We start from the raw sequence: 115343 nt of genomic DNA, 5'->3' as shown, positions 1-115343 counted from the left end.
GAGGCGAGCACGCGTGTCGTCCCGAATGCGGTGGACGAGGCCTACTTCGACGCCGACAAGACCCAGGACGCTCGATTCAATCTGGGGCTCGTCGGAATCGTGCCGCAGCAAAAGCACCTCGACCGCGCGCTCGACGTCCTGGCGGAGCTCAGGAGCCGTGACGACCGGTTCCAGCTCTTCGTCAAGGGCCGCACGCCCGAGGACTACCCCTGGATGCTCAAGCGCGAACGTGAGATGGCCTACTACGACGCCCAGCGCGCTCGCATCGAGAACGATCCGAACCTCCGCGGGGCCGTGCACTTCGACGGCCACGGCGACGACATGGGGGAGTGGTACCGCAAGATCGGCGTCGTGCTCTCCGTGAGCGACTTCGAGTCCTTCCACCTGACCTTGGCCGACGGCGGCGCCTCCGGTGCGCTGCCGGTATCTCTGGCGTGGCCGGGCGCGGAAGAGATCTATCCCGAGTCCTGGTTGCACCTCACCACGGACGGGATGGCGTCCACCATCGCCACTGTGGCAGGCGATGAGGAGTCCTACCAACGGGCGTCGGCTGATGCCCGCGAGTACTGTCGGCGGTTCGCCGCGTCTCTCGTGCTCGACCAGCTCGAAACCCTCGTGATGGGTGCCGGCGACTGACGTGCTGCTGGCAAGCGACGAGGCCCGCGAATCCTTTGGTGGATTCGCGGGCCTCGTCAATTTCGCCTCGATTCAGCCAGGCCAGGTTCACGTGAGCATCAAGCCCAGAATCACCGCGGGGACGGCCGCAATCGCCAAGATCAGGATGCTGCGCGCGATGAAGCGCTTGCGGGCCAGCTTGTCCGCCGTCGGAACGAGTGAGATGAGGTTGATGAAGCTCGTGTCCTCGTGCGGTTCCGCCGGGGACGTGGGCCGCTGGGTGGTGCCGAGCAACGGTGCCGGTTCGATGGGTGGCAGGTACGGGTCCGCGTAGCCAGCGGGGATCGCGAAGCGGTTGTCCTGCCGTGCATGGCGTGCTCCGCGGAGGATGCCTTCTGCATCGCCGCGGGTGTCCTGCGAAGCCTGACGGCCCATCAACTGCCCTTACGCTCGGTTCGTTCCTACCCGGACGATCTTACGCGTGGGTAGTACTCCGGCCGGAATCGGCGCCCGCCCACGCGTGTCCGGAGCACGGTCTCGGAGACGCCGATGCGATAGTCTGGATGAAGCAGAGTCAGCGGTGGAACCACCGCGACGACCGAGGCGACGACGCCGTTGTCCATCGCGAACGACGGCGGCCATGGTCGGCTGATATTGGATCGAATGGGTATGGACGTGCAGCAGAAACTCGCCACTGGCGTGCCAGGTGCGAAAGCGTGGTTGAAGCAGGCCGAAACGGTTCTCGCCAACCACAGCGACCGCCTCGACGCGATCAACGTCTTTCCCGTCGCCGACGGCGATACCGGGACGAACCTCTATGAGACCGTCAAGGTCGCCGCCCAGGCCGCGCATGACATCGACAACGACTCGGATGTCGGTCTTGTCCTCTCCGCCGCCGCTGAGGCCGCCCTAGAAGACGCCCGCGGTAACTCCGGCACCCTCTTCTCCGTTTTCCTCGTCGGCTTCGCCGAACCCCTCATCGGCCAACCCCGGCTGAACCTCTCCCTGCTGGCCGAATCGCTGGATCGCGGCCAGCTGCGTAGCTGGTCCGCCCTGACGGACCCGGTGCGTGGGACGATGCTCACCGCCATGTCGGCCGCGAGCGAGGCCGTCTTCGCCTCCCTGCAGGAGGCCGAGGTCAGCGCCGAACCGCAGTCCCGTGCCGCCCTGCTGCGCGGGCTCGAGAACAGCATCGAGGCCACCAGAATCGCCGTCGCGCAGTCGGAGGCCGAACTTGACACCCTGGCCGCAGCCCACGTGGTGGACGCAGGCGCCGTCGGGTTCCTCCTCGTCCTCGAGGCCATGAAGGCCGCCATCGCCGGGACCGACGTCGCGGAGGAAGTCCTCGACGGATTCCCCGGCTACGGCATCCAGGACCCGCACGTGCACCGCACGGTCCCAGCCGAAGAGGGCGTCGAGGTCATGTGCAGCATGAGCCTGAGTCCCCTCGACGCGGCCCTGCTGCGCGCCCAGCTCGACGACGTCGGCGAGTCCGTGATCATCAGCGCCCTGCCCGGAGGAGAAGACGACGAAGCCCGCTGGCGCATCCACGTTCACGTGCCCGAGCAGGAGACCACCCTGTCGCTGCTCCGCACGTACGGATCTCCGGAGAACGTCAGTGTGACCACGCTGAGCGCCTCCGAATCCTGCGCCTGAGTCCATGGCGACCGAGCAGCTGGAGGCCGCGGCCCGGGTTCTCGAGAGCCCGCTTGAGCAGATCCTCGCAGCGAAGACCGCCGCCGCGATGGCCGACGTCCTCGGCTGCACCACCGTCGGCGAACTCCTCACGTACTTCCCCCGCCGCTACGCCGAACGCGGAGCGCTCGCGGATATCGCGACGGCGGCCCCGGGGGAGACCGTGACCCTCGTCGGGTACGTCGTCGGGGCCCACAGCCGCTACATGCGCAGCCGGCGCGGCAAGATCTACGAGTTCGAGCTCTCCGCCGACCCGGACGACGCCGGCGACGTCATCACCGTCTCCTTCTTCAACAACCGCTCCCTCGAGCGAGTCACCCGCGGCACCCGGCTGCTGGTCTCCGGCACGGTCTCCGTCTACCGCGAGAAGCGCAGCCTGAGCCACCCGGACTTCGAGATCCTCTCCGACGACGACGCCCCCGACGGCACCGTCGACGTGCGCCCGGTCCCGGTCTACCCGGCCACGAAGAAGGTCACGAGCGAGCACGTCCGCCACAGCATCCGCAAGATCCTCTCCGCCGGGCTGCCTCCCGTGCTGCCCGACCCCCTGCCCGAACCGCTGCGCCGCGCCGAGTCGCTCATGACCTACGGGGAGGCGCTTCAGGCGATCCACGCCCCCGAGGAGGTCAAGGACGCCTACCGGGCCCGCCGCCGCTTCAAGTACGAGGAGGCCTTCCTCCTGCAGACGGTGCTCGCCACCCGGCGCGCGGCGCATCAGGCTGAACCGGCCACGGCACGCCCCGGCCGGCCCGACGGCGTCCGCGACGCCTTCGATGCGCGCCTGCCTTTCGAGTTGACCGCCGGCCAGCGTGAGACGGGGGAGGTGATCGCAGCCGAACTGGCGGCGACCAAGCCCATGAACCGCCTGCTTCAGGGCGAGGTCGGCTCGGGCAAGACCGTCGTGGCTCTCCGCGCGCTGCTGCAGGTCGTCGACTCCGGCGCGCAGACGGCGTTCCTCGCACCGACCGAGGTCCTCGCCGAGCAGCACTTCCGCTCCATCAACGCCCTGCTCGGCGACCTCGCCGGCGCCGGCACGCTGGGCTCGGACCCGCAGGCCATCCGGGTCGAGCTGCTGACGGGATCGATGCCGCAGTCCGCCAAGAAGAAGGTCCTGCTGGGGCTGGCCTCCGGCGAGGTGGACCTCGTCGTCGGCACCCACGCGCTCCTCTCCGAGAACGTCAGCTTCGCTGAGCTCGGCATGATCGTCGTCGACGAGCAGCACCGCTTCGGCGTCGAGCAGCGCGACGCGCTGCGCCAGCGAGCGGCAACGGCCCCGCACGTGCTGATCATGACCGCGACGCCGATCCCGCGCACGGTCGCGATGACGAGCTTCGGGGACCTGGCCGTCTCCTCGCTGACCGAGCTGCCCGCCGGGCGCCGCCCCATCGCCTCCCACGTCGTCGCCCTCGACAGCCACCCGGGCTGGGAGCAGCGGATCTGGGAACGGGCGCGCGAGGAGATCGACGCCGGCCGCCAGGTCTTCGTGGTGTGCCCGCTCATCGACGAACCCGCCGTGGCGGACCCGGACGCTCCGCCGCGCGCCTCCGTCGAGAGCACCTTCGCGTACCTGCAATCGCAGCCGCACCTCGCCGCGACCCGCACGGCCAAGCTGCACGGCGGCATGCACAGCGAGGACAAGGAGGCGACGATGCTCGCCTTCGCCGCCGGCGAGATCGACCTGCTCGTCGCGACGACCGTCATCGAGGTCGGCGTCGACGTGCCCAACGCGACCCTGATGATCGTGCTCGACGCCGACCGCTTCGGCGTCGCGCAACTGCACCAGCTGCGCGGCCGCATCGGCCGCGGCGGCCACGACAGCCTGTGCCTGCTCGTCACGTCCCTGCCGGAGGGACACCCCTCCGTCGAGCGCCTGGCCAAGGTGGCAAGCACGACGGACGGCCTCGAGCTCAGCGAATACGACGTCGAGACGCGCAAGGAGGGCGACATCCTCGGGGCCGCCCAGAGCGGCGGGGCCAGCAGCCTGTCGCTGCTGCGGGTCGTGCACGACCGCGACCTCATCGCCCGGGCCCGCCAGGCCGCGTTCGAACTCGTGCTGCGGGATCCGCAACTGGCCGGCGAACCCGTCCTGCGGCAGACGATCGCCGCCATGGACGAGGAGAGCAAGGAATACCTCGAACGCGCCTGAACCCCGCGCCGCACACTTTCGACCGAGGAGTCACACCCCCATGAGCCGCATCATCGCCGGCGCCGCCGGCGGCCTCACGCTGAGCAACGTCGCCGGCGACGCCACCCGCCCCACGACCGACCGGGTCAAGGAGTCCGTCTTCTCCCGGCTCGAGCACTGGGACGCGTTCGCCGGGGCCAGCGTTCTGGACCTCTTCGCCGGCAGCGGCGCGCTCGGGCTCGAGGCCATGAGCCGTGGGGCGCACCAGGCGCTGCTGGTCGACGCCGGTACTGCCGCCGTCAAGGTCTCGCAGACCAACGCCAAACGGGTCGGCAAGGCGATCGGCCGGCCCGACGCCATCCGGGTACTCAAGGGCAAAGCTCCCGCCGTCCTCTCGGGCGTGGACGGCGAGTGGGACCTCGTCTTCCTCGATCCGCCCTACCCGATGGGGGAGGACGAGCTGGCCCATGTGCTCGAGGTCATTGCCGGGCGGCTGCGCCCGGGCGCCGTCGTCGTCATCGAGCGCTCGAGCCGCTCACCCGAGCCGAGCTGGCCCGCCGGGCTGGCCCCGATCTCGGACAAGAAGTACGGGGAGACCCGGATCCACTACGCCGAGCCGGGGGACTGAGCGGCGAATCCGTCGAGGTCCGTCCCGGCCAGCGTCGTTCCCGGGTGCGGGCCGGCGGCCGTGACGGCCTCGCACAGCGAGCCCGGAAACGGCGTGCGCGCGGCGGCCGCGACAATGTTCCCGGCGTACCGGGTCGTGAACAGCTCCGAGGTGCCGGTGGCGAGCACGTCCGCGAAGACGCCCTGGAGCACGCGCAGCTGCTCGCGCGCGAAACGCATGCCCTCGTCATCGCCCAGATTGACGATCAGCAGGCCATCGCCGCCGAGCAACCGCGCCATCTCGCGATAGAACCCGCCGTCGGCCAGGTGCTCCGGCGAATCCGGCCCGGTGAAGATGTCCAGGACGACGACGTCGAAGAGCTCCCGCGGCCCGCCCGCCTCGAGCAGGGCCTGCACGTGCTCGCGCGCGTCCGCGACGACCTGGTGAACGTGGGCGCCGTCGGGCAGCGGTACGTGCTTGAGGACGAAGCCGATGAGCTCCCGCTCGATGTCGACGACCACCTGCTCACTGCCCGGCCGGGTCACGGCGAGCCGGCGCGGCAGCGTGAGCGCCCCGGCGCCCAGATGCAGTGCCCGCAGCGGCCGCCCCGGCGCGAAGTGCGCGTCGATCACGTTCGCGGCCCGGTGCAGGTACTCGTAGAAGATCTCCTCCTGCTTCTCCAGGCGCACGTGCGACTGTTCGGCGCCGTCGACCTCCAGGATGACCGAGCGCTCGTCCAGCGGGTCCGGCACGAAGCGGGCGACCGTGCCGGAGGCCATGGAGATCGACGCCTTCACGTGGCCAGCTCCGGCAGGCGCAGCAGGCGGGCGGCGGCGTCGTTCAGGACGGGCTCCCGTTTGCAGAACGCGAACCGCAGCAGCGACTTGTAGCGGTCTGCCTCGTGCGGGCGGACGAACGCGCTGACCGGAATGGCACCGACCCCGAGTTCGGCGGGCAGGCGGTAGGCGAGGGCGGCGGCGTCGTTGAAACCGAGCGGTGCGACGTCCGCGATGGCGAAGTATCCGGCCGCGGGGGTCGAGACCTGCAGGCCGGCGGCGCGCAGAGCCGTGACGAGCACGTCGCGGCCGGCCTTCAGGCGCTCCGCCTGGGCGCGGAAGAACGAGTCGTCGTAGCGCAGGCCCTCGGCGACCGCGGCCTGGAAGGGCCCGCCGGAGGAGTAGGTGAGGAACTGCTTGACCGACCGGACGGCCGTGACGAGGTCAGCCGGGCCCGTCGCCCAGCCGACCTTCCAGCCCGTGAGCGAGAACGTCTTGCCGGCCGAGCCGAGGGTGAGCGTGCGCTCGGCGGCGCCGGGAATCGAGGCGACGGGCAGGTGGGGACCGTCGAACACGAGGTGCTCGTACACCTCGTCGCTGAGGATCAGCGCGCCGACCTCGCCCGCGCGGGCCACGATGCGCTCGAGCGTGGCGCGGGAGAGGGCGGTGCCCGTCGGGTTGTGCGGGGTGTTCAGGACCACGAGTCGCGTGCCGGGTGCGATTGCGGCGTCGAGGTCGGCGTCGTCGGGCGCGAAATCCGGCCAGGTCAGCGGCACCGTGACGTGCTCGGCCCCGGCGAGGCCGATCATGGCCGCGTACGAGTCGTAGAACGGGGAAAGCGTGACGACCCGCTCGCCGGGGGAGACGAGGGCCATGATCGCCGCGGCGATGCCCTCCGTGGCGCCCGTGGTGACCAGGACATTCCGGGCCGGGTCGAGATCGTGGCCGTAGAACCGCCGCTGGTGCTCGGCGATCGCCGCGCGCAGCGCGGGCAGCCCGAGGCCCGGGGCGTACTGGTTGAGCCCGCCGTCGTCGAACCCGGCCCGGATGGAGCCCGCGGCGATCTCCTTCAAGTGCTCCGGGCCGTCCGTGTCCGGAAAACCCTGCCCCAGGTTGATCGCGCCGTGCTGGTTGGCGAGTGCGGTGAGCTCCTCGAAGACCGTTGGCTTGCTTACACCGTCGGCGCCGAGCAGGTTTGCACCGGCGGCCGCCCGCCGCCACGGTGCCGGGGTGTGCGGGAGGCTCTGCTGGGTCACGGGGCATTCCTTCTCAGTCAACGGTCAGGCAAGCGGCGCGCGCCCGACGGGTTCGGGCGATGCGCTACGTGAGAAGCTTAGGCACGGTATGAACGAGTTGCACACAGCGCCCGCCGCGGGCCGCCTTCCCAGCCGCCGACGGGTGTTGTCCGCCGCCGTGGCGACCGCCGCGACGTCGGCCCTGCTGACGCTGGCGCCCGAGCCAGCCTCAGGCCCCGGGGCGGCCCCGCAGCCGGTCCCCGTGGAGCCTGTGCCCCCGCGGTTCACGGGCGAGGTCCTGCTTGGCGAGCCGCTGCACCGCGTCCTGGTCCCGGTCGGCGCTTTCGGTCCCCTGCCCGACGGCACCGGGGTGGCCCTCATGGTGGCCAGCGGCAGCCCCGGACGCCTCAGCGTCGTCCGCGTCGCCGACGGGCAGCGCCTGGCCGATCTGCCCCTAGGCGACGACGACGAGCGGCGGGCCGCCGCGTGGGCCCTCGCGATCGACGCCGCGACGCACACGGGCGTCGTCGGCACCACCGACGGGCGCGTTTACGTCGTCGACCTCGCGACGCTGACCCACCGCTCGGTGGACAACGTCCCCGATGACGGCCCCTTCTTCGAGCGGGCCATCCCCGACGGCGACGGCGGGTTCCTCATGACCTCCTACGGCGACGGCCTCGTCTACCGTTACACGCCCGCCACCGACACGTGGGCCTCCTTCGGCCCGTTCGGTTCCGGCAACGCCTACTCGATCGGCCTCGCCCGCGCGGGGGCGAAGGTCTTCGTCGGGACCGGCACCAACGACCCGGCGATCTACGAGTTCTCGCTCGACGGCGGCGAGCCACAGCGCATCGACCTGCCACCCGCCGCCGGCGGGGACGTGCGCTCCTTCGTCTACGACCTGGCCTACTGGAGCGGTCACCTCTGCGCCCGGGTAGACCCCGAGAACCGGCTCTACGTGCGGGACCTGAACAAGGACGAGTGGGTCCTCACCCTCGACGACGCCGCCCCCGGGCTCGCCGTCTCCTACGCCCGCGACGAGAGCGCCGGGTTCTACTACGCCGGGCTCGACCAGGAGCTGCGCCACCTCGACCCGACGCGAATGGAGGAACCCGCCCGTCCCGACCACTCGGTCTCGGCGTTCCGCGGCCACGGTTGGGTCCCCAACGCCGCGGGGGACCGCGTGCTCGTCACGACCAACGCCTCCGGACGAATGCACCTCTGGAACCCGCGATCGGCGGAGACGGAACTGGTCGACGGCGACGTCGCACCCGGCGCCCTCCTGATCCGTTCCGTGGGCGCAACACCGGACGGCGGCGTCCTCGCCTCCGCGATGGCGACCATCGACCGCGTCGCCCGGTACGACGGCGGTGACCTCGCCGCGGACTTCGCACCTGGCGGCGCCGAATTCACCCATCTGGCCTCGAGCGGCCAGGTCGAGAGCTTCGGCACGTCCGGCGGGGACGTCGTCGTCGGCTCCTACCCGGGTGCGCGGCTGCGGCGGCTGCGCGACGGTGCGGACGGTCCGACCGCTGGGACCTCCGGTGAGGAGGCTGACGGCGACGTCGTCGTCCTGGCACCGGACCAGGACCAGGACCGCCCGGTGGACATCCTCGACCTGCGCACGCGCCTCGTCGTCGCGACGACCCCGGACTACGGGCAGATCGACGGGGCGGTGGTTGTCGTCAGCCCGGACTTCGAACGCCAGCGCACGTTCCGCGGGCTCGTGCCGGGCCAGTCTCCGCTGTGCCTGGCGCCGTTCGAGTCTGACCGCGTGATTCTCGTCGGCACCGGCTCCGCCGCGGGCCTCGGCGCCGCCCCGAGCGAGGAGGACGGCCGCGTGCTCAAACTCGACCTCGTCTCGCGCGAGGTCGTCGCCAGCACGGTCGCGGTGCCGGGGGAGCCCAACGTCTCCGCGCTCGCCACCGACGCCTCCGGGCTGGTCTGGGGGTGGACGCGCAACACGCTCTTCCAGCTCGACCCGGTCACGATGACGATCATGCTCGTGCGCCGGTACAGAATCGGCCGCGACACGGGCGGGTACGTCACGGGGCGGCAGCTGCACGACGGAGGCGACCACCTCGTGGGCTGCGCCGGCGGGGAGGTCTTCCGCGTCGACAAGGCGACCCTCGCGCACGAGCTCCTGGCCGAAGGCACGAATCTGCACCGGAGTCCGGGCGGCGACCTGTACTACAGCCGCGGTGCGCGCCTGTACCGCTGGGTGTCGGGCAACACGTCCGCAACGAATCTCGGGTAGATTCTTCAGTTATGAGACGCGCAGTCTGTCCCGGGTCCTTCGACCCGATCCACAAAGGCCACATCGAGATCATCGCGCGCGCCACGGCGCTCTTCGACGAGGTCATCGTGGCCGTGTCGACGAACTACGCGAAGACGTATCGTTTCGCGGAGTCGGAGCGCATCGAGATCGCGCAGCAGACGCTCTCCTCGCTCGCCGGGATCAGCGTCAAGCCGATGGGCGACGGGCTGCTGGCCGAGTTCTGCCGCGATGCCGGGGCCAACGCCATTGTCAAGGGCCTGCGGAACGTCACGGACTACCAGTACGAGGCCCCTATGGCCGCCATGAACCGGCACCTGACGGGCGTGGAAACGGTGTTCCTGCTGGCCGACAACCAGTACACTCACGTCTCCTCGACGCTCATCAAGGAAGTCCACTCCCTGGGCGGGGACATCTCGGACTATGTTCCGCGGGCCGTGCTGAACCGCTTGAACTCAACCCACTGAACTTCACGACGGGGCCAGGCGGCCCCCGCGACGCAACGATTCACGCAGTAGACGGAAGGACACGCAGAATGACCGAAAACCGACAGATTACCAAGGCCGTCATCCCCGCGGCAGGACTCGGAACACGCTTCCTGCCAGCGACCAAGGCGATGCCGAAGGAGATGCTGCCGGTCGTCGACCGCCCCGCGATCCAGTACGTCGTGGCCGAGGCCGTGCGGGCGGGGCTGCAGGACGTCCTGATGATCACGGGCCGGTCCAAGCGAGCACTCGAGGATCACTTCGACCGGGTTCCCGGTCTTGAGGCGTCTCTCGCGGCCAAGGGAGACGACGAGAAGCTGGCCCTCGTGAACGAGGCTACCGCGCTCGGCGACATCCACTTCGTGCGCCAGATCGACCCGCAGGGTCTCGGCCACGCCGTGCTCTGCGCCAAGCGCCACGTCGGCGACGAGGCCTTCGCGGTTCTGCTCGGCGACGACCTGATCGGCGAGCAGGAGTCGCTGCTCGAGGAGATGATGAAGGTCCAGATCGCCACGGGCGGCTCTGTCGTCGCCCTGATGGAGGTCGAGCCCGAGTCGATCAGCGCGTATGGCTGCGCCGACGTCACGGAGATCGATGGTGAGGACTACGTCAAGGTCAACGGGCTCGTCGAGAAGCCGGCCCCAGAGGACGCGCCGTCGAACCTCGCGATCATCGGCCGCTACGTGCTCTCGCCGAAGGTCTTCGAGGTCCTCGAGCAGACCGGTCCCGGCCGCGGCGGGGAGATTCAGCTCACCGACGCTCTCGAGACCTTGGCGCAGGACACGACCCCCGGCGGAGGGGTCTACGCGGTGAAGTTCACCGGGCGGCGCTACGACACCGGCGACAAGCTCAGCTACCTCAAGGCCGTCGTCGAACTGGCCTGCGCGCGCGAGGACCTCGGTTCCGGCCTGAAGCCGTGGCTCAAGGAGTTCGCAAAGGAGCTGTAGCTCACATGGTGCCGTGCCGTTGCAGCGCGCGTGCCCGCCGCCGGCCGTGAAAGAATGGCTGGAGCCCGACGCGCCGTGTCGGCCCGGTTTGGGCCGCAGGCCGATAGCGGCTAAGATGTAATGTCGGTCTATGTTCTACAGGAGTTCTCATCAGCGACACGCGAAATGATCACCCGTCGTCACACGGAGTCGATCGCAGCTCGCCGTTGACCTTCTCGGTCAAGGACCTCGGGCGCAGCCCGGGGAGTATGAGGACGGTCGAGGACACGATCGCCGCACCAGCGGAGCTGGGTGTGGCACTGATCGGCGCGGCAGAGGGATCGGAAGTCGATCTCGAGCTGCGTTTCGAGGCCGTACACGAAGGTGTTCTGGTCACCGGAGAGGCGTTCGTCGAGATCAACGGCGAATGCGGACGGTGCCTGGAGCCCATTGAGTACGAGCTGACGGCCGACTTTCAAGAGCTTTTCTACTACGACGCCGCCAAGGCGTCGGAGGATGAAGAAGCAGAGCAGTACATGGTCCAGGACGATTTCGTCGACTTGGAGCCATTGCTGCGGAACGCTGTGGTGACCGCACTGCCGTTCCAGCCGGTGTGCCGGGAAGACTGTGAAGGCCTCTGCCCTGAATGTGGGATACGCCTTGATGAGGATCCGGACCACCAACACGAGGTCCTTGATCCTCGCTGGGCAGCCCTTGGCGGGCTGCTTGGCACCACCGCCGACACGGCGGATCAGAGTAAGAATTCAGTCGAGAGAGAAGAGAGTTAGCCGTGGCTGTTCCGAAGCGGAAAATGTCTCGCGCCAATACCCGCGCACGCCGTTCCCAGTGGAAGGCCACTGCGCCGAACCTGGTCAAGACCGTCGAGAACGGCCGCGTGACCTACAGCCTGCCGCACCAGGCCAAGGTCGTGACCGATTCTGCCGGCACCGAGCTGTTCCTTGAGTACAAGGGCCGCAAGGTAGCAGACGTCTAAATACGTCTGATGCCAGCATCAGAAGACCTGTTGAAGCGTCTCGGAGTCGACATCGACTCCGAGACGCTTCGTCTTGCCCTCACGCACCGCTCCTACGCGTACGAGCACGGCGGCATCCCCACCAACGAGCGCCTTGAGTTCCTCGGCGACTCGGTGCTGGGATTCACCGTGACCGAGTACCTGTACGAGCGCTACCCCGATCTGCCCGAGGGAGACCTCGCCAAGCGTCGGGCCGCCGTCGTGAGCACCCGGGCCCTGGCCCGCGTCGCCCGCGATCTCGAGTTGGGCCAGTTCGTCTACCTCGGTCAGGGTGAGAAGCTCACCAACGGGGCGGACAAGTCCTCGATCCTCGCGGACACCACCGAGGCGCTCATCGGCGCCACGTTCCTCAGCCTCGGCATCGAGACGGCCAAGGCGATGGTGCTGCGCCTCATCGCGCCTCTGATCGAAGAGGTCGAGACGCTTGGCGCCGGCACCGACTGGAAGACCGCGATCCAAGAGGTCGCCGCGGCCCGCAAGCTGGGCCAGATCCAGTACGTCGTCGAGGGCTCCGGGCCCGACCACGCGCGTGTCTTCGTCGCCACCCTGACGATCGGCGGCACCTCGTATGGCTCGGGCTCCGGCCCGTCGAAGAAGGAGGCCGAGCAGGAGGCCGCCGCCTCGAGCTGGCGCCTGCTCAACCCCGACTCCGCGGATTCCGCGCGAGCCTGACGGCCCGAAACCGCCGCGCACATGCCTGAACTGCCCGAAGCCGAAGTCGTCCGGCGCGGACTCGCACGCTGGGTCGTCGGCCGCCGCCTCGACGAGGTCACGGTCCTCGACGCGCGCTCGCTGCGCCGGCACGACGACGGCGTCGCCTCCTTCGTCTCCGAGCTCACCGGGTCCCGGGTCCTCGCCGCGGTGCGCCGCGGCAAGTTCCTCTGGTTCCCGCTCGCCGGCGCAACCGGATCCACGGAAGGCGCCACTACTGCTGACGGCCCCGTCGCCGCTGCGGACTCCACGGCCGTTGATTGCGCCGTCTCAGTAGCCGAGCCCGTACCGCGCCGCGCGCTCGTCGCCCATCTCGGCATGAGCGGGCAGCTGCTCATGCAGTCGTCCTACCTGCCCGAGCCCAAGCACCTCAAGGTCCGTCTGCGCCTCGACGGCCCCGGCCCGTCAGAGGAGACCCCGGACGAACTGCGCTTCGTCGACCAGCGCATCTTCGGCGGCATGTACGTCGCGGACCTCGTCCCAACATCCGACGCGGGCCCGGGCGGGTTCGGGTCCGCGCTTCCGGTGCTGCCCGCCGCCGCCGCGCACATCGCCCGCGACGTGCTCGACCCGGCCTGGTCGCCGGCCGACTTCCACCGCGCGTTGACGCGCCTGCCCGGCGGCCGGGAGCGGACGACGGGGATCAAGCGGGTGATCCTCGATCAGGGCGTCATCTCCGGCGTGGGCAACATCTACGCCGACGAGGCCCTCTGGGAGGCGCGGCTACACTACGACAAGCCGGCCGCGCGCCTCCGCCGGCCGCAGAGCGAGGCCCTGCTGGAGGCGCTGATCGAGGTCATGCAGCGCGCGTTGGACGAGGGCGGAACCTCGTTCGACTCGCTCTACGTGAACGTCAACGGCGAGAGCGGCTACTTCGCCCGCTCGCTGCAGGCGTACGGCCGCGAGGGCCAGCCGTGCCGGAGATGCGCCCGACCGATGGTCCGGGAGGCCTTCATGGGCCGATCCTCTTACCGCTGCACCAACTGCCAGCGCCGACCCCGCCTGCAGCGTTCTCACAGCAAAAAGGTCTAGAGTAGAACGGTTCGCTTTAACCCGGTGAATGCTGGCAAGGGGAACCAGCGCAGGCCTTCGCCGGCCGCGCGTTCCTCCCGGGCCTGCGTCATCGAGCACCTAGGAGTCTCGAGCTTGTCACGTTCCGACCTGCCGGTGGAGTACACGCCGCGCCATCAGGCGGTGCCCCGGCGCCACCGCGGTCGCGTTGCGCTTTTCGTCAGCCTCGCCGTCGTCCTCATCGTCGCTGTGGCTGCCGGGGGCTACGTGTACAGCCTGATGAACACGTTCAACACCAAGACCCAGACGGTCGACGCCGGTATCGCGAGCCGGCCGATCGAGGAGATCGACGGGCCGCGGAACATCCTGCTGCTCGGCACCGACTCCCGCGGCGAGGGCAACGACGTCGCCGACGTCAAGGGCGAGGACGGTCAGCGCTCGGACACCATGATGATCGTGCACATCCCGGAGGACCGCGAAGACGTCTACGTCATGTCCATGGTCCGCGACCTCTGGGTCGAGATCCCGGGCCACGGCGAACGCAAGGTCAATGCAGCCCTGAACCTGGGCGGCTACCCGCTGGTGGTCGACACCATGGAGGAGCTGGTCGGAGTTCGCATCGACAACGTCGTCTCCGTCGACTTCGAGGGCTTCAGCTCGTTGACCGAGGCACTCGGGGGAGTCACGCTGGACAACCCCAACGAGTTCTGCACTGGACATGCCAACCCGACGTGTTTCGAGGAGGGGGAGATCCACCTCGAGGGCAACGACGCGCTGCGCTTCGTGCGCGAGCGCAAGGCCTTCCTCGAGGGCGACTTCCAGCGCGTGGCGAACCAGCAGCTCTTCATCAAGGCCGTCATGCGCGGATTTCTGAACGCCGAGACGCTCTCCAACCCCGTACGGATCTACGACATCGTCGACAAGTTCTCCGGGTACCTCACGGTCGACGAGACCTTGGACTCGAGCGCTATGGCCGGTCTGGTCGGATCGATCAAGAACATCCGCGCCAACGACGTGCATTTCTTCACCATCCCGACGGGCCCGGGGTCCAAGATCGGCAACGCCGAGATCATCACCCAGGACCCGGAGGCCATGGAGGCGCTCCGGCTGGCCCTGACCGAAGACGACCTCGAGGGCTTCCTGGCGAACGATTCCTGGACGAATGCCTACGGGAACCCCATCACCGGCGGGCAATCGGACGCTGATGCCTCGGAGACGCCACCGAGCGAGGCACCCGCGCAGGACGGCACCGGCGTGGGAGAGTAGAGCCCGTGAAAGTTCTGCTCCTGACGCACTCCTACGATCCAGAGGTCACCGCCCCGCAGCGGCGATGGAACGCCTTTGTTTCCGTGTTCCGCGCGCGCGGCTGGGACGTGGACGTCGTCGTGCCCGTGGCCCACCCGGAGCGAACCCCCGCGCAGGTGACGGCTTCGGAGTACGGTCGCGCCCTGCGCCGCGAAAGTGGCCGGCACGGCGAGCGGATTCTGCGCGTCCCGCTGGTCCGACACACCGAATCCCGCCTGAGCAAGCTCGTCTCCAACGTCGCCAGCTCGGTGCTGGCTGTTCCGCGGGCGCTGCTGGCCGGCCGAGCCGACGTCGTCGTGGTCACGGTCCCGGCCCTGCCGAACATCGCCGCCGGCTACGCCGTCTCCCGCTTGTGGCGCCGGCCCCTGATCGTCGACATGCGCGATGCCTGGCCGGACCTGGCACGCGATGCCGAGGTCGTCACGTCGGACAAGCCCGGGGTTATGGAGACCGTCGTGGCATTCGTTCAGCGCCGCGCCGAGGCCGTGGTCTCGGTGACCAGCGGATTCGCAGAGCTCCTGCGCGAGCGCGGGGCCCGCCGGGTCGAGGTTGTTCCCAACGGGGTGCTGAAGAACCGCATGCCGCCACTGGTCGAGCCGTCCTCCGCGACACCCGAGCGCCCGCTGCGGGTGCTCTACCTTGGAAACCACGGCGAGAGCCAGGGCCTCGAGGTTCTGATCGACGCCGCACGGGCGTGCGGCACTGACGTGCACCTGCGGCTCGTCGGAACCGGCACGCGGAAGCGGGCGCTGCTAGAACACGCGGGGGCCACCGGTGCCGTCGTCGAATTCCTGGACGCGACCCACGACGCGCAGACCCTGGCCCAGTACGACTGGGCCGACACCACGGTGGTCTCGTTGCGCGACGACTGGCCCAGCTTCGACTGGACCATCCCTTCGAAGACCTATGAGCTGCTCGCCGTCGGGAAGCACATCACCGCCGTTGTCCGCGGCGAGGCGGCCGAGATCCTCGCCGAGGCCGGGGGAGCCGACGTCGTGCCCGCCGACCCCGATGCAATCGCCGCGCTCTGGCGCGACCTGCACGCCCGGCCCGAGCGGCTGCGCGTCGGAGACGCAGGCCGGCAATGGGTCGCACGGCACCGCAACCTGGGTCCGCTCGGCGAGGACTTCGCCGACCTGGTGCAGGAGATCGCCGGCGACAGTTCGGCACCCGGACGTAGAAGAGCGAAGACGAGGAACAACGGATGACCCCCACCGCCAAGGACCTGGCCTCGAACCTCGGCCTGACCCTGCGCACGGTCCGCGAGCATCTCGGCGACGACCCCGTCGTGTTGGGGCTCCAGATCTCCCGCCGGCTGCCCGCCGGGCCGGTCAACGCGCTCGCCCGCGCCGTCGGGCGCGTCTGCACCGACGACGCGTCGGTGCTTGGCGGTGTCGCCGCGGCCGTCCGCGGCGACGACCACGGCGTCGTCGAACGCATCGAACGGGCACGCGCTCACGGCCTGAGCCACGTGCAGGCCCGCCGCCTCGCCGACATTGCCACCGCCGTGGGCCACGCGGACCTTGCTGAGGGCCTGCTCGCCGACCTGCCGCCGTCGGCCGCCATCGCCGCCGCTCGCGCCCGGCTGGCGTGGCACCGTGGTGAAATGTCCGCGGCCGTCGGCCTGCTCGAACCTTTCACCTCCACGGAGGCGTACGACGACGGCGCGGCCACCCTGTGCGAGCGGTACCGCGCCGAACTGCGCACCTTTTCGGGTGAGACTCCGCGGTTGGACGCGCAGCCCGGGTACGCGCCGCTCCCGCAGCGCGTCCTGCACCTGGCCACCAACTCCCTGCCGCACACCGGCAGCGGCTACGCCCAGCGCACGCACTCGATTCTCGTCGCCCTGCGCGACGCCGGCTGGGACGTGATGGCCGCGACCCGGCTCGGATACCCGGTCCAGGTGGGCAAGCCGCTCGCCGCGAAGCAGGACACGATCGACGGGATCACCTACCAGCGCATCCTGCCGCAGCGGCTCGCTCACGGCTTCGACGCGCGGCTGCAGCAGCAGGCCGTCGAGTTGGCCCGTCTGGTGGAGCGTTTCCGACCGGCCGTGCTGCACACGACCACGCACTTCGTGAACGGGCTCGTCGTCCGGGCTGTGGCCGAGGCCTACGGCATCGAGTGGGTTTATGAGGTGCGCGGCCAGCTGGCCGACACCTGGGCCTCGACTCGCGGCGAGGCGGCCAAAGACTCCGAACGCTACGCCCTGTTCAAGGAGCGCGAGGCCGAGGTCGCTCGGGCCGCGGACGCCGTCGTCACTCTCGGGGCCGCCATGCGGGACGAGCTCGTGGCCCAGGGCGTCGATCCCGCCAGGATCGAAATCTGCCCGAACGCGGTCGGGGAGGCCTTCCTCACCGAACCGAGCTCCCAGCGCGAAGCCCGCATGCGCCTTGGCCTGAACCCCGAAAGCAACTACATCGGCACGGTGTCGAGCATCGTGGCCTATGAGGGCCTCGACGACCTCGTCGCCGCGTTCGCTCTGATCGCGCCCGACCGGCCCGGCCTCCGCCTCCTGATCGCCGGCGACGGAGTCGCGCTGCCGTCGCTGAAGCGTCAGGCTGAACGCCTCGGCGTGTCCGACCGTGTCGACTTCCCGGGACGAGTGCCGCGCAGCCAGGCGCACATCTACCACCAGGCGCTCGACGTGTTCGTCGTCCCGCGCAAGGACTTGGAGGTCACCCGGCGGGTGACCCCGCTCAAGCCCGTCGAGGCATCGGCCAGCGCCCGGCCCGTGGTGGCCTCGGATCTGCCGGCACTTGCCGAACTCGTGCACGACGGGGTCACCGGCGCGCTCTTCACCTCCGAGGACGTCAACGATCTGGCCGCGAAACTGGCCCACGTGCTCGACGACCCCGAGCTCGCCCGCGAACTCGGCCAGGCGGGACGGACATGGGCCCTCGAGGACAGGACCTGGATCGCGAACGCGCGGAAGTACGGCCGCCTCTACCATCAGATTCGATCCACCGAATCCACAGGTCAGGCCGGTAACATCACCCAGTCGGATATTCCTGAGGAGAAGGAGACTGGTCGGTGAGCACGCTTTCCGCGGCGGACACTCGGTTGACTACGGGATTTCAACCTGAGATCCAGGGTCTGCGTACTCTGGCAGTCGCCTTGGTGGTCCTCTACCACTTCTGGCCGTGGCACCTCTCCGGTGGATTCGTTGGCGTCGATATCTTCTTCGTGATCTCCGGCTACCTCATCACCTCCCACCTCTATCGGGAGATCGTCCGCGAGGGTCATGTGAACCTCGGAAAGTTCTGGGCGCGTCGTATCCGGCGCTTGTTGCCACTGAGCTTCCTGGTCCTGATCCTCACGTCCATCGCGGCGGTGATCCTTCTCCCGGCGACGCTCTGGCAGGCGACGTACCGGCAGGTCATGGGATCGGCGTTCTACGTGCAGAACTGGCTGCTCGCCTCGGACGCCGTCGACTACTCCGCCCAAGACGACGCCGCCACAGCGGTCCAGCACTTCTGGACCCTCTCGGTCGAGGAGCAGTTCTACGTGCTCTGGCCGCTGTTGCTCTTCATCGTCTACTGGCTGGTGTCGCGGCGGGGACGCCCCAGCCCGGATCGCCTGCGCCGCGTCATGATCACCGCGCTCGCGCTGCTCGGCCTGGCCTCGCTCGTCTTCTCCATCGCCTTCACCGCCTATGATCCGGCTCAGGCCTACTTCGTCACGCCGACCCGCATCTGGGAGTTCGTCGCCGGCGCGGTGGTGGCTCTTGCCCTCATGGGGCGGCAATACCACGGGCGGCTCGCGAATCTCATCGGCTGGGCGGGCTTCGCCGCGATCGTGATCTCGGGTGTGCTGTATTCGGCGGCGACGCCGTTCCCCGGGTATACAGCGTTGCTCCCCGTCCTCGGAACGGTTGCGCTGCTCGCCTGCGGCGGTCGAGAGCGCTTCAGTGGGATCTACTGGTGGCTCTCGCGCCGCCCGGCCACGGTCGGCGGAGATCTCTCCTACGCGATATATCTCTGGCACTGGCCGGTAGTGCTGCTGGCCCCCTACGCGTGGGAAGCCGCTGAAACCTGGCAGGGCAAGATCGTGCTGATCGCCGGCGTCGTCCTCCTCTCCTGGGCCTCCAAGATCACAGTCGAGGACCCGTGGCGAAGAAGCCGGCTGCTGGCCAGTAGCCCGCGAACCTACACCATGGCCGCCTCCGGCATGGCGTTCATCACCGTGCTGGCTCTCCTGATGCCCACCGGCGCATCCGCCGTGCGTCAGTCCGACGCGGTCTCGACCGCCAGCGCTTGCTACGGCTACCAAGCAATGTTGAACCCGGAAGAGTGCGACCCACTTGCGGGCGACAAAGATCCGAACCCCGCTGTCGAGGTGGTCGCGCAGCAGGCGAAGGAACCCGCGTTCCCGGACTGTCAGGCCGAAATGGACGCCGAGGGCCTTCCTGACTGCCGCCTCGGAGTCGATCGGGAGTCTGCGGATAAAGTCATGGCCGTGTTCGGCGATTCCCACGGGACGCAGTGGCTGCCGGCTTTGAACAGCATGGCGCACAAGGAGAACATCGCACTCGAGGTCTACACACGCAGTGGATGCACACCGAACGTCGCCGACCTCGCGGCTGAGGCGGACGGGCGAGACCAAGAGCTCAACGAGCTCTGCACCGAGTCCAACCGCCAGATCGTCGACAAGATCGCAGGCGACGACTCCATCGACGTCGTGGTCGTGGGAGCGAACCAGACCGACCGCGACTACGTCAATGGGGCGGGACAGGACTTCGAGGACCCGACCAAGGAAGGCTTCATCGAACCCTGGTCAACGTGGATGGCCCGGGGCAAGGACGTTGTCGTGCTGGGTGAGATCCCGCGTCTCGAGCAAGGGGAGGTCGACGGGCCGACCTGCGTGGCCGAGAACCCTGACGACGTGGAGCTCTGTTCCCTCAGTGAAGAAAAGTCATTCCCCCGGACCCAGAATCTTCGAGCGGCCGCCGAGGGAATCGACGATGAGCGGTTCCACTTCATCGAGACGAAAGACTTCTTCTGCCGGGACGACTCCTGCCACGCCCTCATCGGCGGCATCGTGACCTACTACGACAAGAGTCACATCTCGCACACCTACGCGGAGAACCTCGCCCCCGAAATCGCCAAGCGTTTCAAGGAATCAGGGGTCCTCTAGCAGGCCGACAGGGCGAGCTCTCCGGCGTGCGTCGACTGATATTCTTGACGCAGAAGAAACCGGAGGGGGAACTAGGTGGCCTTGGACACCAGGCAGGCGGTCAGTTCTGCCCTGCCATCGATCGACAAGCGTTTTCGCCCTGAGATCGAGGGACTCCGTGCGGTGGCGTCGATTCTCGTGGCGGTCTATCACATCTACCTGGGTCGAGTTTCCGGCGGTGTCGACGTCTTCTTCGTGGTCGCCGGGTTCCTGATCACCACCACGCTCTACACGATGCTCACCCGTGAGGGGCGCATCTCCTATTCAGGATTCTTCAGCCGCTTGGCCACGCGCCTGCTGCCTCATGCACTGACGGTCCTCGCCGTCGTGTTCGCCGCGTCGCTGGTCCTTCTACCGCCGGCCCGGCGCTTGGCCGCGTGGGACGAGATCACGGCCTCGGCGCTGTACGGGGAGAACTGGGCGCTGATCGCCAAGGCGACGGACTATCTCGCGCAAGGGGAGGGATCGAGCCCCGTTCAGCACTTCTGGGCGATGTCGATCCAGGGTCAGTTCTACGCCATCTGGGCCGTGGTCTTCGCTCTCGTCCTTTTCGCGTCGCGGCACCTCGCCATCTCGACGTACCGGCTCCTCGTCTGGTCGCTTGGCACGCTCTTCGTGGTCTCCCTGGCCTTCTCGATCTACTACACCGCCGTCGATCAGCCGGTTGCTTACTTCCACACCGGAACTCGAGTCTGGGAGTTCGCGCTCGGCGGCCTGGTGGCCCTGGTGGTCCGGCGCGCGCTGGTCGGCAGGGGCGGGGCCGTCGCCGTCTGGACCGGCTTGGCCATCGTCGTCTCCAGCGGGCTTCTGCTACCGGTCTCCACGAGTTTTCCAGGCTACGTAGCCCTCGTTCCCGCTCTGGGCGCGGTGCTGGTGATCGTCGGCTCGGGGGGTTACGGACGGTACGGTGCGGATCGATTCCTGTCCCATCCAGCCATGGTCTGGCTCGGCGGGGTCTCCTACGGCATCTATCTCTGGCACTGGCCCTTGCTGGTCTTCAGCTTGGCCTTGATGGGTGTGGACCGTGTACATCCGATCTGGGGCGTCGTGATCATCGCCGCCGCCATCGGGCTTTCCGCACTGACCGCCCGTTTCGTGGAACGGCCCGTCTGGCGGCGCTTGAAGGACAAACGCGTCGGTTCGGCCGGCCGGCTGCTCCTTGGCGGAGCGACGATCCTCGTCCTGGTCCTCGGCATCCAGGGCTGGTCGTACCTCGCCGTCGCAGTTCCGAATGCGTCAACGGACACGGCCACGTCGCAGGGGGCCCGGAGTTTCGTGTCCGAGAATGGCAGGACGTCCCTGGAAGAACCAGTCGTGCCGGACCTTGTCGCGGTACCGCTCGACAACCCGGCGATGTACGACGACGGGTGCCACCAGGACATTGAAGACCCCGCCGTCGTCGAATGCGTCTACGGTGCCGCTGACTCGGAGCGGACCGTTGTCCTCGTCGGTGGCAGCCATTCCGCCCACTGGCTGCCTGCCCTCGAAACGATCGCCGAAGACCACCCCATACGGATCGTCTCGATGACCAAGAGCAGTTGCCCTTGGAGCACGCCAGGCGTCGAGAACGGATACCGCGACGATTCATGTGGCGAGTGGAACCGTGAGGCGACTCGCCGGATCGCCGAGATGGAACCCGAACTTGTCGTCACGACCGCGACGCGAAGCATCGGTGCCGACGAGGTGGTTCCGCCAGGGTACGTAGACCGCTGGAGCGAGTTCACGGCGCTCTCGCCGGGAACGCCGATCGTCGCCCTGCGTGACAATCCCCGCATGAGTGCAGACTTCCTCGACTGCCTCGGATCGGCTGATGACTTCACGACGCAGTGCGGGCGGGACCGGGGGGATCTTCGGCAAGAGTCGATCCCGAATATCGACGATGTGATACTTCCGGACTCGGTCTTCGTCGCAGACCTGACCGACTACTTCTGCCGCTCGGACTACTGTCCCGCCGTCGCGGGCAACGTCGTGATCTACCGTGACCCGGCCCATCTCACCGCGACATACTCGAGGACGCTGGCCGGACCGCTGCTCGACCAACTGAAGCTCGTCGGATTCGCCGCGGATGAAACCTAGGACCGCTTAGCTGTAGAAGGGGGTCACGACCAGCGGTCGTGGCCCCCTTCTCAGCGGTGCTGTTAGGCGTCGTACTTGCGGCCGAAGGCGGCGAAGTCCCAGCCGGCGGCCTCCCAGGCGTCAGCGTCGAGGACGTTGCGCGCATCGATGAATCGGTGCGCACCGACATCGTTCTTGAGGCTCTGCGGGGTCAGTGCCTTGAACTCGTTCCACTCCGTCAAGAGCATCGTCAGCTCTGAACCGCGTGCCGCCTCGGCGAGCGAATCGACGTAGTTGAGGCGCGGGAACCGGCCGGCGGCGTTCGCATTGCCCTGCGGGTCGTAGACAGTGACCTCGGCACCCATCTCGTGGAGCCGCGCAGCGACATCCAGAGCAGGCGAGTCGCGAACGTCGTCGCTCTCCGGTTTGAAGGTCACGCCGAGAACGGCAACTTCGCGCCCCTTCACGTCACCACCGAGCATCGTCTCGGCCAGATAGATTGCCCGGTCGCGACGGCGAAGGTTCACGTCGTCGACGTCGGCGAGGAAATTCATGGCACGGTCGACGCCGAGTTCGGAGACGCGTGCCTGCAGGGCCCGAATGTCCTTGGGGAGGCAGCCGCCGCCGAAGCCGATGCCGGCGTTCAAGAAGCGGCGACCGATACGGGTGTCGTGGCCGAGGGCATCGGCCAGGGTGCGGATGTCGCCGCCGACGGTCTCGGTGACCTCTGAGAAGGCGTTGATGAAGGAAATCTTCGTCGCGAGGAAGGCGTTCGCGGCGACCTTCACGAGCTCTGCCGTTTCGAAGTCCGTGACGATCAGCGGCGTGCCGATGTCGAGGATCTTGGCGTAGACCGAGCGCAGGGTTTGTTCATCGCGCTCGTTGCTGACACCGAAGACAAGACGGTCCGGTGTCAGCGTGTCCTCGACGGCGAAACCCTCGCGCAGGAACTCGGGATTCCACGCAAGAGAGACCTCGATGCCCTCCTTGGCCTTCTCGGCCACGCGCTCGGACAGGCGGGCCGCGGTCCCGACGGGAACCGTCGACTTTCCGACGATCAGCGCGTCCTTGGTGATGTGCTCGAGCAGCGAATCCACCGCAGCGTTCACGTAGGTCAGGTCCGCGCCGTACTGGCCGGAGATCTGAGGCGTCCCGACGCCGACGAAGTGGACGTCCGCCCATTCGCCGACCTCCGTGTAGTCGGTCGTGAACCGGAGACGCCCCGATTCGACGTGGCGCTGGATGAGTTCACTCAGCCCGGGCTCGTGGAAGGGCAGGATCCCCTGGGAGAGGCGCTCGATCTTGGCGGGGTCAACGTCGAGGCCGATGACCTCGAAGCCGAGTTCCGCCATGCCGGCGGCATGGGTCGCTCCGAGGTAGCCGGTTCCGATCACAGAGATTTTCACTCGATGACTCTCATTTCATTCGTTGGTGTGTATCGCCTGAAGCTTAGGACGGCAATCCGAGTATTCCCTTGGAACCCCCAGCAGTTCCGCAGCTGATTCATACCGTCGAGGCGACGACTGTCATGCTAGCAAAGGGGCGCAGGCACTAGACTGAAGCGGAACGGCGAGCCACCGTCTATCTGGGCGAACTGCCCGCTGACGTGGAGTCTGGGGCGTGCTGGCCGATCGGGTCGGGCGGCACGGAAATGAAAGGGGCAATTCTTGCAGGACACCCATCGCGGGAAGCACCCGTACTTGGTCGTGACATCGGGCTATCCGTCCGCTGACGACCTGTACAACAAGGCATTCGTGCACACTAGGGTGCGGTATTACCGCGCCCAGGGTTTCGATGTGCGGGTCTTCGACTACGACCGTCGGGTCACGGAACCGGAGACCTACGTCTTCGACGGCGTGCCGGTGACCGTCGGCGACGACGCTGCCCTGCGTAGCGAGGTTGCCCATCGGGGCGTACGCAAACTACTGGTCCATTTCCTGACGCCGCGGCTCGGCGAATGCCTGCGTGGCTTCGGGTCCGACGTCGAAACCGTCGTGTGGTTCCACGGCTACGGTGCCGACGGCTGGCATCGCCGGTGGTGGGAGCACATCGATTCCGGACGAGACCTTCGAGAGTGGGTCCGCGGGAGAGACGAGCACAACGCGAGGACGCGTGACTTCTACCAGTCCTATTTCGACGAGCAAGCCGATCGTCTACAGGCGGTTTTCGTCTCCGCGTGGTTCCGCGATCACGTTTTCGGTCCGGACATGGGGTTTGTTCCGGAGAAGTCGTCCGTCATCCACAATCCTGTCGACACGTCGCTCTTCGGCTACCGCAAGAAGAATGCGGATGAACGACTCAAGGTTTTGCTGCTGAGGCCCTTCAACCGCCGCTTCTACGGCAACGACCTCGCGGTGCGAGCCATCGAGCTGGGCTCCCGGCGTGACTGGTTCAAGGAGATGCGGTTCACACTCGTCGGCGACGGTGACTACTGGGACGATCTGACGGGCAGGATCGCCCACCTGGAGAACGTGGATTTGCAGCGCGGCTTCGTGGCGCAGCGTGAGGTCCCGGGGCTGCACGCCCGGCACGGGACATTCCTGGTGCCCAGCCGCAAGGACACCCAGGGAGTCTCCCGGGACGAAGCCATGAGTTCGGGTCTGGTCCCGATTACCCACGCGGTGGATGCCATTCCGGACTTCGTCACCAACGGCGAAGACGCCTGGTTGGCGCCGATGGACAGCGCGGTCGAACTCGTCGAAGCACTCGAGCGTGTGCATGCCGACCCGGAAATGTACCTGCGGATGAGCGAGACCGCCGCCTTCCGTGTCCGCCAACAGCGTTCGCTGGACGTCATCGGGCCGCAGGAGCTGGCACTGTTCGCGGATACCGGTCTGTAGGAAAAGGAACGATGACGATGACGGAAAACCAGAACAGTGGACCACACGAGATCGACTGGCATCGCGCTTACCGGGAGCTCGAAGAGCAGATGGCCCGGATGCTCGAGGACATCGCCGATGCGATGGACCGGCAGCACTCCGCGGAGGGTGCCGATGGCGAACGCGCTGCCTCGGTGAGTGAGGCAGAACTCGCTGATCAAGAACTGAAGGTGGCGTGGCTGCGCGGGCGCCTGCGGCAAGTTGAGGACAAACTCGAGGCCAAGCGCCTCGAGGTGAAGGAACTGCGTTCGGCCATCGCGGTGCAGAGCGCACAGATCGGGCGGGCGGTCGGAGTCGGACTCGAACGCCCTCGGTAGCCTAGGCCCAAGACGACGACGGCCGGCGTGCCAGACAGTGTCCACTGTCCGGCACGCCGGCCGCGTTGCATCTAGTCCGGCGTCAGGCGTTGACTTCCTCCCAGAATGCCTGGATCTCGGGATCGTTCCAGTGCGTCGGCTCGTAGTAGCCGACGATTTCCTTGATTAGCTCGAGCGCGGCGTCGTGGTCATCGGGCGCGACCATGGTGAGTTTGCGCATGTACCACTTCTTGAAGAACATCTCGAGGCGGCGCTCGTTGTAGTCCTGCAGCAGTCCGACGTCTTTCAACCACTTCGCACGTGCAGCTTCGAGCGGGAGGTACTTGCGGAAGTACCGCGGCGAGACCACGTTGACAACGGACCCGGCGACAGCGGCGTAGTAGGCGTAGACGGGTGTCTTGACCGTGGCGATCTTCGTCGCGTAGTAGAGCATCTGCTGGAAGAAGAAGGTGTCCTGACCGACCGCCCCGACGGGCTGCTCGATGCCGAGGCCCTTGAGCCAATCGGTTCGTGCGGCAATGGCCTCGATGCTCGCCGGCTGGTAATCCAATTGGGAGAGGCTCGAGGGATCCGGCCGCAGCAGGCCCTCCCGGCTCGGAATGACCTGGCGAAGACGACGAACCTGTGGGATTCGTCCGCGACCGTCGTCCCAGCGCAGCATGTCGCCCACGACGAACTCGGCGTCACTCTTCTGCAGCTTGCGCAGAAGGAGCGCGTAGCCGTCGTTGATCATCTCATCGTCCGGATCGAGGTACGTGACGAACTCGGTCTCCGTCAGCTCCAGGCCCTTGTTGCGCGGCCGCGAGGCGCTTCCCGATCCGCCGGGCTCGAACATGAAAGCGGTGACGTTCTCAAATCGTCGCTCGAGTTCGCGGACAGTCTCCCTCGTTGACGGGTCCGTTGAACCATCATCGATGAGCAGGATGTGCATCTTGTCGAAAATGCTGCTGCGCTGCAGGCTGGCGAACGCCTTGTGGCGAAGGTGGTCACCGTTGTTGTAGATCGGCACGACGACGGAGATCTCGTAGTCTTCGGCCCGAGCAGGCACCGGCTCTTCGACGTCCTCGACTCGCGAGACGCCGAATCCATCGAGCCCGTAGACCTTGAGTCCGGCGCTGACGGGCAGTCCCTGAGAAATCGATTCGGCGAGCTGGCTCCGCGCGCCCTCGCCGCCTCGGCCGAGCCACCACGCGGTGGAGCCGAGTTCGCGGTGCTCGTCGAGGTAGCGGTGCGAGGCCTCGTCCGCCGTCTTCAGGTCCGCGCATGATTTGGCCACGATGTCGGCGTCGGTGTAGGTGAACGCAGTCACCATGTCCTTCGCGTAGTGAACGCCATAGGCCAAGTCGTTGCTCAGCGGCAGAACGACGTCGGCCGCGATCGAACTGAGATCGGCACTGGCGATGATCTCCACGGGGCCGAGCGACTGGTTCTGCATCGCCGCCACTAGTTCGGGGGAGGTCTCTTCAGCGATCGCCACGACAGTCAACGAGCGGTCCGGCACGTCAAAGCCGGCAGCAGCCACGATTTGATCGACGCGGAGCTGGGCGTGGTCCTCGGAGAAGACCTTGCGGATGCCGTCGGCCTGGGCGCGTCGCATCTCCTCGAAAGTCATGACCTCGAGAGTCCGGGCGACATCCTTCGTCGTCGTCGAGATGTAGACCTGCGGGTAGTCGCTGTTGACGCCCTTGTTGTACGTACTGAAGACAAGTGCGCCCGCGGCCTGGAGCTCCAGGACGCGGTTGGCGAACATGGTCTGGCTGTCGGCGACGGAGTTCAGGTTGATACCCATATCCGAGATGCGCTGGAGGCTCATCAGTTCTGAGTGGTCGCGCTTGTGGCCGAGGAAGTACTTGAATTCGGACGTGTACGCGTAGCGAGGGTCGGTGCCCTTGAGGTCGGAATAGCGGTCGATCAGCGCGAGCCGGCGGCCGCCTTCGAGGATGCCGCGCAACAGCCGCTGGCCTTCCGATGTGCGCTGCGGGTACTTCTCGGGCAGCCAGGCGCCGGCGAAGTAGGCCATATCGTTCTGGCCGGGACGCGAACCGATGGGGGAGTGGTGGCGGGGATTGACGCCGAACTTCAACACGTCGACGAACCGCGCCGAGGGACAGTCCCGGCGGTAGTCGAGGACCTTCTCCATGGCTGAGGTAAAGATCACATCACACGCCTGTGCGATGGGAAGGAAACGCTCGTAGTTCGGCGGATCCTCTTTGGAGTAGAAGATCACCGGAACATCGGCGTTCCGGTAGGCGGGGATGAGCTCGTCGACGAGGATGCGCCGTCGTTGTGATCCCGGGGACCCCAGGCCGACCCATGACGAGCCGTCGACGCCGCGCCACGTGGTCACAACGAGCAGGAGGTCGACCTCGGCGATGTGCTGCTCATAATTCTTGGGTGTGATCTGGACGAAGTCGGCGAGTCCGTCGAAGCTGCGAAAAACGAATTCATCAGCGATGATGCCAACGCGTTGAGTGAGCGGCTCCCACGCACGGCCGGCCTCAGGTTCGGGCAGAGAGGAGAGCGCGGGCGCCAGAGCATCGAGGTGTTCGTCGACGCTCTCACCGCGCAGGAGCCATCCGAACGAGCTCTCGCCGGTCCGCTTGCGCTTGAGAAGATCAGCGTCGACGTCCTGTCGCGTTTCCTGTCGGCGAGTGAGGTATTCGGCCGTCTCGACCTGTGCCTCGAGTTCACGCAGCCGATTCTCGACCATGAAGCGGAGTCCGGCGTGTCGGGCGCTGGGAGATTCGTATCCCGTGATCTTCATCCTTGCTACTTTCCGTACTTCGAGACCAACGAGCGCTTGACCTTGCCTGCGACCCGCCGCGCTCGGCGCACGGCCATCCTTGCGGTCCGACGCGGGTTTGCAGCGGCAGTCTTCGCCTTCCGCTTGGCAGCGGCCACATCGATATCGGGCAGGATACGGCGCTTGTGTTCGAGCTCAACCAACAATTGACGTTCGCGCTCGTAGGAAGCCTGGAGCTCGGCGATGAGGTTGCTTTGCGTCTCCAACAGCGCGTGGATGGCGTCGGTCTGCTCTTTCACAGAGAATCCTTCTACTCGGGTCGCGTCTTCTGGCCCGCAACGGTGACCGAAAATCATGGCAACATTATCAGCCGTATCTGGACACTACCCGGCACGCACGGGGGTGTGCCGGACGCCGTCGGACACGCGACGTAGGATAGGTTCAATTGCTACGGCTCACGGGAGTCCGCCGATGAGGGCGAGGCCGCCGAGACGGGCCGGCAGACCTGAGTAGGACGAGGAATTATCGCACTATGACCGATCAATCATCGCCGGGCGCGGCCCGACCGGATCCCCTCCGGTTGGAAACCGGGTTCAGTGGCTTGGCACGAGTTGGCGCTCGGCCGTCCCTGCCTGCCTACATCGCGTCGTTGTGGGCGTACCGGCACTTCATTCGGTTCGACGCTTTGTCGCGTCTGAAGAGCAACTACCGTAAAAACGTCCTCGGTCCCGTTTGGCTCGTGCTGACCCCGGTCTTGAACGGCCTGACCTACTACCTGATCTTCGGGTTGCTGCTCAATCTCAGCCGCGGCATCGACAACTACGTCGGCTATCTCCTCATCGGTGTGTTTGGTTTCCAGTTCACCAACAAGGTCGTCATGGCGGGTGGATCGGCGATCAACAACAACCGCAAAGTCGTCGAGGCGTTCAGCTTCCCGCGCGCGTCGCTGCCGATCGCGGCTTCGCTGCGCGAGACCCTCGGATACATCCCGGGCTACCTCGCCATGCTCGTGCTGATCCTGGCTATCGCCACGCCGGATGAGATCACGTGGCGTTGGCTCTATGTTGTGCCGATCGTGGCACTACAGGCCATCTTCAGCCAGGGCATCGGTCTGCTGCTTTCCCGCGTGATCGCCGCAGCGCCCGACTTCCTGAACATCATGAGCTTCACGATGCGCATCTGGATGTACGCCTCCGGCGTCTTCTACTCGTTTGATCGGTTCGCCAACAGGCCGGAGCTTGCGGGACTGCTCGATGTTCTGGAAGGGAATCCGCTGTACCAGATCTTGAGCATGCTGCGAGGTGTGCTGCTCTATGCGGAGTCGCCGAGCCTCGAACAGTGGCTCCTCGTCGGAGCTTGGGCCGCCGGCGCCTACGCTGTCGGCTTCATCGTCTTCTGGTCAGCTGAGGAAACGTACTCGCGGGAGGCAAAGTGACCGAGGAACGTGTAGCCGCGCCCAGCCCGTACATGTCCGAAACAGACGCAACCCAGCCACGGACTCTCCGACTCGACGATCCGGCGGTGGTGCTCAAGGACGTGAGCATGACCTATCGCGTCCGCGAGGAGGCGGACAAGCCGTGGTGGAAGAAGCCGAAGGTCATCGAGGTCGAGGCCCTCAAGACCATTAATCTGGCCTTCAGCCACGGCGAATCGATCGGCATCGTCGGCCGGAACGGTTCCGGCAAGAGCACGCTGACCAAGCTGATCGCCGGCAGCGTCCTGCCCACGAGCGGCCAGGTCCGCGCGTCCAGCGTGCCCGTTCTACTCGGAGTGAACGCCGCCCTCGTCCAACAGCTCTCCGGCCGGCAGAACGTCATCCTGGGCTGCAGGGCCATGGGTCTGAGCGAGTCGCGCATCAAGGAGAACTACTCGAAGATCGTCGAACTCGCTGGCTTGGAAGGGTTTATGGACCTTCCGATGCGAACCTACTCTTCGGGTATGTCGGCGCGCCTCCGTTTCGCGATTGCGGCCGCTGCGGAGCCGGAGATCCTCATCGTTGACGAGGCGCTAAACACGGGCGACGCCCAGTTCCGTGAACGAACGCGGAAACGGATGGACGGCCTGCGAGAGAACGCTGGATGCGTCTTCTTGATTAGCCACTCCATGAGCACGATCCGGGAGATGACCAACCGCGCGATCTGGATCGACAAAGGTGAGCTCGTCATGGACGGTGACCCGGAGGAGGTCACGGTGGCGTACCGCCGCTACACGTGGCTCCTGGGTAAAGAAGGTCGGCAACAAGACGCGGCTGATCATCGGGACTCGTTCAAAAACCGGCTGCGGCCCGTCACCATCGAGGAAGTGAACACTCGACGCTGAACCCGGCGTTGCCCACGATTGCCAGAGAGGGGCAGGCGTGCACCTGAAGTCACTGACCGTACGCGGGTTCAAGTCCTTCGCGTCGGCGACCTCTTTCGAGTTCGAACCCGGGGTGACCGCCGTCGTTGGACCGAACGGGTCCGGCAAGTCCAACGTCGTCGACGCCCTGGCGTGGGTCATGGGCGAGCAGGGCGCCAAGACGCTGCGCGGCGGCAAGATGGAGGACGTCATCTTCGCTGGAACGTCCGGCCGCCCGCCGCTCGGGCGCGCGCAGGTCTCGCTCACCATCGACAATTCCGACGGCGCTCTCCCGATCGAATACTCCGAGGTCACGATTTCGCGGACCCTCTTCCGCGCGGGTGGCAGCGAGTACGCGATCAACGGCGAGCAGTGCCGTCTGCTCGACATTCAGGAGCTCCTTTCCGACTCCGGTCTTGGTCGGGAGATGCACGTCATCATCGGGCAGGGTCAGCTCGACCGCGTCCTCCATGCGACGCCTGAGGACCGGCGCGGATTCATCGAAGAGGCCGCCGGGATCCTCAAACACCGCCGGCGCAAAGAGAAGACCCTGCGCAAGCTGGACGCCATGCAGGCGAACCTGCAGCGGCTGCAGGACCTGACGACCGAGATCCGCCGCCAGCTGACTCCGCTGGGCAAGCAGGCTGCCGTCGCGCGCCGCGCCCAGACCGTCCAGTTCGAGTTGCGCGACGCGAAGTCCCGGTTGCTCGCGGATGATCTGGTGGGGCTGCGCGATTCCATGGAGCAGGAGCAGGAGAACGAGGCATCGGTCAAGGAACGGCAGCGCTCCGTGACCGCGGACCTCGAGCGCGCACGGCACGACCTCGCGCGCCTGGAGGTCGAGGCCGCCCATGCGACGCCCGCCCAGAACGCCGCCCGCGACATGGTCTACTCGCTCGGATCCGCGCTCGAGCGTTTCCGTTCCCTCGCGGCGTTGGCCGACGAGCGTTCGCGCCTGCTGGGCCGCGCGGACGCCGGTGAGATCGACGAGGGGCGCGACCCCGAGCGCCTCGCCGAGCAGGCGGACCTGCTTGCGGAGGAGCTCGAGGAGCTCCAGGAACAGAACGAGGAGTTCGCCGAGGCGCTGGAGGACGCGGTCACCACCCGTGGCTCCGCGGAAGAGGCCGCTGCCGCTGAGGAACAGCGGTTGACCACGCTGCTGCGCGCCGCCGCTGACCGGCGCGAGGGACTGGCCCGGCTCGCGGGTCAGGTCGCGGCCGCGCGCAGCCGTGTCGAAGCCGCCGAGGGCGAACGAGACCGCCTGCGTTCCGCCGCAGGTGACGCGGCCGAGCGCAGGGACCGCGCCCATCAGGAGTACACCGTCCTCGAGCAGCAGGCCGCCCATGCCGATGGCGAGCCCACCGCCGCGTACGCCAGCGCACACGCCGCCGCGAGCGAGGCCGTCGACGCGGCCCGCACCGCCGCCGATGAACTTCAGGCCCTCTCTCGCGAGTCGCACGGCGTGCGCGCGGGCCTGCGGGCCCGCGTCGACACGCTGACGGCCTCCCTCGAGCGCCGGGACGCCAGCGCCGACGCGCTCGAGCGCTGGCCCGATGCAATCCGCGGCCGCGTCTCCGACCACATGCGTATCGAGCGCGGATACGAGCGCGCGATCGCGGCGGTGCTCGGCCCGTATGCCGAGGCACTCACGGTCGGCTTCGAGGATGCCGTCGGCCTCCTCGGCCACGTCAGGAGCGAGGACCTGGGCCGCCTGCACCTGGTGCACCTGGCCGAGCACGACGACGGCGCAGCGCCCGCCACGGACGACCTGACTGTCGCTGCGGGCGGCAATGTGCGCGAGGCCCTGTCAGTGGTCCGGGCAGAGGGGCGCCTCGCCCCGGCGGTCCAGCACCTGCTGGCGTGCACCGTCGTCGTACCGGACCTTGAAACCGCTTACGGCCTGCTCGACGATCCGGGCAGCGGCGTCCTGCGCGCCGTGACGCGCGAAGGCGACGTCGTCACGGCTGCGACGCTGGAGGGCGGTACCGCCAAGGCTCCCTCGCTCATCGAACAACAGGCAGCGCTGGAGACCGCGCGCGCCGAGCTCGAGGCGGCGACGGCGCGGGAGGCCGCGATTTCTGAGGAGCTCGCGTCCGCACAGGAGGCGCTGCAGGCCGCCCACGCTGACGAAGCTGAAGCCCGCCGCGCCCAGCGGGACGCCGACGCCCGGAACGCCGAGGTGGGCCAGCAACTCGCCGGCCTGAGCGCGACCCTCCGACAGGCGGACGCGGAGGTCACCCGGCTGAACGATCAGGCTGCGGCGGCCCAGGAGCAGATCGCCCGCGAACTGACCGCGCTCGAAGAGCTTGCGGTGCGTCTCGACGCGGCTCAACAGGAGCCCGAGGACGAGCACGAACCCTCCAGCGACGTCCGCGATCGGCTGAACGCGGCGGCCGCTTCCGCCCGCCAGCGCGAAGTCGAGGCGAGGCTCGCGCTGCGGAGCGGGGAGGAGCGTGCAGGCAACCTCAACGGGCGGATCCAATCGCTGCGGCGCGCAGCGGAGACCGAGCGGCGCGCCCGGGACGAAGCCGAACGGCGGGCCCGTGTTCGGGCGCGGCAGGCGAGCATCGCGCGGGCGGTGGCCGCGGCGTCGAGACATGCGGCAGCGACGGTCGAGGTGTCCGCGGCAGCGGCACGCGAGGAACTCGCGCGGGCGGAGGCCGAGCGCGAGCGGCTCGAGACCGAACTGGGTGATGCGCGCAAGGTCACCGAATCACTGAGTCAGGAGCTGGGCCGGCTGACGGACCAGGCGCACCGGGACGAACTGGCGCGGGCGGAGCAACGTCTCAAGATCGAGGCCCTCGAAGACCGGGCTGTCGAGGAGCTGGGGCTGACCCCGGAACATCTGGTCGAGAACTACGGTCCGGACCAGCCAGTGCCCGTCCCCGACGACGATAAGTGGGCCGCGCTCCGCCAGAATGTTGACGAGAATGGCAATCCGGTACCGGAGGGTGTGCCCTACGATCGGGCCGAGCAGACCAAGCGGCTCAAGCGGGCTGAAAAGGATCTGCAGTCCCTTGGAAAGGTGAACCCGCTGGCCCTCGAGGAGTTCGCGGCGCTCGAAGAGCGGCACAAATTCCTGGTGAGCCAGCTCGAGGACCTGACGAAGTCGCGCCAAGACCTCCTCGACATCATCAAGGGTGTTGACGAGCACGTCGAGCAGGTCTTCACGGGGGCGTTTGCCGATACGAAGGTGCAGTTCGAGCGAGTCTTCGGTCGGCTTTTCCCGGGCGGTGAGGGAAGACTGGTGCTGACGGATCCCGACGACATGCTCAACACCGGGATCGAAGTCGAGGCGCGGCCTGCCGGCAAGAAGGTCAAGCGGCTGTCGTTGCTCTCCGGCGGGGAGCGGTCGCTGACCGCCGTGGCGCTGCTGGTCGCGATCTTCAAGGCCCGTCCCTCGCCGTTCTACGTCATGGACGAGGTCGAGGCCGCCCTCGACGACACCAACCTGGGTCGACTGATCACGATCTTCGAGGAGCTGCGGGAGGCAAGCCAGCTGATCGTGATCACGCACCAGAAGCGCACGATGGAGGTCGCGGACGCGCTCTACGGGGTCAGCATGCGCGGCGACGGCGTTTCCCAGGTCATCAGCCAGAAGCTCGAACGCGTTCGGACGTAGTTCGCCGTGAAGTAGGCTGAATCCGTACTAAGATCTGCACAAATCCCTTCCTTTTCTCGAAGTTTTGTACTAGTATTGGTTCATGGAAGCAGCCCTCCTGTTGAACCCGGAAACGTACGCCGGTCTCTCGCCGGCGGACCGGGCGCGTGTGGCTGCCGTGGTCCTTGCCGGCGCCCCGGATGCCATCGCCGGACAGGATGACGAGGCACTGATCCTGGGCACCCGCGCAGCAGAATCCGCCGGCCGGCACCTGGACGCGTTCCGAATCCGGAATGCTGGTGAGGTCGCGGTGCGGTCGGAGAAATCGTTGGGTGAGGACCGACTCTCGGCGCGGTTGGGGTGCCGAACCGAGGTCGAGTTGCTCCAGCGCCTCACCCGGTTGTCGTACGGGCAGCTCAAGAAGCGGATCGCCCTGGACACCGACACCCGCCCCGCGTTCAGCGTGAGCGGTGCGCCGGTGGAGCCGAAGTTCCCGCACGTGGCCGCCGCCCTGCATCAGGGCCTGATTGATCCGGAGACCGCGGCCCTGGTGACGGGGATGTTGAACAAGGTCGCCCGGCGTGCGGACCCGGCGATGCTGGCCGAGGCCGAGGCGGAACTCGTGGACGCGGCCACCGGCGCCCTGGCGGCCCGGCTGCTCCGGCAGGCCCAGGCTGAACAGGACAGCACCGCGAATACTCCTGATAATCTCGCCGACTCAGAGGGCCCCACTAACCCAGATAACCTGGCAGGCGATCCTGCGGATGCGGTGGTCCCGGATGAGGGGTTGGCGTTGAGCTACCCGCAGATGCTCAAGCTCGCCCACCAGTGGGGTGCCTGCCTGGATGAGGACGGCCCGGACCCGGCCGAGGAACGGGCGCACAGCAAACGCTCGCTCACGCTCGGTTCACCCAAGGACGGGCTGGTGCCGTTGACTGGGTGGTTGCTGCCCGAAGTCGCCGCGCACCTGCAGCGCGTCTTCGACGCCCACTCGAACCCCGCCGCCCGCACCACCGGCACCGGCACCTGCCCCGAGACGGCCGGCGACGAGACTGTTGGCCCTGGCTCGAACACGGACACCGCAACCACTGCTGCAACCACCGGGGCTCCGGTGCTGGATGGTCGCACCGCGGCGCAGAAGCGCCACGACATCCTCATGACCATGATCCAGGCAGCGTCCCGCTGCGAAGAGACCCCACACCTCGGCGGTGACACCGCCACCCTGCTCGTACACGTGAACACTGCTGACCTGCTCGATCCGCAGGGCTACGCCCAACTCGAGGGCATCGATGTGCCGGTCTCGTCGCGGGTCGCCCACCGCACCGCGTGTACCGGGGCCGTGCAGAAAGTCGTGTTCGACAACAACGGCCGCATCATCGGCCTCGGCGCGAAGGAACGCACCTTCACGGGGCACCAGCGCCGGGCGATCGCGGCCCGGGACGGCGGATGCGTGATCCCGAACTGCACGATCCGGGCCGCCTGGTGCGAAGTCCACCACGTGAGTCCCTGGGCTCGGGGTGGGAAGACCACGATCGAGAACGGGGTCCTGCTCTGCTGGCACCATCACCACAGCCTCGACAAGTCCGGCTGGGAAATCCGAATGCGAAACGGCATTGTCCAGGTCAAAGCACCGCCCTGGCTGGACCCGGGCGGAACCTTCGTACCCGCCGCGACCTCCCACACCCGGCAACGGGCCAGAATCCTCACCGCCCACGCCAGCAAGACCACGCCCAACCGAAACGCGCAAAGCGTGCACGGACCCGGTCCTGGCAGTAGCAGGGCCGGCGACAGTGGGGGTGGCAGCGGCGGGAACGACCCGCCGGGGCCGCCAGCGCCGACTGGCGGAAACCGAAGAGCTGTCTGACCGGCCGCTAAAGCGAGCACTCCCCGCGCCGCACCGGCGCGGGCCCGTCTGGACCCCACACGCAGGACGAACCTCAGAACCACTCATAGGACCGAGCGTGTCCTTTGCACCGCTACGACTGCTTGCGGTCTTCGGCGACGACGGGGTCTTCGGACGGTCGCGGAACGCGCGCCCAGGCGGCGACGCCCAGCATACCGAGGAGACCACCCACCGCGAATGCCCACCCGTAACCGATCTGGTCGACGAGCAGCCCTGCCACGACCGGGCCGAGAATGGCACCGAAATCGGTGCACATCTGGAACGTGGCCAGCACACGACCGCCGTTCCGCCCCTGGCCGACCACATCGGCGACAGCTGCCTGCTGGGCGGGATTCATGACGCCGATTCCGGCCCCGGCCACTACGGAGAGGACGATGAACAGGGGCACGCTCTCCGCCAGACCGAGGAAGCCCATCGAGATGGAACCGACCGTCAGTCCGATGATGACCGGCCAGCGCCGCCCGTAGCGGTCCGTCAGCCGACCAGAGAACGTCAACGTCACGGCATTTCCGGCGGCGAAGAGCGCCAGAGAGATGCCGGCGATGGCCGTGCCGTACTGGCCGAAAGCGTAAACCGCGAAAAGCGGCACGATCGCCACCCGCACTCCGAAGTTGGTCCAGCCATTCGCGAACCCGGACACGAGCGCCGCGCGATAAGTTGGTGAGGCCAGCGCCTCCGACACGCTCAGCCCGGTGGGGCGGGCGTCGCCGGCGTCGTCCTGGCCCGACGCGAGGGCGCGACGGCGCACGCGCGCCAGTGAAAAGTGGACCAAGGCGGCCGCGATGACCAGCGCGCCGCCGTAGATGAAGAAAGGCAGGCGGTGGCCGAAAGTCGCCAGAAGCCCGCCGACGACGGGGCCGGCGATATTGCCCATGAGGAATGCGCCGGCGTACAACCCGGAGATGCGGCCGCGAATCGTCGGGGGAGCGAGTCGGGCGATCAGTGCCATGGCGGAGACCGTGAACATCGTCGACCCGATTCCGCCGAGTGCGCGGAAGAGGAGGAGTAGTTCGTAGTTCGGCGCGAGGCCGACGAGGATCGTCGAGAACGCGACGATGAGCACGCCGCCGACGTACACGATCGGCTCGCCGAGTTTCTCTGTCAGGCGACCGGAGAGCGGCGCGAACAGCAGGCGGGTCAGGGCGAAGACGCTGACGATGAACGCGGCTGCCGCGGTCGTCACATCGAAACTCGAGGCGTATTGGGGGAGGATCGGCGCGATGATGCCGAAACCGATCGCGATGACGAACGCGGCCCCGATGAGGACCTTGATCTCGCTCGGAATGCTCTCTTTTTCGACCGCTGGGCTCTTAATCGTCATGTCACGTACATTCTAGGGCCGCCGAGAATACGACGAGCGCACGCAACTTGACTAAGCTGTGGGCGTGCCTATTGAACTGAGTCTGATCATTGTCATCGCCGCCGTCGTTCTGATCGGTGCCGGCATAGGCGTGGCCTTCCTGCTGCGCGGCCGGAAGACCAAACCCGGAACCTACACCTCGCCCCGTGACGAGAACGATCCCGCGCCCACCGGCGGGGCGACCGCCACGGATGCTGCCGAGTCCGACGTCGTAGCGCCCCCGGTGCCGGTCGCGGAGGCTGAAGCTCCGGAAGCGGCCGCCGAACCCGCCACGCGGATCGAGGTCCCCGAGCCTGCGCTCGGTCGTCTCGCTCGGCTGCGCGCGCGGCTGGTCAAATCGAACAACGCCCTCGGCAAGGGGCTGCTCGTCCTCCTCAGCCAGGACAAGATCGACGACGACGTCTGGGACGACATCGAGGAGACATTGCTTCTGGCCGACCTCGGCACGGATGCGACGACGGAACTCGTCGACAGCCTGCGTGAACGCGTCAAGATCGAGGGCCACCGTGACGCCGAGGGCGTCCGGTCGATGCTTCGCGAAGAACTCACCAAACTGATCGACCCGTCGATGGACCGCAGCGTCGCCTCCGACCGCCGTGGGGACCGACCCGCCGTCGTCATGGTCGTCGGCGTCAATGGCGTGGGCAAGACCACGACGATCGGCAAGATGGCGCGCGTGCTCGTTGCGGAGGATAAGGACGTGTTGCTCGGCGCCGCCGACACGTTCCGCGCCGCCGCCGCCGAGCAGCTGCAGACGTGGGGTGCGCGGGTGGGCGTACCCACCGTGCGCAGCGACGTCGACGGTGCCGACCCGGCGTCGGTCGCGTACGAGGCTGTGAAGGCGGGCATCGACCAGGAGGTCGACGTCGTCATGGTCGACACCGCCGGTCGCCTGCAGAACAAGGTCGGGCTGATGGACGAGCTCGGCAAGATCAAGCGCGTCATCGAGAAACAGGCCGAGGTCGACGAAGTACTGCTCGTGCTCGATGCGACCACGGGCCAGAACGGCCTCAATCAGGCCAAGGTCTTCTCAGAGGTCGTCAACGTCACGGGGATCGTGCTGACCAAGCTGGACGGCACGGCGAAGGGCGGCATCGTCGTCGCGATCCAGCGTCGACTTGGCGTGCCCGTGAAGCTGGTCGGGCTCGGCGAGGGTGCTGACGATCTGGCCCCGTTCGTCGTCGAGGACTTCGTCGACGCGCTTCTCGAGAACTGACGACAGCAAGAAGGCGGCCCGGGCGGGCCGGACACGCGGGGGAGAAGAGGAATCGGTAACCCCGGCGAAAAACATCGGGAAACATCCCTGTTACATGGCGGCCGCGTGCTTTTTACGTGGCCGCCATTGCCGTAACCGATGCGAAACAGGCGGGCCTGAGACGCGAAACACGACTCCTGTTGTCTTGAAGGCAAGGCGAGAGATCGCTTGCACCTTTTCAAACCACAGGAGGACGGACATGGAACTCAATGCAGTTCAAGTCTGGATGATGGTCTGCTCGGCACTCGTGCTGCTCATGACCCCCGCACTGGCATTCTTCTACGGCGGCATGACGCGCGCCAAGGGTGTCCTGAACATGATGATGATGAGCTTCGTCGCACTTGGCATTACCGCCGTCGTGTGGGTCCTCTGGGGCCACTCGATGTCCGGCGGCGGCGAGGACGTCGGCGGACTGTTCGGCAACCCGTTCACGCAGTTCGGAATGTCCGCCATCATCGGTACAGAAGACCTGATCGGCGCCGGCTTCGGCGCGACGTTCGCGATCATCACGGTCGCCCTGATTTCCGGCGCGATCGCCGACCGCGCCAAGTTCACCGCCTGGATCGTCTTCGTTCCAGTTTGGGTCACTCTGGTCTACGCGCCCGTGGCCTTCTGGGTCTGGGGCGGCGGTCTCCTCTCCGAGGACGGCGCCATCGGCAGCTGGGCCGGAGAGGCCATCGACTACGCGGGCGGAACGGTCGTCCACATCAACGCGGGCGTCGCCGCGCTCGTGCTCGCGCTCATCATCGGCCAGCGCAAGGGCTTCGGCCGCGACCCGGGCCAGCGCCCGCACAACATCCCGTTCGTCATGCTCGGCGCAGCCCTGCTGTGGTTCGGCTGGTTCGGATTCAACGGCGGCGCAGCAGCCGAGGCCGAAGAGGCTGGCCTGATCTGGGTCAACACGATGGTCGCGCCAGCCGCCGCAATGGTCGCCTGGATCCTGACCGAGCGCGTCCGCGATGGTAAGCCCACGTCGCTGGGTGCCGCCTCGGGTGTCGTCGCCGGCCTCGTCGCCATCACCCCGGCCTGCGCCAACGTGTCGCCGCTCGGCGCTATCGCGTTGGGCATCGTCGCCGGTGTCGCGTCGGCCCTCGCCGTGGGACTCAAGTACAAGTGGGGCTACGACGACTCGCTCGACGTCGTCGGCGTCCACCTCGTCTCCGGCCTCATCGGCACCCTGGCGCTGGGCTTCATCGCCCTCGACACCGGCCTCTTCTACGGCGGGGGACTCGCCCAACTCTGGGCGCAGATCGTGGCTGCCGTCGTCGCAATGGTCTACACCGGTATCGTGACCCTTGTCATCGGCCTCGCGATCCACAAGACCGTCGGCTTCCGGATCAGCGTCGAGGACGAGCAGGCCGGCATCGACTTCGCCGAGCACGCTGAGACCGGCTACGAGTTCGGCGGCCTGGGCACCAAGTCCTCCGGCTTCGTTCCGCACCCGGCCACCTCCGGCCACCTGAAATTCAGCAAGGAAGAGGCACAAGCATGAAACTCGTGACTGCCATCGTTCGTCCCGACAAGCTGGACGCCATCCGCGGCGCCCTCGAGAGCTACGGCGTGCAGGGGCTGACCGTTTCCGAGGCCAGCGGCTACGGCCGCCAGCGCGGACACACCGAGGTCTACCGCGGTGCCGAGTACACCGTGGATCTGCTGCAGAAGGCCCGCGTCGAGGTCCTCGTCTCAGACGAATGGTCGAGCGACATCGTCGATGTCCTCGTCGCGACCGCGAATACCGGCCGCGCCGGGGACGGCAAGGTCTGGGTCGTGACCGTGGACGAAGCCGTGCGCGTGCGCACTGGCGAACGCGGGGATGCCGCGCTCTAAGCGCTCACTTCATCCGGTACGACGACGGTGGCTCGCCTCCCGCGGGGGAGGCGAGCCACCGTCGTCGTGTGCTCTTTGTCCCGACGCCGGGGCGACGTCAGAGAGCCGTGGTGGAAATTGATAGGCTAGGCAGTCGAATCCGGCGGATCCGCCGCCACCGACTGCACGATCGAAGGAAGTTTCGGCTCACGTGTTTAATTCACTCTCCGACCGCCTGACAGCCACCTTCAAGAATCTCCGTGGCAAAGGCCGCCTCACCGAGGCCGACGTCGACGGCACGGTCCGCGAAATCCGACGTGCCCTGTTGGACGCCGACGTCGCGGTGCCGGTGGTCCGCTCCTTCGTGAGTCGCGTCAAGGAGCGCGCGCTGGGCCTCGAGGTCAGCCAGTCGCTGAACCCGGGCCAGCAGGTCGTGAAGATCGTCAACGAGCAGCTGGTCGAGATTCTCGGTGGGCAGACCCGCCGCATCAACCTCGCGAAGAACCCGCCAACCGTGATCATGCTCGCGGGCCTGCAGGGTGCCGGTAAGACGACCCTCGCCGGAAAGCTCGCCAAGCACCTCAAGTCGGAGGGGCACACCCCGCTGCTCGTGGCCTGCGACCTGCAGCGCCCGAACGCGGTCAAGCAGCTCCAGATCAACGGAGAGCGGGCCGGCGTGCCGGTCTACGCTCCGCACCCGGGTGTCTCGAGCGAGTTCGAGGAGGCCACGGGCGATCCCGTGGTTGTCGCCGGAAACGGTGTCTCCGAGGCGCGCCAGAAGCAGCACGACGTCGTGATCGTTGACACCGCCGGCCGCCTCGGCGTCGACGAGGAGATGATGAAGCAGGCTGCGGACATCCGCGCCGCCATCAACCCGCACGAAGTCCTGTTCGTGATCGACTCGATGATCGGTCAGGACGCGGTCAACACCGCGCAGGCGTTCAACGAAGGTGTCGACTTCACCGGAGTGGTCCTCTCCAAGCTCGACGGCGACGCTCGCGGTGGCGCGGCCCTGTCCGTGACGCACGTGACCGGCAAGCCGGTCATGTTCGCCTCGACGGGTGAGGGTCTGGACGACTTCGAGGTCTTCCACCCGGACCGCATGGCCGGCCGCATCCTCGAGATGGGCGACATCCTCACGCTCATCGAGCAGGCGGAGAAGTCCTGGGACAAGGACGAAGCCGAGCGCATGGCGCAGAAGTTCGTCGACCAGGAGGACTTCACGCTCGAAGACTTCCTCGCCCAGATGCAGCAGGTCCGCAAGATGGGCTCGATGAAGAAGATGCTCTCGATGATGCCCGGTGCGGCGATTTCGAAGCAGCAGCTCGAGCAGTTCGACGAGAGCCAGATCGACCGCATCGAGGCCATCGTGCGCTCGATGACCCCCCACGAGCGGGTCGCGCCGAAGCTTCTCAACGGTTCGCGCCGTGCCCGTATCGCCCGCGGCTCCGGCGTGCACGTCTCAGAGGTCAACCAGCTCATGGAGCGCTTCAGCCAGGCCCAGAAGATGATGAAGAAGATGGCCTCCGGCGGCGGCATGCCCGGCATGCCCGGTGGTGGGGCCAAGGGCAAGAAGCAGGTCGGCAAGGGGAAGAAGAAGCAGAAGTTCGGCAACCCCGCCAAGGCGGCGCAGGCGGCCAAAGAGCAGTCGCAGAAGAAGACGAGCCTCCCGAGTGGCGCCGCCTTCGGGCAGGCTCCCAAGGAGCTCGATCCGTCGGCGCTGCCCAAGGGCTTCGACAAGTTCCTCAAGTAGGTCAGGTGGCCCCGGCGCTCGTTCCCCGAGGGCTCATGAGTGTGCGGCGCGCGACGTCGGCTTCATTCGCGTCGAGGCCGCGTCTCTGACATAATGGCGGGGTACTTGATCCACGTGGCCCCTCTCTCCGCGTGTGCATCTCGTCCTTAGAACCCACTCGTTATGGACTGTCCCCACGGTGCAGAGGTGTGCGGTTCGCCCCCTTAATGAAACAGGAGTGACCACAAAAGTGGCCGTTAAGATTCGTCTGAAGCGCTTCGGCAAGATGCGCGCCCCGTACTACCGCATCGTCGTCATGGACTCGCGCAACAAGCGCGATGGCCGTGCCATCGAGGAGATCGGCAAGTACCACCCGACCGAGGAGCCCTCGTTCATCGAGGTCCAGTCCGAGCGCGCTCAGTACTGGCTCTCCGTCGGCGCCCAGCCGACCGAGCAGGTCGCCGCGATCCTCAAGATCACCGGTGACTGGCAGAAGTTCAAGGGCCTGCCGGGCCAGGAAGGCACCCTGCGGACCAAGGCTCCGAAGGAAGCTTTCGTTGCTCCCGACAAGGAGTCGGTCATCCTTCCGGAGGCCACCACCCCGAAGGCCGCCAAGGCTGAGGCCCCGGCCGCTGACGCCGCTGAGGCTGAGTCCACCGAGGCTGAGTAGTCATGCTGGCAGAAGCCCTCGACCACTTGGTGCGCGGAATCGTCGATTCGCCCGATGACGTGGAGGTCTCCTCGAAGGAGAACCGCCGCGGTGACATGCTCGAGGTGCGGGTCCACCCGGACGACCTCGGGCGGGTGATCGGCCGACAAGGGCGCACGGCCAAGTCGCTGCGCACTGTCGTCGCCGCGCTGGCCGGTGGTCAGCCGACTCGGGTCGACGTGGTCGACACCGATCGTCGGCGCTGACTCCAGGAGTCGGCACGGGCGGTAGCCAGCTTGTGCAGTGCGATTGAGGGTCCCTCGTCTTCGGACGCGGGACCCTCATTCGTTTCTCGCTAGAATATTTGCGCAGCCTGCACTGGCAGGCAGCACACCATCCACGATGAGGAGACAGCATGCGCCTGCAGGTGGCACGCATCGGAAAGCCGCATGGCATCCGCGGAGAAGTGACGGTTCAGGTGATGACCGACGTCCCCGAGGAGCGGTTCGTGCCCGGCGTCGTGCTCGAGGTCGAGCCCGAGTCTGCTGGAACCCTGACCGTCTCCCGGGCCCGCTGGAACAAAGAGATCCTGCTGCTCGCCTTCGCCGAGGTGGGCGACCGCAACGCGGCCGAGGCGCTGCGCGGTGCCAAGCTCTTCGTGGAGACCGATGAAGAAGAGCCGGTCGACGACGACGCGTGGTACGCGCACGACCTCGTCGGCCTGGCCGCCCTCGTCGACGGCGAGCGGATCGGCACGGTCAGCGGACTGCGCCAAGGCGACGTGCAGGATCTCCTCGAAATCGAGCTGACTTCCGGCGGGGACGCGCTCGTACCGTTCGTCGAAGAAATCGTCCCCGAGGTGGACCTCGAGGCGGGACACGTCCTCATGACTCCGCCCGCGGGCCTGCTGGAACTGAACCAGCCCGAGGACCCGGAGGCAGGGAGCTAAGGTGCGCATCGACGTCGTTAGCATCTTCCCCGAATACCTGGCCGCGCTGGACCTGTCCCTGATCGGCAAAGCCCGACGCGACGGCCTGCTGGACGTGAACGTGCACGACCTGCGCGACCACGCCCACGATCGTCACCGGACGGTCGACGACACTCCCTACGGCGGGGGTGCGGGCATGGTCATGAAAGCCGGTCCGTGGTCCGAGGTGCTGACAGGTATCCGCGAATCTGCCGAGCCCCGCAGCGGCGGCAAGCGTCCCGTGTTGATCGTTCCCTCGCCCGCCGGGGCCGTCTTCAACCAGCGGATGGCCTACGATCTCGCCGAGGAGGACCACCTGGTCTTCGCTTGCGGGCGCTATGAGGGGATTGACGAACGTGTGGTGGAGTGGTCCCGGGAGCACTTCGACGTGCGACCGGTCAGCCTCGGGGACTACGTGCTCAACGGGGGAGAAGTCGCTGTCCTCGCCATGGTCGAGGCCGTGGGACGGCTCATCCCCGGCGTGGTCGGCAACCCCGAGTCGTTGGTGGAGGAGTCGCATTCAGACGGCCTGCTCGAGTACCCGGTCTACACCAAGCCGTCTGAGTGGAATGAGCGGCCGATCCCGGAGGTGCTGCTCTCGGGCAACCACGCGAAGATCGCCCGCTGGCGCCGCGACGAGCAATTCCGCCGCACCGCCGAGCGACGCCCCGACCTCATCTTCGCGCTCGAACCGGAGTCCCTCGACAAGGGCGACCGCGCCGTCTTGGCCGAATGCGGCTACGAAGTGGGAACCGACGGCGTGCGCGCAGTCGAAAAGCCCTGAACAATATGGAATAATAGCTACTTGTGTCTGCTGGGTCCTCTCCTGCCGCAGGGGGATCGGGCCAACAGCCAGACGACCGGCCACCCGACACGTGGCCGGAAACTTCACTTCGGCACGAGCATTCCCGAGACCATTGTGCCCGGCCGCTCTGCCGCTCGAAGGGTGGGGGACCTGCGGCGTCCACCTAGGAGAACAGCGATATGAACATCCTCGATTCCGTTAACGCGGCTACCCTGCGCAACGACGTTCCGGACTTCCGCCCGGGCGACACCGTCAAGGTGCACGTGAACATCATCGAAGGCAAGAACACCCGTGTTCAGATCTTCCAGGGCTACGTCCTGGGCCGCCAGGGTGCCGGCGTCGGTGAGACCTTCACCGTCCGCAAGGTGTCCTTCGGCGTCGGCGTGGAGCGCACCTTCCCGGTGCACTCCCCGGTGATCGAAAAGATCGAGATCGCCGCACGCGGCGACGTGCGCCGCGCCAAGCTGTACTACATGCGCGACCGCCACGGCAAGGCTGCACGCATCAAGGAGAAGCGCGACTTCAAGGGTGCCAAGTAAGGCACTGCGCGACTTGACGCGAGTATCCCCCGCCCCCGGCTCCGGCCGGGGGCACCCGGAGCGCCGGTCCCGTCCGCGGGGCTGGCGCTTCGTCATCCCCGTCCTCCTGTTCGGAGCCGTGGCCGCGCTGATCCTGCGCGCCACGCTGGTCGATTTCTTCTACATCTCGTCGGAGTCCATGACACCGGCGCTGCAGCCCGGCGACGGACTCTTGGTCGATCGAACGGCCTACGACGGGATGCCGGAGCGAGGCGACGTCGTCGTCTTCGACGGGGCGGGGACGCTGGTTCCCTACCGGTCCGCCAACCCGATCGACGGACTCCTGAAGTCGATGCGGCTGACGGGCAACGGCGACTACTTCGTCAAGCGCGTGATCGCCGTCGAGGGAGACAGCCTGAGCTGCTGTGACGCCGACGGGCTGCTCGAGCTCAACGGGTCGCCCCTGCACGAGCCATACGTGCGTCCCGGGGACACTTCGAGCGATGTCGTGTTCGACGTGACGATCCCCGCCGGCCGGATCTGGGTCATGGGAGACCACCGTTCGAATTCGGCAGACTCGCGAGCCCTGCTCGGCGCGCCGGGCGGAGGCATGATTCCGGCGGATCGGGTGCTCGGCAGGGTAGACAATGTTGTGTGGCCTCTGAGTCGAATCGGACTCGAGCCCTGATTCCACGGTTCCGCTCTCGCGGCGGGCCGCGGCCCAGAACGGAATGGACGGTGGAAGGACACCAGTGACGAAGCATCAAGAGAGGTCGTCCGGCGGGCGCAGCCGGCACGGCTCCGGCAAATGGGCATGGCTGCGCGAGATCCTGCTCATCGTCGGCGCGGCGCTGGTCATCTCGTTCGTCGTTAAGACGTTCTTCTTCCGTGCGTTCTACATCCCGTCCGGTTCGATGGAGCCGACCCTCGAGATCAACGACCGGATCTTCGTCAACCTCATGGTGCCGGGGCCCTTCGAGCTGGAGCGTGGCGACGTCGTCGTGTTCCGCGACGAGCTCGACTGGCTGGGCGAGACGGAGGAACCGGAGACCAACGTCGTGCAGGACGTCCTCAAGTTCGTCGGGCTCGTGCCCGATCCCGCCAACCAGCATCTGGTTAAGCGGGTCATCGGCATGCCCGGCGACGTCGTCGTGTGCTGCGATGCCGACGGGCGTGTCGAGGTCAACGACGAACCCCTCGACGAGTCCTATGTGGCCCCGGGGGCCGCGCCGAGCGACGTGCCCTTCGCGGTAACGGTCCCTGAGGAGAAGATCTGGGTCATGGGCGACCACCGGAACGCCTCCGCCGATTCGCGCTTCCACAACGAGCGCGGCGCCGGATTCATCGACCTCGCAGACGTCGAAGGAAAGGCCACCGTTATCGCCTGGCCCGTCGACCGGCTCGGCGTGATCGACAGCCACCACGAAGTGTTCGACGCCGTGAGCGCCGGGGAGCCGGAGTGACGCGACCGGCCCCCGACTTCGCGGCCGAGACCCGGCTTGCCACGCTGCACGGCCCCTGGGTCGCCGGCTGCGACGAGGTCGGGCGCGGTGCGCTGGCGGGCCCGGTCTCCGTCGGGCTCGTCGTCATCGACCCGGCGGCGGCCGGCCTGCTCGCCGGCGTTCGCGACAGCAAGCTGCTGCGGCCGGATGCGCGCGTGGACCTCATCGGCTCCATCATGGCTTGGGCAGCGGCCTGGGGAGTGGGCCACGCGAGCCCCCAAGAAATCGACGAGCTCGGCATCATGCCGGCGACGGGTCTCGCCGGCCGGCGCGCGTTGGAGGCCGCCAGCGGCAGCCAGCGCCCCGATGTCGTACTCGTTGATGGCAACTACGACTGGCTGACGCCGCGGCGGCAGGCCAGCCTGTTCGAAAGCGACCAGTTCGACGGCGGCCCGGCAAGCGCGGTGCCGCCCGTGACGACCCGCGTGAAGGCCGACATGACGTGCCTTTCCGTGGCGGCGGCCTCGGTCCTGGCGAAGGTCGAGCGTGACGAACTGATGCGCCAGCGGCACGAGTCCGAACCGCACTTCGGCTGGGACGCCAACAAGGGGTACGGCACGGAGCACCACCGGGACGCGATCCGCGCGCACGGCCCCAGCGAGAATCACCGACGCTCCTGGCGGCTCATCTGAGGCCGTCGCCGACGCGGCCGTGCGCTGGGCGGCGGACGTGCCGGAACTGGGGCACAATGGACATCTACCGGGAGGAAAGATGAGCGCAGAAGACCTCGAGAACTACGAGACCGACATGGAGCTACAGCTCTATCGGGAGTACCGCGACGTCGTCCACCTGTTCAATTACGTGGTTGAGACCGAGCGGCGCTTCTACCTGGCCAACAATGTCGACGTGCAGCCGCGGTCCGCGGACGGCGAAGTCTACTTCGACGTGACCCTCCAGGATGCGTGGGTCTGGGACGTGTACCGGACTGCCCGTTTCGTGAAGCAGGTTCGGGTGATCACGTTCAAGGATGTGAACGTCGAGGAGCTCACGAAGACCGACGACCTGACCGTTCAGAGGGCCACCGGGCTCGACGAGTCCTGAGCGTCACTATTCGTCCACAATGCGAGGGCGAAGCGTCGTCGTCCACAAGGCCCCGGGATTCCGTCCCGGGGCCTTCGCCGTGCCGGCAAGCTGTTGGATATGGGACACAATCAGGAATTGGGAGCACGCGGCGAGGAACTGGCCGCTAGATATCTCGAGGCCAACGGCTACCGGATCCTCGAACGGAATTGGCGATGCCGCGGGGGAGAGCTGGACATTATCGCCACGCGCGGTGGCGTGCACATCGCCGTTGAAGTCAAGACGCGAACCTCCGATGACTACGGGCACGCGGCCGAGGCGGTGACCGACGCCAAGCGCAGGCGGCTCTTCGGCCTCGCGTGGCAGTGGAGCCGGACCGCGGGGGAGGCGGTCCGACGACTGCAAGTCGACGTCATTGCGATCGAATGCGCCGACGACGAATTCAGGCTCGACCATTTCGAGGCGGTTTCGGCATGACCGGCGGCAACCTGGGGCGGGCGACGGGTGTCGTGCTCACCGGGCTGACCGGACACGTCGTCGATGTCGAGGCCGACATCGGCGGTGGCCTGCCCGCGTTCGTGCTGCTCGGACTACCCGACGCCTCACTCGGCGAGGCGCGCGACCGGATCCGGTCGGCTGCCCGGAATACCGGCGTGCCACTGAGCCCGAGGCGGATCACCGTGAATCTTCAGCCCGCGTCGCTTCCGAAGCGCGGATCTGCCCTCGACCTGGCGATCGTCACGGCGGCCCTCTCGGCGGACGACAGTATGCACGCCCAGCCCGACACGGTCTACATCGGCGAGCTGGGTTTGGACGGAGCCCTCCGACCCGTGCCCGGCGTTCTGCCCTCCGTCCTCTCCGGAGTCCGGCACGGATACCGCAGATTTGTCGTGCCGGAGGCGAATCTCGAGGAGGCGCGGCTGGTCAGCGGCGCGCACGTGACGGGCCACCGTCACCTGGCCGACGTCGTAGCGAACTCCGGGGCCACACGGGACATCGTGCAGAACCTGCGTTGGAACGGCGCCAGTCCGCGCGACTCAGGTCAGGTCCACAAGGGAACAGGCGACGACACCGCACGGGACGCGGCCGCCGACTACTCGGACGTGCGCGGCCAGGAAGCGGCGCGCTTTGCCCTCGAGGTAGCTGCCGCGGGCCGGCACCACCTGATGCTGCGTGGCGAGCCGGGGGCAGGCAAGACCATGCTGGCAGAGCGCCTACCCACGATCCTTCCGCCCCTCAACGACGAGGAAGCCCTCGAAGTGACGGCTGTGCACTCTGTGCACGGGAGCCAGCCCGTCAGCCGGCTGATCCGGCGGCCACCCCTGGTCAGCCCACACCACACCGCCACGATGGCGGCGCTCGTGGGCGGCGGCAGTGGTTTCCCACGTCCCGGGGCCGCGAGTCGGGCCCATCGAGGTGTGCTGTTCCTCGACGAAGCCCCGGAGTTTCGCGGCGGCGTGCTTGACGCACTACGACAGCCGCTGGAATCGGGCGAAATGACCGTGCACAGGGCCTCCGGGGCGGCAACCTTCCCGGCCCGATTCCAACTCGTGCTGGCGGCCAACCTCTGCCCTTGTGGACGGACCGCCGCCGGTGGCCGCGACTGCGAGTGCACGCCCACCGCACGACGCCGGTACCTCGGCCGGCTGTCCGGGCCCTTGCTCGACAGGGTGGACATCCAGGTCGCCGTCCCGCGCGTTTCGCCCACCTATCTGGCGAGTGCACCCGCACCGGAGAGCAGCCGAGCCATTGCTGCGCGTGTGCGACAGGCCCGCCAGCGCCAAGCGGAAAGACTGCGGGAGCATGGGTTGCGCACCAACGGCGAGGTCCCCAGCCGCCTGCTGCGCGGCGGACTGGCGCCAGCTCCCGCGGCGCTGACGAAGCTCGACGAAGCTTTTCGCCGGGGCTGGCTCAGTGCCCGCGGCTACGATCGCGTGATCCGGCTCGGCTGGACCATCGCCGACCTCGCCGGCCGTGAGGCGCCCGCGCTGGAGGATCTCGACGTCGCGCTACAGCTCCGGCAGAGCCAGGAGGTCCGGCCATGAACAGCGGAACATCCGAGACTCGGATGGCCCGAGCGGCTCTGACGCGTTTGATCGAACCCGGCGACCTGACGGGAGCGGCGCTGGTCGCGGTCCTCGGGGCGCAACAAGCCCTCGACCTGATTACCTCACCCGAGCGTCGGGTCCCTGAATCCCTCCAGCAGGCGGTCGCCGAAACTATCGGCTCGGGAACCCGCAAGGAGCTCATGGTCGCGGCGGGGCTGGAGCGTTGGCGTCCTCGCGTACGTGATCTCGCGCCCGAACGCGACCTGGAGACCATGCGGCGCCTCGGCGGCGGTCTGCTGATACCCGAGGACGATGAGTGGCCGGGCCAGCTCGAGGACCTCGGTACGAGCGCGCCTCTGGCCCTCTGGTGGCGGGGTCGGAGCGAATACGCGGCCTTCGACGCCGCCCGGCGCCGGATCGCGGTCGTCGGCAGCCGTGACGCCACTGAGTACGGGATTCGGGCCGCGCACGAGATCATCGCGCCGCTCGTGGCCAAGGGCGCCCAAATCGTCTCCGGCGGCGCCTACGGAATCGACGCGGCCGCCCACCGCGCAGCATTGGCGGCCCTGGCGACGACACCCGGCTCGGTGCACGGGGACCCCACAATGGCGGTCATGGCGGGCGGGCTCGACCGCTTCTATCCGAGCGGCAACGACGATCTGCTCCGCGACATCGCCGCGCACGGGGTCGTCGTCGCGGAGGTCCCGCCAGGTTCGTCGCCGACGCGTTGGCGTTTCCTGCTGCGCAACCGCCTGATCGCCGCCCTCTGCGACGTGACAGTCGTCGTCGAGGCCCGGTGGCGCTCCGGCGCATTGACGACTGCCCGACGTGCAGCGGAGATGGGACGGGAAGTCGGGGCAGTTCCGGGATCGGTCTTCTCCGCGAACTCCGCCGGTTGCCATCGCCTCATCGCTGAGGGTGCTGCGAACATCGTCACCCGGCCCGAGGACGTCGTGGAGATGGCCGGCGGCATCGAGCACTGCCCGGTCCCCGCGGATTCCGCCGGTGGGCGAGCGCACGATGGACTCGACATCCAGGATCTGCTCCTCTTCGACGCACTGCCGGCGCGGGCGGCGGCGACCCCGGACAGTCTCTGCCGGGTCGCTGGGCTCAGCATCGGGGCAGTGCTCGGCGGTCTCTCCCGGCTCCAGCAACGCGGCCTCGCCGTGTCGTCTGATGCGGGATGGCGCCGGAGCGAGGCCAGTTCGGATGGTTCCGGCGCGTCATCACCGCCCCGCGGCGGGCGGTAGTGCACAGTGACCGGTATGAGCGAATCCGTATCCGAGGACTCGACGCAGCCCTCGACAGATGTTGAGGCGTCCGTGGCGTCGTACTTGCGGCACGTGGAGCTCGAACTGGGCAGAAGCGTGCACACGGTGCGCGCCTACGGCGCCGACATCAGGGCCCTGCTGACTTTCGGCGCGAGACGCGGGAAGACGCGCTTGGAGGACGTCGAATTGGCCGACCTGCGGGCCTGGCTGGCCGAAATGCACGAGACCGGTCGGTCCCCGGCAACCATGGCCCGGCGTGCGGCCTCGATCCGTTCCTTCTTCGCGTGGGCGCGACGCACCGACGTGATCGCGGAGGACCCCGCCGCACGACTCCAGGCACCCAGACACGGCAGATCGCTGCCAGCCGTCCTGCAGAAGCAGCAGGTCGGCAGATTGCTCGACGAGCCGCGCGGGGCTCGCGTCGACGATGGCACGGACGACGATGACGTCATCGAGCTGCGAAACGCCGCAATGCTCGAATTGCTCTACGCAACTGGCCTGCGCGTCGGCGAACTCGTCGGTCTGGGCCTCGGCGACATTGACTTCGGACGGCGAACCGTTCGGGTGCGCGGCAAAGGCGACAAGGAGCGGATCGTCCCGTTCGGGGCACCGGCTGCGGCTGCACTTGAGCGGTGGCTCGAGCAGGGCCGGCCCGGGCTGATCGCTGCGGCCCGGGCACGTGAGCGCACGGTGGATGCGGAGGCGGCTTTCCTTGGCCAGCGTGGACGACGCATCGATCCACGTCAGGTGCGCGAGGTCGTCTCCCGCCGACTCAAGGAGCTGGGGGACACGTCCGCGTCGGGCCCCCACGCCCTGCGCCACACCGCTGCGACGCACCTGCTCGACGGCGGGGCCGACCTGCGTGCCGTGCAGGAACTGCTCGGACACTCATCGCTTGCGACCACCCAGCTCTACACCCACGTCTCCATCGAGAAATTGCGAGAAAACTACCAGCAGGCACACCCTCGGGCCTGAGGCTCTCAGCGTCACGTTCATACTGGTGGGAGCGAAAGGTGGCGTAAAGGTTCAAGTTGGGGCAGAATGTTCAATGGGTTCGGAAGAAGAGCTTTCACAGTCACCGTCGGTCGTAGGGGAAGACGTACCAACGGCAACTGGAGGATGGCATGTCTGCACCCACGACTCGGGGCGTACTGTACGTACATTCAGCCCCCACTGCGTTGTGCCCGCATATCGAGTGGGCGATCGGTTCCGTCGTCGACCAGCGAACGGACCTGAGCTGGACCGCGCAACCAGCATCGCCCGGCATGTACCGGGCCCAGATCGAATGGATCGGGCCGCAGGGTACAGGGGCTAAACTCGCGTCCGCCCTTCGCGGATGGGCGCACCTTCGCTACGAGGTGACCGAGGACCCCAGTCTCGGTGCCGATGGCAGCAGGTGGTCCCATACCCCAGAGCTCGGCATCTTCCACGCGACGACGGATACCTCCGGCAATATCGTCGTCGGCGAGGATCGCATTCGCTTCGCCTACGAGCAGGGCAGCGGCGACCCCGCAGCCGTGTACCACGAACTCTCCCTCGCCCTCGGCGAGGCCTGGGACGAGGAACTCGAGCCCTTCCGGCACGCCTCCGACGGCGCGCCGGTCCGCTGGCTGCACCAGGTCGGCTGAGTCCGTCCTCCTCCGGCAGCCCTCCCCGGATCATCCGTGCCAACCGGTTGCACCCTCATATAGTCGACGCGTCCACCCCATCGGGTGGACGCGTCGTCTATGTGCGCAGCAGTTGCGCTCGCTCGCTGGTCAACTCAAGCAGGAGTCGTTCTTCTCGTCCCTGCTGCCGCAGAACGTCGTGCCCCATGCAGATGCGGTGCCGCACCTCGGCGAGACGGACGGCTGTGCGTGTGAACTTCTTGAGTTCCTGCACGGCCCCGCGGGGTTTGGCCCAGGCTACTGCCTGACGACGCCCCGCCGTCGTACCGAAGAGCTGAGCTTCCTCGTCGGTGAGCCAGCCAGCTTCGCTGTACTCGAGCAGGTAGCCGAGGATTCGATTCCGTTCGGCGCGCCGCAGCCACAGGACGCCGGCGATGCCCAGCGCGAAGAGGGGCACCTGCAGCGTCACATAGAACGTCAGGAAATCCTCGAAGAACAGCGCCAGGCCCCCGTTCCACAGGAAGTGGCCCAGTACTGCGAGCGCGTAGCCGGGCAGCGCGAACCACAGCGCTGCGGATCGCCGCCCTTTGACGGCGGCCAGGCCGAGGAAGAATCCCAGGCAGCTCGTGAACATCACGTGCGCGAACGGGCTGAACAAGCCGCGCATGACGAACATAGCGACCACCTCGTAGGGTGCGCTGACCCACGCGGAGCCGAAGTAGAGGATGTTCTCCGTGAAGGCGAAGCCGGCCCCGACGAGACCGCCGTACACGATCCCGTCCACGGGGCCATCGAAGTGCCACCGCGCTACGTAGAACACCAGCAGCACGCCGATGCCCTTGAAGGCCTCCTCGAGAATCGGCGCCTGAACCACAGCTCCGAAGATATCCGGGTCGGCGAAGACGGTCAGGGGCATGACCAGGCGCGTGAAGGGTTCGCCGAAAAGCATGGTGCCGGCGACCGAGGCGCCCGCGCCCCACAGCACGGCGAAGAGCACGGCAGGGGCCGGTTCGGGGTCCCACCGATCGATCCAGCGCAGGCCCAACAGGCAGATCCCGAGCGGCACCAGGGCCAGGAGGCCGACGGCGAACATCGTGGTCTGGCCGATGAACGGTGCCAGCCAGTACACCGTGCCGACGAAGACGACCAGAGCGATGAGAGACATGACCAGGACCCGGCTCTGGTGGCGACGACGCTCACGGAAGGGCGGCAGATCGAGATGCGGGGGTGGAGCAATGGCGTGGGGAATCGGAGGTGCGCTTGCGCTCATACGCCCAGCATAGTTGTGTGGGGGTGTGGACAACCTTGAATTCCTCGCGATCGATGCGGCGAGCGAGACGCACCCCTACGACCAGATTCGGCGCCAGATCATCGATGCGGTCGGCCAGGGGCGCCTCGTGGCCGGCGAGCGTCTGGTCCCGGTCCGGAAGCTCGCGGAACAGCTGGGTGTGGCGGTCAACACCGTGGCCCGCGCGTACAAGGAGCTGGAGGCCGCCGGCGTCGTCGTGACGAAGGGCCGAGCCGGGACAGTCGTGCAGGCGGCCCCGGGTTCTGCTAACGCACAGGTCAGCAAGGCGGCCGAGGAGTACGCTCGAGTCGTCAGCGCCTGGGGCGTGCCGGATGACGAAGCACTGGACCTGGTGCGTGCCGCGCTGGAGAAATCGCACAGCTAACGCCTGCGCGGCGCACAGTGTCGCACTCGAATGCGTTTTCGATTAGGATGTGCTCGTGGCTACTGACGCATCGACACTGAACCATCTCCCGGACCGCTCGCGGCTCATCGTCAAGGGCGCGCGGGAGCACAATCTGCGCAATGTGGACGTGGACCTGCCCCGTGACTCGCTGATCGTCTTCACGGGCCTGTCCGGTTCGGGGAAGTCGTCGCTCGCCTTCGACACGATCTTCGCTGAAGGCCAGCGGCGCTATGTGGAGTCCCTGTCCTCATATGCCCGGATGTTCCTGGGCCAGGTGGACAAACCAGACGTGGACTTCATCGAAGGCCTCTCGCCAGCGGTTTCCATCGACCAGAAGTCGACGAGCCGCAATCCACGTTCGACGGTCGGTACCATCACTGAAATCTACGACTACATGCGCCTTCTCTGGGCGCGCATCGGCCAGATGTTTTGTCCCGAGTGCAACGAACCCGTGACGAAGCAGACGCCGCAGCAGATCGTCGACCAGCTCCTCGAGCTCCCGGAGAAGACACGCTTTCAACTCCTGGCCCCGGTCGTGCGTTCGCGCAAGGGCGAGTTCGTCGACCTCTTCAAGGATCTGGCAGCGAAGGGATACTCGCGGGCCATCGTCGACGGCGAGGTTGCGCAGCTCTCCGACCCGCCCAAGCTCGGCAAGCAGATCAAGCACACGATCGAGGTCGTCGTCGACCGGCTCGTGATCAAGGATGGCATTCGGCAGCGACTCACGGATTCAGTCGAGACGGCTCTCGGGCTGGCGGAGGGCCGCGTGCTCGCCGATTTCGTGGATCTCGGCGAAGAGGATGAGGATCGCCGCCGCGCGTTCTCCGAGAATCTGGCCTGTCCCAACGAGCACGCGCTGGCCATTGACGAGATCGAGCCACGGTCGTTTTCGTTCAACAACCCCTACGGCGCCTGCACCGCCTGTTCGGGCATCGGCAGCCGGCTCGAGGTGGACGAGCAGCTCGTCGTGCCCGACGGTGCCCTGTCCATCCGCGACGGTGCCATCGCACCGTGGTCGCTCGGCAAGGCGACCACCGAGTATTGGAATCGCCTCATCGAGGGATTGTCGAATGACTTCGACTTCTCCCTCGACGATTCCTGGGACGAGCTGTCCGCGAAGGCCAAAAAGGCCATCCTGCACGGCAAGGATCACAAGGTCGTTGTCCAGTACAGGAACCGCTTCGGCCGTGAACGCAAGTACAGCACCGGGTTCGAAGGCGTCATCCAGTACATCCACCGCAAGCACCTCGAGACCGAGTCCGATCACGCACGCGACCGCTACGAGCAGTACATGCGCCAGACCCCCTGCCCGGAGTGCGACGGCGCCCGCCTGAACCCCGCGTCGCTGTCCGTGCGTGTCGAAGGGCGTTCGATTGCGGACGTCTGCCGGATGCCGATGCGCGAGGCTGAGCGTTTCTTCGATGAGTTGTCCCTGAACAGGCGCGACCGGCAGATCGCGGAGCAGGTCCTCAAGGAGATCGTGGCCAGACTCCAGTTCCTGCTTGATGTGGGGTTGGAGTACCTGAACCTCGAACGGCCGGCCGCCACGCTCTCCGGTGGCGAGGCCCAGCGCATCCGGCTGGCCACGCAGATCGGGTCGGGACTCGTGGGCGTGCTCTACGTCTTGGACGAGCCTTCGATCGGGCTGCATCAGCGCGACAACCGCCGCCTCATCGAGACGTTGGTCCGACTGCGCGATCTCGGGAACACCCTGATCGTCGTCGAACACGACGAGGACACCATCGCAGAGGCCGATTGGATCGTAGACATCGGGCCCGGCGCCGGCGAACACGGCGGCCACGTTGTGCACTCCGGTCCGCTGGCGGGTCTGCTCGAGAACCGCGAATCGATGACGGGCGACTACCTCTCCCGCCGCCGCCAACTCGCGATCCCCGCCGAGCGTCGAGCCACTGATCCAACTCGGCAGGTGACTGTGGTCGGGGCCCGCGAGAACAATCTGCAAGACCTGACGGTGGACTTCCCGCTGGGCGTCCTGACAGCCGTGACGGGCGTGTCAGGTTCGGGGAAGTCGACGCTCGTCAACGACATCCTCTACAAGGTGCTCGCCAACAAACTCAACGGGGCCAAGCAGGTCGCTGGTCGCCACACTCGGGTCAAGGGCGTGGAGCTGCTCGACAAGGTCATCCACGTCGACCAGAGCCCGATCGGGCGCACCCCGCGCTCCAACCCGGCAACGTACACGGGCGTTTTCGACCGGATCCGCAAACTCTTCGCCGAGACCAACGAGGCGAAGGTGCGCGGCTATCAGGCGGGACGGTTCTCGTTCAATGTCAAAGGCGGTCGGTGTGAGTCCTGCTCCGGCGACGGGACGCTGAAGATCGAGATGAACTTCCTGCCGGACGTCTACGTACCGTGCGAGGTCTGCGAGGGCAAGCGCTACAACCGCGAGACCCTGGAAGTCCACTACAAGGGCAAGAACATCGCAGAGGTCCTCGAAATGCCGATCGAGGAGGCCGCCGAGTTTTTCGAGGCCTTCCCGCCCATCGCCCGGCACCTGAACACGCTTGTTGAGGTCGGGCTCGGCTATGTGCGGCTCGGACAGCCGGCGACAACCCTTTCGGGTGGCGAGGCCCAGCGGGTCAAGCTCTCCGCCGAGTTGCAGAAACGGAGCAAAGGCCGAGCCATCTACGTCCTGGACGAGCCGACGACTGGTCTGCACTTCGAGGACATCCGCAAGCTCCTGGGCGTCCTTCAAGGGCTGGTGGGCAAGGGCAACACGGTCATCACCATCGAGCACAACCTGGACGTCATCAAGAGCGCCGACTGGGTAATCGATCTCGGTCCCGAGGGAGGATCAGGCGGCGGGCAGGTGGTCGCGGAGGGCACTCCCGAGCAGGTCGCCCGGGTCGCCGGCAGCCACACTGGTGGATTCCTGGCGGAGATCCTACCGGCCGCGACGACCGTCTGACCGCAGCGTTCCCTGGCCCGTACACCGTGCTGCGACATGGGGTCGTCCATGCCGTGTCAGGCATGGACACCCCGGTTGCCGGAGAGTCCATGGCAGAATGTCCCGGTGATGATACGCCCGACGACCCGATATCGTGCCGTTCTTTTCGACCTGGACGGGACGCTCGTAGACCCCCGGACGGCCATCTCGGGAGGAATCGCAGCCGCGCTGACCGCGCACGGCCTGCCAGTTCCCGTCGGAGAAGCGCTCGACGCGATGATCGGCCCGCCTTTGGCGGCCAGCCTGCGAGGAGTCCCCGGTATGACCGAGGAACTCCTCCCCAGCGTCGTGGATCACTACCGAAGCGGCTACCGCTCGAAAGGCATGGCCGCCAGCGTGGTCTACCCCGGGATCGTCGACCTGCTCGATGCACTCGGCGACGCCGGCGTACTGCGCGCGGTCGCAACATCGAAACCGGAGCCGATCGCCCGAGAACTCCTCCAGATTCAGGGTCTCACCGGATACTTCGAGGCGATTTGCGGGGCCAACCCCGATGAGAGCGCACCGCACGAGGGCAAAGCCGCCATCGTGTCCGCGGCTCTCTCAGCGCTTCAAGCCAGCATCCCCACAGGCGGCGTGCTGGACGCCGCCATGGTCGGCGACCGCTTCTTCGATGTCGACGGGGGGCGCGCGAATGGCGTCCCGTGCGTGGGCGTCTCGTGGGGCTACGCACGGGACGGCGAGCTTGAGGCAGCGGGCGCCGTCGCCGTCGTGCATGACGCCGACGACCTCCGGCGCGTGCTGGACGAACTCACGACCGACGAGACGAAAGAGGCACATTGATGGGCGTCTTCAACGGTGTCCGCTCGACGGTCGCCAGCAGCCTTCGCACCTTTTGCCGCCCTACGGTGATCGGCGTCGAGAACATCCCGGACGAGGGCCCCTTCATCGTCGCCTCGAACCACCTGTCCTTCCTCGATAGCGTCATCATCCAGGCGCTCATGCCGAGGCCCGTGGCCTTCTTCGCCAAGGCCGAGTACTTCACGACGCCGGGGCTCAAGGGTCGAGTCATGAAGGCCTTCTTCGAGTCGGTCGGGTCCATCCCGGTCGAGCGCGGCGAACAAGCCGCCTCCGTCGCGGCCCTCGATCAGCTGGTCGAGATTCTCGAGGCCGGCGGCGGTATCGGCATCTACCCCGAGGGCACCCGCTCCCGCGACGGGCGCCTCTACCGTGGGCGCACCGGCGTCGGCTGGCTGGCTCTGAGCACGGGCGTTCCCGTTCTGCCCGTAGGACTCATCGGGACCGAGAAGCTTCAGCCGGCCGACACCAACAAGGTTCGGCCCCAGCACTTCACGCTGAAGGTCGGCGAGCCCCTGCACTTCGACCATGTCGGCCCGAAGCACCCCCTACCCGCCCGACGCGAAGCGACCGACCGCGTCGTCGCCGCCATCGCCGAGCTGACGGGCCAGGAACGAAGCGACCGCTACAACCAAGCCCCGACCGTCAACTAGGTCGCGGGCGCAGAGCTGAGATGGCAGATCCGCAGAGCTACCGCCCCCGCACGTCGGACATCCCCACGCGTCCTGGCGTCTACCGATTCCGCGACCCGAACGGGCGCGTCATCTATGTCGGAAAGGCGAAGAGCCTGCGCTCGCGCCTGAGCTCCTACTTCGTCAATCCGAATCAGCTCAACCCCAAGACCCACGCCATGGTCCACACGGCGGCGAGCGTCGAATGGACCGTCGTCGGCAGCGAGCTCGAGGCGCTGCAGCTCGAATACACGTGGATCAAGGAATTCACGCCCCGCTTCAATATCGTCTTCCGCGACGACAAGTCCTACCCCTACCTCGCCGTCACGATGGGGGAGAAGTTCCCCCGGGCCCAGGTCATGCGCGGCGACCGCCGCAAGGACGTCAAGTACTTCGGCCCGTTCTATCCCGCCAAGGCCATCCGGGAGACGCTCGATACCCTCCTGCGGGTCTTCCCCGTGCGCACCTGCAGCACCGGCGTCCTGCGCCGGGCGGAGCAGACCGGGCGTCCATGCCTGCTGGGCTACATCGACAAGTGCGCCGCACCCTGCGTCGGTCGCATCAGCGAGGCGGACCACCGCGCGCTGGCCGAGGAGCTCTGCCAGTTCATGGGCGGCGAAGGCACGAAGTTCATCCGCCAGCTCGAGCGGCAGATGGCCGATGCCGCCGCAGCGATGGAATACGAGAAGGCCGCCCGGCTACGCGACGACGTGCAGGCCCTCAAGCGCGTCTTCGAGCGCAACGCCGTCGTCCTGGCGGAGGAGACGGAAGCGGACATCTTCGCCTTCGCGGAGGACGAGCTGGAGGCCGCCGTGCAGGTGTTCCACGTCCGCAACGGCCGGATCCGCGGCCAGCGCGGCTGGGTCGTGGAGAAGGTCGAGGACTCCACGCCCGCCGAGTTCGTCGCCCACCTGCTCCAGCAGGTCTACGGGAACGACGACGGCGGGGACCGCCTCCCGCGCGAAGTCCTCGTCCCCATCGAGCCCGCGGATTCGGAGAAACTGGGGGAGTGGCTCTCGTCTCTGCGCGGAGCCGGCGTGAGTCTGCGCGTGCCCCGGCGCGGCGAGAAAGCCACCCTGCTCGAGACCGTGCGTGAGAACGCCGAGCAGGCCCTGCGGCTGCACAAGTCCAAGCGCGCAGGCGACATCACCACCCGGTCGGCGGCCCTCCAAGAGCTTCAAGAGTCACTCGGGATCCCGGTCCCGCTGATGCGCATCGAGTGCTACGACATCTCGCACGTCTCGGGCACCAATGTCGTCGCCTCGATGGTCGTCGTCGAGGACGGATTGCCCAAGAAATCGGACTACCGCAAGTTCTCGATCACTGGCCAGGCGGCCCGTGACGACACCGCGGCGATGTACGACGTCATTAGCCGCCGGTTCAAGCGGTACCTCGAGGACCAGCAGAACTCTGCGCCGCTGATCTCGGGCGAGATCGCCCAGGCTGAGATCACCGAGACCCGGAAGTTCGCCTACCCGCCCTCGCTCGTGGTCGTCGACGGCGGTCCGCCGCAGGTTGCCGCCGCCTGTCAGGCCCTGTCGGACTTGGGGATCGACGACGTCTACGTCGTCGGTCTCGCCAAGCGGCTCGAGGAAGTGTGGCTGCCAGACGATGAATTCCCTGTCATCCTCCCGCGGGCTTCCGAATCGCTCTACCTGCTGCAGCGGGTCCGGGACGAGGCGCACCGCTTCGCCATCACCTTCCACCGCAAGAAACGCTCAAGTTCGATGATGGAGAGCATTCTCGATGACGTTCCCGGTTTGGGACCGGCGAAGCGGACGGCGCTCCTGAAGGAATTCGGTTCCCTCAAGCGCCTGCGCTCCGCCAGCCGCGAGGATCTGCTGGGCGTCCCGGGGGTTGGGCCTGCCCTCGCCGACCACGTCCTGCGGGCGCTGGCATCGCCGGAGGAGCCGTAGCCACCTCTCGGTCTGACGAGGTCGGGCTGGCCAGCTTAGACTGAACGGTATGGAGAGCCAGTTTGAGACCGTAAAACCGGCAGAGTCGGAACTGCTGATCATCACCGGCATGTCCGGCGCGGGTCGCACCACCGTCGCCCACGCCCTCGAAGACCACGGGTGGTACGTCGTCGAAAATCTGCCACCGCAGATGCTCCGCCGTCTCACCGAGCTCGAGACGCCGGCGACAGCCATCCTCAACAAGCTCGCGGTCGTGATGGACGTGCGCAGCAGTACCTTCAACCCGCTGCTGAGCGAGGCCCTGGCCGATCTGACGGCCGCGGGCGTCAGTTACCGCGTGCTGTTCGTCGACGCCGACGACGCTGCTCTCGTCCGTCGCTTCGAACAGGGCCGGCGTCCCCACCCGCTCCAGGGTGAGGGCAGGATTCTCGACGGGCTGCACGCCGAGCGTGCGCTGCTGACCGAGTTGCGCGACCGCGCCGAGATCGTCATCGACACGACCAATCAGAACGTCCACACGCTCTCCACGGAGATCACTCAGCTTTTCAGTGAGAACGGGCCAATCGTCCTGCGCTTGAACGTCATGAGTTTCGGCTTCAAGTACGGCCTGCCGGCTGACGCGAACTACGTCGCCGACGTCCGCTTCATCCCCAACCCGCACTGGGTGCCCGAGCTGCGACCGCAGACGGGCAAGGACGACTCGGTCCAGAAATTCGTTTTCGCCGCGGACGGGGCCGAGGAGTTCATCTCCGCCTACCTGGAGGCCCTGAAACCGGTCCTCGAAGGGTACCGGCGCGAGAACAAGCACTACGCCACGATCGCCATCGGCTGCACCGGGGGAAAGCACCGCTCCGTCGCCGTCACCGAGGAGCTCGCACGGCGGCTCGCCCAGCTGCCGAGTGTGACGGTCAACGTCAGCCACCGGGATCTCGGCAGGGAGTAGGACATGTCCCTCGTGACGGGCCAGATCCCGCTCGTGCCGCCCCGCCCGGCAGACCGTCCAGGAGAACGGATCAAGGTGGCCGCCCTCGGTGGTGGCCACGGACTGTCGGCCTCACTGAGCGCCCTGCGGCGTCTGACGCCGGACATCACCGCGATCGTGACTGTAGCTGACGACGGCGGGTCATCCGGCCGCCTGCGCGCCGAGTACGACGTCCTGCCGCCGGGTGATCTGCGCATGGCCCTAGCGGCCCTGTGCGACGACTCCGATTGGGGGCGCACGTGGCGCGACGTCATGCAGCACCGATTCCGGGGCACCGGGCCCGTGCCCAGTTCGCTCGAGAACCACGCCCTCGGAAATCTGCTCATCGTCACCCTCTGGGAACTGCTGGGCAATCCCGTCGACGGTCTCAAATGGGCCGGAGCGCTGCTCGGCGCCCGGGGGACCGTCCTGCCCATGAGCACCACTCCGCTGACAATCCGCGGCAGCGTGCGGGACGAGGTCGAGGGCGACGGCGTCTCGCTTCGGCAGGTCGATGGCCAGGCGAACCTCGCCCACGCCTCGCGCTTCGGCAGCATCCAGTCCGTTGAGATCGAACCGGCCGACGCCCCGGCCTGCCGGGAAGCGCTGGACGCGATCGAATTGTCCGACTGGGTCGTGCTCGGTCCGGGCTCGTGGTACACCTCGATCCTGCCGCACGTCCTGCTGCCGGAACTGCGCCGCGCGCTCGAATCGACCACCGCCAACCGACTTCTGACCATGAATTTGCGCACACAGACGAGGGAGACGCCCGGCATGTCCGCGGCCGACCACCTCGAGGTGTTCCGCCGCTATGCGCCTGATCTGCGCATAGACGCTGTTCTGGTCGATCCGAGCGTCGTCGAGGACGTCGAGGAGTTCCGTGCGGCGGCCGCGCGGCTCGGGGCCACCTGCTTCTTCGATAAAGTGGGGGCCGCGACGGGTCGCGCGGTGCATTCGCCGCTGCGCCTGGCGAACGCGTACCACGACGTCTTCACGTCGTTCTGTAGTCGAGACACCGGTAGTGAGGAACCCTGAATATGGCATTGACCGCGTCGGTCAAGGACGAGCTGGCACGGCTCGACATCAAGAAGTCCTCGGAGCGTAAGGCCGAGGTGTCCTCCACGCTGCGCTTCGCGGGAGGCCTGCACATCATCTCCGGGCGGATCGTCATCGAGGCGGAGCTCGACCTTGCTGCGTCTGCGCGGCGGCTGCGTCAGAACATCGCCGAGGTCTACGGCCACCAGGCGGAGATCATCGTTGTCTCCGGCGGCGGGCTTCGGCGCGGTAATCGCTACGTCGTGCGCGTCGTGCGAGAGGGGGAGGCGCTTGCGCGGCAAACCGGACTGCTCGACGGCCGTGGCCGGCCGGTCCGTGGGCTGCCATCGGTCATCGTCAACGGTTCGGCGGCCGACGCTGAGGCGGTATGGCGCGGTGCCTTCCTGGCCCACGGTTCGCTCACCGAGCCCGGGCGGTCGTCTGCGCTCGAGATCACGTGCCCCGGCCCCGAGGCTGCGCTCGCGCTCGTCGGCGCCGCACGCCGCTTAGGGCTCGTGGCCAAGGCCCGCGAGGTCCGCGGTGTCGATCGGGTCGTCATCCGCGACGGCGATTCCATCGCGGCACTCCTCACGCGTATGGGCGCCCACGAGACACTGCTGACGTGGGAGGAGCGGCGGATGCGCAAGGAGGTCCGCGCCACCGCCAACCGGCTGGCCAACTTCGATGACGCCAACCTGCGCCGGTCGGCACAGGCCGCCGTCGCAGCGGGCGCCCGCGTCGAGCGCGCGCTCGAGATCCTGGGTGACGATGTACCGGAGCACCTGAGCTACGCGGGTTCACTGCGCGTCGCCCACAAGCAGGCGAGCCTCGACGAGCTGGGCCGACTAGCCGAACCGCAGATGACCAAGGACGCCATCGCCGGTCGCATCCGCCGCCTGCTGGCCATGGCCGACAAGCGCGCGGTGGAACTCGGCATTCCGGGTACCGAAGACGTGGTGACAGCCGATATGTTGGACAACTGAGGGCGGTCGTCCACCGAGTACGACGCCTTCGTAACTGAGTCGCCGAAGCAAGCACGTATCAGCCACGTCCCGGGTGCGCAGAGCAGCCGGGGAAATGGAGGAGAACATGTCTGAGTACGCACTTCCCGAGTTGAACTACGATTACGCGGCGCTGGAGCCGAGCATCTCCGCTCGGATCATGGAGCTGCACCACTCGAAGCACCACGCCGCGTATGTCGCGGGTGCGAACACGGCTTTGGAGCAGATGGCCGAGGCGCGTGAGAAGGGCGAGTTCGGTGCGATTCCGAAGCTGTCCAAGGACCTCGCGTTCCACCTGGGTGGGCACACGAACCACTCGATCTTCTGGCAGAACCTCTCGCCCGAGGGTGGGGACAAGCCGGTGGGTGAGCTGGCGGCGGCGATCGATGACGCGTTCGGTTCGTTCGACGCGTTCCGTGGCCACTTCACGGCGGCGGCGATGAGCCTGCAGGGTTCGGGTTGGGCGTTGCTGTCCTTCGAGGGGCTGGGTGGGAACCTGGTCATCGAGCAGCTCTACGATCAGCAGGGCAATGTGCCGGTGGCGTCGACGCCGTTGTTGATGCTGGATATGTGGGAGCACGCGTTCTACCTGGACTACGTGAACGTGAAGGCGGACTACGTCAAGGCGTTCTGGAACATCGTGAACTGGGCGGATGTGTCGGCGCGGTTCGAGGCGGCTCGTGCTGGTGCCAAGACGCTGATCACTCCGGGCGCTTAGGCGTCTTCTCTCCTGGGTGTTCCGGTGGTTTCCGGGGTGCTGTGGGGGAGTGGGGAGGCGGTCGTGGACCGGGGTTGATGCCCCGGACCGCGACCGCCTTCCGCGTGTCCGGCGCCTGTACGACGGCGGCGCGGCGGCCAACCGGACGATCCCGTGATCCAGGAATTGTTGCGGCATTCCTACGCGGTGTGATGCAGTTCCGGCTCCTAGGCGATAGGCTGGTAACTCGTGAGCCGTCAATAGCGACGCCTCCCGGAAGGATCCGGAGCAACTTCGATTCTTCTGTGGCCTGCATCACATCGTGCAGTAGGATGTGAACCAGGCAACTTGGTCACAGCACTTCTCAGTGGGTGACTGGACCGCCTAGCCAGCTCGAACTGGCGGCACAACGGAGTGTCCAATCTGACCGCTGGTCGCTCCGGCATTTTCATGCTGATTTCGAAGCGACCGCACATTCCGGCAAGGAGAAATCACGTGACAACTCGTGTAGGTATCAACGGCTTTGGACGCATCGGTCGCAACTTCCTGCGTGCCGCTAACGCAGCGGGCGCCGACTTCGAAATCGTCGCAGTCAACGACCTCGGCTCGATCGACGGCCTCGCCAACCTGCTGAAGTTCGACTCCGTCCTCGGTCGCTTCCCGGGCGAAATCACGGTCGACGGGAACCAAATCGTCATCGCCGGCAAGCCGGTCAAGGTGCTCTCCGAGCGCGACCCGGCGAACCTCGGCTGGGGCGACCTCGACGTCGACATCGTCATCGAGTCCACGGGCTTCTTCACCAAGGCCGAGGCCGCCAAGAAGCACCTCGAGGCTGGCGCCAAGAAGGTCATCATCTCCGCCCCGGCCTCCGACGAGGACATCACGATCGTGATGGGCGTGAACGACGACAAGTACGACCCGGCCGCACACGACATCATCTCCAACGCGTCGTGCACCACGAACTGCCTCGGCCCGATCGCCAAGGTCCTGAACGACGAGTTCGGTATCGAGCAGGGTCTCATGACCACGGTGCACGCCTACACGGCCGACCAGAATCTGCAGGACGGTCCGCACAGCGACCCGCGTCGTGCCCGCGCCGCGGCGCTCAACATGGTTCCGACCTCCACTGGTGCCGCCAAGGCCATCGGCCTGGTCCTGCCGGAGCTGAAGGGCAAGCTCGACGGCTTCGCTGTCCGCGTTCCGACCCCGACCGGCTCCCTGACCGACCTCACGGTCACCGTCGGCCGCGAAACCTCGGTCGAAGAGGTCAACGCCGCCTTCGCGAAGGCCGCCGAGGAGGGCCCGCTCAAGGGTCTGCTGAAGTACTCGGAGGACCCCTTGGTCTCCACCGACATCACCACTGACCCGCACTCGGCGATCTTCGACGCACCGCTGACGAAGGTCATCGGCAACACCGTCAAGGTCCTCGGCTGGTACGACAACGAGTGGGGCTACTCCAACCGCCTGGTCGACCTGACCGAATTCGTTGCGGCGAAGCTCGGTCGGTAAGGGCTGATCGGTTAGCCTCTTCATATGACTTCTCACACTCTCAACGACCTTCTCGCTGATGGTGTCCGTGGGCGGCACGTTCTGGTACGTAGTGACCTGAACGTGCCGCTCGACGGTTCTACCGTGACTGACGATGGTCGAATCCGCGCGTCCCTGCCCGTACTCACGAAGCTGACCGAAGCCGGCGCGCGCGTCATCGTGATGGCCCACCTCGGCCGCCCGAAGGGTGAGGTCGACCCCCGATTCTCCATCGCGCCGGCCGCCGAACGGCTGCGCGAGCTGGCGTCCTTCCCGGTCGAGATCGCGTCCGACACCACCGGAGAGGACGCGCTCGCACGTGCTTCCGCGCTGGCCGACGGCTCGGCCCTGCTCATCGAGAACGTGCGGTTCGACGCTCGGGAGACCAGCAAGGACGAGGCTGAGCGCACCGCATTCGCCCGCGAGCTCGTCGCCCTCACCGGGGAGAACGGGGCCTACGTGAACGACGCCTTCGGCGCCGTGCACCGCAAGCACGCGTCCGTGTTCGATGTGGCCTCGCTGCTGCCCGCCTACCAGGGCGACCTCGTCCACACCGAGGTGGAGGTGCTGAAGACCCTCACCGAGGCACCCAAGCGGCCGTACGTCGTCGTGCTGGGCGGTTCCAAGGTCTCCGACAAGCTGGCCGTGATCGAGAACCTGATGGGCCGTGCCGATCACCTCCTCATCGGCGGTGGCATGGTCTTCACGTTCCTCAAGGCGCTCGGCCACGAGGTGGGCTCCAGCCTCCTCGAAGAAGACCAGATCGAGAACGTCAAGGGCTACATCCAGCGGGCCAAGGAGCTCGGCTGCGAGATCGTCCTGCCGACCGACATCGTGATGGCGAGCAAGTTCGGTGCGGACGCCGAGCACGAGGTCGTAGCGGCCGAGGCGATGGAGTCCAGCGCGTTCGGCGCCGCGGGCCTCGGGCTCGACATCGGACCTGATTCCGGCGAGGCGTTCGCCAGCTTCATCCGCAGCGCCAACACCGTGTTCTGGAACGGACCCATGGGCGTCTTCGAGATCGAGGCCTTCGCCGGCGGCACGCGTGCCGTCGCCCAGGCCCTCGCCGATTCCGAGGCGTTCAGCGTCGTCGGCGGCGGCGACTCGGCTGCGGCCGTGCGCGGCCTCGGCTTCGCAGAAGACGACTTCGGCCACATCTCCACCGGTGGCGGCGCCAGCCTCGAGTACCTCGAGGGCAAGGAACTGCCGGGCCTGACGGCCCTGGAAGGCAAGTGACATGACACAGAGCAAGAACGGCGAATTCGTTCGCCGCCCGCTGATCGCGGGCAACTGGAAGATGAACATGGACCACGTCCAGGGCATCACGCTGCTGCAGAAGCTCGCGTGGACGCTCGACGACGCCAACCACGACCACAACCGCGTGGAGGTGGCCGTCTTCCCGCCGTTCACCGACCTGCGCGGCGTGCAGACTCTCGTGGCCGGCGACGACCTCGACGTCGTCTACGGCGGTCAGGACCTCTCGCAGCACGACTCCGGCGCCTACACGGGCGACATCTCGGGCCAGTTCCTGAACAAGCTCGGCTGCCGCTACGTGCTCGTGGGCCACTCGGAGCGCCGCAGTGTGCACCAGGAGTCGGATGAGACCCTGCGCGCGAAGGTCGAGGCGGCCTACCGTCACGACCTCGTCCCGGTGCTCTGTGTCGGCGAAGGACTTGAGATCCGTCAGGCGGGAACGCATGTCGAGCACACCCTCGAGCAGCTGCGCGCCGACGTCGACGGACTCGACGCCGAGAAGGTGGCAACGCTCGTCGTGGCCTACGAGCCCGTCTGGGCCATCGGCACAGGTGAGGTCGCAGGTCCGGAGGACGCACAGGAGATGTGCGCCGCCATTCGCGCCGAACTCACGAAGCTCTACGACGCCGACACCGCAGAGAAGGTCCGCCTGTTGTACGGTGGATCGGTGAAGGGCCAGAACGCGGCCGCGATCCTGCGCGAGCGCGACGTGGACGGTGTACTGGTCGGCGGTGCGAGCCTCGACGCTGGTGAGTTTGCTAGCATTGTCAGGTTCGAGAACCACCTGGTGACCGACTAGTCGCGAACAAGCGACGCATACTGAAAGGCCGACGTGGACGTACTGAAGATCACCCTGCAGGTCCTGCTGGGCATTACCAGCCTGCTGCTCATCATGCTCGTGCTCCTGCACAAGGGGCGTGGCGGCGGCATGTCCGACATGTTCGGCGGCGGCATGACCAGCAACCTCAGCGCCTCCGGCGTTGCCGAGAAGAACCTGAACCGGATCACCGTGGGGATGGGCGTCTCCTGGGGTGCCATCGTCATCGCGCTCGGCCTGATCATGCGCTTCAGCGTCGAGTCGTAGTCCACTCGGCCTCCGGTCGGACAGCAAAAGGGTCGGCCCCCACCTTTTCGGTGGGGGCCGACCCTTTTGCTGTAAGGCTACCGCTCGGAAGAGGTGACGCTGCGCAGGTCCGTCTGGCGCAGCCCCTCGGACACGACCTCACCGAAGATCTCGTCCGGGTCGAGGCGCCGCAGCTCCTCGGACAGGCAGTCGGACAGTGGGCGCCGAGCCATCGAGATCCGCTGGACCGGCTGGTCCTGCTGATAGAGCTCGGCCACGTGCCCGTGCGGACGCGTCAGGACGACGTCGCCATCGGCCCGTGAGAGCCGCACGCTGCGGACGCCGGTGCCGGGGGTCGTCGAAGCGATGGTCACGGGGACCTTGAGTGCCAACGTGAGCCACGCCGCCAGCAGGTCCGTGCTCGAGGAGTCCGTGGCCCCCTTGACGGTGACCGCGGAGATTGTCTTCGGGTCCACTTGGTCGAGCACGGAGGCCAGCTGCGCCCGCCACAGGGTTATGCGGGTCCAGGCGAGATCAGTGTCGCCCGCAGTGTACTGACTGGAGATGCGCTGCAGGGCCGCCCGCGGCGCCGCTTCGGCCTGCGAGTCGGTGATCCGACGGTGCGCGATCCGACCGATCGGCGTCTTGCTGGCGTTCTCGGGGACGCCGTGCGGCCACCAGGCGACGATCGGCGCGTCGGGCAACAGCAGCCCGGCGACGAGGGCCTCATTGGTTGCGGCGAGCTCACCCTGGCCCTTCAGAACGATGACCTCGGATGCGCCGGCGTCGCCGCCGACACGGATCTGGGCATCCAGTCGGGTGTCCTGCTCTGAGGATCCCTCGACGACGACGATGATCCGGCAGGGGTGCTCGCGGCTTGCCAGATTGGCGGCCTCGATCGCCGGCTCCTCGAAGCCCTCGGTGGTCAGGACGACAAGCGTGAGCACTCGGCTCAATGCGACGACGCCGCCCGTCTCCCGAAGCTTCTGTAGTTCCTTGGCCACCTTCGAGGTGGTTGTCTGTTCCATGTCGACGATCATGGGCGACGCCACGTCCTTCCGTCTCGGGCCATGAGTTCATCCGCGCCGACAGGGCCCCAGCTTCCCGGCTCGTAGGGTTCGGGCTGAGCGTCGAGCCCGGCCCAGTGCTCCTCGAACGGATCGAGGATCTTCCACGAGAGCTCGACCTCCTCGTGGCGGGGGAACAACGGCGGCTCGCCCAGGAGGACATCGAGGATGAGGCGCTCGTACGCTTCCGGGCTCGACTCCGTGAACGAGTGGCCGTAGCCGAAATCCATCGTCACGTCGCGGACCTCCATCTGCGTGCCCGGCACCTTGGAGCCGAAGCGGATGGTGGCGCCCTCGTCGGGCTGCACACGGATGACGACGGCGTTCTGCCCGATGCTCGACTCGTTGTTGTCGCGGAAGAGCATGTTGGGTGCCCGCTTGAAGACGACGGCGATCTCGGTGACGCGGCGACCGAGCCGCTTGCCGGCACGCAGGTAGAACGGCACGCCGGCCCAGCGGCGGGTGTTGATGTCGAGCCGGATCGCAGCATAGGTTTCGGTCTTGGACTTGGGGTTGAAACCCTCCTCGTCCAGGAAGCCGACGACGTCCTCACCGCCCTGCCAGCCGCTCGTGTACTGCCCGCGGGCAGACGCCGTGGACAGGTCTTGAGGCAGTTCGACGGCGGCGAGCACCTTCTCCTTCTCGGCGCGCAGGTGGTTGGCGTCGAAGCTGATGGGTTCCTCCATGGCGGTGAGCGCCAGGAGTTGAAGGAGGTGATTCTGGATCACATCGCGAGCCGCGCCCACGCCGTCGTAGTAGCTGGCGCGGCCGCCGATCCCGATGTCCTCCGCCATCGTGATCTGCACGTGATCGACGTGGTTGGCATTCCAGATCGGCTCGAAGAGCTGGTTCGCGAAGCGCAGCGCCAAGAGGTTCTGCACCGTCTCCTTGCCGAGGTAGTGGTCGATGCGGAAGACGGAGTCGGAGGGGAAGACCTTCTCGACGATGCCGTTGAGTTCGCGCGCTGATTCGAGGTTGTGGCCGAACGGCTTCTCGATGACGACGCGGCGCCAAGCCTCCGTGTCGGCCTCCGCGGACTCCTTTGTTGCGAGGCCGTGGCGCGAGAGCTGCTCGCAGACCTGCTCGAACGAATTCGGGGGGATCGAGAGGTAGAAGGCGTGATTTCCGCGCGTTCCACGCGAACGCTCCAGCTCCTGAAGGGTCTCGCCGAGCTTGAGGAACGCCTCGTCGTCGTCGAAGCCTCCGGTGACGAAACGGAATCCGGAGGAGAGCTGCTGCCACACTGTCTCGTCGAATTCGGTGCGGGCGTTGGACTCGACCCAGGACCGGACCTCGGCGACGAACTCTTCGTTCGACCAGTCGCGACGTCCGAAACCGACGACGGCGAAGCTCGGCGGGAGCAGGCCACGGTTCGCCAGGTCGTACACGGCCGGGAGAAGCTTCTTACGTGCAAGATCGCCCGTGACGCCGAAGAACACGAGTGCCGATGGGCCGGCGATGCGGTTCAATCGGCGATCGCGTCGATCGCGCAGTGGGTTGCTCGTGCTGTATGCCATGAAGTGCTTTCCTGAGGCAGGCGGGCACCGTCTCGGTGCCCGCCTGCCTCATGTGTGAAAGGGAGTTGATTGCCAGGCTACTGCCCGGCGAGTCCTGCCAGTGCCGCCTCGAGCTGCTCGAGCCCCGCGGACCGGTCCGCCAGGTGCAGGCGCAGGACCGGTCGGCCGAGGTCGGCCAGCACAGTCGCGTCGCCGGCCGACTGGGCGGAGATCAACTGGCCGAAGGTGAAGGGCCGCTCAGGGATCTCCACGTCGGTGTCGTTCGCCCCGGTGATCTGCAGGTAGACGCCGACCCGAGGTCCGCCCTTGTGGAACTGGCCGGTCGAGTGCAGGAACCGGGGGCCCCAGCCGAACGTCACCGGACGCCCCGCGGTCGCGGCCAGGCGCTGGCGGAGCGAGGCCAGCGGTGCAGCACCGATCCGGTCCAGATAGGCCTGGACGCTGAGGTAGTCCTCGGTACCGAGCTCGCCGAGCAGCCGGCGCAGGCCCTCCTCGAGGGTGCTCACGCCGTCGAGCAACCCCTCGGTGCCGCGGAGTTCCACGGCACCGTCGACGACCTGAGCCGGTACCGGCTCGGGCTGTTCGTCGAGGAGCCCGCGGGCCGCGACCTTCGCCGCCTCCACATCCGGCTGGTCGAAGGGGTTGATGCCCAGCAGGCGGCCGGCCACGACGGTCGCGACCTCCCACAAAAGCATCTGGCTGCCCAGCGACCCGGAGACGCGGACCTCGTTGGAGGCGTCGCCGGCCGTTGTGTCGTCCTCGCCGTTGACGAGGCGCACCACGAGCAAGTCGTCGGCGCCCTCGAGCTCGGGCGCACCCGGCTCGACCACGACCGGCAGGACGCCGGTCCCGAGCTTGCCGGTTGATTCCGCAATCAGCTGCTCGATCCAGTCGGCGAATCCGACGATTCCCGAGCCTTCGTCGACGAAGACGATCTTGTCGCGCAGGGGAGCGGTGCCACCCAGAGCGGCGCCGAGCGCGAGACCGATGTTGTCGGCGTCGTCCTCGCGCAGGAATTCGGCAGCCTCCTCAGCGTCCGCGAGCAAACCCGCGATGTCGACGCCGGCCAGGCCCGACGGCACGAGACCGAAGGCGGTCAGCGCCGAGTAGCGTCCGCCGACCTCGGGGTTCGCGTTGAAGACCGCACGGTAGCCGGCTTCCCGGGACATCTTGTCCATGGGGGAGCCCGGGTCGGTGACGATCACGATGCGTCGTGCCGCGTCGAGCCCGGCGTCGGCGAAGGCCTTCTCGAAGACGCGGCGCTGGGAATCGGTCTCGACCGTCGAACCCGACTTGGAGGACACGACGAGCACGGAGGATTCGAGGCGGTCCGCCAGTGCGGCCGCGACCATGTCGGGATCCGTGCTGTCGAGGACGATGAGCTCAACGCCCGCGGTCGCCGTGATGACTTCGGGCGCCAGCGATGAGCCGCCCATCCCGGCGAGCACCACCCGGTCGACACCCTCAGTGCGGAGTTCGTCGCGCAGCGCCGTGATGTCATCGATCAGCCCGCGGGACTCCGCGAAGAGGTCCACCCAGCCGAGGCGGATGGACGATTCGGCCTCGGCCTCAGGGCCCCACAGCGTTGCGTCCTTCGCGAACAGCCGCGAGGCGACCCGGTCGTCGACGAGCTGCGGCACGTGGGCGTCAGCCGCGGCGCGTGCCTCACCCGTCGCCTGGAACTCGAGGGAACTCATCGGATCAGGCCCCCTTGGCGGACTCGAGCGCCTGCCGAACGTCCTCGAGCAGTTCGTTCCATGCGACCGCGAACTTCTCGACGCCTTCGGTCTCCAGCTGGGCGACGACGTCGTTGTAGCTGATGCCCTGGGCGGCGAGGGCGTCCAGAATCTCGTTGGACTCCGCGTAGGTCCCGGTGACGGTGTCCCCGGTGACCTCGGCGTGGTCGGCGGTGGCGTTCAGCGTCTTCTCCGGCATCGTGTTGACGACGCCCGCCGCGGCCAGCTCGGTCACGTACAGCGTGTCGGGAAGGCTCGGGTCCTTGACGCCGGTCGAAGCCCACAGGGGGCGCTGGTGGTTGGCGCCCGCTGCTTCCAGAGTCGCCCAGCGCTCGGAGCCGAACTGCTCCTCGTAGACCTGGTAGGCCAGGCGTGCATTGGCCAGACCGGCCTTGCTCTTGAGCGCTGCGGCCTCAGCCGTGCCGAGGTTGTCGAGGCGCTTGTCGATCTCGGAGTCAACGCGCGAGACGAAGAACGAGGCAACGGAGTGGATCTTCGACAGGTCGTGGCCGTTCTCGCGGGCCTGCTCGAGGCCCTCCATGAAGGCGTTGATCACGGCGCGGTAGCGGTCGAGCGAGAAGATCAGGGTCACGTTGACACTGATTCCCTCAGCGATTGTCGCGGTGATCGCCTCCAGGCCCTCGAGCGTGGCCGGGATCTTGATCATGACGTTCTCGCGGCCGACCTTGGCGTAGAGCTTCTTGGCCTCCTCCGCGGTGGCGGCCGTCTCGGCTGCCAGGCGGGGGTCGACCTCGAGCGAGACGCGGCCGTCGTAGCCGTTGGAGGAGGCGTAGATGTCGGCGAAGACATCGCAGGCGGCGGCGACGTCGGCCGTGGTGATCTCGAAGATCGCCTCCTCGACGTCGGCGCCAGCCGCGGCCAGTTCCTTGACCTGGGCGTCGTAGGCGTCGTTGCCGCCGGCGACGGCCGCGGCGAAGATGGCGGGGTTGGTCGTCACACCGACGACGTTCTTCTCGCTGATCAGTTCCTGCAGGGAGCCGCTGTTGAGCCGCTCGCGGGACAGATCGTCGAGCCAGATGGAAACCCCGGCCTTGGAGAGTGCTGCGGTATTCGGGTTGCTCATGGTGAAATCCTTTTCTTTTCGCTGATGCGAGTCGGGAGGCTACTTCGAAGCAGCGATGGAGTCCTTGGCAGCCGCGACGACGGCCTCGGACGTGAGGCCGAACTCGCGGTAGAGCGTCTTGTAATCTGCGGAGGCGCCGAAGTGGTCCAAGCCGATGGTGCGGCCTGCGTCGCCGACGAACTCGCGCCAGCCCAGCGTCGAACCGGCTTCGATCGAAACGCGTGCCTTGACTGCTTCGGGCAGGACGGACTCGCGGTACGCGGCGTCCTGCTTGTTGAACCACTCGACGGACGGGAGGGACACCACACGCGCGGCCACGCCGTCGGCCGAGAGGGCTTCGCGCGCCTCGACGGCGATTTCGACCTCGGAGCCGGTAGCCAGCAGGAGCACGTCCGGCGTGACCGGGTTGCCGTCGGCGTCGAGCGCGTCGGCCAGGGTGTAGCCACCCTTGGCCACGCCCGAGACGTCGCCGAATCCGGCGGCGCTACGGTCGAAGACGGGCAGGTTCTGCCGGGTCAGCACGATGCCGGCCGGGTTTTCGTTGTTCTCGAGAATCGTCTTCCACGCCCAGGCGACCTCGTTGGCGTCGGCCGGCCGGACGACGTCGAGGTTCGGGATCGCACGAAGGCTGGCGAGCTGCTCGATCGGCTGGTGCGTCGGCCCGTCCTCGCCGAGGCCGATGGAGTCGTGCGTCCAGACGAAGATCGACGGGACGCCCATGAGCGCCGCCAGGCGGATGGCCGGACGCTGGTAGTCGGAGAAGATGAGGAAGGTGCCGTTGAAGGCTCGCGTCTTCGAGGAGAGCACGATGCCGTTGGTGATGGCCGCTGCCGCGTGCTCGCGGATGCCGAAGTGCAGGACACGCCCGTAGGGATCGCCGCTCCACTTGTCGGTCGAACGCGAGGCCGGGATGAACGACTTGGCGCTCTCGATCGTCGTGTTGTTGGAGCCGGCCAGGTCGGCGGAACCGCCCCAGAGCTCGGGGAGGACCTCGGCGATGGCATTGATGACCTTGCCCGAGGCGGAACGGGTCGCGATCGAGGAGCCGGCCTCGAAGACGGGCAGACTGGTCTCCCAGCCGTCCGGCAGTTCGCGCTTCTCAATGCGCTCGAGCAGCTGCTTGGCCTCGGGATTGGCGGCGCTCCAGGCCTCGAAGGAAGCGTTCCACGCCTCGTGGGCGGCCTGTCCGCGGTCGACGACCTGACGGGCGTGGGCGAGGATCTCGTCCTCGATGACGAAGGACTGCTCCGGGTCGAAGTTCAGGACCTTCTTGAGACCGGCCAGCTCTTCGCCGCCGAGCTTGGAGCCGTGGATGCCGCCGGTGTTCTGCTTCGTCGGGGACGGGAAGCCGATCACGGTGCGCAGCGAGATGATCGACGGGCGGGAGGTCTCGGCCTTCGCAGCGGTCAGCGCGGCGTCGAGACCGGCGATGTCCTCGACGTACTCGCCGGATTCGGTCCAGTCGACGCGCTGGGTGTGCCAGCCGTAGGCCTCGTAGCGCTTGAGAACGTCCTCGGTGAACGCGACATCGGTGTCATCCTCGATGGAGATCTTGTTGTCATCGTAGATGACGACGAGGTTGCCGAGCTCCTGGTGGCCGGCGAGCGAGGAGGCCTCGGACGTGACGCCCTCCTGCAGGTCTCCGTCGGAGGCGATGACCCAGACCGTGTGGTCGAACAGGCTCTCGCCCGCCGGCGTCTCCGGGTCCAGCAGGCCGCGCAGACGGCGCTGGCCGTAGGCGAAACCGACGGCGGAGGCCAGGCCCTGCCCGAGCGGACCCGTCGTGATCTCGACACCGGTTGTGTGGCCGTACTCCGGGTGGCCCGGCGTCTTGGCTCCCCACGTGCGCAAGGCTTCGATGTCCTCCATCTCGAGACCGTAGCCCGAGAGGAAGAGCTGCAGGTAGAGCGTCAGGGAGGTGTGCCCGGGGGAGAGGACGAAGCGGTCGCGTCCCGCCCAGTCGGGGTCCTTGGGATCGTGACGCATGTGCTTCTGGAACAGCAGGTACGCCGCTGGAGCCAGGCTCATCGCGGTTCCCGGGTGGCCGCTGCCGACCTTCTCTACGGCATCCGCAGCCAATACGCGGATCGTGTCAACTGCACGCTCGTCCGTCTGCGTCCAGGACAACTCGGCAACTTCCGTCTGTGGCGCCACGATGTGGTTCCTCTCTTGAGAGCTTAAGATTTGTCGCCGGAGGGGAACACGGCGACTCGGCATCGCCTACCCTGGACAGGGCCTTCGTTGGCTCCGGCGCGTGCTCCCCACCATAGCCCGTTCACGTCACACTCGCGCTCATATGACCGAGGGTTTAGCGCGCGTCTCCGCTCAGAGCGAAGCCGTCCTTCCATCGCTGGAATCGTGCGTCCGATTCTGCCGGCTGATTTCTACAAGTCGTAAAAGGGTATGATGGTCGTGTCTGTCCGTTACCCCGCAGAGAACTGAGTGGCATGTCCGTGAAGTCCGTTGTCAGCGACGATACGCACGTTGGACGCGCGCGTCGTCAGTCGAACGAAACGTTCGGCGAGTTCACGAAGCGCAAGTCGGGCGCCTATCTTGCCCTGACGAAGCCGCGTGTCATTGAACTGCTGCTCGTCACCACCCTGCCGACCATGATCTTCGCCGAGCGCGGGTTCCCGAGTGTCGGCCTGATCCTCGTGACTCTCCTCGGGGGCGGCATGGCCGCAGGCGCTTCCGGTGCCTTCAATTGTTACATCGACCGCGAAGCGGACAAGCTGATGCGCCGCACGCAGGGGCGCCCTCTGGTGACTGGGGACGTGACGCCGCGGGAGGCCCTCATCTTCTCGTGGGTTCTCGCGGTGACGTCGATCGTCATCCTCTGGGCCGGGGCCAATCTGCTCACCGCAGGGCTCGGCGTCGCGGCCATCCTGCTCTACGTCGTCTTCTACACCCTGATCCTCAAGCGGCGCACCGCCCAGAACATCGTGTGGGGCGGTATCGCCGGCTGCATGCCCGTACCGATCGCTTGGGCCGCTGTCACCAACACGCTCGAGTGGCCCGTCCTGGTGCTGTTCCTGATCATCTTCCTGTGGACTCCGCCACACTATTGGCCGCTGTCCATGAAGTATTCGGAGGACTACCTGGCCGCACGGATCCCGATGCTCGGGGCCATCGCCGGGGCGCGCACCGTCTCGGTGCAGGTCGTCCTCTACGCGTGGGCAACCGTCGCCTGCTCCCTGCTGCTCGCCCCGATGGGTTATGCCGGGATCGTCTACACGGTCCTCGCCGCGGTGGCCGGGGCCTGGTTCATCTTCGAGTCCCACGTTCTCTACCGTGAGGCTCAGCGCGAGCACGAGCCGGCCGAGATGAACAAGAAGGCCATGAAGGTCTTCCACATCTCCATCACCTACCTCACCATCGTCTTCGTCGCCCTCGCGATCGACCCGTTCGTCGGCCAGCCGCTCTTCGGCTGACACTGACGCGATTCACCTGGCGGTTCGACGACGCCGACACACCTCGCGCGAGCGCCCTCCCGTCCCGGCCGGCGTGGCGCGTCGTGCCTGATTCGGTCCGGCTGCGAATCAACGGTTAAGCTGACTGTCGGCTGGCTGTGGTCCACGTATGCCACAAGTCATGAAGCCCCACTTTGAAACTGAGGAGACCGACCGTGTCAGAACAGATCACCTTGACGATTGACGGCGAAACGCACGAGGTGACCGCTGGCACCACCGGCGCGGAGCAGTTCCGCGACCGGAAGGACGTCGTCGTCATGCGGGTCGACGGCGCGTTGCAGGACCTCAGTCGCCACCTCGTGGCCGGTTCAACGGTCGAGCCCGTGACCATCGACTCCGAAGACGGGTTGAATGTCCTCCGTCACTCCACGGCCCACGTCATGGCCCAGGCGGTTCAGGAGCTCCGACCCGACGCGAAGCTGGGCATCGGTCCCTACATCAAGGACGGCTTCTACTTCGACTTCGATGTCGAGGACCCGTTCACGCCCGAGGACCTGAAAACGCTCGAAAAGATGATGCTCAAGATCGTCAACAAGAGCCAGCTGTTCTCCCGCCGTGTGGTCACGGAGTCCGAAGCCCGGGAAGCGATGGCCGACGAGCCATACAAGCTGAAGCTGATGGACAAGGCCGATGAGGCCGACGAGGCCGGCGAAGGTGTCAACGTCGAGGTCGGTGCCGGCGAGATCACCATCTACGACAACGTCGACCGCAAAACGGGCGAGACCGTCTGGTGCGACCTCTGCCGCGGCCCCCACCTGCCGAACACGAAGTTGATCTCGAACGCCTTCGCGCTGACGCGCAGCGCCGCGGCCTACTGGCTCGGCAGCGAGAACAACAAGCAGCTGCAGCGCATCTACGGAACGGCGTGGCCGACCAAGGCCGAGCTCAAGGCCTACCAGGACCGTATCGCTGAGGCCGAGCGTCGCGATCACCGCAAGCTCGGCGCCGAGCTCGACCTCTTCTCCTTCCCGGACGAGCTCGGCTCGGGTCTGCCCGTGTTCCATCCCAAGGGCGGCGTCATCCGCAAGGCCATGGAGGACTACTCCCGCCAGCGCCACACGGAGGCCGGCTACGAGTTCGTCTACACCCCGCACATCACCAAGGGCCACCTCTACGAGGTCTCCGGCCACTTGGACTGGTACCGGGACGGCATGTTCCCGGCCATGCACATCGACGAGACCCGCGACGAGAGCGGTGCGATCGTCAAGCCCGGCCAGGACTACTACCTGAAGCCGATGAACTGCCCGATGCACAATCTCATCTTCGGGTCGCGCGGCCGCTCGTACCGCGAACTGCCGTTGCGACTGTTCGAATTCGGCCAGGTCTACCGTTACGAGAAGTCCGGCGTCGTACACGGCCTGACTCGAGTTCGCGGCATGACCCAGGACGACGCGCACATCTACTGCACGCGCGATCAGATGAAGGACGAGCTGACCACCACGCTGAACTTCGTGCTGGGACTGCTCAAGGACTACGGGCTGGACGACTTCTACTTGGAGCTCTCCACCAAGAACCCCGACAAGTACGTCGGCGCCGACGAGGTCTGGGATGAGGCCACGCGTACGCTCGCCGAGGTCGCCGAGGCGTCCGGGCTCGAGCTCGTGCCGGACCCGGGTGGAGCGGCGTTCTACGGTCCCAAGATCTCCGTCCAGGCACGCGATGCCATCGGCCGCACGTGGCAGATGTCGACGATTCAGCTCGACTTCAACCTGCCGGAACGCTTCGAGCTCGAGTTCCAGGCGGCCGACGGAAGCCGCCAGCGCCCGGTCATGATCCACCGCGCGCTCTTCGGGTCGATCGAGCGCTTCCTTGGTGTGCTGACCGAGCACTACGCCGGCGCGTTCCCCGCGTGGCTGTCCCCGGTGCAGGTGCGGGCGATCCCGGTCGCCGACGCGTTCGACGACTACGTCTGGGGCGTCGTCGAGAAGCTGCGCGCCCGCGGAATTCGGGCCGAGGCGGACCTCTCGTCTGACCGGTTCCCGAAGAAGATCCGCAACGCGTCCAAGGACAAGGTGCCCTTCACGCTGATCGCCGGCGGCGAGGACGCGGAGGCCGGGGCCGTGTCCTTCCGCTTCCGCGACGGCAGCCAGGACAACGGCATCGCCATCGACGAGGCCATCGAACGAATCGTAGAGGCTGTCGAAAACAGGGAGGCGTAAGCCTTGGACGAGCGATCCGCTGAACCCGGGCCGGCGTCGTCGGGTTATCCCGGCGACGCCGAGGCGACCGACGACTTCGAGCTGGCAGGAGTCCCGGACAGCTTCCAGCGGCTCTGGACGCCGTACCGTATGGCCTATGTCAAGGGAGGCCAGGGGCAGGTCAAAGACGAGGAGAGCTGCCCGTTCTGCCGTGGCCCGCAACGTGCCGATGAGGACTCGCTCATCGTGCACCGCGGGGAGACGGCGTTCGTCGTCCTGAACCTCTTCCCGTACAACCCCGGACACCTGCTGGTCTGCCCCTACCGGCACGTTCCGAACTACACGGACGTCACCGCCGATGAAACTGCGGAGATCGCCGCGCTCAGCCAGCATGCGATGCGCGCGCTCAGCGCCACGGCGAACCCGACCGGGTTCAACCTCGGGATGAACCAAGGCGAGTCCGGGGGAGCGGGCATCGCCGCCCACCTGCACCAGCACGTGGTCCCGCGCTGGGGCGGCGACGGCAATTTCTTCCCCGTCATCGCACAGACGAAGGCTGTCCCGGCGACGCTCTCGGACGTGCGCAAGCAGCTGGCCGACATTTGGGACTCGGTGTAGCGCCGGCCATGTTGAATACCTACGCTCGCGGGTTGTTCACGCGGATATTCACGCCGCTCGCGCGATGGCTCGTGGCCCGCTCCGTGACGCCGGACATGGTCACCATCGTCGGGACCATCGGCGTCATGATCGGCGCCCTCGTCCTGTATCCCCTGGGCTACCTCTTCATCGGGACCCTCGTGATCGCGGCGTTCGTCTTCGCCGACCTGCTCGACGGCACGATGGCCCGCCTGCCGGAATGGAAGGCACGCAGTGCCGGACGGCCCGAGTCCGGCCGGTGGGGGAGTTTCCTCGACTCCTCGCTCGACCGGCTGGCCGACGGTGCGATTTTCAGCGGCGTGGCCATCTGGTACTTCACCGCCGGGGACTCCACGGCCATCGGTATCGCATCTCTGGCGTGCATGTTCCTCGGAAGCGTTGTCTCCTATGTCCGGGCCAAAGCCGAATCGTTGGGGTGCAACGCCGAAGTCGGGATCGCCGAGCGCGCCGAGCGGCTCGTCGTGACGCTGACATTCGTCGGCCTGAGCGGCCTCGGACTTCCGGAATTCGTCCTCCTGGGCGTGCTGATTCTGCTCGCCGCGGCCAGCGCGGTCACGGTGGGCCAGCGGATGATGCACGTCCGCGCCCAGCTCGCCTGAGCCGGCGCGACGCGGGGCGACGCCGCGTGCGACAGCCCACGAGAGTTTCTTGTATGGTTCTCGTGTCACGGATCGTTATGTGACCACTCCGATCCCCGGGCAGGCTACGTAAGCTTGGGGACGCATCTCTCAACCCTTGTGAAAGGACGTAGTTCGTGTCCACCAACGAAGCCACGCAGGCGCCAGTCACCGGCAGCAATCGCGTGAAGCGCGGTATGGCCGAAATGCTGAAGGGCGGCGTCATCATGGACGTCGTCACGGCCGAACAGGCTCGTATCGCTGAAGACGCCGGCGCGGTCGCCGTCATGGCGCTTGAGCGGGTCCCCGCAGACATCCGGGCGCAGGGTGGCGTCTCGCGCATGTCGGACCCCGACATGATCCAGTCGATCATCGACACGGTCTCCATTCCGGTCATGGCCAAGGCCCGCATCGGCCACTTCGTCGAGGCCCAGGTCATCGAGTCGCTGGGCGTCGACTACATCGACGAGTCCGAGGTCCTCTCCCCGGCCGACTACACGAACCACATCGACAAGTGGAACTTCAAGGCCCCGTTCGTCTGCGGTGCGACCAACCTCGGTGAAGCGCTGCGTCGCATCAACGAAGGTGCCGCGATGATCCGCTCGAAGGGCGAGGCCGGCACCGGCGACGTCTCGAATGCGACGACGCATATGCGACAGATCCGTGCCGACATCCAGCGCTTGAGCTCGCTTCCGAAGGACGAGCTCTACGTCGCGGCCAAGGAGCTCCAGGCGCCCTACGAGCTCGTACGCGAGGTCGCCGAGACCGGCAAGCTGCCCGTCGTGCTCTTCACCGCGGGTGGCATCGCCACTCCGGCGGACGCTGCCATGATGATGCAGTTGGGCGCCGACGGCGTCTTCGTCGGTTCCGGAATCTTCAAGTCCGGCAACCCGGAGCAGCGCGCCAACGCCATCGTCAAGGCGACGACGTTCTACGATGACCCGAAGACCATCGCCGATGTCTCCCGCGGACTCGGCGAAGCCATGGTCGGGCTCAACGTCGACGAGATCCCCGAGCCGCACCGCCTCTCCGAGCGCGGCTGGTAAACCGCTCGTGGCGAATCGGGCCGGCCGGTGGCAGTTGCCACCGGCCGGCCCGACGTCGTTAGTACGCCCGCAGTCAGGCGGACAAGCGCAGGTGCCGGCCCCGTCCGAGGTGTTCCAGCCCGCACGCGGCAAAGAATTCCGACGACGCCGGCGCCGCCGCGGCCAGCACGGAAGGAGTCGGACGCTCGGCCTCGGAGCTGTCGGCCGCAGGCACCAGTGGGGCCGTCATGGCCCCGAGCAGGCCCGCGACGAGCTGCGACCCCACGCCCTGACGTCGGGCCGTGGCTGCCACTGCCAGACCGTGCAGCGAGACCGCCCCGTCAGCGCTGAACTGTGCGAATCCGCGCCCCGAGATGGAGCCGTCGCCTGCTCGGGCCACCGCGTGCTCGATGCGGCGATCCGCCGCCGGATGGCGCCGTCCGTTGTGGTGCCCCGGCGGGCGCCGCCAGGCGCGGGCAGTTTCGAGTTCGGCCGCTTCAGCACCTCCGGCCTCCGGCACGTCGGCCGTCACGCGGACGCGCCCCTCCCAGGCCGTCGGCCGGCCGCGCAGTGCCGTGTAGGACGGACGTCCCACGAACCACACGATCTGGGCCGCGTCACGGAACCCGGCTGTGCGCAGTCCCGCGTCGCCGGCAGCGGCGTTGAGCAGCGCATCGACGCGCCGCGCACCGAGCCTGGTGCCTTCAGCGAGACCGGGACGGATCCCGGCGTCGTCTGCCTGCTCCGGGAAGAGGAGCACGAGACGCGACCGCGTCGGCTGCCAGGCCCAGTCGCAGCCGTGCGTGGAGAAAACCTTGCCGCCGGTGGCCAGCGCCACGGCGCGCTCCCAATCGGCCTGTGCTGCCTGCGCAGCCTGGATCCCACTCACTGTGCTGTCCCTTCGAAGTACGCGAAGTGCTGGATTCTACTCGCCCAGCCCGCGGCGCGCGAGCAGCGGGCCGATCAACGGGTCGCGGCCCCGGAAGGCCCTGAACGAATCCAGCGGATCGCGCGTGTTGCCCCGCGAGAGAAGCTCGTCCCTGAAGTGCCGGCCGTTCTCGCGGCGCAGCCCGCCGTTCTCGGCGAACCATTCGACGGTGTCGGCGTCGAGGATCTCGCTCCAGATGTACGAGTAGTAGCCGGCGGAATAGCCCCCGTCGAAGATGTGCTTGAAGTAGCCGGTCCGGTAGCGCGCCGGCACGAATTCGGGGTCCAGCCCCGCATCGCGCAGCGCCCGATCCTCGAATTCGAGTGCGTCCTCGACCTCGTCGCCCGGGGCCAGCGAGTGCCACGCCAGGTCGAGCACGACGGCGGCCAGGTACTCGGTGGTGCTGAAACCCTCGCCCCAGTGCGCGGTCGCGTGGATCCTCGCGAGAGTCTCCGCGGGCAGCGGCTCGCCGGTCTCGACGTGCCGCGCGTAGTTCTCGATGATCTCCGGATGCAGGGCCCACATCTCGTTGACCTGCGAAGGATATTCGACGAAGTCTCGTGGCACGTTGGTTCCGGCCAGCTGGGCGTACGTCGCATCCGAGAACAGTCCGTGCAGCGCGTGACCGAACTCGTGGAACAGGGTGCGCACCTCATCGAGGGAGAGCAGGGAGGGCCCGGTGCCGGGGGAGGGCAGGTTGAGGGTGTTCGTGACGATCGGCAGTTCGCCGTGCGCCCGCACGCCATCGCGGATCGACGTCATCCACGCCCCGCCCGTCTTCGTCGGCCGCGCGAAGAAGTCGCCGAGGTAAAGGCCCAGAGCTGCGCCGTCGGCGTCCCGGACCTCCCAGACCCTGATGTCGGGGTGGTAGACAGGCAGGTCGAAGCGTTCGTGCAGCGAAATACCGTAGAGCCGGCCGGCAGCCTCGAAGACCCCCCGCTCCAGTACGGCGTCGAGCTCGAACCAAGGCCGCAGCGCAGTGGTGTCCAGGTCGAATCGGTCCCGCTTGACCAGGTTCGAGTAGTAGGCCCAGTCCCAAGGGTTGACAGGCAGGGACGCGTACTTCTCAAGCGTCGTGTGCTCCTCGCGTGCGTTGGCCACGGCCCGCTCCGCCAAGGCCGACACGCGCTCGTTGACGTCCACGAGCGACGGTGCCGTCTGCGCTTCGATCACGTATTCGGCGTGACTGGAGAATCCCAGCAGTCCGGCCCGTTCGGCACGCAGCAGAGCCATCTGGCGCGCTACCTCGAGCGTTCCGTGCTCCGCGGACTGGCCGCGCGTCACGCTGGCTTCGAAGATGCGCTTTCGGGACGCCGCCTGAGTGAGTCGTTCCAACGCGGGTTGCCCGGTGGGCAGGACCAGGGGGATGAGGTAGCCGCCCTCGAGGCCTGCCGTGTCCGCGGCCTGGGCTGCGGCAGCAACCTCCGGTTCGCTGAGCCCGCTGAGGTCCATGATGTCGTCGAAATGCACCGCGGCTGCATTCTGTCCGGCGAGCAGTCGGCGCGAGTACTCCGTGCCCAACCGCGCGAGCTCGGCATTGATCTCCCGCAGTCGCGGGAGGTCTTCGGCGGGCACCTCGACCCCGGCGTGCCGGAAGACGCGGAGGACCTCCTCGCGCAGACGGGCGTCCTCGCCCACGAGCCGGTCGCCGCCGGCCTGGCTCAGGCGCGCGTAGAGCTCCTGGTCAAGTCTGACCTCGTCGCTGTGCGCGGACACCAGCTGATCGATTCGTCCTGCGGCCTCGAGGATGTCGTCGGTGCCGTGGGCCGGTTTCACGCTGTTGAAGGCCTGCAGGGCCCGACGCAGTGTCTCCCCGGTCAAGGCGAACGCCTGGATCGTGTTCTCGAATGTCGCCGGGTCCTCAACCTCCAGCAGGCGCTGCAGTTCCGCGTTCTGTTCGTCGATTCCCACCTGGACCGCGTTCACGTAGTCCGCGGCCGTAAGCACCGCATAGTCGGGAATGCCGAAGGGCAGAACGCTGGGCTGAAGCAACGGATTACTCATGCTCCCAGCTTTTCACAGCCGGGCATGCGCGGCCTTCATATGCGCCGCGTGACATGCCATTGGGCGGGCCGAGTCCGCACACCGTAATGTAGGTCCGTCTGTTGGAGTCCAGAAAGTGACAAGTGAGAACATGACCGAAATGACCCGGGCGGCGATGGCAGCCCCTGCTGAGCAACCGCGTCGCCTCGCCGCGCCACGCGTCGGCGTGCTGGCGCTTCAAGGCGACGTGCGCGAACACGCCGTCGCTTTGCACGACGGCGGCGCCGACGTCGTCAAGGTGCGTCGGCCGAGCGAGCTCGACGACCTGGACGGCCTCGTGATCCCCGGTGGTGAGTCCACGGCGATCGACAAGCTGGCGCGGGCCTTCGGCATGATGGATCCCCTGCGCGAGAAGATCGCCCAGGGTTTCCCGGTCTACGGCTCCTGCGCGGGCATGATCCTGCTGGCCGACCGAGTCGCCGATCCTGCGTGCGACGGAGCGGGGCGGCCGCAGCAGACCTTCGGCGGCATCGACATGACCGTGCGGCGAAACGCCTTCGGGCGCCAGGTGGACTCCTTCGAGACCGAAGTCCCGATGCCGATTCTCGCCGGGGTTCAGGGCCACTCCTCGGCCAACGAACCCGAGTCGGTGCGCGCGGTCTTCATTCGCGCGCCTTGGGTGGAGTCCGTCGGTGCCGGTGTCCAGATCCTGGCGTCGGTCAACGAGCCGCACCACGACGAATCCGCGACCGAAGCCGAGGTCGCTAGAATCGTTGCAGTTCGATCGGGGAACCTGCTCGCGACGAGCTTCCACCCGGAGGTCACAGGCGAGCGCCGGATCCACCGACTTTTTATCCAGATGATCAGAGGAGAAGCTTAGGTATGTCAGGCCACTCTAAATGGGCGACCACGAAGCACAAGAAAGCGGCGATCGACGCCAAACGCGCCAAGGCGTTTGCCAAGCTGACCAAGAACATCGAAGTCGCCGCCCGCGCGGGTGGTCCGGACATCGAGGGCAATCCCGCGCTTGAACTCGCCGTCCAGAAGGCGAAGAAGCAGTCGGTGCCGAACGACAACATCGACCGCGCCGTCAAGCGCGGCGCCGGCCTGACTGGCGAAGCCGTCGATTACGCCGAGATCATCTACGAAGCGCGCGGGCCGGAGGGCTCGGCGCTCCTCGTCGAATGCCTCACCGACAACAAGAACCGCGCCGCGGCCGAGACCCGCACGGCCATCACTCGCAGCGGTGGCACGGTCGCCGACCCCGGGTCGGTCAACTACATGTTCGCGCGCAAGGGTGTCGTGTCGCTGCCACAGGGCGACCTCGCCGAGGATGACGTCCTGATGGCGGTCCTTGATGCCGGGGCCGAGGAGGTTCAGCTCGCGGGCAGCACCTACGAGGTCATCTGCGAACCCACCGATCTGCGCGCCGTCGTCGCAAGCCTCGAAGAGGCGGGCATCGAGTACGAGACCGACGAGGTCGAGTTCGTGCCCTCGATGAAGGTCGAGCTGGAGGCCGACGCTGCACGCAAGTTCCTGAAGCTGGCGGACGCGCTCGAAGAGCTCGACGACGTGCAGAACGTGTACTCGAACGTGGACATCACGGCCGCGGTCATGGCCGAGCTCGAGCAGGACTAGCCACGTGGCCCTGCGCGTCGTGGGCGTCGATCCGGGCCTGACCCGCTGCGGTCTCGCCGTCGTAGACATCGAGGCCAACCGGCGGGCCACGCTCGTCGACGTGACGGTTGTGGGCACGAGCTCAGACACGTCGCTCGACGAGCGCCTGCTCGCGATCTCGCGAGGCATCGACGCATGGCTCGATCAGCACCGCCCCGACGCTGTGTCCATCGAGCGGGTGTTCAGCCACACCAACGTGAGCACGGTGATGGGCACGGCGCAGGCGTCGGGAATCGTGATAGCGGCGGCGGCCCACCGCGGCATCCCCGTCGCCCTGCACACGCCGACCGAGGTCAAAGCCGCAGTGACGGGCAGCGGGCAGGCCGACAAGGCCGCCGTCGGCCGCATGGTCGCCAAGATCCTCCGGTTGGACGCCCCACCCAGGCCCGCCGATGCCGCCGATGCCGCGGCGCTGGCCATCACGCACGGATGGCGGGGCGCGGCTCCCGGCTCGCAGGCTTCCGGCACCCGCAGCGGTGGTTCGAGCGGGTTGACCGCCGCGCAGCGCGCCTGGGCTCAGGCGGAAGCCGCCGCGCGCAAGTCCGGCCCCCGCCGATAGGAACCGTGTCCGGCACGGCGTAAACGCAATCCGCGGTGCTGGGGCGCTAGACTAATCGTAAATGTGTTCGGATGCCAGAGGTGAGGCAGTCAGTGATTAGTTCTCTTAGTGGTGACGTCCAGTCCGTCGGCCTGAACTCCGCCGTGATCAACGTCGGCGGGTTCGGGATGCTCGTGCACGCGACCCCCCAGACTCTGTCGGTCCTGCGCGTCGGCGAGCGGGCTCAGGTCGAAACGACCATGGTGGTCCGAGAGGACTCGATGACGCTCTTCGGCTTCGGCGATGCCGGCGCCCGGGAGGTCTTCGAGATCCTCCAGTCGGTCTCGGGGATCGGACCGCGACTGGCCTTGGCCGTGCTCGCGGTGCTCTCACCCGAGGAGGTGCGCGTCGCCGTGGCGGCGGGGGACACCAAAGCGCTCACGCGGGTCCCCGGTGTGGGACCGAAGGTCGCCCAGCGCATGGCGCTCGAACTGGCGGGCAAACTCGCGCCGACGGGTGAGGCCGACGCGGCGGGGACCCCGCAGAGCGACGGGGACGCCTGGCGTGTCGCCGTCCTCGACGCCCTCACGGGCCTGGGATGGAAGGAGAAAGACGCGGTCAAGGCGATCGATGCCTTCGCCGAGGACCAGCCGGCGCTCGTGAGCGAAGGGGACATGCCGCGCATCCTGCGTGCCGTCCTCGCAGACATCGGGCGGGACCGAAGCCGTGGCAGGAGGTAGCCCATGAGCGAGAATCCACTGGTCGCCGGTACGAGCGAGCCGGATGAGCGCGTCCTCGAAGCGGCGTTGCGGCCGAAGAACCTGCACGACTTCGTCGGCCAGCAACGAGTTCGCGAGCAGCTCTCGCTCGTGCTCGAGGCCGCCCGGATCCGCGAGCGCACGTCCGACCACGTGCTGCTCTCCGGCCCGCCGGGGCTCGGCAAGACGACGCTGGCCATGATCGTCGCGGCCGAAATGAACGCCCCCCTGCGTATCAGTTCGGGGCCGGCGATTCAGCACGCTGGCGACCTCGCGGCCATCCTCTCGTCGCTCGCAGAGGGCGAGGTCCTCTTCCTCGACGAGATCCACCGGATGAGCCGTCCGGCGGAGGAGATGCTGTACATGGCCATGGAGGACTTCCGGGTCGACATCGTCGTCGGCAAAGGCGCCGGCGCCACGGCCATTCCGCTCGAGTTGCCACCCTTCACCCTGGTGGGCGCGACGACCCGGGCCGGACTCCTCCCTGGCCCTCTTCGCGACCGCTTCGGATTCACGGGCCACTTGGAGTTCTATTCGATCTCGGAGCTCGAGCTGGTCCTGCGCCGCTCGGCGATGTTGATGGACCTCAAGGTGAACTCCGCCGGCTTCACCGAGATCGCTTCGCGGTCTCGTGGGACCCCGCGTATCGCCAATCGACTACTACGGCGTGTGCGGGACTGGGCGCTCGTCCACCGCAACGAGCACATCGACGCGACGCTGGCTTCCCGCGCTCTCGACATGTACGAAGTCGACGCCCGAGGGCTCGATCGTCTGGACCGCTCGGTGCTGCACGCCCTCTGCACCAAGTTCGGCGGGGGACCGGTGGGACTCTCGACCCTCGCCATCGCCGTGGGGGAGGAGACCGAGACGGTCGAGACCGTGGCCGAACCGTTTCTCGTCCGCGAGGGGCTGCTCGGCCGCACTCCACGGGGCCGCATCGCGATGCCCGACGCCTGGATCCACCTCGGTCTCACCCCGCCCGAAGACATGCCGCTCGGGCCGGGCACCGCGCCGACGCCGTCGTCGTCGTTCGACGATGAACAATAGCCCGACGCGTTCCACGATCAGCGAATTCCGGCCCTGACGGATCGATCGTCTGCTAGGTTGGGCCGGTGCGCGTGTCCTCCGCTGTCGGCGTCGTCACAGCACCGGGCGCTAGGATGAGAACCGGACATCGCGCTCATCGATCTCCAGCGGCCCGACGCCCCGGCAGAGACCGGACACGCTGACGACCGCCGGGCTCGGCTGTAGCCCGGCACAACGACTCAACTGCAGAACAGGTACATACTCTTGACTTCGATCTCCATGGCCGTCGCCGAAGGCTCCGCCAACGCCGAAGCCGGCGGCTTCAACCCGATGAACCTCATTCTCCTCGCGGCGTTCGCGCTCCTCATCTTCATGATGTTTCGCGGCCGCCAGAAGCAGAAGAAAGCCCAGGCCGACCTGCAGTCCAAGATGCAGGACGGTGCACGCATCATGACCAATTTCGGTCTCTTCGGCACTGTCGTCGAGCAGAAGCCGGAAGAAAACCAGATCGTGCTCGAGATCGCTCCAGGGACGAACGTGACCGTGCACTCTGGCGCCGTCGCGCGAGTTGTCGATGCGAATGACGAGCCGGCCGAGCCGGTTGAAGAGCACGTCGCCGACGATGCCGCACCGTCCACGGAGGAGACTCCGGAGGAGACAATGCGCCGACTGAACGACGAAGGCAAGAACTAGTCGCATGACTTCGTCAGGACCACTACGGCACGCTCGAAGTGCCCTCATCTGGCTCTGCGTCCTCGTCGTCGGTCTTCTCGGCGTCCTCATCGCGGGCGTCGCAACGGGGCAAACAGAAACCAGCCCTAAACTCGCGCTGGACCTCGAGGGTGGCACGCAGATGATCCTCGCCCCGCGGGTGGACGGGGACGCGGCGATCAATCAGGAGCAGCTGCAGCAGGCTGTGGAGATCATCCGCCAGCGCGTCGACGGCTCCGGCGTCTCGGAAGCCGAGATCTCCACCCAGTCCGGCAGCAACGTCGTCGTCTCGATGCCGGGCACGCCCGACTCGAAGACGCGCGAACTGATTCAGGCCTCCGCCAACATGGAGTTCCGTCCGGTCATCATGGCCGGTTCCTTCAACGCGACCCCCGAGGACCAGCGCCTCGCGGACGACGAGGTGCCCGAGCCGACAGGCGAGCCTGAGAACGCCTCCGACACCAATTGGATCACGGCCGATCTCTACCGTGAGTTCGAGGCCTACGACTGCGAGGCGGCCCTCGCCGACCGGAGCGTCGAGTCGACCGACGCCGATGAACCCGCGATCGCGTGTGATCCGTCGACCGGCGCGAAGTACATCGTCGGTCCCGTGGAGGTCGACGGCGAACGCATCTCCGATGCGACCCACGGCCCGGCCCGCAACTCGCAGGGATACCAGACCGGGGGTTGGGCGGTTCAGCTGTCCTTCGACTCCGCCGGCGCCAAGCAGTTCGGCGATGTCACCTCCCGCCTGGTCAGCATGCAGGGGGCGCAGAACCAGTTCGCCATCATGCTCGACGGGCTCATCGTCTCAGCTCCCACAGCGAACGTCCCGATTCTCGACGGCAACGCGGAGATCACGGGCAACTTCAGCGAGGAGAGTTCCCAGCAGCTCGCGGAACAGCTCAAGTACGGCGCGCTGCCCATCAGCTTCGACATTCAGAGCGAACAGCAGATCTCGGCGACGCTCGGCGCGAATCAGCTCGAGATGGGACTCGTCGCCGGCATCATCGGCCTCGTGCTCGTTGCCGTCTACTCCCTCTTCCAGTACCGGACGCTGGGTTTCCTGACCCTCGCTTCGCTGGTGGTGGCGGGAATCCTGACGTATCTCGCGCTGGTCCTGCTCGGCTGGTCGGCCAACTACCGGCTCTCCCTGGCCGGTATCGCGGGCATCATCGTCGCGATCGGTCTGACCGCCGACTCGTTCATCGTCTATTTCGAACGCATCAGGGACGAACTCCGCGACGGTCGCAACCTCGTCGCGGCTGTCGAAACCGGCTGGATGCGTGCCCGCCGCACGATCGTCGTTTCCAAGGCGGTCAATCTCCTGGCCTCCGTGGTGCTCTACATCATGGCCGTGGGCAACGTCCGCGGGTTCGCGTTCACCCTCGGTCTGACGGCCATCGCCGACCTGATCGTCGTCTTCCTGTTCACCCACCCGATGCTGCAACTGCTCGCGCGCACCCGGTTCTTCGGCTCCGGGCACCGCCTCTCGGGCCTGGATCCGTCGCTGCTGGGTGTGGAGGCTCTCTACAAGGGCGCGGGGAAGGTCCGTCAGTTCAATCCGGCTGTTCGTCCCAAGAAGAACACCGGTGAGACGGAACGCCGTTTGACCATCGCCGAACGCCGCCGTGCCGAGGAACAGCAATCCGCTCCGGGCCAAGATCGGTCCAGCGTCGCCACGAAGGAGGATGACAATGCGTAAGGTCGCGCTGTGGGGCAACGAGCTCTACACCGGAAAGCGTTCCTATCCCTTCGTCGACAAGCGGAAGCTATGGTTCCTTGTCGCTGGTGTCTTGTTGATCGCGTCGGTGCTGATCCCGGCCGTCAAGGGCGGCTTCAACCTCGGCATCGAGTTCCGCGGCGGCTCCGAGTTCACCATCTCGGACGTACAGGACACCGAGGTGGCCGTCGGCGAAGAGGCCGTGAGCAGCGTCGTCAACGCCGAGGGGTTGCGCGTCACCGCCATCACCGCGGACACCGTCCGCGTTCAGACGGACCGCATGACCGATGACGAGACACTGGCCGTCGCCAGCGCGCTGGCCGAGGGGTACGGTGTCAGCGACGAGCAGGTGACGAGCACATTCATCGGCCCGACATGGGGGCAGGACGTGTCGCGGCAGGCGCTGATCGGCCTGGTCGTGTTCGTCGTCCTCGTCGCGGTCCTCATGGCGTTCTACTTCCGAACGTGGAAGATGTCGCTTGCGGCGATCGTCGGCCTCGCCGTGGTCGTCGTAGTCACGGCCGGTGTCTACGCGGCCTCCGGATTCGAGGTGACGCCGAGTGCCATCATCGGCTTCCTGACGATCCTCAGTTACGCGCTCTACGACACCGTCGTGGTCTTCGACAAGATTCGCGAGAATACGGAGGACTATCTCGAGCAACAGCGACGGACCTTCGGCGATCTGGTCAACCTGGCGATCAACCAGACCCTGGTCCGCTCGATCAACACGTCGATCGTCGCCATTCTTCCCATCGGGTCGATCTTGTTCATCGGTGCGTTCCTGCTGGGTGCCGGCACGTTGCGGGACCTGGCCCTCGCGCTCTTCGTCGGCGTGATCGTCGGGACCCTGGCGACGCTGTTCATCCAGGCACCGCTGTTCGCCCACTTCCGCCTGCGGGACCAGGACGTCAAAGAGCACGACGCGCTGATCCTCGAGCAGCGCAAGGGCGAACCCGGCGCCTAGAGTCGGCTCGCCTCATCGATTCAGTCCGCCGTGCGGCCTACCTCCAAACTCGGGGGAGGCCGCACGGTCTTTTAAGTCGAACCGTGTCATGCCCGAATGTTGGACCGGCGACGGAGCGGCGGGTACGGTGCAGTAATCTTGGTGTACTGCCTCGGAGGTGACTTGCACCGTTTCGAGGGCAGCGGATGGAAAGGAGCCTCTCGTGGCTGAGCAACGTGCAGGTGCTTCCGCCGGACAGGGGCGCCGTGGGCGCCCGCTGTCGCGGCTTGCTCGACTCGCGGGACGCACTCCGACGGGTCAGCCCCCCATCTTGGAGCCGCTGCTGCGCACGGTCCGGGCCAACAGCCCGCGTGAAGACCTCGAACTGATCACACGCGCGTTCAACGTCGCCGAACGTCAGCACGAGGGTCAGAAGCGCAAAAGCGGCGACCCCTACATCACCCACCCCGTCGCCGTAGCCACGATTCTGGCGGAAATGGGCATGACCGGTTCGACGCTCGCGGCGGCACTGCTGCACGACACCGTCGAGGACACCGACTACTCGCTCCAGCAGCTCACCCAGGAGTTCGGTTCCGAAGTGGCCATGCTGGTCGACGGCGTCACCAAGCTCGACAAGGTTAAATTCGGCGATGCCGCACAGGCCGAAACGGTGCGCAAGATGGTCATCGCGATGGCCCGGGACATCAGGGTCCTGCTGATCAAGCTCGCGGACCGCCTGCACAACGCCCGCACGTGGCGCTACGTCTCCCCGAAGTCGAGCGCCCGCAAGGCCCGCGAGACGCTGGAGATCTTCGCGCCACTGGCTCACCGGCTGGGTATGAACACGATCAAGTGGGAGCTCGAGGACCTCTCCTTTGCGGCGCTGCACCCGAAGGTCTACGAGGAGATCGTGCGCCTAGTCGGGGACCGCACGCCCGAACGCGAGAAGTATCTCTCGACGGTGCGCTCCCGGATCGGCGAGGACCTGCAGCAGGCCAAGATCAAGGCGACTGTCACGGGGCGACCCAAGCACTACTACTCGATCTACCAGAAGATGGTCGTCCGCGGCAAAGAGTTCAACGACATTCACGACCTGATGGGCGTGCGCGTGCTGGTCGACTCCGTCCGCGATTGCTACGCCGCGCTGGGCACCCTCCACGCGCGCTGGAACCCGCTCCCGGGCCGGTTCAAGGACTACATCGCGATGCCGAAGTTCAACATGTACCAGTCGCTGCACACGACGGTGATCGGCCCCGGGGGCAAACCGGTCGAGATCCAGATCCGCACGCATGACATGCACCGGCGCGCGGAGTACGGTGTCGCCGCGCACTGGAAGTACAAGCAGGGCGCGAATCCGGCCGACGTCCCGGACAGCCAAGGCGACATGGGCTGGCTCAAGAGCCTCATGGACTGGCAGCAGGAGACACGCGACCCCGGCGAGTTCCTCGACAGCCTGCGTTTCGAGATCAACGCTGCCGAGGTCTTCGTGTTCACGCCCAAAGGCGAGGTCATGGCCCTTCCTGCGGGTTCGACGCCCGTGGATTTCGCCTATTCCGTGCATACCGAGGTCGGACACCGAACAATCGGCGCACGCGTCAACGGCAAACTCGTCCCGCTCAACAGCGAGCTGCACCACGGCGACTGGGTCGAGATCTTCACGTCAAAGGCGGAGGGAGCCGGCCCGAGCCAGGATTGGCAGGGTTTCGTCAAGAGCGCCCGGGCGCGCAACAAGATCCGTCAGTGGTTCAGCAAGGAGCGTCGCGAAGAGGCGATCGACAAGGGCAAGGAGCTGCTCACCCGCGAACTGCGGAAGAACAATCTGCCCCTGCAGAAGCTCATGACGCATGACACGCTCTCGACGGTGGCCCACGAGATGCGCCACCACGATATCGCCGCGCTCTACGCAGCCGTCGGCGACGGTCACACGTCCGCCCAGAATGTCATCGAACATCTGCAGGCGATGACCGTCGAGGCGCATGAAGACGAGTCGGAGTTCGACGCCGCCTCCATCGCCGCGAACGCCAAGCCGCGTTCCTCGACGAGCGACTCAGGAGTCGTGGTCAAGGGTGCCGGCGACGTCATGGCCAAGCTGGCGCGGTGCTGCACCCCCGTTCCGCCGGATGAGATCTCGGGCTTCGTCACGCGAGGCGCCGGCGTCTCCGTGCACCGAAAAGACTGCACCAATTTCCAAGCCCTCGCAGCAGAGAATGAACGCATCGTCGAGGTCGAGTGGGCCCCGACGAAGACCAGCGTCTTCCTCGTCGAGATCCAGGTCGAGGCCCTCGACCGCAAGTCTCTGCTATCCGACGTGACCCGGATCCTGTCCGAGAACCACGTCAACATTCTCTCCGCCAGCGTCAACACGAGCCGCGACAGGGTCGCCATCAGCCGGTTCTCCTTCGAGATGGGGGACCCCAAGTACCTCAGCCACGTGCTCAACGCCGTGCGGCGTATCGACGGCGTCTACGACGTGTACCGCACGCGGGCCAGCGGCGTCCGCAGATAGTTCTGGACGGGCCTCGGCATCACACGGCACAGTCACGAACCAGCGTGAGCTGTCTCGCGCCCCGCGCCGCCTCAGCGACGCGGGCCAACGCGCGGAGCTTGCCAGGGCGGCGCTTGACCTCCATGATCCTCGCGCGCAGGACCTCGACGTCGACGCCGGCCCTGCTCGACTCGAGGAGCCGGCGCACGACCCGGATCGACTCTTCGTCGTCCGGGAAGCGCACGGCGGCGTCGAATGCCGTCCGCAGCGGAGTGGTCAGCGGTGCGCCGCCGATCGTCATCACGTCCGCGGGACGGACGTCGTAGCCCACGATGCGCAGGGGCGGCCCCGGCAGATTCCGCGGGCTGCGTAGGAACCGCTTCACCACGGCCTCGATGCAGCGCGGCGTGCCGCCGACCCCGTACACCCAGGCTGCGGTCGCCCCGCTGACCGCGAAAGCGTCGAGCCGCGAGACGACGGCGGATACCGCCCTCGCCCGGGACTCCGTGCCGTCCACGAACGGCGTCCGAGCCCACAGCCCCGGCATGATCGTCTCGAGGCTGCCCTCCAATTGCATCGCGGAGAGCTCCCCGGCCCGAAACGGGCTGCCCTCGATGAAAAACTCCTGCGCGGCGCCGACTGTGATCTCCATGCCTGCCAATGTCGCAGGGCGTCCGGGGACGACGAAGGGGCGTCGTCCAAACTGTGGACAACGCCCCTTCGACGAAGCGGCTGTGGACAGGCGTCGCTAGTGAAGGTCTTTGGCGGAAGCCTCAACCGTCTTGAGCCAGGTACGACGGGCCTCCAGCGCCTCTTCGGCCTGCTTGATCGCGCGCTTCTCACCGCCCGCCTTCGCGGTCTCGAGGTCCGCCTCGAGCTGGGCGATCGAGTCCTGCAGCTGCTCGAGCATGCTGTTCGAACGGGCCTTGGTCTCCGGATTCGAGCGACGCCACTCGTGGTCCTCCGCATCCTTGACGCTGTCCTCGACTTGGCGGAGTGCGGCCTCGATGCGCTGCATCGCCGAACGCGGCACCTTGCCCGCCGCGTCCCAGCGCTCGCGGATGGAATCAAGCTTCTTCTTGGCGGCGCCGAGATCCTTGCCGGCGTCGATGGCGCGCGCCTCGTCGAGGAGCGCCTCCTTGACCTTCAGGTTCTCCTCGAACTCCGCGTCGAGGGCGGCGTTCGTCTGATTGCGCGACTCGAAGAACACGTCCTGCGCCGCCCGGAAACGAGCCCACAGGGCGTCGTCGTCCTTTCGAGCAGCGCGCTTCGAGGCCTTCCACTCGGCCATGAGCTTGCGGTACTCACCGGCGGTGCGGCCCCAGTCGGTCGACGTGCTCAGCTCCTCGGCCTGCCGGATCAGGTCCTCCTTGACGCGCTTGGCCTCCGCGTGGTCCGCGTCGAGCTGGCTGAAGAACGCGCGGCGGTGCCGGTCGAAGGAGGTGCGCGCGCTGCGGAAACGCTTCCAGAGGGCGTCCTCGGTTCCACGCCCCAGACGCATCCCCGACTTCTGGGCAACCTTCCACAGCTCGAACAGCTCGTTCATACGCTGGCTCGACTGCTTCCACTGGACCTTCTCCGGGTCCCGGCCGGCGAGCTCCTCGGCCTCCGCCACGATCTGCTCACGTTCGGCGAGGTGCGCGGCCCGCTGTTCCTCGTGAGCCTTCTTCTCGACCTCGTGCAGCTGCGCGACGTCGGCGCGAGCCTTCTCGATGCGCTCCTCCAGCGCGGGCAGGTCGCCGACCATGCCCTTCGCCGCGACGATCTCCGCGAGGTGATCGAGCGTCTTGTTCATGTCGGCGGTCGGCGCGTGGGCCGCGACGCGGTGCTCGAGCAGCAGCAGCTGGTTCACGACGTCGTCGTACTTGCGCACGAAGTAGCCCAGGGCCTCGTCGGCGCTCGCGTCGGGGTACTGCCCGACGGGGTGCTCCTCGCCGCCGATCAGGACGAAGACGTGCCCGTCTTCGGCGACGCGGGCGAACCGGCGGGCCTCCTCCAGATCCGTCGCGTACGACGGCGGCGGGGTCACCGAGGGGGCAGCGGCGCCGCCCGCAGCGGGGGCTGCTTCGGACTTCGCGCCGTGGGCCGGTGCCGCGGGGCGGATGTTGCTCGGCTTCACCGGGCCCGGCTTGACGGAAGCCGGTGTCACCTGCTTCGAAGGAGCGGGCTTGGGGGCCTCGCTCGACTTCGGAGCCGCCGCGTTCGGCGTGGTCTGGTCGTCGGATTCTTGACTGTGGGTCACCGCTGGAACTCTTTCGCTCGTTCCGTTCCACCCGGCCGGGTCGAACGGTCTCGTGTTTCATCCGTCACTCTACCGATTCCGGCGCATCGTCCCAACCGTGGGCGCCCCGTGGCGCTAGACTGGGGCGGTCTCGGCGCGCCCGGCGCGCCCACCGAACCCCGCGAGGAGCAATCACACCCATGGCACGCAAGGCCTCCCTGTCCGGCTTCCCCGAATGGCTTCCGAACGAACGTCTCGTGGAGCTGCACATCCTGGACACCCTGCGGAGGACCTTCGAGCTCCATGGGTTCGGCAACGTCGAGACCCGCGCAGTTGAGACGGTCGGTCAGCTGCTGCGCAAGGGCGAGATCGACAAAGAGGTCTACGGGATCTCGCGCCTCCAGGCCGACGAGCCGGCGACGGGCGATGACCCGAACGCGCTCGCGCTGCACTTCGACCTGACGGTGCCTTTCGCCCGCTACGTCGTCGAGAACGCCGGACACCTCTCGTTCCCGTTCCGCCGCTACCAGATCCAGAAGGTCTGGCGCGGCGAGCGCCCGCAGGAAGGCCGCTTCCGCGAGTTCACACAGGCCGACATCGACGTCGTCGGCGACGGCAAGCTGCCGTTCAAATACGACGTCGAGCTGGCCCTCGTGATCGCCGAGGCGCTCTCGGCGCTGCCGATCGGCGACTTCAAGCTCCGCGTGAACAACCGCAAGCTCGCCGAGGGTTTCTACCTCGGCCTGGGCCTGGCCGACACCGCCGGCGTGCTGCGCAACATCGACAAGCTCGAGAAGATCGGGGCGGACAAGGTCAAGACGCTGCTCATCGACGAGGTGGGCGCAACCGGAGAACAGGCCGACGCCGCGCTGGCCCTGGCGCAGATCCGCACGGAAGACACATCCTTCGTCGATCAGGTGCGCGCCCTCGGCGTCGAACACGAACTGCTCGAGGAGGGTCTCGCGGAACTCGGCGAGGTCGTCGGCATGGCGGTCCGCCGCGCCCCCGGGCGTGTCGTCGCCGACCTCAGCATCGCCCGCGGGCTCGACTACTACACGGGCACCGTCTACGAAACCGTGCTCGTCGGCGATGAGAAGCTCGGGTCGATCTGCTCCGGCGGGCGCTACGAGTCGCTCGCGACCAAGGGCAGCCGCACCTTCCCCGGCGTCGGTCTCTCGATTGGCGTCACACGCCTTGTCTCGCGCATGCTCGGCGACGGATCCGTAACGGCCAGCCGCTCGGTGCCGACCGCGGTGTACGTGACGCTCGCCAACGACGACGCCTGGGCCGAGGCGCAGGATGTCGCCGCCCAGCTGCGTTCGCGCGGGATCAGCGCCGAGGTCGCCTCCAGCGCCGAGAAGTTCGGCAAGCAGATCAAGTTCGCGGACAAACGCGGCATCCCGTTCGTCTGGTTCACGCAGGCCGACGGCACGCACGAGGTCAAGGACATCCGCTCCGGCGAGCAGGTCGCGGCCGACCCGGCCACGTGGTCGCCGGCCCCCGAGGACCTCACCCCGCGCGTCGGCACGGCCGCGGTCTGACTCGGTACGACGGCGGCGCGCGGCCCCCGCGCACCGCCGTCGCGCCCGCTTCCGTCGTCGTCGCGACGGCTGTATTCGCCGTCCCCTCCGGGTGACCGGCGGCCCGGACGGAAGGGGTAAACTCGTGCGGGATTGACTTCACCTAAGAAAGGACCGCAGTGCTGCGCACTCACGACCTGGGAACTCTCCGGGCAGAGCACATTGGCCAGACCGTCACCCTGGCGGGCTGGGTTGGCCGCCGGCGCGACCATGGAGGCGTCGCCTTCATCGACCTGCGCGATGCCTCCGGCGTCGCCCAGATCGTCGTCCGCGACGAGGAGGACTTCCACTCGCTGCGCAACGAGTTCGTGCTGCAGGTGACGGGAACCGTTGAGCGCCGCCCCGAGGGCAATGAGAACCCGGCCCTCGGCACGGGTGAGATCGAGGTCCTGGCCGAGAACGTCGTCGTGCTCAATACCTCCGCGCCGCTGCCGTTCCAGATCGACGAGCACGTCGAGGTCGGCGAGGAAGCGCGCCTGCGCCACCGCTACCTGGACCTGCGCCGCCCGGGGCCCAACGCAAACATCCGCCTGCGCTCCGAGGCCAACCGCATCGCCCGTGAGCTCCTGCACGGCGACGGCTACACGGAGATCGAGACTCCCACGCTGACGCGTTCTACCCCCGAGGGCGCCCGCGACTTCCTGGTGCCAGCGCGCCTGGCTCCGGGCTCCTGGTACGCGCTACCGCAGTCGCCTCAGCTGTTCAAGCAGCTGCTGCAGGTCGGCGGGTTCGAGAAGTACTACCAGATCGCGCGCTGCTACCGCGACGAGGACTTCCGCGCGGATCGTCAGCCCGAGTTCACGCAGCTGGACATCGAAGCCTCGTTCGTCGAGCAGGACGACGTCATCGAGCTCGGGGAGCGGCTCGTGAAGGCCCTCTGGCAGCTCATCGACGTCGAGATCCCGACCCCCATCCAGCGCATCACGTACGCCGATGCGATGGCTCGGTTCGGTTCGGACAAGCCCGACATGCGCTTCGGCCTCGAGCTGACCGAGATGACCGAGTTCTTCAAGGACACCGGGTTCGGCGTGTTCAAGGCTCCCTACGTCGGCGCCGTCGTCATGCCCGGCGGGGCCTCCCAGCCGCGCCGCACGCTGGACGCCTGGCAGGAGTTCGCCAAGCAGCGCGGTCACAAGGGCCTGGCCTACGTCCTCTACAAGGAGGACGGGGAGCTCGCCGGCCCGGTGGCGAAGAACCTCAACGACCACGAGCGGGAGAACCTGGCCGCCGCGACGGGTGCGAAGCCGGGCGATTGCATCTTCTTCGCCGCCGGCCAGCAGAACGACGCTCGCGCCCTGCTGGGTGCCGCCCGCATCGAGATCGGCCACCGCACCGGCCTCATCAAGGACGGCGACTGGGCGTTCGTGTGGGTTGTCGACGCGCCGATGTTCGAGGCCGCCGCGGACGCGGTTGCGGCCGGCGACGTCGCCGTCGGCGCGGGCAAGTGGACGGCGGTGCACCACGCGTTCACCTCGCCCAAGCCCGAGCACATGGACACGTTCGATCAGGATCCCGCCAGCGCCCTGTCCTACGCCTACGACATCGTCTGCAACGGCAACGAGATCGGCGGCGGCTCGATCCGTATCCACGATCGCGCAGTGCAGGAGCGGGTCTTCCGCCTCATGGGCCTGGACGAAGAGGCCGCGCAGACCAAGTTCGGCTTCCTGCTCGAGGGCTTCAAGTACGGCGCCCCGCCCCACGGCGGCATCGCCTTCGGCTGGGACCGCGTCGTTTCGCTGCTCGCGGGGGAGGACTCGATCCGTGAGGTCATCGCCTTCCCGAAGACGGGCGGCGGCTACGACCCGCTGACCGCGGCTCCGGCCCCCATCACGGCCGAGCAGCGCAAGGAGGCCGGCGTGGACGCCAAGGCCGAAGCCAAGAAGGACGAGCCCGCGAAGGCCTAGTCCCACCCGCACGCGAGAACGCCTCGGCACGCCTTTCGTGCCGGGGCGTTCGCGCGCCCGGGCTCAGGGCAGGTCGGCCGTGTCCACGATGAGCGTGAACGGGCCCGAGTTCGTCGAGTTGACCTCCATCATCTCGCCGAATCGACCCGTCTCCACGTGTGCCCCGAGCGCGCGCAGCGCCGCCACGAGGGATTCGTACATCGGCTCGGAATGGTCGCGGCCGGAGGCCTTCGTCCAGGACGGCCGCCGGCCCTTGCGTACGTCGCCGTACAGCGTGAACTGGCTGACCACCAGCAGGGGAGCGCCGGCCGATTCGCACGACTGCTCATCCTCGAGCATGCGCAGCCGGTACAGCTTCGCGGCGAGCTTGCGGGCGTCGTCGTCGGTGTCCGCGTGCGTCACCCCCGCCAGCACGAGCAGCCCCGTGCCGATCTCGCCGACGGTTTCGCCGTCGACGGCGACCCGCGCCCCCTTGACCCGCTGCGCAATGGCCTTCACCGATGCCTGCCTCTCGTTCGTCTGCTTCAGAATTCCCCACGCACTCTACCGGCGCCGCGCTTCGACGTGAGACGGCCGCGCATCATGAGTAGGCTGGGCGGGTGAATGACTTGTTCAGCGGGTTGGATGCCGATGACCTCGGCAATGCGGGCGACGACGCGTTCGCCGACCATCACGACGACGACGGCGGACGGCCGCTGCCTCCGCTCGCCGTGCGCATGCGCCCGCGCAGCCTCGACGAGCTCGTCGGCCAGCAGCACCTGCTCCGCGCGGGGTCGCCCTTACACCAGCTCGCGCAGGGGGCCAAAGCCGGTCCCGCCGGGCTCTCGAGCGTCATCCTCTGGGGGCCGCCCGGGACCGGCAAGACGACCCTCGCGCACGTCATCGCCCGCGGGCCCGGCCGCCAGTTCGTCGAGCTTTCGGCGATCACGGCAGGCGTCAAGGACGTGCGCCGCGTCATGGATCAGGCGCTTTCGGACCGGGACCTGCGCGGCATGACCACGGTGCTCTTCCTCGACGAGATCCACCGGTTCAACAAGGCCCAGCAGGACGCCCTGCTGCCGGGGGTGGAGAACGGCTGGGTCGTGCTCGTCGCAGCGACCACCGAGAACCCCTCGTTCTCCGTCGTCTCGCCTCTGCTCTCGCGCTCACTCCTGCTGACGCTCAAGCCGCTGGAGGACGACGACGTCCGCAAGCTGCTCGAGCGCGCCGTGCACGAAGAGCGAGGCCTGGGCGGCATCGTCGAGCTCACCGACGAGGCGCTCGAGCACCTCATCAAGCTCTCCGGGGGCGACGCACGCCGCTCGCTGACCGCGCTGGAGGCCGCAGCCGCCGTCGCGCTTGGTTCGGCGCTCGGTCCGGCGGGATCCGCGGGTGAGGGCCCGGAAGACGGGGCTGCGCCGGGGGAGGCGAAGATCCGGGTCACCCGGGAGGACGCCGAGCGGGCCATGGACGTCGCCGTGCAGCGCTACGACAAGGCCGGCGACCAGCACTACGACGTGATCAGCGCGTTCATCAAGTCGATCCGCGGCTCTGATGTCGACGCCGCGCTGCACTACCTGGCCAAGATGATCGAAGCGGGGGAGGACCCGCGCTTCATCGCCCGGCGCATCGTCATCAGCGCCTCGGAAGACGTCGGCATGGCGGACCCGACGGCGCTGCAAACCGCCGTCGCGGCCGCACAGGCCGTGCAGATGATCGGCATGCCGGAGGGGCGGATCATCCTGGGCCAGGCCGTCGTGCACCTAGCCACCGCGCCGAAATCGAACGCCGCCTACAACGGCATCAACGAGGCCATCGCGGACGTGCGGGCCGGCAAGGGCCGCGGCATCCCGCTGCATCTGCGCGACGCCCACTACAAAGGCGCGCAGCAGCTCGGGCACGGCAAAGGCTACAAGTACGCGCACGACGCACCGCATTCGATCGCCGCCCAGCAGTACCCGCCCGATGACCTCGTCGGCCGCGACTACTACCAGCCGACCGGCAACGGCGCCGAGCGGGGCATCGGCGAACGCCTCGAACGGCTGCGTCAGATCGTCCGCGGTCGCTCGAAATAGCCGGAACCACCGCGCGGAGCCGCCGGCACCGTCGTGCTAGGATGGTTCGTTGGCTGGCAAGCCGCCGATCCACTATGCCCGGTGACGGGTGTGGACCGCGCGTGCTGCAGGACTTACGGGGCGCGACTCCCCGAGACTCTCCATCATGGAGGCCAGACCAGAAAGCAGTCGCCGAACGAAAGTAGGAGACACGTGGCTAACAACACCCGTGCCCGCCGCAAGGTTCGCATCTCGCGCGCCCTCGGCATCGCTCTGACCCCCAAGGCAGAGAAGTACATGGAGCGTCGCCCGTATGGCCCCGGCCAGCACGGACGCGCCCGCAAGAAGCAGGATTCGGACTACGCAGTGCGTCTGCGCGAGAAGCAGCGTCTTCGCGCCCAGTACGGCATCCGCGAGGCGCAGATGACCCGCGTCTTCGAGGAAGCCCGCCGCACCTCGGGCCTGACCGGTGAGAACCTGATCGAGCTGCTGGAGTCGCGTCTCGACGCGCTCGTCCTGCGCTCCGGTCTGGCCCGCACCATCGCCCAGGCCCGCCAGCTCGTGGTCCACCGCCACATCACCGTCGACGGCGCCCGCGTGGACCGTCCTTCCTTCCGCGTGAAGGAGGGCCAGACCATCGCCGTGCACGAGCGTTCGGAGACCATGGTCCCGTTCCAGGTTGCCGCCGCCGGTGCCCACCGCGATGTGCTGCCGGCCGTCCCGGGCTACCTGGACGTCAAGCTGGAGTCGCTGCAGGCACGCCTGGTGCGCCGCCCGAAGCGCTCCGAGGTCCCTGTGACCTGCGAAGAGAACCTCGTCGTCGAGTACTACGCACGCTAAACCCGCCAGGGTTCGGCTGCTGCCGACGAAGAGCCGGAAGAGTCCGTGGCCGTACGCCGCGGGCTCTTCCGCGTTAAGCGAAAGGGCCCGCGGCACGGGGCGCCCAGCGCCGGCGCCCGCGCACGCCCGGCCAGTTCGTTAGGTAGGGTTGGGTAGCGGTGCTGCGTCCGCGCACCGTGCACGATGCTTTCAAGGAGCTATTCATGACGTGGTCCGATGTCGCCGGCTTGATCGCGGCGCTCGCGTTCGTGGTGCTGGTGGGGTTCCTCGCGGTGCCCATCATCAAGCTTGGACGGTCGTTCGACCAGCTGACGGGTTTCATCCGCGACTCGCGCGGGACGCTCGACGAGATCACGACGACGGTTGCCTCCACCAACCAGCAGATCAACAAGGTCGACGGCATCACCAGCAACGTCGCGGATGCCTCGGCGAACGTGAGCGCGATCACCTCGCTCGCCGCCGCGGTCATCGGCCGGCCCCTGATCAAGGTCGCGGCCTTCAGCGAGGGTGTGCGCGCCGCGTTCAACAAGCCCGCGACCCGCGCGCGCCGCAGCCGCTAGCCGGTTCGAAAGGTAGATGAAGACGATGTTCAAGAAGATCTTCTGGGTCGGCGTAGGCGTCGGCGTCGGAGCCCTCGCCTACCGCAAGCTCTCCGAGGCGCGGAGCCTCGCAGGCCCCGAGGGCCTGAACCGTGTCGTCGGTCGGCTCGCCGACGACGTGGCCGACACCCTCGCGGCGTTCCGCGAGGGCATGGCGGCGAAGGAAACCGAGCTGCGCGATTCGCTCGGCCTCGACCCGGCCTCGGAGGCAGGTCGTGGACGCCACACCGCCGCCGACCCCACCAAGTAACCCACCGAGCTCCCGAAGGGACCGTACAAGGACTATGAAGTCGCAGGACATCGCCCGCACCTGGGTTGATTTCTTCTCAGAACGTGGACACACGCCCGTGCCGAGCGCATCGCTGGTGTCTCCGGACCCGTCGCTGCTCTTCACGGTGGCCGGCATGGTGCCGTTCATTCCCTACTTCACCGCGCAGCAGGTCGCGCCCTACGACCGGGCGGTGAGCATCCAGAAGTGCATCCGCACGGCCGATATCGAAGAGGTGGGCCAGACCTCCCGCCACGGCACGTTCTTCCAGATGGCCGGAAACTTCTCGTTCGGCGACTACTTCAAGGAGCAGGTCATCCCGTGGGCCTGGGAGCTGCTGACCTCCCCGCAGGCGGACGGCGGCTTCGGCCTCGACCCGGCGCGGCTCTGGATCACCGTCTACGAGGACGGCGACGAGCGCGACGACGAGGCGCGCCGCATCTGGGAAGACGTCGTGGGCGTACCGCGCGAGCGCGTCGTCGGCACCGGCAAGGCTGACAACTACTGGAACACCGGCCAGCCGGGCCCCGGGGGCCCCTGCTCGGAGATCTACTACGACCGCGGACCCGCCTACGGGCAGGCGGGCGGCCCCGCCGTCGATGAGACCCGCTACATCGAGATCTGGAACCTGGTCTTCATGCAGTACCGGCTCTCCGAGGTCCGTTCCAAGACCGACTTCGACGTCGCCGGCGAGCTGCCCAAGAAGAACATCGACACCGGTCTCGGTCTCGAGCGCCTGGCAATGATTCTGCAGGGCGTCGAGAACATGTACGAGACCGACCAGGTTCGACCCGTGCTCGACAAGGCGTCTGAGCTCTCCGGCAAGACCTACACGTCCACGGAGGATCCGAGCGACCCCAATCACGCCAACGACGTACGGCTGCGGATGATCGCCGACCACATCCGCAGCTCCCTCATGCTGATCTCCGACGGCGTCGTGCCCGGCAACGAGGGCCGTGGCTACGTGCTGCGCCGTCTGATCCGCCGCGCGGTCCGTGCCATGCGCCTCATGGGCGTCGAGGAGGCCGTCCTGCCGGAGTTGCTGCCGGTCTCGCGCGATGCCATGAAGGGCGTCTACCCCGAAGTCGAGGCGGACTTCGCCCGCATCTCCCGCATCGCGTACGCCGAGGAGCGAGCGTTCCTGCGCACGATCGCCTCCGGCACGGCGCGCCTGGAGGAGGCCCTCGTGGAAGCGAAGTCGGACACCGGCAAGCTGTCCGGCGACGTCGCCTTCCAGCTGCACGACACCTACGGCTTCCCGATCGACCTCACCCTCGAGATCGCCGGCGAAGCCGGGCTTTCCGTCGACGAGCCGACGTTCCGTGAGCTCATGCTCGAGCAGCGCCAGCGCGCCCAGCAGGACGCGCGAGCCAAGAAAGCCGGCCACGCCGACCTCACGGTCTTCTCGCAGCTGCACGACGCCGGAGACGTCAACTTCACCGGCTACGAAACCCTCACCGGCGAATCGCGCATCCGCGGCATCGTCAGCGGCGGCAGTCTCGTGGACGTCGCCGAGCAGGGCCAAGAGATCGACCTCGTCCTCGACGAGACCCCTTTCTACGCCGAGGCGGGCGGCCAGGCCGGCGATGTCGGCCTGATCACCGGCGACGGGTTCGTCGTCGAGGTCCTCGACGTGCAGGCGCCGATCCGCGGGCTCAACGTGCACAAGGCCATCGTCCGCGAGGGCGAACTGCCGACGTCGTCGACGGTCCTGACACAGGTCGACGAGCAGCGCCGCCGCTCCGGCGAACAGGCTCACTCCGCGACCCACCTCGTGCACGCGGCCCTGCACGAGATCCTCGGGCAGGACGCGGTCCAGTCCGGCTCCTTCAACAAGGCGGGCTACCTCCGGTTCGACTTCACGTGGGCGGACGCGCTCTCCGACGCCGCCCGCGCCGAAGTCGAGGAGCTGGCCAACCTGAAGATCCGCGACAACCACCAGGTCGTCACCAGGATCATGGGCCTCGACGAGGCCAAATCCATGGGCGCGATGAGCCTCTTCGGCGAGAAGTACGGCAGTACCGTGCGCATGGTCGAGATGGACGGTGCGTGGTCCCGCGAGCTCTGCGGCGGCACCCACGTCGGTGGCACCAGCCAGATCGGCTCGCTCACCCTGCTCGGCGAGCAGTCCGTCGGCTCGGGCAACCGCCGCGTCGAGGCACTCGTCGGTATGGAGGCCTTCCGCCACGGTGCGGCCGAGAGGGCCCTCGTGGCGGACCTCTCGGAGATGTTCCGCGTGCCCAGCAGCGAACTCTCCGGGCGCATCCAGTCCACGGTGGCGAAGCTGCGCGCGGCCGAGAAGGAGATCGAACGTCTGCGCAAGGAGCAACTGGCCGCACAGGCGGGCGCCCTCGTCGCCCGAGCCCGGGACATCGGCCCCGTCCGCCTCCTCGCGCACGACGCCGGCGACATCTCCTCCGCAGACGACCTCCGCTCGCTCGCACTGGACCTGCGCGGACGCCTCGGCGCAGACGCTGCGGTCGTCGCCCTGACCGGCGTCGCGAATTCCCGCCCGCTCGTGCTCGTCGCGACCAACGAGGCGGCCCGTGCCGCCGGCGTGAAGGCCGGCGCGCTCGTCCGGACCGCCGCGCAGATCCTCGGCGGCGGCGGTGGCGGCAAGGACGACGTCGCGCAGGGCGGCGGCCAGGACCCGGCCAAACGGCCGGAGGCGCTGGCGGCCATCGAGTCCTCCGTGCGCGATTCGGCTTAGGAACGTCGGATGACACGGGGCGTACGCATCGGCATCGATGTCGGACTCGCGCGCGTCGGGGTCGCACACAGCGACCCCGACGCGCTCCTCGCCTCCCCGTGGAAGACGCTCAAGCGAGACGTAAAGAAGAACTCCGACCTGCGTGTTCTCGTCCAATACGTGCGTGACCAGCAGGCGGTCACCGTGTACGTCGGGCTGCCCCGCTCGATGAACGGCGGCGAAACCGCGTCCACCACGATGGCGCGCGACTACGCGGCGGAGCTGCTCGCCCGGCTCCAAACTGAGAAACTAGACGCCGAAGTTCGCTTGGTCGACGAGCGGCTGACGACCGTTTCGGCTCACAAGAGCCTGCACGCTGCAGGCGTCGACGGACGCCAACATCGGCGCGTCGTCGACCAGGTTGCGGCGGTCGCGATTCTTCAGCAGGCCATCGATATGGAAAAATCACTCCAACGCGACGTCGGTACGGCTGTCGAATCGACACGCAACGGCCAGACGGACCAGGATTGAAGGACTTTTAACCGGTGAACTCTCAGCAAGATAGCCCGCGGCGTCGTCGGGCCGCGGCGACGCCTGCGGTCACCGACAGCGACGGGGCGCCCTTCCGACGGCTACGCACCGGGCGCCGTCGTGCCGAACCCACCGCGCCCTTCGACCAGCACCGCCCCGCCCCTGAGGCACCCGAGGAGGCCTCGGAGGGTGACCTGGCGACGCCCGTCGTCGAGCCCTCACCCACGCCCGTGGCAGCCTCCGCGCACGCGAGCGCTACCGTCGAGGAGACGGACGAGGCGGAACCCGAGCTCGGCCACGACGACGAGACACACGTAGCTGAGGCCGCGCACGAGGAGCCGAATACTATCTTCGGCCCCAGCGACGCTGACGAGCACGCCGACGAACCCTTCGACGAGGCTCACGACTACACGCTCAACCACCCGCCCGAGTTGGCGGCCGCCCTGGCCCAGCGTAAGAAGCGGCGGCGCCGGCGCAACATCATCATGGTCTCGGTGTTCACGATCTTCGTCCTCGCCTTGACCGCGGCTGGGCTGTTCATCAACGGGCTGCTCAACACCGAGCCGGCGGACTTCGAAGGCCCCGGCGAGGGTGAGGTCACCTTCGTGGTGGCTCAGGGCTGGGGCCCGAACCGGGTCGGCGACGAGCTCGTCTCCCAGGGGATCGTCGCCTCGCGCGAAGCCTTCCTGCAAGCGCTGTCTTCCGCCGACAGTGAGAACAAGGAGGTGCACCCGGGGGAGTACCCGTTGCAGACGAAGCTGCCGGCGAGGGATGCCGCCGACGTCCTGCTCGGCGTTGGCAGTGCTCCGGTCGCCTACCTCGCGATCAACCAGAACGCCCGCCTCCCCGCCGCGCTGGAGGCCATCGCCGAGGCCACGGGCATCGAGCTCCCTGAACTCCAGGAACTGGCCACAGCGCCCGAGACGTTCGGACTTGACAGCTCCTACGAGAACATCGAGGGCTTCCTGCACCCCGGCGAGTACCGGTTCCCGGTGGATTCCAGCGCCGAGGAGGTGCTGCAGATGCTCGTCGACGCGACGCGGGACAAGCTCGCCGCCGCAGGGGCCTCCGACCCGGACGACGCCTACCGAGCGCTGACCATCGCGAGCATCCTGCAGGGCGAGGCCCGCACGGACGACTACGCCGTCGTCGCCGGAGCCATCGAGAACCGGCTCAAGCCCGACAATCGCGAGACCGGCGGTCTGCTGCAGGTGGACTCTTCCGTGATCTACGGCCTGGACCGCTACACGCTCGAGTTCACGGCCGAGGAGAAGGCCGACGAGTCCAACCCCTACAACACTTACCAGCACGCGGGGCTGCCGCCGACGCCTATCGGTTCGCCGGGCGATGCCGCCATCGAGGCGGCCGTGAACCCGGACGAGAACGACTACTACTACTGGGTCACGGTGAACATCGCCACCGGCGAGACGAAGTTCGCCGAGTCCTACAGTGAGCACCGCCGGAATCAGCAGGAATACCGCGACTACTGCGCGGCCAACCCGGGCGTCTGCGGCTGATGCCCGCTCCCAGCCTCCGGCGGGCCGCCGTCATCGGCAACCCGATCGGGCACTCGAAGTCGCCGGTCCTGCACGCCGCCGCCTACGCGGCGCTCGGCGTCGACATCGCCTACGACGCGCTGGTGGCCGACCCCCAGGACGCCCCCGACCTGGCCGCGCGGCTTCGCGACGACGACTCGTGGGCCGGACTGTCGTGCACGATGCCGATGAAGTCGGCGCTTGTACCCGAGATGGACGAGGTCTCGGATCGCGTCGCGCGTCTCGGGGTCCTCAACACCGTCATCGTGCGCCATACCGCGCGAGGCGTACGGCTCATCGGCGAGAACACGGACGTCGACGGCATTGTGATGTCCCTGGAGCTCGAGCCCGGCTCCGCACGGAACCGGCTCGCTATCCTGGGCGCTGGTGGGACGGCCGCCGCGGCGGTGGCGGCCGCCGCGCAGCTGGGCTTCGCCGCCGTCGACTTCATCGTGCGCGACGCCGGCAGGGCCGCCTCCGCCGTCGACCTCGCCGTCGGCTTCGGCCTCGAGACGCGCACGCTGGACGTCGCCGCCGCGGGCGGGCAGCTCAGCCGGTACGACGCCGCAGTTTCGACCCTCCCGCCCCGAGCCGCCGACGCTCTCGTCCCCGCGCTGCTCGTGTCCGCGCCGCGCGCCGGAACACCACTTCTGGACGTCGCCTACGATCCCTGGCCGAGCGCCCTCGCGCTCGCGTGGGACGCTGCGGGCGGGCGCGTCGTGGACGGATTGTCGATGCTCGTGCATCAGGCTGTGGAGCAGGCCCTGCTCTTCAGCGGCCGCGCCGAAGATGACCGCGAACTAGTCACAAACGTGATGTGTGACGCAGTGGGGCTCCCTCGTCCGTTGGGTTGATGCCATTTCGTGGCAGTATTGAGGTCATGTTGCGTTGGTTGACTGCGGGCGAATCCCATGGCCCGTCCCTCGTTGGAATTATCGAAGGCCTCCCGGCCGGCGTCTCGCTCACCACGGACGACGTCAAGACCGCCCTGGCCCGCCGCCGACTCGGCTACGGCCGCGGCGCCCGCATGAAGTTTGAGCAGGACGAGGTGACCTTCGTCGGCGGCGTCCGTCACGGCTCGACGCAAGGCGGCCCCGTGGCCATCGAGATCGGCAACACCGAATGGCCGAAGTGGCAGAAGGTCATGAGCGCCGACCCGGTCCCCGAGGACGAACTCGACGGCCTCGCACGCAACGCCCCGCTCACCCGGCCGCGCCCCGGCCACGCGGATTTCACCGGCATGCAGAAGTACGGCTTCGACGACGCGCGCCCCGTCCTGGAGCGTGCGAGCGCCCGCGAGACGGCCGCCCGCGTCGCGCTCGGCACAGCCGCGGCCCGTTTCCTCGGTGAACTCGGCGTCGAACTGGTCAGCCACACGGTCGCCGTCGGCACCGTCGCGGTGGCCGAGGGCAGCGACGTGCCGCGCGCCTCGGACGTCGTCGCCCTCGACGCCGATCCGCTGCGCTGCTTCGACCGCACCACCTCTGACGCCATGGTGTCCGAGGTCGACGCGGCCCATAAAGAGGGGGAAACCCTCGGCGGCGTCATCGAGGTCATCGCCTACAACCTGCCGCCGGGCCTCGGCTCCTACGTGCACTGGGACCGCCGCCTCGACGCGCGTCTCTCCGCAGCGCTCATGGGTATTCAAGCGATCAAGGGCGTCGAGATCGGCGACGGCTTCCTGACAGCGGCCCGCCGCGGTTCGGCCGCCCACGACGAGATCCTGCGCGACGACGAGTCCAAGGCCGTGCGCCCCACCAACCGCGCCGGCGGCATCGAGGGCGGCATGAGCATCGGGGGACCGGTGCGCGTCCGCGCGGCGATGAAGCCGATCGCCACGGTCCCGCGCGCCCTGCGCACGATCGACATCGCCAGCGGCGAGGAGGCGAAAGCCCACCACCAGCGCTCCGATGTGTGCGCCGTCCCGGCCGCCGGCGTCGTCGCCGAGGCGATGGTCGCGCTCGTGCTCGCACAGGCTGTACTTGAGAAGTTCGGGGGCGACTCGGTAGCCGAGACCCGCCGCAACATGGAGCAGTACCTCGCGGCCATTCCCGAGTCGCTGGCCTCGTCGAACTAGCCGGCGGCCGAGGTCCAACGCCCGTGACTGATCCTTCCAGTGTCCCGCCGCGCCGCCGTAACAGCGACCCGGATCCCGACGGGCCGGACGTGCTCTGTCTGATCGGCCCCATGGCCTCCGGCAAGACGACCCTCGGTCGCGCCGTTGCCCGGCATCTCGGCGTGCCGTTCATCGACACCGACGCCCAGATCGTCGCCCACCACGGGGCGATCGCAGACATCTTCGCAGCGGACGGCGAGGACGGGTTCCGGACGCTCGAGACCGAGGCCCTGCGGCAGGCCCTCGAGACGGCCGACGTGCACGGGGGCGTCATCGCCACGGGTGGCGGCGCCGTCGTCCGTGCTGAGAACCGGGAGATTCTGGGACACCGCTTCACCGTCTACCTCGAGATCGACGAGGAGACCGTCGCGTCGCGCATCGAACGCGACCAGCACCGCCCGCTGCTCAGCCGGCAAGAAGACGAGGAGCCGCTGGCCAAGTGGTGCCGTATCTTCTCCGAACGTGCCGGGCTGTACCGGGAGACCGCACGCCACATCGTGGACGTTCGCAGCGGGACACCCTCCGCGAACGCCGAACGCATCGTCGACGCCTACCGGCGTTTCCGTACCTCAAGGGGAGGCATCTAGCTCATGACCAACACCACCATCAAGGTCACCGGCAGCACGCCAGGATCGGACTACGACGTCGTCGTCGGGACGGGCCTGCTCGGCCGCCTGCCGGACGTTCTCGGCGAACGTGTCCGCAAGGTCCTCATCATCCACCCGCGCGCCCTGCGCGCGACCGGGGACGCGGTCAAGGCCGAGCTGGACGGCGCCGGCTACACCGGGCTGACCGCCGAGATCCCGGACGCGGAGGAGGGCAAGCACATCCAGGTCGCTTCCTTCTGCTGGCAGGTCCTCGGCCAGAACGACTTCACCCGCTCGGACGCCGTCGTCGCCGTGGGCGGCGGCGCCGTGACCGATGTCGCCGGATTCGTCGCCGCGACGTGGCTGCGCGGGGTCAAGGTCGTCCACCTGCCGACGACGCTGCTCGGGATGGTCGACGCGGCCGTCGGCGGCAAAACCGGCATCAACACCGCAGAGGGCAAGAACCTCGTAGGTGCCTTCCACCCGCCGGCGGCCGTACTCGCAGATCTGGACTCGCTGCAGACGCTGCCGAAGAACGAGCTCGTCACCGGCCTGGCCGAGGTCGTCAAGTGCGGCTTCATCGCCGACCCGAAGATCCTCGACATCATCGAGGCCTCGCCCGAGCGGGTGTCGACGGCGGGCACGGCGGAACAACGCGAGGTCATCGAGCGCTCCATCCGAGTCAAGGCCGAGGTCGTCTCCGAGGATCTCAAGGAGTCGGGCCGGCGTGAGATCCTCAACTACGGCCACACACTCGGCCACGCCATCGAGCTGGCTGAGCGCTACACCATGCGTCACGGGGCAGCCGTCTCGATCGGCCTCGTGTTCGCGGCCGAACTTGCCCGCTCCGTCGGCCGCATCGATGACGAGCTGGCCGACCGGCATGAGCGGATTCTCAGCTCACTCGGGCTCCCGACCACGTACCGCCGGGACCGCTGGGCGGCGCTGCTCGATGGAATGCGCCGGGATAAGAAGGCCCGTGGTGACCTCCTGCGCTTCGTGGTCCTTGATGACCTCGGCAAGCCCGGTATCCTCGATGTACCCGATACCTCGCTACTATTCGCCGCCTACCAGGAGATTGCCGACTGATCATGGGGCCGCAGTGGATTCAGACCGGAATGCCGGGGATCAAGCGCGATCCCGAAACCCTGCTGCCCGTCGTCGTGGACGACGAGCAGGCGGACGCGCTGGTCGAGGGAGACGATCCGTGCAACGCCGTCGTCGTGCTCATCGCCCGCGGGCACTACCGTGAGGCGGCGGAGCTTGTCGCGGACACGCGCCTGTCCGACCCGCAGAACATCCGCATGCGCATGCTGGACACCGACCTGATGCGCGCCATGGGCCGGACCCGCCCCGCGATCAAGCGCCTGCGCGGACTGCTCGACGAATTCAAGGGGACCAGCCACGAGGCCATGATGCACCAGTACCTCGGCATCCTCTATTACACGGAAGGCGACCTCACCGCGGCCGAGCACCGCTTCGAGCGCGCGAAGGAACTGCACACGGAATCTGGTGCGCCGGAGCGGCGAATCGAGTTGGCCAGGCGGTCGCTCGAGGCCGTGAAGCGCCGCGAGGCACTTGTACGTTAGAATCGAGTCTGGATTTTTGACAGGCCCCTTCGGTGACGTCGTCACCCCCGCCCCTCCGGGGCGGCGGGCACCAATACAGGAAGAGTACTTCGTGGCAGATACCACCGATATCAAGAATGGCGTTGTCCTGAAGATCGACGGCCAGCTGTGGCAGATCATCGACTTCCAGCACGTCAAGCCGGGCAAGGGTGGCGCTTTCGTCCGCACCAAGATGAAGAACGTGCTGACCGGCAAGGTGGTCGACAAGACCTACAACGCGGGTGCCAAGATCGAGACCGCGACCGTGGACCGCCGCGACTACCAGTACCTGTACCAGGACGGTGCCGACTACGTCTTCATGGACCTGTCCGACTACGACCAGATCATGGTCCCGGGGCCGGTCATCGGCGACGCCTCCGGCTTCCTGCTCGAGAACCAGAACGTGACCGTCGCCATGCACGATGGCGCTCCGCTCTACATCGAGCTGCCGCCGTCCGTCGTGCTCGAAATCTCCTACACGGAGCCGGGCCTGCAGGGTGACCGCTCCTCGGGCGGCACCAAGCCGGCCACTCTCGAGACCGGCCGCGAGATCCAGGTGCCGCTCTTCGTCGAGCAGAACACCCGGGTGAAGGTCGACACCCGCACCGGCGATTACCTGGGGCGTGTCACCGAGTGAGTACCCGCAGCAAGGCCCGCAAGCGGGCTCTTGAGGTCCTCTTCGAAGCCGAACAGCGCGACGTGAGCCCGCTGGGGGCGCTTCAGCAGCGGCGCGACGCCGTTGCCCAGATCGTGAACCCCTACACCGTCACCTTGCTCGAAGGCGTCGTTGCACAGAGTGAGCGCATCGACGAGATTCTCGGGACGTACGCGAAGGGCTGGACCCTCGACCGCATGCCGACCGTCGACCGCGCGGCACTGCGAATCGGCGCCTGGGAGATCCTCTTCAACGACGACGTCCCAGACGGCGTGGCCGTCGCCGAGGCGGTGGCGCTCGTTCGCGATCTGTCCACGGATGAGTCCCCGGAGTTCGTCAACGGACTGCTCGGCCGGATCCAGCAGCTCAAGCCGACGCTGCTCGCCTAGCTCAGCTCCGCCAGCATGACCGCCAAGGCCCTGCCTGCTCGACACTCCGTCGAGCAGGCAGGGCCTTTCGTCGTCGTACCGACTCGCATTAAACGTCGAAGGCGGCGTGCCCACGGTGTTCCCGTGGACACGCCGCCCGCGATCGCGGCGCCGTGCTAGACGCTGCGGATGGCGACGACGGCGTTGTGCCCGCCGAAGCCGAACGAGTTGTTCAGGGCGACGATCTGCCCGGCCGGCAACTCGCGCGGCTCACCCGTCACGACGTCCAAGGGAATCTCCGGGTCCTGGTTCTCGAGGTTGATCGTCACCGGCGCCTTGCGCTCATAGACGGCCAGGACGGCCAGGACCGACTCCACGGCGCCCGAGGCACCCAACAGGTGACCCATCTGCGACTTGGTGGCGGACACGGCCACGTCGTCGACATGCGAGCCGAGCGCGGCGCTCAGCGCCGTGTACTCGGGCTTGTCGCCCACGGGGGTCGAGGTCGCGTGTGCGTTGACGTGCACGACGTCCTCCGGCTGGATGCGGCCGTCGAACATCGCGGCCTTGAGGGCGCGCGTCGCGCCCAGGCCCTCGGGGTCGGGCGCAGTGATGTGGTAGGCGTCGGCGGTGACGGCGGTGCCGGCCAGTTCGGCGTAGATCCGGGCGCCGCGTGCCAGCGCGTGCTCCTCGGCCTCGAGGACGAGCGCGCCGGCGCCTTCGCCCATGACGAAGCCATCGCGATCGACGTCGTAGGGCCGCGAGGCGTGCTCCGGGTCGTCGTTGCGGCGGGAGAGCGCCTGCATGGAGGCGAAGGACGCCAGCGGCATCGGGTGGATCGCCGCCTCCGCGCCGCCGACCATGACGACGTCGGCCTTACCCGAACGGATGAGCTCCAGGCCCACGTCCATGGCCTCGGTGCCGGAGGCGCAGGCCGAGACCGGCGTGTGCGCGCCCGCGCGGGCACCGAGGTCGAGGCTCACGGCCGCGGCCGGACCGTTGGGCATGAGCATGGGTACCGTCATCGGCAGGACGCGGCGGGGACCCTTCTCCTTGAGCGTGTCCCACGCATTCAGCAGAGTCCAGACGCCGCCGATGCCCGTCGCGAAGGCGACGCCGAGCCGGTCCTTGTCCATCTCGTCGATGCCGGCGTCCTTCCACGCCTCGCGCGCCGCCACGACGGCGAACTGCGTGGACGGATCCATGCGCTTCATCTCGACTCGCGAAAGAGTCTCGCTCGCCGGCGTCGTGACGCGAGCGGCGAAGGTGACGGGCAGCTGATACTCTTCGACCCAATCGTCGGTCAAGGTGCGTGCGCCGGAAGTGCCTTTGAGGGCGTTCTCCCAGAGTGTGGGGACATCCCCGCCGATGGGCGTGGTAGCACCCAGACCGGTGATTACGACTTTGCGGGCCATCAGAAATCTCTCTTTTCGCGATGGGTGACGGTTATCAGGTAGATCTTGCCTTCGCAGTTGGCCTCGTGCGGCGGGCGCCGTCCTACAGGACGTTGCCCGCCACACGGTCGCCCCGCGCCCGGATCCCGGGGATCCGGGGGAGCGGAAAGACTAGGCGGTCCTGATCGAAGGTGCGGTGCGACCGCAGCAGGCAGCTTAGGCCTGGGCGCCCGCGATGTAGCTCACAGCGTCGCCGACGGTCTTGAGGTTCTTGACTTCCTCGTCCGGGATCTTCACGTCGAACTTCTCCTCGGCGTTGACGACGATCGTCATCATCGAGATCGAGTCGATGTCGAGGTCATCCGTGAACGACTTGTCCAGCTCGACCGCCTCGGCTTC

At 67.4% G+C, this 115343-nt stretch carries 103 protein-coding genes (2 of these 103 running past the window's edge); 83 read left to right on the top strand and 20 right to left on the bottom strand.

What is annotated here, in order from left to right:
- On the top strand, positions 1-636 hold the final stretch of the coding sequence (locus EV380_RS05665) for a glycosyltransferase (protein ID WP_130449920.1). The gene continues 3849 nt to the left of window position 1, outside the view; 636 of the gene's 4485 nt are visible here — the last part of the coding sequence; its start codon lies beyond the left edge, outside the window; its stop codon occupies positions 634-636.
- A gap of 87 nt (positions 637-723) precedes the next feature.
- Here EV380_RS05665 and EV380_RS05660 read toward each other — a convergent pair whose 3' ends face one another.
- The gene (locus EV380_RS05660; RefSeq protein WP_130449918.1) at positions 724-1050 is read right to left on the bottom strand and encodes a hypothetical protein; all 327 of its coding nucleotides are present in this window, start codon (positions 1048-1050) and stop codon (positions 724-726) included.
- A 228-nt stretch (positions 1051-1278) separates the two neighbouring features.
- Here EV380_RS05660 and EV380_RS05655 point away from each other — a divergent pair, with 228 nt between their 5' ends.
- From EV380_RS05655 to rsmD, 3 genes are read left to right on the top strand one after another with little or no spacing between them, the layout of a single operon-like run.
- A complete protein-coding gene (locus EV380_RS05655; RefSeq protein ID WP_242607516.1) occupies positions 1279-2271 on the top strand; it encodes a DAK2 domain-containing protein in 993 nt (330 codons plus the stop codon).
- Between the two features lie 4 nt (positions 2272-2275).
- On the top strand, positions 2276-4456 hold the full coding sequence (locus tag EV380_RS05650; RefSeq protein ID WP_130449916.1) for an ATP-dependent DNA helicase RecG: 2181 nt from the start codon (positions 2276-2278) through the stop codon (positions 4454-4456).
- A 40-nt stretch (positions 4457-4496) separates the two neighbouring features.
- On the top strand, positions 4497-5063 hold the full coding sequence (gene rsmD / locus EV380_RS05645) for a 16S rRNA (guanine(966)-N(2))-methyltransferase RsmD (RefSeq protein WP_130449914.1): 567 nt from the start codon (positions 4497-4499) through the stop codon (positions 5061-5063).
- Here the strand turns inward: rsmD and EV380_RS05640 are convergent.
- On the bottom strand, positions 5042-5821 hold the full coding sequence (locus EV380_RS05640) for a spermidine synthase (protein WP_130449912.1): 780 nt from the start codon (positions 5819-5821) through the stop codon (positions 5042-5044). The two genes, rsmD and EV380_RS05640, sit on opposite strands and share 22 nt — an antisense overlap.
- A 14-nt stretch (positions 5822-5835) precedes the next feature.
- Positions 5836-7074 carry an aminotransferase class I/II-fold pyridoxal phosphate-dependent enzyme gene (locus EV380_RS05635; protein WP_207219327.1) on the bottom strand — a complete coding sequence of 413 codons (1239 nt, stop codon included), beginning with the start codon at positions 7072-7074 and terminating at the stop codon, positions 5836-5838.
- A gap of 88 nt (positions 7075-7162) precedes the next feature.
- Here EV380_RS05635 and EV380_RS05630 point away from each other — a divergent pair, with 88 nt between their 5' ends.
- The 12 genes from EV380_RS05630 to EV380_RS05575 all read left to right on the top strand — a co-directional run bounded on the left by EV380_RS05630 (position 7163) and on the right by EV380_RS05575 (position 22050).
- Positions 7163-9310 (top strand): hypothetical protein, encoded by a 2148-nt coding sequence (locus EV380_RS05630; protein ID WP_130449908.1) that lies wholly within the window; start codon positions 7163-7165, stop codon positions 9308-9310.
- Positions 9311-9321: 11 nt separating this feature from the next.
- Positions 9322-9795, top strand: coding sequence for a pantetheine-phosphate adenylyltransferase (gene coaD, locus EV380_RS05625; protein ID WP_102158996.1), 474 nt, complete (start codon positions 9322-9324; stop codon positions 9793-9795).
- A gap of 68 nt (positions 9796-9863) precedes the next feature.
- Complete coding sequence (gene galU, locus EV380_RS05620; protein ID WP_130449906.1) at positions 9864-10760, top strand: UTP--glucose-1-phosphate uridylyltransferase GalU; 897 nt, start codon at positions 9864-9866, stop codon at positions 10758-10760.
- Positions 10761-10966: 206 nt separating this feature from the next.
- Positions 10967-11527 carry a YceD family protein gene (locus tag EV380_RS05615; RefSeq protein WP_102158998.1) on the top strand — a complete coding sequence of 187 codons (561 nt, stop codon included), beginning with the start codon at positions 10967-10969 and terminating at the stop codon, positions 11525-11527.
- 2 nt (positions 11528-11529) lie between these two features.
- Positions 11530-11733: a 50S ribosomal protein L32 gene (rpmF, locus tag EV380_RS05610; RefSeq protein ID WP_013348816.1), complete on the top strand. Its 204-nt coding sequence runs from the start codon at positions 11530-11532 to the stop codon at positions 11731-11733.
- A 9-nt stretch (positions 11734-11742) separates the two neighbouring features.
- Positions 11743-12444: a ribonuclease III gene (gene rnc, locus EV380_RS05605; protein WP_130449904.1), complete on the top strand. Its 702-nt coding sequence runs from the start codon at positions 11743-11745 to the stop codon at positions 12442-12444.
- 21 nt (positions 12445-12465) lie between these two features.
- The gene (gene mutM, locus EV380_RS05600) at positions 12466-13515 is read left to right on the top strand and encodes a bifunctional DNA-formamidopyrimidine glycosylase/DNA-(apurinic or apyrimidinic site) lyase (RefSeq protein ID WP_130449902.1); all 1050 of its coding nucleotides are present in this window, start codon (positions 12466-12468) and stop codon (positions 13513-13515) included.
- A 114-nt stretch (positions 13516-13629) separates the two neighbouring features.
- Positions 13630-14760 (top strand): LCP family protein, encoded by a 1131-nt coding sequence (locus EV380_RS05595; RefSeq protein WP_130449900.1) that lies wholly within the window; start codon positions 13630-13632, stop codon positions 14758-14760.
- A 5-nt stretch (positions 14761-14765) separates the two neighbouring features.
- Entirely contained in the window at positions 14766-16007 is a 1242-nt protein-coding gene (locus EV380_RS05590; protein ID WP_242607515.1) for a glycosyltransferase family 4 protein, read from the top strand.
- Positions 16004-17836, top strand: a complete 1833-nt coding sequence (locus EV380_RS05585) for a glycosyltransferase family 4 protein (RefSeq protein WP_130449898.1) — start codon at positions 16004-16006, stop codon at positions 17834-17836. The genes EV380_RS05590 and EV380_RS05585 overlap by 4 nt, the downstream gene beginning before the upstream one ends.
- Positions 17833-19935, top strand: coding sequence for an acyltransferase family protein (locus tag EV380_RS05580; protein ID WP_130449896.1), 2103 nt, complete (start codon positions 17833-17835; stop codon positions 19933-19935). The genes EV380_RS05585 and EV380_RS05580 overlap by 4 nt, the downstream gene beginning before the upstream one ends.
- An 81-nt stretch (positions 19936-20016) precedes the next feature.
- Positions 20017-22050: an acyltransferase family protein gene (locus EV380_RS05575; RefSeq protein ID WP_207219325.1), complete on the top strand. Its 2034-nt coding sequence runs from the start codon at positions 20017-20019 to the stop codon at positions 22048-22050.
- Between the two features lie 62 nt (positions 22051-22112).
- Here EV380_RS05575 and EV380_RS05570 read toward each other — a convergent pair whose 3' ends face one another.
- Entirely contained in the window at positions 22113-23435 is a 1323-nt protein-coding gene (locus EV380_RS05570; protein ID WP_130449892.1) for a UDP-glucose dehydrogenase family protein, read from the bottom strand.
- 261 nt (positions 23436-23696) lie between these two features.
- Here EV380_RS05570 and EV380_RS05565 point away from each other — a divergent pair, with 261 nt between their 5' ends.
- Together EV380_RS05565 and EV380_RS05560 are read left to right on the top strand one after the other, a co-directional pair.
- Positions 23697-24869: a glycosyltransferase family 4 protein gene (locus EV380_RS05565; protein WP_130449890.1), complete on the top strand. Its 1173-nt coding sequence runs from the start codon at positions 23697-23699 to the stop codon at positions 24867-24869.
- Positions 24870-24886: 17 nt separating this feature from the next.
- Complete coding sequence (locus tag EV380_RS05560) at positions 24887-25225, top strand: hypothetical protein (protein WP_130449888.1); 339 nt, start codon at positions 24887-24889, stop codon at positions 25223-25225.
- Positions 25226-25307: 82 nt separating this feature from the next.
- On the opposite strand, the gene EV380_RS05555 is transcribed toward EV380_RS05560, so the two are convergent.
- On the bottom strand, positions 25308-27989 hold the full coding sequence (locus tag EV380_RS05555) for a glycosyltransferase (RefSeq protein WP_130449886.1): 2682 nt from the start codon (positions 27987-27989) through the stop codon (positions 25308-25310).
- A gap of 5 nt (positions 27990-27994) precedes the next feature.
- A complete protein-coding gene (locus EV380_RS05550) occupies positions 27995-28267 on the bottom strand; it encodes a hypothetical protein (protein ID WP_102159015.1) in 273 nt (90 codons plus the stop codon).
- 386 nt (positions 28268-28653) lie between these two features.
- Between EV380_RS05550 and EV380_RS05545 the strand changes: the two genes are divergently transcribed.
- The 4 genes from EV380_RS05545 to EV380_RS05530 all read left to right on the top strand — a co-directional run bounded on the left by EV380_RS05545 (position 28654) and on the right by EV380_RS05530 (position 35770).
- A complete protein-coding gene (locus tag EV380_RS05545; protein WP_165391887.1) occupies positions 28654-29403 on the top strand; it encodes an ABC transporter permease in 750 nt (249 codons plus the stop codon).
- 107 nt (positions 29404-29510) lie between these two features.
- Positions 29511-30287, top strand: coding sequence for an ABC transporter ATP-binding protein (locus EV380_RS05540; protein WP_242607514.1), 777 nt, complete (start codon positions 29511-29513; stop codon positions 30285-30287).
- Positions 30288-30324: 37 nt separating this feature from the next.
- Complete coding sequence (smc, locus tag EV380_RS05535; protein WP_207219323.1) at positions 30325-33927, top strand: chromosome segregation protein SMC; 3603 nt, start codon at positions 30325-30327, stop codon at positions 33925-33927.
- An 82-nt stretch (positions 33928-34009) separates the two neighbouring features.
- Positions 34010-35770 (top strand): HNH endonuclease signature motif containing protein, encoded by a 1761-nt coding sequence (locus EV380_RS05530; RefSeq protein ID WP_130449884.1) that lies wholly within the window; start codon positions 34010-34012, stop codon positions 35768-35770.
- 112 nt (positions 35771-35882) lie between these two features.
- On the opposite strand, the gene EV380_RS05525 is transcribed toward EV380_RS05530, so the two are convergent.
- A complete protein-coding gene (locus EV380_RS05525; protein WP_130449882.1) occupies positions 35883-37130 on the bottom strand; it encodes an MFS transporter in 1248 nt (415 codons plus the stop codon).
- A 64-nt stretch (positions 37131-37194) separates the two neighbouring features.
- Between EV380_RS05525 and ftsY the strand changes: the two genes are divergently transcribed.
- From ftsY to EV380_RS05435, 18 genes are all read left to right on the top strand, one after another.
- The gene (gene ftsY / locus EV380_RS05520) at positions 37195-38385 is read left to right on the top strand and encodes a signal recognition particle-docking protein FtsY (protein WP_130449880.1); all 1191 of its coding nucleotides are present in this window, start codon (positions 37195-37197) and stop codon (positions 38383-38385) included.
- A gap of 238 nt (positions 38386-38623) precedes the next feature.
- On the top strand, positions 38624-39916 hold the full coding sequence (locus tag EV380_RS05515) for an ammonium transporter (RefSeq protein WP_102160603.1): 1293 nt from the start codon (positions 38624-38626) through the stop codon (positions 39914-39916).
- The gene (locus tag EV380_RS05510; RefSeq protein ID WP_102160602.1) at positions 39913-40251 is read left to right on the top strand and encodes a P-II family nitrogen regulator; all 339 of its coding nucleotides are present in this window, start codon (positions 39913-39915) and stop codon (positions 40249-40251) included. Before EV380_RS05515 ends, EV380_RS05510 begins: the two co-directional genes overlap by 4 nt.
- A gap of 190 nt (positions 40252-40441) precedes the next feature.
- Positions 40442-41983 (top strand): signal recognition particle protein, encoded by a 1542-nt coding sequence (ffh, locus tag EV380_RS05505; RefSeq protein ID WP_102157544.1) that lies wholly within the window; start codon positions 40442-40444, stop codon positions 41981-41983.
- A 229-nt stretch (positions 41984-42212) separates the two neighbouring features.
- Entirely contained in the window at positions 42213-42632 is a 420-nt protein-coding gene (rpsP, locus tag EV380_RS05500; protein ID WP_102157543.1) for a 30S ribosomal protein S16, read from the top strand.
- Between the two features lie 2 nt (positions 42633-42634).
- A complete protein-coding gene (locus EV380_RS05495; RefSeq protein WP_102157542.1) occupies positions 42635-42877 on the top strand; it encodes an RNA-binding protein in 243 nt (80 codons plus the stop codon).
- A 149-nt stretch (positions 42878-43026) separates the two neighbouring features.
- Positions 43027-43560 (top strand): ribosome maturation factor RimM, encoded by a 534-nt coding sequence (gene rimM / locus EV380_RS05490; RefSeq protein ID WP_130449878.1) that lies wholly within the window; start codon positions 43027-43029, stop codon positions 43558-43560.
- Between the two features lies 1 nt (position 43561).
- On the top strand, positions 43562-44362 hold the full coding sequence (gene trmD / locus EV380_RS05485; RefSeq protein WP_130449876.1) for a tRNA (guanosine(37)-N1)-methyltransferase TrmD: 801 nt from the start codon (positions 43562-43564) through the stop codon (positions 44360-44362).
- Positions 44363-44562: 200 nt separating this feature from the next.
- Positions 44563-44922 carry a 50S ribosomal protein L19 gene (gene rplS, locus EV380_RS05480; protein WP_102157539.1) on the top strand — a complete coding sequence of 120 codons (360 nt, stop codon included), beginning with the start codon at positions 44563-44565 and terminating at the stop codon, positions 44920-44922.
- 13 nt (positions 44923-44935) lie between these two features.
- Entirely contained in the window at positions 44936-45589 is a 654-nt protein-coding gene (lepB, locus tag EV380_RS05475; RefSeq protein WP_130449874.1) for a signal peptidase I, read from the top strand.
- A 64-nt stretch (positions 45590-45653) separates the two neighbouring features.
- Positions 45654-46364 carry a signal peptidase I gene (gene lepB / locus EV380_RS05470; RefSeq protein WP_242607513.1) on the top strand — a complete coding sequence of 237 codons (711 nt, stop codon included), beginning with the start codon at positions 45654-45656 and terminating at the stop codon, positions 46362-46364.
- Positions 46361-47035 carry a ribonuclease HII gene (locus tag EV380_RS05465; protein ID WP_130449870.1) on the top strand — a complete coding sequence of 225 codons (675 nt, stop codon included), beginning with the start codon at positions 46361-46363 and terminating at the stop codon, positions 47033-47035. Before lepB (EV380_RS05470) ends, EV380_RS05465 begins: the two co-directional genes overlap by 4 nt.
- A 79-nt stretch (positions 47036-47114) precedes the next feature.
- Positions 47115-47444, top strand: coding sequence for a DUF2469 domain-containing protein (locus EV380_RS05460; protein ID WP_130449868.1), 330 nt, complete (start codon positions 47115-47117; stop codon positions 47442-47444).
- A gap of 99 nt (positions 47445-47543) precedes the next feature.
- Positions 47544-47900, top strand: a complete 357-nt coding sequence (locus tag EV380_RS05455; RefSeq protein ID WP_102157534.1) for a YraN family protein — start codon at positions 47544-47546, stop codon at positions 47898-47900.
- Entirely contained in the window at positions 47897-49468 is a 1572-nt protein-coding gene (locus tag EV380_RS05450; RefSeq protein WP_130449866.1) for a YifB family Mg chelatase-like AAA ATPase, read from the top strand. The genes EV380_RS05455 and EV380_RS05450 overlap by 4 nt, the downstream gene beginning before the upstream one ends.
- Positions 49465-50721 carry a DNA-processing protein DprA gene (gene dprA / locus EV380_RS05445; protein ID WP_130449864.1) on the top strand — a complete coding sequence of 419 codons (1257 nt, stop codon included), beginning with the start codon at positions 49465-49467 and terminating at the stop codon, positions 50719-50721. Before EV380_RS05450 ends, dprA begins: the two co-directional genes overlap by 4 nt.
- 15 nt (positions 50722-50736) lie before the next feature.
- A complete protein-coding gene (locus tag EV380_RS05440; protein ID WP_130449862.1) occupies positions 50737-51717 on the top strand; it encodes a tyrosine recombinase XerC in 981 nt (326 codons plus the stop codon).
- A gap of 149 nt (positions 51718-51866) precedes the next feature.
- Positions 51867-52370 carry a DUF3145 domain-containing protein gene (locus tag EV380_RS05435; RefSeq protein ID WP_102157530.1) on the top strand — a complete coding sequence of 168 codons (504 nt, stop codon included), beginning with the start codon at positions 51867-51869 and terminating at the stop codon, positions 52368-52370.
- 97 nt (positions 52371-52467) lie between these two features.
- Here the strand turns inward: EV380_RS05435 and EV380_RS05430 are convergent, their stop codons facing one another.
- Positions 52468-53619, bottom strand: a complete 1152-nt coding sequence (locus EV380_RS05430) for a PrsW family intramembrane metalloprotease (RefSeq protein ID WP_130449860.1) — start codon at positions 53617-53619, stop codon at positions 52468-52470.
- A gap of 25 nt (positions 53620-53644) precedes the next feature.
- Here EV380_RS05430 and EV380_RS05425 point away from each other — a divergent pair, with 25 nt between their 5' ends.
- The 13 genes from EV380_RS05425 to secG all read left to right on the top strand — a co-directional run bounded on the left by EV380_RS05425 (position 53645) and on the right by secG (position 67955).
- Positions 53645-54022: a GntR family transcriptional regulator gene (locus EV380_RS05425; RefSeq protein WP_102157528.1), complete on the top strand. Its 378-nt coding sequence runs from the start codon at positions 53645-53647 to the stop codon at positions 54020-54022.
- 55 nt (positions 54023-54077) lie between these two features.
- Entirely contained in the window at positions 54078-56972 is a 2895-nt protein-coding gene (gene uvrA, locus EV380_RS05420; protein ID WP_207219321.1) for an excinuclease ABC subunit UvrA, read from the top strand.
- 36 nt (positions 56973-57008) lie between these two features.
- Positions 57009-57794, top strand: a complete 786-nt coding sequence (locus tag EV380_RS05415; protein ID WP_341272758.1) for an HAD hydrolase-like protein — start codon at positions 57009-57011, stop codon at positions 57792-57794.
- Complete coding sequence (locus EV380_RS05410; RefSeq protein WP_102157525.1) at positions 57794-58462, top strand: lysophospholipid acyltransferase family protein; 669 nt, start codon at positions 57794-57796, stop codon at positions 58460-58462. Before EV380_RS05415 ends, EV380_RS05410 begins: the two co-directional genes overlap by 1 nt.
- A gap of 20 nt (positions 58463-58482) precedes the next feature.
- Positions 58483-60396, top strand: coding sequence for an excinuclease ABC subunit UvrC (gene uvrC / locus EV380_RS05405; RefSeq protein WP_130449856.1), 1914 nt, complete (start codon positions 58483-58485; stop codon positions 60394-60396).
- Positions 60397-60445: 49 nt separating this feature from the next.
- Positions 60446-61339: an RNase adapter RapZ gene (gene rapZ, locus EV380_RS05400; protein WP_130449854.1), complete on the top strand. Its 894-nt coding sequence runs from the start codon at positions 60446-60448 to the stop codon at positions 61337-61339.
- A 3-nt stretch (positions 61340-61342) separates the two neighbouring features.
- Positions 61343-62392, top strand: a complete 1050-nt coding sequence (locus EV380_RS05395; protein ID WP_130449852.1) for a gluconeogenesis factor YvcK family protein — start codon at positions 61343-61345, stop codon at positions 62390-62392.
- A 2-nt stretch (positions 62393-62394) separates the two neighbouring features.
- Positions 62395-63375, top strand: coding sequence for a DNA-binding protein WhiA (gene whiA / locus EV380_RS05390; protein WP_102157521.1), 981 nt, complete (start codon positions 62395-62397; stop codon positions 63373-63375).
- Between the two features lie 106 nt (positions 63376-63481).
- Complete coding sequence (locus EV380_RS05385; RefSeq protein WP_130449850.1) at positions 63482-64111, top strand: superoxide dismutase; 630 nt, start codon at positions 63482-63484, stop codon at positions 64109-64111.
- A gap of 474 nt (positions 64112-64585) precedes the next feature.
- Positions 64586-65599 carry a type I glyceraldehyde-3-phosphate dehydrogenase gene (gene gap, locus EV380_RS05380; protein ID WP_102158372.1) on the top strand — a complete coding sequence of 338 codons (1014 nt, stop codon included), beginning with the start codon at positions 64586-64588 and terminating at the stop codon, positions 65597-65599.
- A gap of 24 nt (positions 65600-65623) precedes the next feature.
- Positions 65624-66853 carry a phosphoglycerate kinase gene (locus EV380_RS05375; RefSeq protein WP_130449848.1) on the top strand — a complete coding sequence of 410 codons (1230 nt, stop codon included), beginning with the start codon at positions 65624-65626 and terminating at the stop codon, positions 66851-66853.
- Between the two features lies 1 nt (position 66854).
- On the top strand, positions 66855-67670 hold the full coding sequence (gene tpiA, locus EV380_RS05370) for a triose-phosphate isomerase (RefSeq protein ID WP_102158374.1): 816 nt from the start codon (positions 66855-66857) through the stop codon (positions 67668-67670).
- 33 nt (positions 67671-67703) lie between these two features.
- Positions 67704-67955, top strand: coding sequence for a preprotein translocase subunit SecG (gene secG / locus EV380_RS05365; protein WP_102158375.1), 252 nt, complete (start codon positions 67704-67706; stop codon positions 67953-67955).
- Between the two features lie 77 nt (positions 67956-68032).
- On the opposite strand, the gene EV380_RS05360 is transcribed toward secG, so the two are convergent.
- The 5 genes from EV380_RS05360 to tkt form a co-directional block, all read right to left on the bottom strand.
- Positions 68033-68974, bottom strand: coding sequence for a glucose-6-phosphate dehydrogenase assembly protein OpcA (locus EV380_RS05360; RefSeq protein ID WP_102158419.1), 942 nt, complete (start codon positions 68972-68974; stop codon positions 68033-68035).
- A complete protein-coding gene (gene zwf / locus EV380_RS05355) occupies positions 68971-70518 on the bottom strand; it encodes a glucose-6-phosphate dehydrogenase (protein ID WP_130449846.1) in 1548 nt (515 codons plus the stop codon). The genes EV380_RS05360 and zwf overlap by 4 nt, the downstream gene beginning before the upstream one ends.
- A gap of 77 nt (positions 70519-70595) precedes the next feature.
- The gene (locus EV380_RS05350) at positions 70596-72215 is read right to left on the bottom strand and encodes a glucose-6-phosphate isomerase (RefSeq protein WP_130449844.1); all 1620 of its coding nucleotides are present in this window, start codon (positions 72213-72215) and stop codon (positions 70596-70598) included.
- Positions 72216-72219: 4 nt separating this feature from the next.
- Entirely contained in the window at positions 72220-73338 is a 1119-nt protein-coding gene (gene tal, locus EV380_RS05345; protein WP_130449842.1) for a transaldolase, read from the bottom strand.
- Positions 73339-73377: 39 nt separating this feature from the next.
- Positions 73378-75555 (bottom strand): transketolase, encoded by a 2178-nt coding sequence (tkt, locus tag EV380_RS05340; RefSeq protein WP_130449840.1) that lies wholly within the window; start codon positions 75553-75555, stop codon positions 73378-73380.
- Positions 75556-75785: 230 nt separating this feature from the next.
- Here tkt and EV380_RS05335 point away from each other — a divergent pair, with 230 nt between their 5' ends.
- The 5 genes from EV380_RS05335 to pdxS all read left to right on the top strand — a co-directional run bounded on the left by EV380_RS05335 (position 75786) and on the right by pdxS (position 81266).
- Positions 75786-76769, top strand: a complete 984-nt coding sequence (locus tag EV380_RS05335; RefSeq protein WP_102158380.1) for a heme o synthase — start codon at positions 75786-75788, stop codon at positions 76767-76769.
- 194 nt (positions 76770-76963) lie between these two features.
- On the top strand, positions 76964-78967 hold the full coding sequence (thrS, locus tag EV380_RS05330) for a threonine--tRNA ligase (protein WP_102158381.1): 2004 nt from the start codon (positions 76964-76966) through the stop codon (positions 78965-78967).
- Between the two features lie 3 nt (positions 78968-78970).
- On the top strand, positions 78971-79564 hold the full coding sequence (locus EV380_RS05325) for an HIT family protein (RefSeq protein WP_242607511.1): 594 nt from the start codon (positions 78971-78973) through the stop codon (positions 79562-79564).
- Between the two features lie 8 nt (positions 79565-79572).
- The gene (pgsA, locus tag EV380_RS05320) at positions 79573-80202 is read left to right on the top strand and encodes a phosphatidylinositol phosphate synthase (RefSeq protein ID WP_130449838.1); all 630 of its coding nucleotides are present in this window, start codon (positions 79573-79575) and stop codon (positions 80200-80202) included.
- Between the two features lie 155 nt (positions 80203-80357).
- Entirely contained in the window at positions 80358-81266 is a 909-nt protein-coding gene (pdxS, locus tag EV380_RS05315) for a pyridoxal 5'-phosphate synthase lyase subunit PdxS (RefSeq protein ID WP_102158383.1), read from the top strand.
- A gap of 73 nt (positions 81267-81339) precedes the next feature.
- On the opposite strand, the gene EV380_RS05310 is transcribed toward pdxS, so the two are convergent.
- Both EV380_RS05310 and EV380_RS05305 read right to left on the bottom strand, forming a co-directional pair.
- A complete protein-coding gene (locus tag EV380_RS05310; protein ID WP_130449836.1) occupies positions 81340-82134 on the bottom strand; it encodes an N-acetyltransferase in 795 nt (264 codons plus the stop codon).
- A gap of 36 nt (positions 82135-82170) precedes the next feature.
- On the bottom strand, positions 82171-84177 hold the full coding sequence (locus EV380_RS05305) for a M3 family metallopeptidase (protein ID WP_130449834.1): 2007 nt from the start codon (positions 84175-84177) through the stop codon (positions 82171-82173).
- A 154-nt stretch (positions 84178-84331) separates the two neighbouring features.
- Here EV380_RS05305 and pdxT point away from each other — a divergent pair, with 154 nt between their 5' ends.
- The 9 genes from pdxT (at position 84332) to EV380_RS05260 (ending at position 94038) form a co-directional block, all read left to right on the top strand.
- The gene (gene pdxT / locus EV380_RS05300) at positions 84332-85036 is read left to right on the top strand and encodes a pyridoxal 5'-phosphate synthase glutaminase subunit PdxT (RefSeq protein WP_130452096.1); all 705 of its coding nucleotides are present in this window, start codon (positions 84332-84334) and stop codon (positions 85034-85036) included.
- A 2-nt stretch (positions 85037-85038) separates the two neighbouring features.
- Positions 85039-85794 (top strand): YebC/PmpR family DNA-binding transcriptional regulator, encoded by a 756-nt coding sequence (locus tag EV380_RS05295; RefSeq protein WP_130449832.1) that lies wholly within the window; start codon positions 85039-85041, stop codon positions 85792-85794.
- 4 nt (positions 85795-85798) lie between these two features.
- Positions 85799-86392, top strand: coding sequence for a crossover junction endodeoxyribonuclease RuvC (gene ruvC, locus EV380_RS05290; RefSeq protein WP_102158387.1), 594 nt, complete (start codon positions 85799-85801; stop codon positions 86390-86392).
- A 92-nt stretch (positions 86393-86484) separates the two neighbouring features.
- Positions 86485-87111 carry a Holliday junction branch migration protein RuvA gene (gene ruvA / locus EV380_RS05285; RefSeq protein WP_130449830.1) on the top strand — a complete coding sequence of 209 codons (627 nt, stop codon included), beginning with the start codon at positions 86485-86487 and terminating at the stop codon, positions 87109-87111.
- Between the two features lie 3 nt (positions 87112-87114).
- Entirely contained in the window at positions 87115-88176 is a 1062-nt protein-coding gene (gene ruvB / locus EV380_RS05280; protein ID WP_130449828.1) for a Holliday junction branch migration DNA helicase RuvB, read from the top strand.
- Between the two features lie 243 nt (positions 88177-88419).
- Positions 88420-88848 carry a preprotein translocase subunit YajC gene (gene yajC / locus EV380_RS05275; RefSeq protein WP_102158390.1) on the top strand — a complete coding sequence of 143 codons (429 nt, stop codon included), beginning with the start codon at positions 88420-88422 and terminating at the stop codon, positions 88846-88848.
- A gap of 4 nt (positions 88849-88852) precedes the next feature.
- Positions 88853-90571, top strand: coding sequence for a protein translocase subunit SecD (gene secD / locus EV380_RS05270; protein ID WP_130449826.1), 1719 nt, complete (start codon positions 88853-88855; stop codon positions 90569-90571).
- Positions 90564-91553 (top strand): protein translocase subunit SecF, encoded by a 990-nt coding sequence (secF, locus tag EV380_RS05265; protein WP_130452095.1) that lies wholly within the window; start codon positions 90564-90566, stop codon positions 91551-91553. The genes secD and secF overlap by 8 nt, the downstream gene beginning before the upstream one ends.
- Before the next feature lie 202 nt (positions 91554-91755).
- Entirely contained in the window at positions 91756-94038 is a 2283-nt protein-coding gene (locus tag EV380_RS05260) for a RelA/SpoT family protein (protein ID WP_278030536.1), read from the top strand.
- A 19-nt stretch (positions 94039-94057) separates the two neighbouring features.
- On the opposite strand, the gene EV380_RS05255 is transcribed toward EV380_RS05260, so the two are convergent.
- Positions 94058-94669 carry a hypothetical protein gene (locus EV380_RS05255; RefSeq protein ID WP_130449822.1) on the bottom strand — a complete coding sequence of 204 codons (612 nt, stop codon included), beginning with the start codon at positions 94667-94669 and terminating at the stop codon, positions 94058-94060.
- A gap of 96 nt (positions 94670-94765) precedes the next feature.
- Positions 94766-96259 (bottom strand): DUF349 domain-containing protein, encoded by a 1494-nt coding sequence (locus tag EV380_RS05250; RefSeq protein WP_130449820.1) that lies wholly within the window; start codon positions 96257-96259, stop codon positions 94766-94768.
- A 179-nt stretch (positions 96260-96438) separates the two neighbouring features.
- Between EV380_RS05250 and hisS the strand changes: the two genes are divergently transcribed.
- A complete protein-coding gene (hisS, locus tag EV380_RS05245) occupies positions 96439-97779 on the top strand; it encodes a histidine--tRNA ligase (protein ID WP_130449818.1) in 1341 nt (446 codons plus the stop codon).
- Positions 97780-97937: 158 nt separating this feature from the next.
- Entirely contained in the window at positions 97938-99722 is a 1785-nt protein-coding gene (aspS, locus tag EV380_RS05240) for an aspartate--tRNA ligase (protein WP_130449816.1), read from the top strand.
- 63 nt (positions 99723-99785) lie between these two features.
- Here aspS and dtd read toward each other — a convergent pair whose 3' ends face one another.
- Positions 99786-100220 (bottom strand): D-aminoacyl-tRNA deacylase, encoded by a 435-nt coding sequence (gene dtd / locus EV380_RS05235; protein WP_102158398.1) that lies wholly within the window; start codon positions 100218-100220, stop codon positions 99786-99788.
- A gap of 101 nt (positions 100221-100321) precedes the next feature.
- Between dtd and EV380_RS05230 the strand changes: the two genes are divergently transcribed.
- From EV380_RS05230 to nusB, 14 genes are all read left to right on the top strand, one after another.
- A complete protein-coding gene (locus EV380_RS05230) occupies positions 100322-101776 on the top strand; it encodes a replication-associated recombination protein A (RefSeq protein WP_423219018.1) in 1455 nt (484 codons plus the stop codon).
- 192 nt (positions 101777-101968) lie between these two features.
- Entirely contained in the window at positions 101969-102595 is a 627-nt protein-coding gene (gene rpsD / locus EV380_RS05225) for a 30S ribosomal protein S4 (RefSeq protein ID WP_102158399.1), read from the top strand.
- A gap of 203 nt (positions 102596-102798) precedes the next feature.
- Positions 102799-103155, top strand: a complete 357-nt coding sequence (locus tag EV380_RS05220) for a DUF948 domain-containing protein (protein ID WP_102158400.1) — start codon at positions 102799-102801, stop codon at positions 103153-103155.
- 16 nt (positions 103156-103171) lie between these two features.
- Entirely contained in the window at positions 103172-103444 is a 273-nt protein-coding gene (locus EV380_RS05215; RefSeq protein ID WP_242607510.1) for a hypothetical protein, read from the top strand.
- A 34-nt stretch (positions 103445-103478) separates the two neighbouring features.
- Positions 103479-106172: an alanine--tRNA ligase gene (alaS, locus tag EV380_RS05210; RefSeq protein WP_102158401.1), complete on the top strand. Its 2694-nt coding sequence runs from the start codon at positions 103479-103481 to the stop codon at positions 106170-106172.
- A gap of 9 nt (positions 106173-106181) precedes the next feature.
- Positions 106182-106682 (top strand): Holliday junction resolvase RuvX, encoded by a 501-nt coding sequence (gene ruvX, locus EV380_RS05205; RefSeq protein WP_102158402.1) that lies wholly within the window; start codon positions 106182-106184, stop codon positions 106680-106682.
- A 14-nt stretch (positions 106683-106696) separates the two neighbouring features.
- Positions 106697-108199 (top strand): endolytic transglycosylase MltG, encoded by a 1503-nt coding sequence (mltG, locus tag EV380_RS05200; RefSeq protein WP_130449814.1) that lies wholly within the window; start codon positions 106697-106699, stop codon positions 108197-108199.
- Complete coding sequence (locus tag EV380_RS05195) at positions 108199-109071, top strand: shikimate dehydrogenase family protein (RefSeq protein WP_130449812.1); 873 nt, start codon at positions 108199-108201, stop codon at positions 109069-109071. The genes mltG and EV380_RS05195 overlap by 1 nt, the downstream gene beginning before the upstream one ends.
- A 26-nt stretch (positions 109072-109097) precedes the next feature.
- Positions 109098-110294 carry a chorismate synthase gene (gene aroC / locus EV380_RS05190; RefSeq protein WP_102158405.1) on the top strand — a complete coding sequence of 399 codons (1197 nt, stop codon included), beginning with the start codon at positions 109098-109100 and terminating at the stop codon, positions 110292-110294.
- A gap of 23 nt (positions 110295-110317) precedes the next feature.
- Complete coding sequence (locus EV380_RS05185) at positions 110318-110920, top strand: shikimate kinase (RefSeq protein WP_130449810.1); 603 nt, start codon at positions 110318-110320, stop codon at positions 110918-110920.
- 3 nt (positions 110921-110923) lie between these two features.
- Positions 110924-112009 (top strand): 3-dehydroquinate synthase, encoded by a 1086-nt coding sequence (aroB, locus tag EV380_RS05180; RefSeq protein WP_130449808.1) that lies wholly within the window; start codon positions 110924-110926, stop codon positions 112007-112009.
- 2 nt (positions 112010-112011) lie between these two features.
- Positions 112012-112509 carry a tetratricopeptide repeat protein gene (locus tag EV380_RS05175; RefSeq protein WP_130449806.1) on the top strand — a complete coding sequence of 166 codons (498 nt, stop codon included), beginning with the start codon at positions 112012-112014 and terminating at the stop codon, positions 112507-112509.
- A gap of 91 nt (positions 112510-112600) precedes the next feature.
- Positions 112601-113164 (top strand): elongation factor P, encoded by a 564-nt coding sequence (gene efp, locus EV380_RS05170; RefSeq protein WP_102158409.1) that lies wholly within the window; start codon positions 112601-112603, stop codon positions 113162-113164.
- Entirely contained in the window at positions 113161-113571 is a 411-nt protein-coding gene (nusB, locus tag EV380_RS05165) for a transcription antitermination factor NusB (protein ID WP_102158410.1), read from the top strand. The genes efp and nusB overlap by 4 nt, the downstream gene beginning before the upstream one ends.
- Positions 113572-113726: 155 nt before the next feature.
- Here nusB and fabF read toward each other — a convergent pair whose 3' ends face one another.
- Complete coding sequence (gene fabF / locus EV380_RS05160) at positions 113727-114965, bottom strand: beta-ketoacyl-ACP synthase II (protein WP_102158411.1); 1239 nt, start codon at positions 114963-114965, stop codon at positions 113727-113729.
- Between the two features lie 195 nt (positions 114966-115160).
- Positions 115161-115343 carry the 3' portion of an acyl carrier protein gene (locus tag EV380_RS05155; RefSeq protein ID WP_102158412.1) on the bottom strand. Its footprint extends 63 nt past the window's final position, so the window shows 183 of its 246 coding nt (coding positions 64-246); its start codon lies off the right edge, out of view; the stop codon is at positions 115161-115163.

Origin of the sequence: Zhihengliuella halotolerans, from assembly GCF_004217565.1 — a bacterium.
GTDB lineage: Bacteria > Actinomycetota > Actinomycetes > Actinomycetales > Micrococcaceae > Zhihengliuella > Zhihengliuella halotolerans.
Note: the sequence above shows the minus strand (reverse complement) of the source record. Positions and strands in the feature narration are given on the sequence as shown.

Bases quoted from the DNA above. Each gene is read 5' to 3' on its own strand.
- EV380_RS05660 (WP_130449918.1), bottom strand. From the start codon at position 1,050: ATGGGCCGTCAGGCTTCGCAGGACACCCGCGGCGATGCAGAAGGCATC.
- EV380_RS05655 (WP_242607516.1), top strand. From the start codon at position 1,279: ATGGGTATGGACGTGCAGCAGAAACTCGCCACTGGCGTGCCAGGTGCG.
- EV380_RS05650 (WP_130449916.1), top strand. From the start codon at position 2,276: ATGGCGACCGAGCAGCTGGAGGCCGCGGCCCGGGTTCTCGAGAGCCCG.
- rsmD (WP_130449914.1), top strand. From the start codon at position 4,497: ATGAGCCGCATCATCGCCGGCGCCGCCGGCGGCCTCACGCTGAGCAAC.
- EV380_RS05640 (WP_130449912.1), bottom strand. From the start codon at position 5,821: ATGGCCTCCGGCACGGTCGCCCGCTTCGTGCCGGACCCGCTGGACGAG.
- EV380_RS05630 (WP_130449908.1), top strand. From the start codon at position 7,163: ATGAACGAGTTGCACACAGCGCCCGCCGCGGGCCGCCTTCCCAGCCGC.
- coaD (WP_102158996.1), top strand. From the start codon at position 9,322: ATGAGACGCGCAGTCTGTCCCGGGTCCTTCGACCCGATCCACAAAGGC.
- galU (WP_130449906.1), top strand. From the start codon at position 9,864: ATGACCGAAAACCGACAGATTACCAAGGCCGTCATCCCCGCGGCAGGA.
- rnc (WP_130449904.1), top strand. From the start codon at position 11,743: ATGCCAGCATCAGAAGACCTGTTGAAGCGTCTCGGAGTCGACATCGAC.
- mutM (WP_130449902.1), top strand. From the start codon at position 12,466: ATGCCTGAACTGCCCGAAGCCGAAGTCGTCCGGCGCGGACTCGCACGC.
- EV380_RS05585 (WP_130449898.1), top strand. From the start codon at position 16,004: ATGACCCCCACCGCCAAGGACCTGGCCTCGAACCTCGGCCTGACCCTG.
- EV380_RS05560 (WP_130449888.1), top strand. From the start codon at position 24,887: ATGACGGAAAACCAGAACAGTGGACCACACGAGATCGACTGGCATCGC.
- EV380_RS05555 (WP_130449886.1), bottom strand. From the start codon at position 27,989: ATGAAGATCACGGGATACGAATCTCCCAGCGCCCGACACGCCGGACTC.
- EV380_RS05540 (WP_242607514.1), top strand. From the start codon at position 29,511: ATGACCTATCGCGTCCGCGAGGAGGCGGACAAGCCGTGGTGGAAGAAG.
- EV380_RS05530 (WP_130449884.1), top strand. From the start codon at position 34,010: ATGGAAGCAGCCCTCCTGTTGAACCCGGAAACGTACGCCGGTCTCTCG.
- EV380_RS05525 (WP_130449882.1), bottom strand. From the start codon at position 37,130: ATGACGATTAAGAGCCCAGCGGTCGAAAAAGAGAGCATTCCGAGCGAG.
- EV380_RS05515 (WP_102160603.1), top strand. From the start codon at position 38,624: ATGGAACTCAATGCAGTTCAAGTCTGGATGATGGTCTGCTCGGCACTC.
- EV380_RS05510 (WP_102160602.1), top strand. From the start codon at position 39,913: ATGAAACTCGTGACTGCCATCGTTCGTCCCGACAAGCTGGACGCCATC.
- EV380_RS05495 (WP_102157542.1), top strand. From the start codon at position 42,635: ATGCTGGCAGAAGCCCTCGACCACTTGGTGCGCGGAATCGTCGATTCG.
- rimM (WP_130449878.1), top strand. From the start codon at position 43,027: ATGCGCCTGCAGGTGGCACGCATCGGAAAGCCGCATGGCATCCGCGGA.
- rplS (WP_102157539.1), top strand. From the start codon at position 44,563: ATGAACATCCTCGATTCCGTTAACGCGGCTACCCTGCGCAACGACGTT.
- EV380_RS05460 (WP_130449868.1), top strand. From the start codon at position 47,115: ATGAGCGCAGAAGACCTCGAGAACTACGAGACCGACATGGAGCTACAG.
- EV380_RS05455 (WP_102157534.1), top strand. From the start codon at position 47,544: ATGGGACACAATCAGGAATTGGGAGCACGCGGCGAGGAACTGGCCGCT.
- EV380_RS05450 (WP_130449866.1), top strand. From the start codon at position 47,897: ATGACCGGCGGCAACCTGGGGCGGGCGACGGGTGTCGTGCTCACCGGG.
- dprA (WP_130449864.1), top strand. From the start codon at position 49,465: ATGAACAGCGGAACATCCGAGACTCGGATGGCCCGAGCGGCTCTGACG.
- EV380_RS05440 (WP_130449862.1), top strand. From the start codon at position 50,737: ATGAGCGAATCCGTATCCGAGGACTCGACGCAGCCCTCGACAGATGTT.
- EV380_RS05435 (WP_102157530.1), top strand. From the start codon at position 51,867: ATGTCTGCACCCACGACTCGGGGCGTACTGTACGTACATTCAGCCCCC.
- EV380_RS05430 (WP_130449860.1), bottom strand. From the start codon at position 53,619: ATGAGCGCAAGCGCACCTCCGATTCCCCACGCCATTGCTCCACCCCCG.
- EV380_RS05415 (WP_341272758.1), top strand. From the start codon at position 57,009: ATGGGGTCGTCCATGCCGTGTCAGGCATGGACACCCCGGTTGCCGGAG.
- EV380_RS05410 (WP_102157525.1), top strand. From the start codon at position 57,794: ATGGGCGTCTTCAACGGTGTCCGCTCGACGGTCGCCAGCAGCCTTCGC.
- uvrC (WP_130449856.1), top strand. From the start codon at position 58,483: ATGGCAGATCCGCAGAGCTACCGCCCCCGCACGTCGGACATCCCCACG.
- rapZ (WP_130449854.1), top strand. From the start codon at position 60,446: ATGGAGAGCCAGTTTGAGACCGTAAAACCGGCAGAGTCGGAACTGCTG.
- EV380_RS05395 (WP_130449852.1), top strand. From the start codon at position 61,343: ATGTCCCTCGTGACGGGCCAGATCCCGCTCGTGCCGCCCCGCCCGGCA.
- whiA (WP_102157521.1), top strand. From the start codon at position 62,395: ATGGCATTGACCGCGTCGGTCAAGGACGAGCTGGCACGGCTCGACATC.
- EV380_RS05385 (WP_130449850.1), top strand. From the start codon at position 63,482: ATGTCTGAGTACGCACTTCCCGAGTTGAACTACGATTACGCGGCGCTG.
- EV380_RS05375 (WP_130449848.1), top strand. From the start codon at position 65,624: ATGACTTCTCACACTCTCAACGACCTTCTCGCTGATGGTGTCCGTGGG.
- tpiA (WP_102158374.1), top strand. From the start codon at position 66,855: ATGACACAGAGCAAGAACGGCGAATTCGTTCGCCGCCCGCTGATCGCG.
- EV380_RS05360 (WP_102158419.1), bottom strand. From the start codon at position 68,974: ATGATCGTCGACATGGAACAGACAACCACCTCGAAGGTGGCCAAGGAA.
- zwf (WP_130449846.1), bottom strand. From the start codon at position 70,518: ATGGCATACAGCACGAGCAACCCACTGCGCGATCGACGCGATCGCCGA.
- EV380_RS05350 (WP_130449844.1), bottom strand. From the start codon at position 72,215: ATGAGTTCCCTCGAGTTCCAGGCGACGGGTGAGGCACGCGCCGCGGCT.
- tal (WP_130449842.1), bottom strand. From the start codon at position 73,338: ATGAGCAACCCGAATACCGCAGCACTCTCCAAGGCCGGGGTTTCCATC.
- tkt (WP_130449840.1), bottom strand. From the start codon at position 75,555: ATGCCGAGTCGCCGTGTTCCCCTCCGGCGACAAATCTTAAGCTCTCAA.
- EV380_RS05335 (WP_102158380.1), top strand. From the start codon at position 75,786: ATGTCCGTGAAGTCCGTTGTCAGCGACGATACGCACGTTGGACGCGCG.
- pgsA (WP_130449838.1), top strand. From the start codon at position 79,573: ATGTTGAATACCTACGCTCGCGGGTTGTTCACGCGGATATTCACGCCG.
- EV380_RS05305 (WP_130449834.1), bottom strand. From the start codon at position 84,177: ATGAGTAATCCGTTGCTTCAGCCCAGCGTTCTGCCCTTCGGCATTCCC.
- pdxT (WP_130452096.1), top strand. From the start codon at position 84,332: ATGGCAGCCCCTGCTGAGCAACCGCGTCGCCTCGCCGCGCCACGCGTC.
- EV380_RS05295 (WP_130449832.1), top strand. From the start codon at position 85,039: ATGTCAGGCCACTCTAAATGGGCGACCACGAAGCACAAGAAAGCGGCG.
- ruvB (WP_130449828.1), top strand. From the start codon at position 87,115: ATGAGCGAGAATCCACTGGTCGCCGGTACGAGCGAGCCGGATGAGCGC.
- secD (WP_130449826.1), top strand. From the start codon at position 88,853: ATGACTTCGTCAGGACCACTACGGCACGCTCGAAGTGCCCTCATCTGG.
- secF (WP_130452095.1), top strand. From the start codon at position 90,564: ATGCGTAAGGTCGCGCTGTGGGGCAACGAGCTCTACACCGGAAAGCGT.
- EV380_RS05255 (WP_130449822.1), bottom strand. From the start codon at position 94,669: ATGGAGATCACAGTCGGCGCCGCGCAGGAGTTTTTCATCGAGGGCAGC.
- hisS (WP_130449818.1), top strand. From the start codon at position 96,439: ATGGCACGCAAGGCCTCCCTGTCCGGCTTCCCCGAATGGCTTCCGAAC.
- EV380_RS05220 (WP_102158400.1), top strand. From the start codon at position 102,799: ATGACGTGGTCCGATGTCGCCGGCTTGATCGCGGCGCTCGCGTTCGTG.
- EV380_RS05215 (WP_242607510.1), top strand. From the start codon at position 103,172: ATGAAGACGATGTTCAAGAAGATCTTCTGGGTCGGCGTAGGCGTCGGC.
- alaS (WP_102158401.1), top strand. From the start codon at position 103,479: ATGAAGTCGCAGGACATCGCCCGCACCTGGGTTGATTTCTTCTCAGAA.
- ruvX (WP_102158402.1), top strand. From the start codon at position 106,182: ATGACACGGGGCGTACGCATCGGCATCGATGTCGGACTCGCGCGCGTC.
- EV380_RS05195 (WP_130449812.1), top strand. From the start codon at position 108,199: ATGCCCGCTCCCAGCCTCCGGCGGGCCGCCGTCATCGGCAACCCGATC.
- aroC (WP_102158405.1), top strand. From the start codon at position 109,098: ATGTTGCGTTGGTTGACTGCGGGCGAATCCCATGGCCCGTCCCTCGTT.
- aroB (WP_130449808.1), top strand. From the start codon at position 110,924: ATGACCAACACCACCATCAAGGTCACCGGCAGCACGCCAGGATCGGAC.
- EV380_RS05175 (WP_130449806.1), top strand. From the start codon at position 112,012: ATGGGGCCGCAGTGGATTCAGACCGGAATGCCGGGGATCAAGCGCGAT.
- fabF (WP_102158411.1), bottom strand. From the start codon at position 114,965: ATGGCCCGCAAAGTCGTAATCACCGGTCTGGGTGCTACCACGCCCATC.